This window comes from Rhizobium sp. LjRoot258 (assembly GCF_964254185.1).
GTDB lineage: Bacteria > Pseudomonadota > Alphaproteobacteria > Rhizobiales > Rhizobiaceae > Rhizobium.
In genome coordinates, this window is record NZ_CAXUST020000001.1 from 2802002 (window position 1) to 2914539 (window position 112538).

Annotated in this window: 102 protein-coding genes and 6 pseudogenes (2 of these 108 running past the window's edge); 57 read left to right on the forward strand and 51 right to left on the reverse strand. The window is 60.5% G+C overall.

What is annotated here, in order from left to right; translation table 11 throughout:
* The 7 genes and pseudogenes from ACSQ9D_RS13850 to ACSQ9D_RS13880 form a co-directional block, all read left to right on the forward strand.
* A protein-coding gene (locus tag ACSQ9D_RS13850; protein ID WP_436282697.1) for an acyltransferase family protein crosses the window boundary here: on the forward strand, nt 1–871 show its 3' portion. The gene continues 248 nt to the left of window position 1, outside the view; the window shows 871 of its 1119 coding nt (coding positions 249–1119); its start codon lies beyond the left edge, outside the window; its stop codon occupies nt 869–871.
* A 3-nt stretch (nt 872–874) separates the two neighbouring features.
* Entirely contained in the window at nt 875–1669 is a 795-nt protein-coding gene (locus tag ACSQ9D_RS13855) for a glycoside hydrolase family 16 protein (RefSeq protein WP_436282698.1), read from the forward strand.
* Between the two features lie 56 nt (nt 1670–1725).
* Nucleotides 1726–2868: pseudogene (locus ACSQ9D_RS13860) on the forward strand (glycosyltransferase); the annotation flags it as partial.
* Nucleotides 2869–2934: 66 nt separating this feature from the next.
* Entirely contained in the window at nt 2935–3933 is a 999-nt protein-coding gene (locus tag ACSQ9D_RS13865; RefSeq protein ID WP_047521033.1) for a glycosyltransferase family 2 protein, read from the forward strand.
* Nucleotides 3930–4856 carry a glycosyltransferase gene (locus ACSQ9D_RS13870; protein WP_436282699.1) on the forward strand — a complete coding sequence of 309 codons (927 nt, stop codon included), beginning with the start codon at nt 3930–3932 and terminating at the stop codon, nt 4854–4856. The genes ACSQ9D_RS13865 and ACSQ9D_RS13870 overlap by 4 nt, the downstream gene beginning before the upstream one ends.
* Nucleotides 4853–5860 carry a glycosyltransferase family 2 protein gene (locus tag ACSQ9D_RS13875; protein ID WP_436282700.1) on the forward strand — a complete coding sequence of 336 codons (1008 nt, stop codon included), beginning with the start codon at nt 4853–4855 and terminating at the stop codon, nt 5858–5860. Before ACSQ9D_RS13870 ends, ACSQ9D_RS13875 begins: the two co-directional genes overlap by 4 nt.
* Nucleotides 5861–5864: 4 nt before the next feature.
* Nucleotides 5865–8222 carry a polysaccharide biosynthesis tyrosine autokinase gene (locus ACSQ9D_RS13880; RefSeq protein ID WP_436282701.1) on the forward strand — a complete coding sequence of 786 codons (2358 nt, stop codon included), beginning with the start codon at nt 5865–5867 and terminating at the stop codon, nt 8220–8222.
* Here ACSQ9D_RS13880 and ACSQ9D_RS13885 read toward each other — a convergent pair whose 3' ends face one another.
* A complete protein-coding gene (locus ACSQ9D_RS13885) occupies nt 8223–8960 on the reverse strand; it encodes a metallophosphoesterase family protein (RefSeq protein WP_037120873.1) in 738 nt (245 codons plus the stop codon).
* A 159-nt stretch (nt 8961–9119) separates the two neighbouring features.
* On the opposite strand from ACSQ9D_RS13885, the gene ACSQ9D_RS13890 reads away from it, so the two are divergent.
* Nucleotides 9120–10223 (forward strand): monooxygenase, encoded by a 1104-nt coding sequence (locus ACSQ9D_RS13890; RefSeq protein ID WP_436282702.1) that lies wholly within the window; start codon nt 9120–9122, stop codon nt 10221–10223.
* Nucleotides 10224–10227: 4 nt separating this feature from the next.
* Here ACSQ9D_RS13890 and ACSQ9D_RS13895 read toward each other — a convergent pair whose 3' ends face one another.
* Nucleotides 10228–10692, reverse strand: coding sequence for an RrF2 family transcriptional regulator (locus ACSQ9D_RS13895; RefSeq protein ID WP_436282703.1), 465 nt, complete (start codon nt 10690–10692; stop codon nt 10228–10230).
* A 196-nt stretch (nt 10693–10888) separates the two neighbouring features.
* Here ACSQ9D_RS13895 and ACSQ9D_RS13900 point away from each other — a divergent pair, with 196 nt between their 5' ends.
* Nucleotides 10889–11818 carry a LysR family transcriptional regulator gene (locus tag ACSQ9D_RS13900; protein WP_436282704.1) on the forward strand — a complete coding sequence of 310 codons (930 nt, stop codon included), beginning with the start codon at nt 10889–10891 and terminating at the stop codon, nt 11816–11818.
* 2 nt (nt 11819–11820) lie between these two features.
* Here the strand turns inward: ACSQ9D_RS13900 and ACSQ9D_RS13905 are convergent, their stop codons facing one another.
* From ACSQ9D_RS13905 to ACSQ9D_RS13915, 3 genes are all read right to left on the reverse strand, one after another.
* The gene (locus tag ACSQ9D_RS13905) at nt 11821–13026 is read right to left on the reverse strand and encodes an adenylate/guanylate cyclase domain-containing protein (protein ID WP_436282705.1); all 1206 of its coding nucleotides are present in this window, start codon (nt 13024–13026) and stop codon (nt 11821–11823) included.
* Between the two features lie 30 nt (nt 13027–13056).
* The gene (locus ACSQ9D_RS13910; RefSeq protein WP_436282706.1) at nt 13057–14673 is read right to left on the reverse strand and encodes an MDR family MFS transporter; all 1617 of its coding nucleotides are present in this window, start codon (nt 14671–14673) and stop codon (nt 13057–13059) included.
* Nucleotides 14674–14784: 111 nt separating this feature from the next.
* Complete coding sequence (locus tag ACSQ9D_RS13915) at nt 14785–15951, reverse strand: HlyD family secretion protein (RefSeq protein ID WP_436282707.1); 1167 nt, start codon at nt 15949–15951, stop codon at nt 14785–14787.
* A 135-nt stretch (nt 15952–16086) separates the two neighbouring features.
* Here ACSQ9D_RS13915 and ACSQ9D_RS13920 point away from each other — a divergent pair, with 135 nt between their 5' ends.
* On the forward strand, nt 16087–16989 hold the full coding sequence (locus ACSQ9D_RS13920; RefSeq protein WP_436282708.1) for a LysR family transcriptional regulator: 903 nt from the start codon (nt 16087–16089) through the stop codon (nt 16987–16989).
* On the opposite strand, the gene ACSQ9D_RS13925 is transcribed toward ACSQ9D_RS13920, so the two are convergent.
* The 3 genes from ACSQ9D_RS13925 to ACSQ9D_RS13935 form a co-directional block, all read right to left on the reverse strand.
* Nucleotides 16990–17247 (reverse strand): hypothetical protein, encoded by a 258-nt coding sequence (locus ACSQ9D_RS13925; RefSeq protein WP_436282709.1) that lies wholly within the window; start codon nt 17245–17247, stop codon nt 16990–16992.
* Nucleotides 17248–17298: 51 nt separating this feature from the next.
* Nucleotides 17299–17508, reverse strand: coding sequence for a hypothetical protein (locus ACSQ9D_RS13930; RefSeq protein ID WP_436282710.1), 210 nt, complete (start codon nt 17506–17508; stop codon nt 17299–17301).
* 75 nt (nt 17509–17583) lie between these two features.
* Nucleotides 17584–19635, reverse strand: a complete 2052-nt coding sequence (locus ACSQ9D_RS13935; RefSeq protein ID WP_436282711.1) for an NAD(+) synthase — start codon at nt 19633–19635, stop codon at nt 17584–17586.
* Nucleotides 19636–19908: 273 nt separating this feature from the next.
* On the opposite strand from ACSQ9D_RS13935, the gene ACSQ9D_RS13940 reads away from it, so the two are divergent.
* Together ACSQ9D_RS13940 and ACSQ9D_RS13945 are read left to right on the forward strand one after the other, a co-directional pair.
* Nucleotides 19909–20955, forward strand: a complete 1047-nt coding sequence (locus ACSQ9D_RS13940) for an NAD/NADP transhydrogenase subunit alpha (RefSeq protein WP_436282712.1) — start codon at nt 19909–19911, stop codon at nt 20953–20955.
* Between the two features lie 363 nt (nt 20956–21318).
* Complete coding sequence (locus ACSQ9D_RS13945; protein ID WP_436282713.1) at nt 21319–22329, forward strand: porin; 1011 nt, start codon at nt 21319–21321, stop codon at nt 22327–22329.
* A 161-nt stretch (nt 22330–22490) separates the two neighbouring features.
* Here ACSQ9D_RS13945 and ACSQ9D_RS13950 read toward each other — a convergent pair whose 3' ends face one another.
* Complete coding sequence (locus ACSQ9D_RS13950; RefSeq protein WP_436282714.1) at nt 22491–22985, reverse strand: RrF2 family transcriptional regulator; 495 nt, start codon at nt 22983–22985, stop codon at nt 22491–22493.
* Between the two features lie 284 nt (nt 22986–23269).
* Between ACSQ9D_RS13950 and ACSQ9D_RS13955 the strand changes: the two are divergent.
* A pseudogene (locus ACSQ9D_RS13955) lies at nt 23270–23895 on the forward strand (hypothetical protein).
* A gap of 108 nt (nt 23896–24003) precedes the next feature.
* Here ACSQ9D_RS13955 and ACSQ9D_RS13960 read toward each other — a convergent pair.
* A complete protein-coding gene (locus ACSQ9D_RS13960) occupies nt 24004–25032 on the reverse strand; it encodes a CorA family divalent cation transporter (RefSeq protein ID WP_436282715.1) in 1029 nt (342 codons plus the stop codon).
* A gap of 243 nt (nt 25033–25275) precedes the next feature.
* On the opposite strand from ACSQ9D_RS13960, the gene ACSQ9D_RS13965 reads away from it, so the two are divergent.
* Complete coding sequence (locus ACSQ9D_RS13965) at nt 25276–26181, forward strand: universal stress protein (protein ID WP_436282716.1); 906 nt, start codon at nt 25276–25278, stop codon at nt 26179–26181.
* Nucleotides 26182–26259: 78 nt separating this feature from the next.
* On the opposite strand, the gene ACSQ9D_RS13970 is transcribed toward ACSQ9D_RS13965, so the two are convergent.
* The gene (locus tag ACSQ9D_RS13970) at nt 26260–26919 is read right to left on the reverse strand and encodes a glutathione S-transferase family protein (protein ID WP_436282717.1); all 660 of its coding nucleotides are present in this window, start codon (nt 26917–26919) and stop codon (nt 26260–26262) included.
* A gap of 357 nt (nt 26920–27276) precedes the next feature.
* On the opposite strand from ACSQ9D_RS13970, the gene ACSQ9D_RS13975 reads away from it, so the two are divergent.
* The 3 genes from ACSQ9D_RS13975 to ACSQ9D_RS13985 all read left to right on the forward strand — a co-directional run bounded on the left by ACSQ9D_RS13975 (nt 27277) and on the right by ACSQ9D_RS13985 (nt 30591).
* Entirely contained in the window at nt 27277–28326 is a 1050-nt protein-coding gene (locus ACSQ9D_RS13975; RefSeq protein ID WP_436282718.1) for an NAD(P)H-dependent flavin oxidoreductase, read from the forward strand.
* Between the two features lie 193 nt (nt 28327–28519).
* Nucleotides 28520–29257 carry a response regulator gene (locus ACSQ9D_RS13980; protein WP_037120841.1) on the forward strand — a complete coding sequence of 246 codons (738 nt, stop codon included), beginning with the start codon at nt 28520–28522 and terminating at the stop codon, nt 29255–29257.
* Nucleotides 29257–30591 (forward strand): HAMP domain-containing sensor histidine kinase, encoded by a 1335-nt coding sequence (locus ACSQ9D_RS13985; protein WP_436282719.1) that lies wholly within the window; start codon nt 29257–29259, stop codon nt 30589–30591. The genes ACSQ9D_RS13980 and ACSQ9D_RS13985 overlap by 1 nt, the downstream gene beginning before the upstream one ends.
* Nucleotides 30592–30712: 121 nt before the next feature.
* Here the strand turns inward: ACSQ9D_RS13985 and ACSQ9D_RS13990 are convergent, their stop codons facing one another.
* From ACSQ9D_RS13990 to ACSQ9D_RS14020, 7 genes are all read right to left on the reverse strand, one after another.
* Nucleotides 30713–31129 carry an organic hydroperoxide resistance protein gene (locus ACSQ9D_RS13990; RefSeq protein WP_436282720.1) on the reverse strand — a complete coding sequence of 139 codons (417 nt, stop codon included), beginning with the start codon at nt 31127–31129 and terminating at the stop codon, nt 30713–30715.
* A 379-nt stretch (nt 31130–31508) separates the two neighbouring features.
* The gene (locus tag ACSQ9D_RS13995; RefSeq protein ID WP_436282721.1) at nt 31509–32558 is read right to left on the reverse strand and encodes an alpha/beta fold hydrolase; all 1050 of its coding nucleotides are present in this window, start codon (nt 32556–32558) and stop codon (nt 31509–31511) included.
* Between the two features lie 684 nt (nt 32559–33242).
* Entirely contained in the window at nt 33243–33875 is a 633-nt protein-coding gene (maiA, locus tag ACSQ9D_RS14000; protein ID WP_436282722.1) for a maleylacetoacetate isomerase, read from the reverse strand.
* 11 nt (nt 33876–33886) lie between these two features.
* Nucleotides 33887–34096: a hypothetical protein gene (locus ACSQ9D_RS14005; protein WP_037120833.1), complete on the reverse strand. Its 210-nt coding sequence runs from the start codon at nt 34094–34096 to the stop codon at nt 33887–33889.
* 233 nt (nt 34097–34329) lie between these two features.
* Nucleotides 34330–35070 carry a peptide-methionine (S)-S-oxide reductase MsrA gene (msrA, locus tag ACSQ9D_RS14010; protein ID WP_436282723.1) on the reverse strand — a complete coding sequence of 247 codons (741 nt, stop codon included), beginning with the start codon at nt 35068–35070 and terminating at the stop codon, nt 34330–34332.
* Nucleotides 35071–35082: 12 nt separating this feature from the next.
* Entirely contained in the window at nt 35083–36849 is a 1767-nt protein-coding gene (locus ACSQ9D_RS14015; RefSeq protein ID WP_436282724.1) for a cytochrome c biogenesis protein DipZ, read from the reverse strand.
* Nucleotides 36850–36982: 133 nt separating this feature from the next.
* Nucleotides 36983–37660: a type 1 glutamine amidotransferase domain-containing protein gene (locus ACSQ9D_RS14020; protein WP_436282725.1), complete on the reverse strand. Its 678-nt coding sequence runs from the start codon at nt 37658–37660 to the stop codon at nt 36983–36985.
* Nucleotides 37661–37901: 241 nt separating this feature from the next.
* Between ACSQ9D_RS14020 and ACSQ9D_RS14025 the strand changes: the two genes are divergently transcribed.
* The 3 genes from ACSQ9D_RS14025 (at nt 37902) to ACSQ9D_RS14035 (ending at nt 40005) form a co-directional block, all read left to right on the forward strand.
* Nucleotides 37902–38834, forward strand: coding sequence for a LysR family transcriptional regulator (locus ACSQ9D_RS14025; RefSeq protein ID WP_436282726.1), 933 nt, complete (start codon nt 37902–37904; stop codon nt 38832–38834).
* A gap of 140 nt (nt 38835–38974) precedes the next feature.
* Complete coding sequence (locus tag ACSQ9D_RS14030; protein ID WP_436282727.1) at nt 38975–39688, forward strand: SDR family NAD(P)-dependent oxidoreductase; 714 nt, start codon at nt 38975–38977, stop codon at nt 39686–39688.
* Between the two features lie 80 nt (nt 39689–39768).
* Nucleotides 39769–40005 (forward strand): tautomerase family protein, encoded by a 237-nt coding sequence (locus tag ACSQ9D_RS14035; RefSeq protein WP_436282728.1) that lies wholly within the window; start codon nt 39769–39771, stop codon nt 40003–40005.
* Between the two features lie 99 nt (nt 40006–40104).
* On the opposite strand, the gene fabI is transcribed toward ACSQ9D_RS14035, so the two are convergent.
* The 15 genes from fabI to ACSQ9D_RS14110 form a co-directional block, all read right to left on the reverse strand.
* A complete protein-coding gene (fabI, locus tag ACSQ9D_RS14040) occupies nt 40105–40887 on the reverse strand; it encodes an enoyl-ACP reductase FabI (protein WP_436282729.1) in 783 nt (260 codons plus the stop codon).
* 40 nt (nt 40888–40927) lie between these two features.
* Nucleotides 40928–42100 carry an acetate/propionate family kinase gene (locus ACSQ9D_RS14045; RefSeq protein ID WP_436282730.1) on the reverse strand — a complete coding sequence of 391 codons (1173 nt, stop codon included), beginning with the start codon at nt 42098–42100 and terminating at the stop codon, nt 40928–40930.
* Nucleotides 42101–42104: 4 nt separating this feature from the next.
* Nucleotides 42105–43073 carry a phosphate acetyltransferase gene (locus ACSQ9D_RS14050; RefSeq protein WP_436282731.1) on the reverse strand — a complete coding sequence of 323 codons (969 nt, stop codon included), beginning with the start codon at nt 43071–43073 and terminating at the stop codon, nt 42105–42107.
* A gap of 60 nt (nt 43074–43133) precedes the next feature.
* Entirely contained in the window at nt 43134–45380 is a 2247-nt protein-coding gene (locus ACSQ9D_RS14055) for a DUF3141 domain-containing protein (RefSeq protein ID WP_436282732.1), read from the reverse strand.
* 346 nt (nt 45381–45726) lie between these two features.
* Complete coding sequence (locus ACSQ9D_RS14060) at nt 45727–46443, reverse strand: hypothetical protein (protein WP_436282733.1); 717 nt, start codon at nt 46441–46443, stop codon at nt 45727–45729.
* 551 nt (nt 46444–46994) lie between these two features.
* The gene (locus ACSQ9D_RS14065) at nt 46995–47309 is read right to left on the reverse strand and encodes a hypothetical protein (protein WP_037120809.1); all 315 of its coding nucleotides are present in this window, start codon (nt 47307–47309) and stop codon (nt 46995–46997) included.
* Between the two features lie 169 nt (nt 47310–47478).
* On the reverse strand, nt 47479–48378 hold the full coding sequence (locus tag ACSQ9D_RS14070) for an intradiol ring-cleavage dioxygenase (protein ID WP_436282734.1): 900 nt from the start codon (nt 48376–48378) through the stop codon (nt 47479–47481).
* Between the two features lie 7 nt (nt 48379–48385).
* Nucleotides 48386–50140 (reverse strand): FAD-dependent oxidoreductase, encoded by a 1755-nt coding sequence (locus ACSQ9D_RS14075; protein ID WP_436282735.1) that lies wholly within the window; start codon nt 50138–50140, stop codon nt 48386–48388.
* Nucleotides 50133–51221, reverse strand: a complete 1089-nt coding sequence (locus ACSQ9D_RS14080) for a branched-chain amino acid ABC transporter permease (RefSeq protein WP_436282736.1) — start codon at nt 51219–51221, stop codon at nt 50133–50135. Before ACSQ9D_RS14080 ends, ACSQ9D_RS14075 begins: the two co-directional genes overlap by 8 nt.
* Before the next feature lie 6 nt (nt 51222–51227).
* Nucleotides 51228–52091 carry a branched-chain amino acid ABC transporter permease gene (locus ACSQ9D_RS14085; RefSeq protein WP_436282737.1) on the reverse strand — a complete coding sequence of 288 codons (864 nt, stop codon included), beginning with the start codon at nt 52089–52091 and terminating at the stop codon, nt 51228–51230.
* Nucleotides 52078–52797 (reverse strand): ABC transporter ATP-binding protein, encoded by a 720-nt coding sequence (locus ACSQ9D_RS14090; RefSeq protein ID WP_436282738.1) that lies wholly within the window; start codon nt 52795–52797, stop codon nt 52078–52080. The genes ACSQ9D_RS14085 and ACSQ9D_RS14090 overlap by 14 nt, the downstream gene beginning before the upstream one ends.
* Nucleotides 52797–53516, reverse strand: coding sequence for an ABC transporter ATP-binding protein (locus ACSQ9D_RS14095; protein ID WP_436282739.1), 720 nt, complete (start codon nt 53514–53516; stop codon nt 52797–52799). The genes ACSQ9D_RS14090 and ACSQ9D_RS14095 overlap by 1 nt, the downstream gene beginning before the upstream one ends.
* Before the next feature lie 66 nt (nt 53517–53582).
* Nucleotides 53583–54866 (reverse strand): ABC transporter substrate-binding protein, encoded by a 1284-nt coding sequence (locus ACSQ9D_RS14100; RefSeq protein ID WP_436282740.1) that lies wholly within the window; start codon nt 54864–54866, stop codon nt 53583–53585.
* A 33-nt stretch (nt 54867–54899) separates the two neighbouring features.
* On the reverse strand, nt 54900–55961 hold the full coding sequence (locus ACSQ9D_RS14105; protein WP_436282741.1) for a maleylacetate reductase: 1062 nt from the start codon (nt 55959–55961) through the stop codon (nt 54900–54902).
* The gene (locus tag ACSQ9D_RS14110; RefSeq protein WP_436282742.1) at nt 55958–56833 is read right to left on the reverse strand and encodes a dioxygenase; all 876 of its coding nucleotides are present in this window, start codon (nt 56831–56833) and stop codon (nt 55958–55960) included. Before ACSQ9D_RS14110 ends, ACSQ9D_RS14105 begins: the two co-directional genes overlap by 4 nt.
* A 98-nt stretch (nt 56834–56931) precedes the next feature.
* Here ACSQ9D_RS14110 and ACSQ9D_RS14115 point away from each other — a divergent pair, with 98 nt between their 5' ends.
* Entirely contained in the window at nt 56932–57882 is a 951-nt protein-coding gene (locus tag ACSQ9D_RS14115; RefSeq protein WP_436282743.1) for a LysR family transcriptional regulator, read from the forward strand.
* 56 nt (nt 57883–57938) lie between these two features.
* Here the strand turns inward: ACSQ9D_RS14115 and msrB are convergent.
* The 3 genes and pseudogenes from msrB to ACSQ9D_RS14130 form a co-directional block, all read right to left on the reverse strand.
* Nucleotides 57939–58421: pseudogene (gene msrB / locus ACSQ9D_RS14120) on the reverse strand (peptide-methionine (R)-S-oxide reductase MsrB).
* Between the two features lie 99 nt (nt 58422–58520).
* Nucleotides 58521–59810: an epoxide hydrolase family protein gene (locus ACSQ9D_RS14125; RefSeq protein ID WP_436282744.1), complete on the reverse strand. Its 1290-nt coding sequence runs from the start codon at nt 59808–59810 to the stop codon at nt 58521–58523.
* A 122-nt stretch (nt 59811–59932) separates the two neighbouring features.
* Nucleotides 59933–60328 (reverse strand): Ohr family peroxiredoxin, encoded by a 396-nt coding sequence (locus ACSQ9D_RS14130; RefSeq protein WP_436282745.1) that lies wholly within the window; start codon nt 60326–60328, stop codon nt 59933–59935.
* A 150-nt stretch (nt 60329–60478) separates the two neighbouring features.
* On the opposite strand from ACSQ9D_RS14130, the gene ACSQ9D_RS14135 reads away from it, so the two are divergent.
* On the forward strand, nt 60479–60985 hold the full coding sequence (locus tag ACSQ9D_RS14135) for a MarR family winged helix-turn-helix transcriptional regulator (protein WP_436282746.1): 507 nt from the start codon (nt 60479–60481) through the stop codon (nt 60983–60985).
* Nucleotides 60986–61316: 331 nt separating this feature from the next.
* On the opposite strand, the gene ACSQ9D_RS14140 is transcribed toward ACSQ9D_RS14135, so the two are convergent.
* The gene (locus ACSQ9D_RS14140) at nt 61317–62354 is read right to left on the reverse strand and encodes a DUF3095 family protein (protein WP_436283837.1); all 1038 of its coding nucleotides are present in this window, start codon (nt 62352–62354) and stop codon (nt 61317–61319) included.
* Between the two features lie 698 nt (nt 62355–63052).
* Here ACSQ9D_RS14140 and ACSQ9D_RS14145 point away from each other — a divergent pair.
* The 4 genes from ACSQ9D_RS14145 to ACSQ9D_RS14160 all read left to right on the forward strand — a co-directional run bounded on the left by ACSQ9D_RS14145 (nt 63053) and on the right by ACSQ9D_RS14160 (nt 64241).
* Nucleotides 63053–63313 (forward strand): hypothetical protein, encoded by a 261-nt coding sequence (locus ACSQ9D_RS14145; RefSeq protein ID WP_436283894.1) that lies wholly within the window; start codon nt 63053–63055, stop codon nt 63311–63313.
* A 38-nt stretch (nt 63314–63351) separates the two neighbouring features.
* Nucleotides 63352–63588 (forward strand): 30S ribosomal protein S21, encoded by a 237-nt coding sequence (rpsU, locus tag ACSQ9D_RS14150; RefSeq protein ID WP_436282747.1) that lies wholly within the window; start codon nt 63352–63354, stop codon nt 63586–63588.
* A 63-nt stretch (nt 63589–63651) separates the two neighbouring features.
* Nucleotides 63652–63846 carry a hypothetical protein gene (locus ACSQ9D_RS14155; protein ID WP_072374175.1) on the forward strand — a complete coding sequence of 65 codons (195 nt, stop codon included), beginning with the start codon at nt 63652–63654 and terminating at the stop codon, nt 63844–63846.
* A 137-nt stretch (nt 63847–63983) separates the two neighbouring features.
* Nucleotides 63984–64241: a DUF982 domain-containing protein gene (locus ACSQ9D_RS14160; RefSeq protein WP_037120776.1), complete on the forward strand. Its 258-nt coding sequence runs from the start codon at nt 63984–63986 to the stop codon at nt 64239–64241.
* Nucleotides 64242–64380: 139 nt separating this feature from the next.
* On the opposite strand, the gene ACSQ9D_RS14165 is transcribed toward ACSQ9D_RS14160, so the two are convergent.
* Nucleotides 64381–64695, reverse strand: a complete 315-nt coding sequence (locus tag ACSQ9D_RS14165) for a DUF2934 domain-containing protein (RefSeq protein WP_436282748.1) — start codon at nt 64693–64695, stop codon at nt 64381–64383.
* A gap of 188 nt (nt 64696–64883) precedes the next feature.
* Here ACSQ9D_RS14165 and ACSQ9D_RS14170 point away from each other — a divergent pair, with 188 nt between their 5' ends.
* Complete coding sequence (locus tag ACSQ9D_RS14170; RefSeq protein ID WP_024316101.1) at nt 64884–65144, forward strand: glycine zipper family protein; 261 nt, start codon at nt 64884–64886, stop codon at nt 65142–65144.
* Between the two features lie 64 nt (nt 65145–65208).
* On the opposite strand, the gene ACSQ9D_RS14175 is transcribed toward ACSQ9D_RS14170, so the two are convergent.
* Together ACSQ9D_RS14175 and ACSQ9D_RS14180 are read right to left on the reverse strand one after the other, a co-directional pair.
* Complete coding sequence (locus ACSQ9D_RS14175; RefSeq protein ID WP_436282749.1) at nt 65209–65931, reverse strand: 3-keto-5-aminohexanoate cleavage protein; 723 nt, start codon at nt 65929–65931, stop codon at nt 65209–65211.
* A 104-nt stretch (nt 65932–66035) separates the two neighbouring features.
* A complete protein-coding gene (locus tag ACSQ9D_RS14180; RefSeq protein ID WP_436282750.1) occupies nt 66036–66794 on the reverse strand; it encodes an adenylate/guanylate cyclase domain-containing protein in 759 nt (252 codons plus the stop codon).
* A gap of 168 nt (nt 66795–66962) precedes the next feature.
* Between ACSQ9D_RS14180 and ACSQ9D_RS14185 the strand changes: the two genes are divergently transcribed.
* The 5 genes from ACSQ9D_RS14185 to ACSQ9D_RS14205 all read left to right on the forward strand — a co-directional run bounded on the left by ACSQ9D_RS14185 (nt 66963) and on the right by ACSQ9D_RS14205 (nt 71023).
* Nucleotides 66963–67241: a hypothetical protein gene (locus ACSQ9D_RS14185; protein ID WP_436282751.1), complete on the forward strand. Its 279-nt coding sequence runs from the start codon at nt 66963–66965 to the stop codon at nt 67239–67241.
* A gap of 107 nt (nt 67242–67348) precedes the next feature.
* On the forward strand, nt 67349–67969 hold the full coding sequence (locus tag ACSQ9D_RS14190; RefSeq protein WP_436282752.1) for a TetR/AcrR family transcriptional regulator: 621 nt from the start codon (nt 67349–67351) through the stop codon (nt 67967–67969).
* On the forward strand, nt 67966–68931 hold the full coding sequence (locus ACSQ9D_RS14195; protein WP_436282753.1) for an HlyD family secretion protein: 966 nt from the start codon (nt 67966–67968) through the stop codon (nt 68929–68931). The genes ACSQ9D_RS14190 and ACSQ9D_RS14195 overlap by 4 nt, the downstream gene beginning before the upstream one ends.
* Nucleotides 68928–69878 carry an ABC transporter ATP-binding protein gene (locus ACSQ9D_RS14200; RefSeq protein ID WP_436282754.1) on the forward strand — a complete coding sequence of 317 codons (951 nt, stop codon included), beginning with the start codon at nt 68928–68930 and terminating at the stop codon, nt 69876–69878. Before ACSQ9D_RS14195 ends, ACSQ9D_RS14200 begins: the two co-directional genes overlap by 4 nt.
* Entirely contained in the window at nt 69875–71023 is a 1149-nt protein-coding gene (locus ACSQ9D_RS14205) for an ABC transporter permease (RefSeq protein WP_436282755.1), read from the forward strand. Before ACSQ9D_RS14200 ends, ACSQ9D_RS14205 begins: the two co-directional genes overlap by 4 nt.
* Before the next feature lie 58 nt (nt 71024–71081).
* Here ACSQ9D_RS14205 and ACSQ9D_RS14210 read toward each other — a convergent pair whose 3' ends face one another.
* Nucleotides 71082–71714: a Vgb family protein gene (locus ACSQ9D_RS14210; RefSeq protein WP_436282756.1), complete on the reverse strand. Its 633-nt coding sequence runs from the start codon at nt 71712–71714 to the stop codon at nt 71082–71084.
* Nucleotides 71715–71723: 9 nt separating this feature from the next.
* Nucleotides 71724–72944 carry a helix-turn-helix domain-containing protein gene (locus ACSQ9D_RS14215; RefSeq protein ID WP_436282757.1) on the reverse strand — a complete coding sequence of 407 codons (1221 nt, stop codon included), beginning with the start codon at nt 72942–72944 and terminating at the stop codon, nt 71724–71726.
* Nucleotides 72945–73066: 122 nt separating this feature from the next.
* On the opposite strand from ACSQ9D_RS14215, the gene ACSQ9D_RS14220 reads away from it, so the two are divergent.
* The 3 genes from ACSQ9D_RS14220 to ACSQ9D_RS14230 all read left to right on the forward strand — a co-directional run bounded on the left by ACSQ9D_RS14220 (nt 73067) and on the right by ACSQ9D_RS14230 (nt 75175).
* Nucleotides 73067–73864: a DUF899 domain-containing protein gene (locus ACSQ9D_RS14220; protein ID WP_436282758.1), complete on the forward strand. Its 798-nt coding sequence runs from the start codon at nt 73067–73069 to the stop codon at nt 73862–73864.
* A 5-nt stretch (nt 73865–73869) separates the two neighbouring features.
* Nucleotides 73870–74151 (forward strand): hypothetical protein, encoded by a 282-nt coding sequence (locus ACSQ9D_RS14225; protein ID WP_436282759.1) that lies wholly within the window; start codon nt 73870–73872, stop codon nt 74149–74151.
* Between the two features lie 145 nt (nt 74152–74296).
* On the forward strand, nt 74297–75175 hold the full coding sequence (locus ACSQ9D_RS14230) for an aldo/keto reductase (RefSeq protein ID WP_436282760.1): 879 nt from the start codon (nt 74297–74299) through the stop codon (nt 75173–75175).
* A 49-nt stretch (nt 75176–75224) separates the two neighbouring features.
* Here the strand turns inward: ACSQ9D_RS14230 and ACSQ9D_RS14235 are convergent, their stop codons facing one another.
* Nucleotides 75225–76109, reverse strand: coding sequence for a LysR family transcriptional regulator (locus tag ACSQ9D_RS14235; protein WP_436282761.1), 885 nt, complete (start codon nt 76107–76109; stop codon nt 75225–75227).
* Between the two features lie 99 nt (nt 76110–76208).
* Here ACSQ9D_RS14235 and ACSQ9D_RS14240 point away from each other — a divergent pair, with 99 nt between their 5' ends.
* From ACSQ9D_RS14240 to ACSQ9D_RS14250, 3 genes and pseudogenes are all read left to right on the forward strand, one after another.
* Nucleotides 76209–76955, forward strand: coding sequence for a sulfite exporter TauE/SafE family protein (locus ACSQ9D_RS14240; RefSeq protein ID WP_436282762.1), 747 nt, complete (start codon nt 76209–76211; stop codon nt 76953–76955).
* A gap of 163 nt (nt 76956–77118) precedes the next feature.
* A complete protein-coding gene (locus ACSQ9D_RS14245; protein WP_436282763.1) occupies nt 77119–78576 on the forward strand; it encodes a CHAD domain-containing protein in 1458 nt (485 codons plus the stop codon).
* 129 nt (nt 78577–78705) lie between these two features.
* Nucleotides 78706–79012 (forward strand): annotated as a pseudogene (locus ACSQ9D_RS14250) (hypothetical protein); the annotation flags it as partial.
* A 61-nt stretch (nt 79013–79073) separates the two neighbouring features.
* Here the strand turns inward: ACSQ9D_RS14250 and ACSQ9D_RS14255 are convergent.
* On the reverse strand, nt 79074–79778 hold the full coding sequence (locus ACSQ9D_RS14255) for an SDR family oxidoreductase (protein ID WP_436282764.1): 705 nt from the start codon (nt 79776–79778) through the stop codon (nt 79074–79076).
* 126 nt (nt 79779–79904) lie between these two features.
* Between ACSQ9D_RS14255 and ACSQ9D_RS14260 the strand changes: the two genes are divergently transcribed.
* Complete coding sequence (locus tag ACSQ9D_RS14260; RefSeq protein ID WP_436282765.1) at nt 79905–80795, forward strand: LysR substrate-binding domain-containing protein; 891 nt, start codon at nt 79905–79907, stop codon at nt 80793–80795.
* Between the two features lie 333 nt (nt 80796–81128).
* Nucleotides 81129–81488: an RT0821/Lpp0805 family surface protein gene (locus tag ACSQ9D_RS14265; protein ID WP_037120949.1), complete on the forward strand. Its 360-nt coding sequence runs from the start codon at nt 81129–81131 to the stop codon at nt 81486–81488.
* A 508-nt stretch (nt 81489–81996) separates the two neighbouring features.
* Here ACSQ9D_RS14265 and katG read toward each other — a convergent pair.
* A complete protein-coding gene (gene katG / locus ACSQ9D_RS14270) occupies nt 81997–84177 on the reverse strand; it encodes a catalase/peroxidase HPI (protein ID WP_436282766.1) in 2181 nt (726 codons plus the stop codon).
* A 500-nt stretch (nt 84178–84677) separates the two neighbouring features.
* Here katG and ACSQ9D_RS14275 point away from each other — a divergent pair, with 500 nt between their 5' ends.
* The 14 genes from ACSQ9D_RS14275 to ACSQ9D_RS14340 all read left to right on the forward strand — a co-directional run bounded on the left by ACSQ9D_RS14275 (nt 84678) and on the right by ACSQ9D_RS14340 (nt 103614).
* The gene (locus ACSQ9D_RS14275; RefSeq protein ID WP_436282767.1) at nt 84678–85409 is read left to right on the forward strand and encodes a FadR/GntR family transcriptional regulator; all 732 of its coding nucleotides are present in this window, start codon (nt 84678–84680) and stop codon (nt 85407–85409) included.
* Complete coding sequence (locus ACSQ9D_RS14280; RefSeq protein WP_436282768.1) at nt 85406–86989, forward strand: ABC transporter substrate-binding protein; 1584 nt, start codon at nt 85406–85408, stop codon at nt 86987–86989. Before ACSQ9D_RS14275 ends, ACSQ9D_RS14280 begins: the two co-directional genes overlap by 4 nt.
* A gap of 56 nt (nt 86990–87045) precedes the next feature.
* Nucleotides 87046–88005 carry an ABC transporter permease gene (locus ACSQ9D_RS14285; RefSeq protein ID WP_436282769.1) on the forward strand — a complete coding sequence of 320 codons (960 nt, stop codon included), beginning with the start codon at nt 87046–87048 and terminating at the stop codon, nt 88003–88005.
* Between the two features lie 2 nt (nt 88006–88007).
* Nucleotides 88008–88883 (forward strand): ABC transporter permease, encoded by an 876-nt coding sequence (locus tag ACSQ9D_RS14290; protein WP_436282770.1) that lies wholly within the window; start codon nt 88008–88010, stop codon nt 88881–88883.
* Between the two features lie 20 nt (nt 88884–88903).
* Entirely contained in the window at nt 88904–89824 is a 921-nt protein-coding gene (locus ACSQ9D_RS14295) for a dihydrodipicolinate synthase family protein (RefSeq protein ID WP_436282771.1), read from the forward strand.
* 5 nt (nt 89825–89829) lie between these two features.
* Nucleotides 89830–90843, forward strand: coding sequence for an ABC transporter ATP-binding protein (locus ACSQ9D_RS14300; RefSeq protein ID WP_436282772.1), 1014 nt, complete (start codon nt 89830–89832; stop codon nt 90841–90843).
* The gene (locus ACSQ9D_RS14305; RefSeq protein WP_436282773.1) at nt 90844–91812 is read left to right on the forward strand and encodes an ABC transporter ATP-binding protein; all 969 of its coding nucleotides are present in this window, start codon (nt 90844–90846) and stop codon (nt 91810–91812) included.
* On the forward strand, nt 91809–92741 hold the full coding sequence (locus ACSQ9D_RS14310; protein ID WP_436282774.1) for a dihydrodipicolinate synthase family protein: 933 nt from the start codon (nt 91809–91811) through the stop codon (nt 92739–92741). The genes ACSQ9D_RS14305 and ACSQ9D_RS14310 overlap by 4 nt, the downstream gene beginning before the upstream one ends.
* 396 nt (nt 92742–93137) lie before the next feature.
* Nucleotides 93138–94142, forward strand: a complete 1005-nt coding sequence (gene bcsN / locus ACSQ9D_RS14315) for a cellulose biosynthesis protein BcsN (RefSeq protein WP_436282775.1) — start codon at nt 93138–93140, stop codon at nt 94140–94142.
* A 57-nt stretch (nt 94143–94199) separates the two neighbouring features.
* On the forward strand, nt 94200–96389 hold the full coding sequence (gene bcsA / locus ACSQ9D_RS14320; RefSeq protein ID WP_436282776.1) for a UDP-forming cellulose synthase catalytic subunit: 2190 nt from the start codon (nt 94200–94202) through the stop codon (nt 96387–96389).
* Nucleotides 96389–98908 carry a cellulose biosynthesis cyclic di-GMP-binding regulatory protein BcsB gene (locus ACSQ9D_RS14325; protein ID WP_436282777.1) on the forward strand — a complete coding sequence of 840 codons (2520 nt, stop codon included), beginning with the start codon at nt 96389–96391 and terminating at the stop codon, nt 98906–98908. The genes bcsA and ACSQ9D_RS14325 overlap by 1 nt, the downstream gene beginning before the upstream one ends.
* Complete coding sequence (locus ACSQ9D_RS14330) at nt 98905–99954, forward strand: glycosyl hydrolase family 8 (RefSeq protein ID WP_436282778.1); 1050 nt, start codon at nt 98905–98907, stop codon at nt 99952–99954. Before ACSQ9D_RS14325 ends, ACSQ9D_RS14330 begins: the two co-directional genes overlap by 4 nt.
* Nucleotides 99951–102248, forward strand: coding sequence for a cellulose synthase (locus ACSQ9D_RS14335; protein ID WP_436282779.1), 2298 nt, complete (start codon nt 99951–99953; stop codon nt 102246–102248). The genes ACSQ9D_RS14330 and ACSQ9D_RS14335 overlap by 4 nt, the downstream gene beginning before the upstream one ends.
* Before the next feature lie 430 nt (nt 102249–102678).
* Nucleotides 102679–103614 carry a HEPN domain-containing protein gene (locus ACSQ9D_RS14340; protein ID WP_436282780.1) on the forward strand — a complete coding sequence of 312 codons (936 nt, stop codon included), beginning with the start codon at nt 102679–102681 and terminating at the stop codon, nt 103612–103614.
* A gap of 312 nt (nt 103615–103926) precedes the next feature.
* On the opposite strand, the gene ACSQ9D_RS14345 is transcribed toward ACSQ9D_RS14340, so the two are convergent.
* The 3 genes and pseudogenes from ACSQ9D_RS14345 to ACSQ9D_RS14355 form a co-directional block, all read right to left on the reverse strand.
* Nucleotides 103927–104568 (reverse strand): glutathione S-transferase family protein, encoded by a 642-nt coding sequence (locus tag ACSQ9D_RS14345; RefSeq protein ID WP_436283838.1) that lies wholly within the window; start codon nt 104566–104568, stop codon nt 103927–103929.
* 374 nt (nt 104569–104942) lie between these two features.
* Nucleotides 104943–105184: pseudogene (locus ACSQ9D_RS14350) on the reverse strand (DNA polymerase Y family protein); the annotation flags it as partial.
* Nucleotides 105138–105684 (reverse strand): annotated as a pseudogene (locus ACSQ9D_RS14355) (ImuA family protein). The pseudogenes ACSQ9D_RS14355 and ACSQ9D_RS14350, both read right to left, overlap by 47 nt.
* Before the next feature lie 456 nt (nt 105685–106140).
* Here ACSQ9D_RS14355 and dinB point away from each other — a divergent pair.
* Nucleotides 106141–107241 carry a DNA polymerase IV gene (gene dinB / locus ACSQ9D_RS14360; protein ID WP_436282781.1) on the forward strand — a complete coding sequence of 367 codons (1101 nt, stop codon included), beginning with the start codon at nt 106141–106143 and terminating at the stop codon, nt 107239–107241.
* 373 nt (nt 107242–107614) lie between these two features.
* Here dinB and ACSQ9D_RS14365 read toward each other — a convergent pair whose 3' ends face one another.
* Entirely contained in the window at nt 107615–108394 is a 780-nt protein-coding gene (locus ACSQ9D_RS14365) for a thermonuclease family protein (protein ID WP_436282782.1), read from the reverse strand.
* A 554-nt stretch (nt 108395–108948) separates the two neighbouring features.
* Between ACSQ9D_RS14365 and ACSQ9D_RS14370 the strand changes: the two genes are divergently transcribed.
* Nucleotides 108949–109230 carry a GYD domain-containing protein gene (locus ACSQ9D_RS14370; RefSeq protein WP_436282783.1) on the forward strand — a complete coding sequence of 94 codons (282 nt, stop codon included), beginning with the start codon at nt 108949–108951 and terminating at the stop codon, nt 109228–109230.
* 702 nt (nt 109231–109932) lie between these two features.
* On the opposite strand, the gene ACSQ9D_RS14375 is transcribed toward ACSQ9D_RS14370, so the two are convergent.
* Nucleotides 109933–110679, reverse strand: a complete 747-nt coding sequence (locus ACSQ9D_RS14375; RefSeq protein ID WP_436282784.1) for an SDR family NAD(P)-dependent oxidoreductase — start codon at nt 110677–110679, stop codon at nt 109933–109935.
* 158 nt (nt 110680–110837) lie between these two features.
* On the opposite strand from ACSQ9D_RS14375, the gene ACSQ9D_RS14380 reads away from it, so the two are divergent.
* On the forward strand, nt 110838–111176 hold the full coding sequence (locus tag ACSQ9D_RS14380; protein WP_436282785.1) for a winged helix-turn-helix transcriptional regulator: 339 nt from the start codon (nt 110838–110840) through the stop codon (nt 111174–111176).
* Nucleotides 111177–111601: 425 nt separating this feature from the next.
* Here ACSQ9D_RS14380 and ACSQ9D_RS14385 read toward each other — a convergent pair whose 3' ends face one another.
* Nucleotides 111602–112538, reverse strand: partial view of an IS110 family transposase gene (locus ACSQ9D_RS14385; protein ID WP_436282786.1) — the 3' portion only. It continues 92 nt past the right edge of the window; only the last 937 of its 1029 coding nucleotides appear in the window; its start codon lies beyond the right edge, outside the window; the stop codon is at nt 111602–111604.

The window sequence follows — 112538 nt, forward strand, 5'->3', positions numbered from 1 at the left end:
CGTGCGCACGAAGGTGCAGACGGTGTTTTTGCCGTTCCTGCTTTGGAACTGCGCGTTTATCGCGGCGATCGTCCTGGCCACCAGCCTCGGGGTTGGCGAGGGCTATCTGCCCGACCCTTTGAACGCGTCCGGCCGCGATCTGATGACGCAAGTGCTGGCGGTGGAGGATTTTCCGGCCAACGTGCCCCTCTATTTCCTGCGTGATCTTTTCGTCTGCATCCTGCTTTCGCCGATCCTCGCGTGGCTGATCAGCCGCGCTCCGATTCTGACGCTGACCGCCTTGCTGGCAATCGCGCTGGTTCCGGAGCTGTCGATCTACATCGTTCTGAAGCGCTCGATCCTCTTCAGCTTCAGTCTCGGCATCTTCATTGCCCTGCAGCAGTTCGACCTCAGGGCGCTCGATCGCTTCGCCCCGATTGGCGTCTTCCTGCTGCTCGCCGCCTCGGCACTTCTGGCGACGGCGATCTTCTTCACCGGCCCTTCCCTGCCGGACTGGGTGCAATTCTTCCGCAATGCGCTGGCAATCGTCGGCGCACTCGGCTTCTGGCTGCTGTCGGCTCCTTTGATCAAGACGCAACTCGGCCAACGGCTTGCGAAAACCGGAAGCCTGAGCTTCTGGATCTTTTGCGCCCACTACCCGCTGCTCGTCTTTCTATGGATCCTGTGGGGCAAGGCGGATGTGAGCTTCTATCCACTCTTCTTCGTCCTGTCTTTCGCCCTGGTGTTTCCGTTTCTAGCCTTTTCGAACGGACTGTGTCGGAAGAATTTCCCACGCATCTACGCAATTCTGACGGGCGGCCGAACCAAGCGGTCCGCGACGCCGTCCTCGCCCCACGACGTCTCTCCCAAACTCGTTACACAGCAAAGGTGACACATGACGACCCAAATCGCCCATGCGCGAAAACTTTGTCTGAGCCTTCTGACCATCGCGGCAGCCTGCGTTTCAGCACTGCCGGCTTCGGCACAACAGACACCCGGAAAGTCCTTTGTGGACGACTTCGACAAGATCAACCGCGGCTTCTGGTACGTGTCGGACGGCTGGAACAACGGCGCCCATCAGAACTGCACCTGGTCGAAAGACCAGGTGAAGGTCGACAACGGTGCCCTGCAGCTCTCGTTCGCGGACGGAAAGTCCAAGGACCGCAACTACGTGTGTGGCGAGATCCAGACGACCAAGCGCTACAGCTACGGCACCTATGAAGCCCGCATCAAGGCCGGTACGGGCTCCGGATTGAATTCCGCTTTCTTCACCTACATCGGCCCTGCCGACAAGCAGAAGCACGACGAGATCGACTTCGAAGTCCTGGGCAAGAACACCGGCGAAGTCCAGGTGAACCAGTACGTGCAGGCCAAGGGCGATAACGAGAAGCTCGTTCCGGTCGGCAGCAAGGCCGACGAGGGCTTCAATGACTATGCCTTCATCTGGGAAAAGGATCGCCTGCGTTACTACCTGAACGGCAAGCTTGTTCAGGACGTTACCGATCCGTCGAAGATACCGTCCAACCCGCAGAAGATATTCTTCAGCCTCTGGGGTTCGGACACACTGTCGAACTGGATGGGTCGCTTCGACTACAAGAAGCCAGCCGTTCTCAGCGTCGATCGCGTCGCCTTCACCGCGCTTGGCGACAAGTGCCAGTTCCCTGAATCGATCGCATGCACGCTCAACTGACCAGCATCCCGCAGACAACAAGCGCGGCGGAAGCCGGCACACAAAAAGGAATATCGATGCTCAAGGTGCTCTATCTCGTGCATGATCTGGCAGACCCTGCCGTACGGCGGCGGGTGCTGATGCTGCGCGAGGGGGGCGCCGACGTCGTGCTGGCCGGTTTTCGCCGCGGAGAGAACCGGCTTGCCGAAGTGCATGGGGTCAGGCCGATCGAACTCGGCCGCACGACCGATGCCAGGTTTGCGCAGCGCATGTGCGCCGTGGCAAAGGCCGTGACCGGTCTCAAGGCTCTGTTGAAGAACGTGGAGAAGCCCGACCTCATCATCGGACGCAATCTGGAAGCGCTGGCCGTCGCGCATAGGGCAAGCGCCCTCTTCGGTGGCAGCGTTCCTGTTGTGTACGAATGCTTGGACATCCATCGCCTTCTGCTGCGCGACGATCTGGTGGGGATTGCGATCCGGCGTGCCGAGGCGCATTTCGGCAAGGATGCGAAGCTGATCCTGACGAGCTCTCCGGCCTTCATAGAGAACTATTTCAGTCCCCGATCCGGCATCAAAGCGGAGACGATTCTGATCGAAAACAAGGTGATTGCCCTCGACGAGGCAGCCATCGAGCGGGCACTAAGCCGCCCGCTGAAGCAACCCGGAGAGCCGTGGAAGATTGGCTGGTTCGGCGCACTTCGTTGCCGCAAGTCGCTCGGCCTGCTTGCCGATTTCTCGCGCCGCATGGAAGGCAGGGTCGAGATCGTCCTGCGCGGCCGTCCCGCCTACTCCGAATTCGAGGATTTCGACGCCTTCGTGCGCGACGAGCCTTACCTTCGTTTCGAAGGCGCCTATCGCAACCCGGAAGATTTGCGGGCGATCTACGACGAGGTCCATTTCTCCTGGGCCATTGATTTCTTCGAGGAGGGCCTCAATTCGAGCTGGCTCCTGCCAAACCGGCTCTATGAGGGCTGCCTCTACGGCGCTGTCCCGATCGCGCTGCAAGGCACGCAGACGGCACGCTTCCTTGAGACCCGCGACATCGGCCTTGCGCTTGCGGAAGCGAGCGTTTCGCAGCTCGAGCACCTGTTCGAAAGCATGACCGGCGATCGTTACCGCGCGTTGAGCGAGGCCGTCGCCGCCAAGGATCGCAAGACCTGGCTTGCCGACCGCAGCGATTGCGCTGCGCTCGTCGCAAACCTTTCCCGCCTTGTTCCGACAGCCGCAGAGAGGGGCGGCGCCGGGGCAACTGTTCCCACAAGCGTATCTCCAGAAGGGTGGACACCCATGAAGCCTGATGCCGGTGCCAGCGTCTCCAGTCTCATCATCATTCCCTGCCTGAACGAAGAAAAGCACATCGAGGCTCTGCTCGCCAAATTGAGCCTCGAGCTCGATCACATGAATGCCCGGATCGTTGTCGCCGACGGCGGCAGTACGGACGCGACACGCGAAATCGTCGCTCGCATCAGCGCCGCCGATCCGCGCGTCGTGCTGCTGCACAATCCGCGGCGGATCCAGAGCGCGGCGATCAATCTCGCTGTCCAGACCTTTGGCCGTGACTACGACTACCTGATCCGCATCGACGCGCACGGCGACTACCCAGCCGACTACTGCCGTAGCCTTGTGCAGGAGGCCGTGCTGACCCAGGCGGACTCCGTCGTGGTCGCAATGGAAACCGTCGGCTTCGGCGTCTTCCAGAAGGCAACGGCCTTTGCTCAGAACTCCAAGCTCGGGAACGGCGGCTCCAAGCATCGCGAAGGCGCAAAGGGTCATTGGACCAATCACGGCCACCACGCACTGATGCGCATCGCGGCCTTCGATGCCGTGGGCGGCTATGACGAGACCTTCAGCCACAACGAGGATGCCGAACTCGACTACCGCCTGAAGCAGGGCGGCTTCGGTATCTGGATGACCGACAAGACCCGGATGACCTACTATCCGCGCTCGACCATCTCGACGTTGTTTCGCCAATACCTCGGTTATGGTCGGGGTCGGGCAAAGAACATTCTCAAGCACGGCAGCATGCCCAATCTTCGGCAGATGCTTCCGCTGCTCGTCGTGCCTGTCTTCATCGGCGCGTTTCTCGCCGTTCTGAACTGGGCGGCCGTCATCCCGTTCAGCCTCTGGGCTGTCGCGTGCGTCGGTTACGGCTTCTGGATGGCCATCGGCCACAGGAACCCGTACGGCCCGCTCGCTGCTGTTTCGGCAATGGTGATGCACTTCGCCTGGTCAGCCGGTTTCTGGATGGAGCTTCTGAGCTTCCGCGGCAGAAAGGTCTCCTCATGAACGATGCGAAACCCATGTTGATCGATATTGGCGTTTGCACCTACCGCCGCGCTTCGCTTGACGAAGCGCTGCTTTCGCTTGCGGTCCTCGCCGTGCCGGAAGGGGCAAAGCTGCGGATCATCGTGGCCGACAACGACAAGGTTCCGAGTGCGAGGGAACGGATCGATGCGCTTCGCCCGACCATTCCGCATGAGATTGCCTATGTGCACTGCCCGGCATCGAACATCTCTATTGCCCGCAACGCATGCCTGGACAATGCGACCGGCGACTTCCTGGCCTTCATCGACGACGATGAGGACGCCAGCGAGGAGTGGCTGGTGGAATTGCTTGCCGCGGCCAGGAAGACCAAGGCGGATGCCGTGCTTGGCCCTGTCCGCAGCGTCTATTCCTCCACGGCGCCGAGTTGGATGCGCGAGGGTGACTTCCACTCGACCCTGCCCGTCTGGGTCGGCGGCGAAATCCGCACCGGTTACACCTGCAACGTCCTCCTTCGCCTTGATTCGCCTCATGTGGCCGGGCGTCGCTTCAACCTGGCGCTTGGACGCACCGGTGGCGAGGACACCGAATTTTTCAGCCACATGCATGCCGATGGCGGCGGGATCGCCTTTGCGCCCGAGGCTTATGTCTATGAACCGGTAACCGAAAGCCGCGCTGGCTTGTCCTGGCTTGCCAAGCGCCGCTTCCGCTTCGGTCAGACACATGGGCGGCTGCTCCAGGAGAAGAACATCGGCTTGCAGCGGCTAAAGCAGATCGGCCTTGCCGTCGTCAAGGCAGTCTTCTGCTATGGCGCGGCGCTTGCTTGCATCTTTTCCCCGATTCCTCGGTATCGCTACGCCCTTCGCGGCCTCATGCATACCGGGGTCGTCAGCGGTCTGTTGGGCGTTCGTGAAATCCGTCAGTATGGAACGGCGGAGGCCGCATGACGCAAACCCAGCCCGATGTCAGCTTCATCGTCGCCGCGTACAATGCGGCGGGGACGCTCGCCAAGGCGATCGATAGCGCGCTTGCACAAAGGGGTGTTTCGGTCGAGGTGATCGTCGCCGATGACTGCTCGACGGACGAGACGAGAACCATTGCGGAAAGCTACGCCGACAGAAACGTGAAGCTGCTGGCGCTTGCCCGCAACGGCGGGCCTGCGGCAGCGCGCAATGCGGCCCTGTCGGCCGCGACCGGCCGCTGGCTTGCCGTGCTCGATTCCGACGACACCGTCGAACCGGACCGACTAGGGCGCATGATCGGTCGCGCCGAGAAGGCTGATGCTCAGATCGCCGTCGACAATCTCCGCGTCATTCGCGCCGACGGCACGCCGCCGGAGATCATGTTTACCGAGCAATCGCTGGCGCAGACGCCCGAGTTGACGCTTCCCGTATTCATACAATCGAATGCCCTGTTTCAGACAACGCATAACTTTGGTTATCTCAAGCCAATCTTTCAGCATGCTTTCATCGAACGACATGGGCTTCGTTTCAACGAAGCCCTGAAAGTCGGCGAGGATTATCTGTTCCTCGCCTCGGCCATGGCGCTTGGTGGGCGCTGCGTGATCGAGCCCATCGCCGGCTACGATTATCAGATCCGTGAGGGATCGATTTCACGCGTTCTTGCCCTTCATCACATCGACGCCATGATCGAGGGCGATAAGACCTTCCTTCGAGATCACACGCTGGATGCGGAGGCGGCAGCCGCACAGGAGTTTCGCGAACGAAGCCTCCGCCGAGGTCGCGCCTTCCTCATCCTCGTACAGAACATCAAAGACCGGTCGATCTGCGGAGCGATCAAGACGGCCTGGAGCAATCCGTCGGCGGTGGCGCATCTCAGGATGCCGATCGCCATTCGGATCCATCGCGCGCTCGCGCCGCTTCGCCAACTGATAAGCCCGCGGACCGACCTCACAGCCATCGATGGCGTGACCCGCTCCCGCAAAGGATAGAGCCATGAACCAACGGAACCTGACCTTGCACAGTTCTCTGCCCAAAGCGGCCGACGATTCCGATTCATTCATCGACATCGATCGCCTGATCGCCATTGTCATTCGCCGCGCCGGGTCGGTGGCGCTTTGCGTTGCTGCGACAGTGACGCTCGCCGTTGTCTATCTGCTCTTTGCCACAGCGCAGTACACGTCGATGACGCAGATCCTGCTCGACGACGATATTGCGAAATACGCGCAGGATCCGACGCCGGCGGCCAGCGCACAGCAGGTCGACATGCAGATCGCCAGCGCCGTCGAAATCCTGAAGTCGAACGAGCTCGCGCTTCGCGTGGTCGATGCCGAGAAGCTTCAGGATAACGACACAATCCTCGATCCTCCGCAGTCGCCCGCCGCGCTGATCAAGTCCGGGATGAAGCTGATTGTGAGCGTATTGGCACCTGGAGGGCCGCCGGCTACGGAAGACGATGCTCGCAACGCCCGCCGTCAGAAGGCGGCCGCTTTGCTGCAGGACGCGGTGGCCGTATCGCGCGTCAACCGCAGCTCTGTTCTGGCGGTTTCCTTCCGTTCGACCGACAAGCTCCTCGCCGCGCGGATCACGAAGGCTTACGCGAACGCTTATCTGAACGATCAGTTGAATGCCAACTTCGACGCGACGGAAAGCGCCTCGGTCTGGCTGCAGCAGCGTCTCGCCGATCTTCGCGAGCGGTCGCAGCAGGCAGCTCTCGATGTGGCGAAGTTCAAGACCGAGAACGGGCTGACATCGGCCAATGGTGAGCTGATGTCCGAACAGCAGCTTGCCGACCTCAACAAGCAGCTGATCGTCGCCCAGGCAGACAGTGCCAGCGCTTCGGCCCGCTACAACCAATTCAAGTCGATCGTTGATCTTGGCCCCGACAGCGCCGTCAACAACGCGGCAATCTCGTCCGGCCAGACGGACAATACGGTGATCCAGGATCTGCGCACCCGTTACATCTCGGTGAACAAGCGCGAACAGGAGGTCACGACAAACTTCGGCGAAGACCACCCGCAAGCCGTCGCTCTGCGTGCCGAAAAGCAGGACCTGACCCGCCAGATCTATCAGGAACTCCAGCAGTTGACGTCCAGTTACCGCAACGAGTTCGAAGTCGCCCGCTCCCGGGAAGCCTCGCTCCGCCAGAACATCGAACACCTGACAGGCAAGAATTCGGAAGCCGACAGGTCGATCGTCCAGCTCGGCGATCTCGAGCAACGGGCAACTGCCTTGAAGACACTCTACGAATCCTACCTCGGCAAGTACGAGGAGGCCTCGCAGCAGCAGTCCTTCCCCATTGCCAAGGCTCGCGTGATCTCTGAGGCAGGTGTGCCGGTCTCGCCGTCCAGCCCGAAAAAGACCATGACGCTTGGCCTTGCCATCGTTCTCGGCCTGATGGCCGGCGGCGCGCTCGCTGCATTCCAGGAATTCCGTGAACGTTTCTTCCGCGTCGAGGGCGACGTCAGGACGATCCTTGGCCTTAAATTCCTCGGCTATTTGCCGCTGATCGGCAAGGCGCCGCGGGAGGGCAAGCTCTTCCGGCCCCGCGCCAATCCGGCGCTGGACCCTGCCGAAGCGGCAGCCGATTCCGGCGCGACCTTCGAACGCATCATGCGTGTTGTCCTCGAAGCACCGCGCTCGATCTTCGCCGAAACCCTGCGCAATGCGAAGCTTGCGAGCGACGTCATGTTCCAGGGCAAATCCGACCGCGTTATCGGCGTCGTCTCGGCGATGCCGGGAGAAGGCAAGTCGACCACGGCGGCCAACTTCGCGGCGCTTCTTGCCTCCAGCGGCAAGCGCACGCTGCTCATCGATGCCGACCTTCGCAATCCAGGCCTGACGCGCATGCTGCGGACACCGCCACAGCAGGGGCTCGTCGAGGCGGTTCTTGGTGAGGTTCCGTGGGCAAGTGCCGTCAAGGTCGATCCGGTGACGAAGCTGGCAATCCTCCCGGTTCTGCCGAACGATCACCTCATGCACACCAGCGAGTTGCTCGCTTCGCAGGGCATGTTCAACCTCATGGAAAATGCACGCAAGATGTTCGACTACATCGTCGTCGACCTTGCCCCGCTCGGCCCCGTCATCGACGCCAAGGCATTTGCCCCGCAGGTCGACGGCTTCCTGTTTGTGACCGAATGGGGCTCGACGCCGACATCCGTCGTGCGTGACCTTCTGAATGCCGAGCCGCAGATCAAGTCCAAGATTCTCGGCGTGATCCTCAACAAGACCGACATGACCGAGCTCGGCAAGTTCACCAACTTCGGCGGCACGGAACGCTACCGCCATAAATATGTGAGCTACTACACGGAAGAGACGCCGAAGAAGCGGGAGCCAGCAAAAGCCGGTGCCTGATCATGTCTGGAAGAGATGCACACGCCCCTTCCACAGCCTGGCAACCGTGAGTTTGCCACTGTGGAAGGCGCCAGTGTCGAGGTTCAGCCTCTTCGGCAGGACCTCAGGCTCCTCGTTCGGCGTATGGCCGTGGACGATTACCTTCGGCAGCGGTCGGCGGCTCTCGAAAAAGCGATGACGGATGAAGACAAGATCCTCGTCACTTTGCGCGTCGATCGGCAGCATCGGATCAATACCGGCGTGCACGAAGAGCACGCTCGGCGTATCGACGAAAATCGGCAGGGAGCGCAGGAAATCCACATGCGGCTTCGGTATTGATTGCCTGATGAAGCTATCAAGCTTTGCTGCGGTCGAGAAAACCAGCGGCAACTGCTCTGCGTCGAGGCCATAGGAGCGCAGCAGCGCATCCGACCCCATTCGCATCCAATCCGAAAAGGAAACCAGACCGTCGAGATAGTCGAGCATCGTAATCTCATGGTTCCCGGTCAGGCAGATGCGGTCGAAATTCTCGGGAGGAGGCGCCATCAGGTGGGAGATGACCTGTGCTGATGACGGCCCGCGATCGATGTAGTCGCCGAGCGTGATGATGAGCTTGCGCCCTGGAATGGCTGCGGCATCGTCGATGATTGCCTGCTCTGCCTTCTGCAGCAAGTCATGCCTGCCATGAATGTCACCGATGGCGTAGATCGGAATGTCGCCGGGATCCAGTTTCAGCCGCTCACGGACCGTCGAAGGCATGTTGAACCTCTCATTGCGGGCATCGAAGCGTCGCTACGCTTCGCATTGGTGCAATCAAGCGACAATAAAATCCAATCGCTCGTGCATTCGTAGAAAAACGCGCCTTATCATTGCACCCGCGATCCATCAATCCTAGAGGCCCAACTGATTGGAGGAGCAATGGGAACCGTATCGCGGTTTGCCGACCGGGCAAGACCAGCCGCGCACCGCATCGAAAGCGAGGAAGAGGCGATCGCCACTGCGCGCCGGCTTGCTGCGGACTTCGCGCTGCAGGCAAGCGAGCGTGACATCAACCGGGTCTTTCCTCGCGCGGAGCTCGACGCCCTTTTCCAGTCAGGACTGACAGCGGTGACGGTTCCACCAGAGAATGAGGGGCTGGATGTCGCCAATGCGCTCCTCGGCGAGATTGTCGCCATCATCGCGGAAGGCGATTCTTCGATCGGGGAATGCCTCGAGCATCACTTCACCGTGCTGGAAGAGCTCAGGAATGAACCGAACGAAGAGCGAAGGGCCCTCCTCTTCGTTCGCGCCCTTGCCGGCGATCATTTCGTGGCAGCAACCTTTGCTGAAGGGGCCGCGGCGGTCCCCTCTGGCCTCGGCTATCAATTGAGCGGCCGAAGCTTGCGCGTACCCGGCATCCTGTTTGCCGATTGGATCGTCGCTGACGCGATCGACACGCAGGGGCAAGCGGTTCGCTTCCACCTGCCTTGCGAAACCGCGGGGCTGCAGATCATCGATGACTGGGATGGTTTCGGGCAAAGGACGAACGGCGCCGGATCCGCGGTTGCCAATGGCGTCATCGGAAACGGCGAAGCAGCGGTGGATGATCGCCAGCAGCGTCACACGACCAGTTCGGCCCTGGCCGCCCTCCTCCATGCGGGGACGGACCTCGGCATCGCGCGAGCCGCCCTCGCCAGTCTTCGGGAAGCGCCGCGTTCGGCCGGGGTTGGAAAACTTGCACTTTCCGTGCAGGCCACGGCTGCGCTCCTGGAAAGCGCCGGCGGCAAATTGGACTTTGCGCAGGTCAGCCCCTCGACAGCCCGGACCGAAGCTGCCTTCTTCTCCGCGTCAGCCGCCAGCATCACCGCAAGCAGGACGGCGCTCGGTGTCGCCAACGCACTGTTCGAGCTGTCCGGCAACGGTGCGACAAGCATCGGCCGGAATCTCGATCGGCATTGGAGAAACGCACGAATCCGCGCAAATGATGCGGCCGATGACGATCTCTACCGGACGGCGGCTGCGCATTATTTCGGCGACGGCTGACGCCTCAATTGGCAACCGAAATGGCGACTTCCTCGTCGGCATCGTCCAGCTTGGTGCCGGATGCGACGAATTGCTCGAGCGTCATGTTGTCGAGAATATCGGCGATCGCGTCCCGGACCTCGGTCATGGAGCGCCGCACCTGACAGTTTTCGGGATCGGAACAGTCGTCGCAGGCTTCGAAAGCCGTGCGGCTGGCACATCGAATAGGTGCCAAGGGGCCGTCGAGTGTGCGGATAACATGACCGATGCGGATTTCGGAGGCCGGGCGCGACAGCGAGTAGCCGCCGCCCGGGCCTTTCTTCGATCGAAGAATGCCGACATTTCGCAATTCCAGAAGAATCGTATCGAGGAATTTCTTCGGAATGTTGTTGCGCGAGGCAACGTCGTTGATGAAGGCGGTTTCACCGGGCGCGAGCCGCGCCAAGTCAACCAGCGCCTTCAACCCATACTTTCCCTTTTTCGTCAGCATTTTCTGTTGCCTTACGCCCCCGGTACTCCGTCCCCATTATTCAGCAAATAACGCCAAAACCGTGAACACACAAGAAATAGCTATTATTTATATAGTTTATATTCGACTTCGGCTTGCTCATCGGACACCTCGGCGCTTGCGCCCGACTTCACCGCACAATAGTCTTTCTTGGTTTCAAGCAACCGTTGAAAATCCGATGGAAACGCTGACAAATCTGGAGTCCTTTGTCCGCAGCGCCGAACTCGGTGGATTTTCGGCTGCAGCGCGCCGGCTTTCCGTCACGCCCGCAGCCGTCAGTCGCAATGTCGCGACCCTCGAGGCCAATCTCGGTGTACGCCTGTTTCAGCGCAGTACGCGCAGGCTCACGCTGACCGAGGCGGGCGAACGCTTCTTCGCCGCCATCCGCGATGATCTGCAAAACCTGCAGAGTGCCATTGCCGCCGTGGCGACCGATCAAGGCGAACCGTCCGGTGTCCTCAAGGTCAGCATGAGCCCGGCCTTTGGCACCGGCTACGTCCTGCCGTTGCTGCCGGATTTCCTGAAACGCTATCCGCTTGTGAAGCCGGAATGGATGTTCGACAACCGCCAGGTCGATCTCATTTCCGAAGGCTATGATGCCGCAATCGGCGGCGGCTTCGAACGAACGCCCGGTGTCATCGCCCGAACGCTTGCCCCCGCTCATCTCGTTGCTGTCGCCTCCCCTGCATACATGAAGGGTCGCGTTGCGCCATTCGATCCGGCCGGGCTTTCCATGCTCGACGGCATCGTTATGCGGTCCAGCCGAACCGGCCGTGTCCGTCAATGGGCGATGAGCAACGTCGCCGGCGATGAGATGCCTGCAGCGTTGTCGGAAAAGATCGTTGTCAACGATCCCGTGGCCATGTGTCAGCTCGCCCGCCTCGGCCTCGGCGTCGCGATGATTGCAACCGCAGATGCCCTGCCCTACCTCGAACGTGGCGAACTCGTCCGTCTCGTTGCGAACTGGTATGCCGATGCCGGGCCGATTTCGCTCTACTACGCAAATCGAACATTGCTGCCGGCAAAGACCCGCGCCTTCATCGACTTCATCACCGCTCGCTTCCAGAAGGAGCGTTTGGCCGAGCGCTTTTCCGGGAGGCTTGGCTAGGTTCATGCCTCCGGCAGGCGAAAAAGCTCCACCGTCTCCGAGAACCCCTTGAGTGCGTGCCAGCCGGCCGAGACGGCTTCGGCCTGCGCCTCTTTCCGGAACGCGTCGGACATCAGGAGCGCAACGCGAAGATCTCCGCACGCTGTCTGGATGCGGCTGACGAGATTCACGTCGGGGCCGATCAACGTGAAATCGAGGCGACGGCCGGAACCGATATTGCCGTAGCTGACCTCGCCATGGTGCAGGGCAATGCCGACGTTGACGGCAATCTCGCCGAACTGGAACCGATCGATCTCTCGCAGAATGTCCCTGGCGGCGATCAATGCCGACGCGCTGCTGCGGCCCGCATCATATCCGGGAAAGAACGCAAGAACGGCATCGCCCATGAATTTCAGAACTTCGCCACCCTCGCGCGTGATGGCAGGAATGACCTTGTCGAAATAGGCATTCAGCAACTCGAGCACGCTGCTGCTGGGGAGCCGGTTCGATATCTCGGTGAAGCCACGCAGATCGCACAGCAGCAGCGCTGCCTCAATAGATTCGATTTCGCCCTGCCGAATCTGCCCGGCAAGGATGCGCTGTGCCGTCAGCGGCCCGACATAGGTATCGAGCAGACTGAGTTCGACCTGCCGCATCACCCGCAACTCGCAGGTGTTGCGCAAGGCCGGCAGAATGCGTTTGAGAACCTGGATTTCGGCGGGCGTGAAGCCGCCCGCCCGCCGGGTGCCGAAGGCTGCCGCACTGACCGGCCCATCGGCATTGCAAAGGGGCGAAATCATCAATTGCACGAGCCCACGACCTGCAAATATATCGATGTCCTGCCAGCGTCCATGCGGGCTGTCGCCTGGTCCGACAACAAGCGGTTCGCGGCTATCCATGACCTTGCGCAGCGGGCTATTGGCAAAGATCTGGCGCGCGCCGTGCTCGCGATCGTGAATCTCGACAGGGTCGCCTGGGGCCCAAGCAAGCGTTCGGCCGATAAGCTCCGGATGAAGCGTCATAAGGTGAAGCGTCAAGCGATCGATCGGCAGACCAAGCGCCCGTAGGCGGCGCCCAAGAGTGGAGATCAGGCCGGGCTCATCGAGGGCGTGGCATTCATCGCCAGAGAGCCACTCGATCAACGAAAGCATAGAGTTGGTGGAGCTCGCTGCGCGGTCGACCTTTATCAACCGAGTGTCGGGCTCTTCTATTTGGACGATGCGGTTCATGGCATTTCTCCCTGGAAACGGTCGGAGGCGCTAGTGAGCGCCGCCCCCGGACAAATGGCCCGGCTTCTTCAAGAGAAGCGTTGCAAGCAATGCGACGAGCAGAGCAACGCCAAGCAGGAAGAACGTGTCGCTGAAGGCCATGATGTTGGCCTGCTTGCGCAGCTTGAGTGCGATAGCGACGACGGCCTTGTGCGTGGCAACGGCCTGATCGCTGACACCGTGGCTCATGAAGTAGGCGGAAAGCTTTGCGACACGATCGCGCGTTGCTTCCTCAAAAACGCTGACAGAGTTGGTCAGGATGTTCGAATGAAACTGCTCCCGCTTCGTCAGGAAGGTCTGCAAGCCGGCGATTCCGACGGCGCCCCCAAGGTTGCGCATCATGTTGAAGAGCGCGGACGCGGAACCTGCATTCTCCTGTTCGATGCCTGCAGTGGCGATGGCAGACAGTGGCGTGAAAACAAGGGCCTGACCGACAGCGCGCACGATGTTCGGCCAGAACAGCTGATCGCTCGCATAGTCGCCGGTCATGTGAACGTTCATGAAGTTGGAAGCGGCAAACAGCGCGAAACCGACGACGATCAGCAGACGGACGTCAAAGCGTTTCATCAGACGCGGCACCAGCGGGATCAACACTAGCTGCGGAATGCCGGTCCAGGCGAGCACCATGCCGATCTGTTCCGAATTGTATCCCTGGATGCGCGTCAGGTAGATCGGCAGGACGAAGACCGAGCCGTAGAGCGCGATGCCCAGCAGAAAGTTGGCGACAAATCCGAAACCGAAATTGCGGCGCAGCAGCAGGCGCAGGTTGAGCAGCGGATACGCGGTCCGCAGCTCGATGATCAGGAAGAGCGTCAAGGAGACAGCGGCGATGATCGACAGCCGGACGATGAAATCCGATCCGAACCAATCCTCCTTGTTGCCTTCCTCCAGCACCGTCTGCAGGGCGGCAAGACCGATTGCCATGGTGATGATGCCGGGCCAGTCACCTTTGGCCAAGAGACCGAGGTTCATCGGCGAACGATCGAGTGAAGCCCACAGCATGCCAACCATCAGGGCTCCCGGAACCAGGTTGACGTAGAAGATGTATTCCCAACCCCAATTCTCGGTGAGATAGCCGCCAATCGTCGGGCCGATGGCCGGCGCGAAGGTGGCCGAAAGTGCGAAGAGGGCAAGCCCGACCGGCTGCTTTGCCTTCGGCAACAGCGTGATGATGATCGTAAATGCCATCGGGATCAGCACGCCACCGGAAAAGCCCTGGATGGCACGCAGGATGATCATCTGCTGAAGGTTCGCGGCAAAGGCGCAGGCGACGGAGAAGATGAGAAACAGGATGGCATTGGCAAGCAGATAGCTGCGAAGCGAGAAAACACGGGCCAGCCAGGCGCTGAGCGGGATGACGACGATCTCGGCAATCAGATATGAGGTCGAAATCCAGCCACCATCATCCGTTCCGGCACCAATCGCCCCTTGAATGTCGGCCAAGGAAGCGTTGACGATCTGGATGTTGAGAACTGCCATGAAGGCGCCAAGCGTCGATCCGATAACGGCGCTCCACATTTTCAGCGGGCTCATCGCTGCAGGCTTAGAGGCCGCGGCGAGCGCAGGGCGCAGGCTCGAATTGTTGGTGGCGATCTGAAGGGTAGCCATGACGTTTCTCCTTCCGGGTTCTGCGGAAAACAATCTCATGACGGGGCGTGGCTGATAATTCGGGAAAGGAGGGAAGGATCATCCAGTCAGGCTGGATAATCCTGCGATGACCTACCTGGCAGTGGCTTTGGTATCGATTTCTGGTTCGACGGACATTCCGGCGCGAAGCAAACCACTCATTCCCTCATCGTCGATGACGATCTTCACCGGGATGCGCTGAACGATCTTGGTGAAATTGCCGGTCGCATTGTCAGGAGGCAGCAGCGAGAATTCCAGTCCGCTCGCCGGCGAGATGCTGTCGACATGGCCTTTGATTTCCGCATCGGGGAAACTGTCAACCTTGACTTCGACCGGCTGGCCGGCACGAACGTCGGTAAGCTGTGTTTCCTTGAAGTTGGCGACGACATAGACGGAATGCAGTGGCACGACCGCCATCAGTTGCGTACCCGAGGTTACAAACTGTCCGACGCGAATGGTGCGGGCGCCTATGGTGCCGTCAACCGGAGCGATGATCTGGGTGTAGGAGAGATTGAGCTCCGCCTGATGCTGGGCGGCGGCGGCACGGTCGCGTTGGGCGGCTGCCTGGTCGCGCTCAGTCTGAAGCACCGGAATCTTCTTGTCCGCGGCAACCAGCGCAGCCTGGTCTCGCTCAAGCGCCGCCTGCGCCTGGTCGCGAAGCGACTGGCTCTGTTCGGCCCGCGATTGGCTGCCGGCGCCGTTGGTGATCAGTCGCTGCGAGCGGGCCGCATCGGAACGGGCAAAATCCAGGTTCGCCTGCGATGCATCGATCGTCGCCTTCGCCTGGCCGATGATCGATTGCTGCAGGTCGATCTGCGCATCGAGGTTCGTGATCGCTGCTGCGGCAGCCTTGACGTCGGCCTTGGCTTGGGACAGCGCGGCCTGATGGTCGCGATCGTCGATCTTGGCGAGCACCTGGCCAGCCTTCACCGCATCATTGTCGTTGACAAGAACGTCGGCGACGTAACCGGAAACCTTCGGCGCAACCGTCGTGTAGTCAGCCTTCACATAGGCATCGTCTGTGGATTCGATGAAGCGGCCTACCGTCCAATAGTGATGACCATAGTCGACCGCAAAGGCGACACCGGCAAGAAGCGCTGCCGCAATGATCGTCCGTTTGATGATCCTGCGGCCGGTCTTGCCTTTGGCTTCGACAGCGGACGAGACGTGTGCGGGCGGTGCAGCCGGGACTTCGGCGACCTTTGCGACCGCGGCTTCCCCGGCCACCTCGAAAGCTTCCTTGCGGGGTAGTTCGACCATTGTCCTTCTCCTGTGACTTGCCTCGCCACGCGAGGTCAAATTCGATGAGATGGACAATGCGCCGTCACGTGCGTTCTGATAATCTGCTCCGATCGGGAAGGATCATCAACTCAGAGCGGATAATCGGAGAACCCAATGGACCGGCTGACAAGCCTCACAGTCTTTGGTCGCGTGGTGGAGTGCGGCGGCTTCTCTGCAGCCGCACGCCGTCTCAACATGTCGGTGACGATGGTCGGCAACCACGTACAGTCCCTCGAGGACAGGCTGGGGGTCAGGCTACTCAACCGCACAACACGCAAGGTCAGCCTCACGGAAACCGGCAAATATTACTACGAACGGTCGGCCCAGATCCTGGCCGATCTCGAGGAAGCCGACAGTACCGCCGGAGCGATGAGCTCGACGCCGCGTGGCACCCTCAAGGTCTATACCAGCACCGCCATCGTCCGCTTCCTTCTGCCGGTGGTCAGCGAGTATCTCGAGCTCTACCCGTCGATCACCCTCGATATGAATATTGGTGAACGGATGATCGATATGGTCGAGGAGGGTTATGATCTCGTGATCCGCACCATACCGCCGCCGGACTCGAGCCTTGTCGCCCGGAAGCTGACGCCTTGGCGGCACATCCTTGTGTGTTCGCCAAGCTATCTTGAGAGCCATCCGATACCGCAGGTGCCGGCGGATTTGGCCAACCACAACTGCCTTCAGTACACCTACTACCCCTATGGAGACGAATGGCGCTTTGAAGGCACCGATGGCGCCCAGGCGAGCGTGAAGATCGGTGGCAACGTCGTGTCGAACAGCGCCGAGACGCTACGGCACCTGACGACGACGGGCCAGGGCATCTTTCTGGCGCCGAGTTTCGTTGTGTTCGACGACATCGCGTCGGGAAGGCTCGTCCGGATGATGCCCGACTATCGCGCCGTCGAGTTCAGCATCAACGCCGTCTATCCGAACCGCAGTCACTTGCCGACGAAAGTGCGCCTGTTCATCGACCTGCTCGCAGAGCGCTTTGCGGAGCACCGGAAATGGATGACGTAGTCAGTTGGTGTTTTGCGTTGGCGGCGGCACGGTATTGGGGCTGCTGGCTCGTGCCGGCGCCTTTGGCGCGGGATCGGTGCCGCCGCCTGTCCAGACACTGAATGCCAAGGCGACCATCGCCGCCACGAAGACCACGGCACCAAACAATGCCCAGGCTGAAAGGCTTCGCCCTTCCCTTGACAGCGCCTTTTCCTGCGCTTCGTAGGCCGTGTGCCGATCGGTAGAGTGATCGTCCGGCCTGTTGTCATTGGCAGTCATCGTTGCACCTTTGGCAACGAAACGCGACCGCTGTCGGCAAGTTCCGGGAGATCACAGCAGCGGATCGCGACCCTGGGCGGCACTGAGGTTCAGTTCGCGGGCAATGTCCTCCGCATCTCTCTTCGTGAGACCGACGAAGTCCCTGCCGTCCGTTGCCGCAGGCAGGGACGTCAAGGTGTCGACGATTGTCCACCCTCCACGCGGCTCCTGACGGATCTCGTAGCGGGGGAGATCTTCGAATGGACAAGGTTCATCGTCCATGTGCTACCGCCAACTGTCATTCACATAATGGTATCTGCGGCGGCCGACAGCTTTTGCAAGGCACTATCGACAGCCCTAGGCTTTTGCATCAGGGACATTTGACTTCAACTCCTTCAGCCATATCCGCGCGTTGCCGTCGGATGGCGCGCGCCAATCGCCACGCGGAGACAGCGAACCGCCCGACGTCACTTTCGGGCCGTTCGGCGATGCCGACCGCTTGAACTGGCTGATCGTAAAGAACCGGAACAGGAAAACCTCCATCCAGTGCTTGATGACGGGCAGATCGAAACTGCGGCGCTTGTCGGCGGGGAAATGCGGCGGCCAGACGCCCGCCCCGGCATCCCGCCAGGCATTGTAGGCAAGGAAGGCGATTTTCGAAGGGCGAAGGCCAAAACGCGTCGTGTAATAGAGGGCGAAGTCGTGCAGATCATATGGCCCGATCTTGTCCTCCGTGCTCTGCATGACGCCGTTCTCATCGGCGGGAACCAGTTCGGGCGAAATCAGCGTGCCAAGAATGCTCTCCAATGTCGCATTCGCTTCCGCATCGAAATCACCGGAGCGGATCACCCACCGGATCAGATGCTGGATCAGGGTCTTCGGCACCGATGCATTGACGTTGTAGTGGCTCATCTGGTCGCCGACGCCGTAGGTCGACCAACCGAGACCAATTTCCGACAGGTCTCCGGTACCAAGCACCAGTGCGTTGCGCTGGTTTGCGGCTCGGAACAGGAAGTCCGTGCGCAGACCAGCCTGGACGTTTTCGAAGGTCGTATCGTAGACCGGCTTGCCGCTGCCGAAGGGATGCTTCAGATCCTTGAGCAACTGCAGGGCCAGTGGCCTGATGTCCACTTCCTCCGCCGTCACGCCCATGCTCCGCATCAGCGCCCAGGCGTTCGACTTGGTGGCGTCGCCCGTCGCGAATCCCGGCATGGTGAAGCAGAGAATGTCCGAACGCGGCCAGCCGAGCTGGTCGAAGGCGCGTGCCGCGACGAGCAGTGCATGGGTGGAATCGAGACCACCCGAAATGCCGATGCAAAGCCGCTTGATGCCGGTCGAGCGCAGCCGCTTCATCAGCCCCTGCACCTGGATGTTGAACGTTTCGTAGCAATCCTGATCGAGGCGACTTTCATCAGCCGGCACGAAGGGGAAGCGCGCAACATCGCGCTTCAGGCCTATGTCGCCCTTCGGCTTCTTGAACTGGAACGTTACGCGCCGGAATTCGTGCCCCGCCGTAAGGTTGAGCGTGGCCGCATCATTGAACGTGCCGGTTCGTAACCGCTCGAGCCGCAGCCTCTCGACGTCGATATCTGCCACGCACATCTGCGATGTCGTCGGGAAACGATCGGTTTCGGCAAGCAGACTGCCGAGCTCGTAGATGCAAGCCTGACCGTCCCATGCGAGATCCGTCGTCGATTCGCCCGGGCCGGCGGCCGAGTAGACATAGGCCGACAGGCTACGCGCCGACTGTGCCGAGCACAGAAGCTTACGGGTGTCGGCCTTTCCGACCGTTATGTTGCTTGCCGAAAGGTTGGCGAGGATCAGTGCACCCGCCAGAGCACCGAAATCGCTCGGCGCCGCCGGCGCCCAGAGATCTTCGCAGATCTCGATGTGACAAACGAAATCTTCCATATCTTCGGCTGCGAAGATGAGGTCTGTGCCGAACGGCACTGTCTCGCCGGCGACACGAATGCTTTCGCCGCGCACGCCTCGCCCGGACGCGAACCAGCGTTTCTCGTAGAACTCGCGATAGTTCGGGAGATGCATCTTCGGAACGACGCCGAGGATGCGACCCGCGTGAATGGCGACAGCGCAATTGTAGAGCCGCCCGCCGTTCTGCAGCGGCGCGCCGACAAGAAGAACCGGTGTGAGATCGCGGCTTGCCCGGACGATCTCGGCGATCGCAGCATCGACGCCCTTGAGAAGCGCGTCCTGCCCCAGCAGGTCGTCGATCGAGTAGCTGGAGATTCCGAGTTCGGGGAATACCATCAGGCCAACGCCCTCGGCATGTCCCTGGCGCGCCAGTTCCAATGTTGCCTGCGCGTTGAAATCGGGATCGCCGATCTCGCAATTCGGCGTGCAGGCCGCCACGCGGACAAAACCTTGATCGTAAACCGAATAGAAATTCACCGATGCCTCCAGCAAAGCGCCTGATGACTGACCATTACATCCAAATGCCTCCGGGCAAAACCTGATCTCGCACTGCCAACAGCCTTATTCGATATCGCTCATGCAAGCTGCAAACAGTATCCTTTAAAATGAAGGACTTATCAGCAGTTGCGGAAAAGGAAAGTCCTCGAAACTGCCCAAAATAAAATTACGAAACTGTCATAAAACTATGGAAGAGTGAGCCTATATCGCTCGCGCGCCACAGTTCGATTTACCCCTCTTCCAGAGCAATGAATGTCTAATGTTATCCGCGTCCGCGCCGGGCTGCTTCGGGAAACACATCCCGGTGAGCGTCGCGTTGCGTTGACGCCGGACGACGTGCGGCGCCTTTGCGAGCGTATGTCTGTTCGTTTCGAGCGCAGCTGCGGCATCGGCGCGGGACACGTGGACGACGCCTATATCGCTGCAGGGGCAGAGCCCGCCGAGTTCGCTGAGATGGCACCCTCGTCGGATGTGTTCGTCAGTGTGCGGCAGCCCGCAGCCACGCGGATTTTCCCAGCGACATCGGTTGTCATTTTCCTTGGTTCGAACGCAGCACCGGTGGCCGGTCTAGCAGCCGGACAACGGCCGCTTTATCTCGACATCGCCAGGCTTTCCGGGATGCAGGGCGTCAAGGGTGCGGACATTTCATCGAGACAGGCAGCTATTACCGGCCACGCCGCCGTCCTGGAAGCGGCCAGGCAGTTCGGCATTTCGCATCCGATGCTGACGGTGGACGGAAGCTTTGTCCGGCCGGTCAAAATGGCCGCATTGGGCAGCGACGCAGCAAGCCTGCAGGCACTGGCGACGGCGCGCCGTCTCGGCGCGCTGACCCATGGCTTTGGCCCCGGGAAAGATTCACAAGCAAAGATCGAACGGTTCGGTGCCAGATTTCTCGGTACGTCCTTGGACCAAGAGCTTTCCGATCCTCTGTCCAAGATGCAACTGATCACGACCAACGTTGTGATTCCCGGTCAAACTCCCCCCGTGCTGCTTGACGAGGACATGCTTTCGCGGCTGAGCCCGGGAGCGGTCGTTGTCGATCTCGCCGCCGAAAGTGGCGGGAATTGTGCCCTGACGCGAGCCGACGAAACCATCAGCGTCTCAGGCATCCGCATCATCGGCTCCACGACTCTTGCAAGCCACGAGGCTGGAGAGGCGAGCCGGCACTTCAGTGACGGGCTGAGAAATCTGCTGGAACACTTGATCGACGAACATGGCATTCTCAGGCTCGGTCCCGGCGATTCCACGACAGCCGCGCTTATGGCTGAAACGAATAGAATGAGGCGTGTTTCATCATGATCCCGGCACGCGACTGAAGAAAAGATGAACGCAATCGCGTGACGAAATGCTGCAACGCAACATTATTATCCGGATAACATCCGTTACGAAAACGTGTTGAGTAACAATCGGTTATAGCCTGCGGTAGCAAATGCATCCTTGCGCGAAAATCGATAGTTGCCTTTGCGCAACACCCGAATTCCGCCTTGCAGCAAAACTCAATTTTGACTGTATCTATTATTGATACATTTAATCGGAAATGTAATTTGGCGCCGCGGACGTACCGCGTTTCCCGCAAGGGCTTGTACGAAACAATTTGGGGTAGGTAGAGCCGGTTTTCGGCAGTGACGACCTGTGCCCAATCGACAGAAGATTGGACTGATTATGAACATTAAGATGATCCTCATGAGCTCGGCGGCGGCCTTGGCTGCCATCTCGAGCGCGCAGGCCGCTGACGCCATCGTTGCTGCTGAGCCGGAACCGGTTGAATATGTACGCGTCTGCGACGCTTACGGCAGCGGCTACTTCTACATCCCGGGCACGGAAACCTGCCTGAAGATCAGCGGTTACATCCGTTTCCAGGTCAACGTTTCCCCGAACGCAGGCGGCGCGTCCGATTGGGATGCTGTCACCCGCGGCCAGCTCCAGTTCACCGCCAAGAGCGACACCGAATACGGTCCGCTGACGGGCGTCATCGTTCTCCAGACGAACGCCGACAATGCATCCTCGCAGGTTGCTAAGCTCGACTCAGCTTACATCGACATCGCCGGCATCCGCGCCGGTCTGTTCTACAGCTGGTGGGACGATGGCCTGTCGGGCGAAACGGACGACATCGGCAGCAAGGTCACGCTGCATAACTCGATCCGCTATCAGTACGAAGCCGACAACTTCTACGCTGGTATCAGCGTTGACGAGCTGGAAGACGGCTACTACAGCGCCGGCGAACAGCCGAACAACGTCGGCGTAGCGATCGGCATCGGCGGCAAGGCTGGCGTATTCTCCTACCAGGTCACAGCTGGCTACGACACCGACAACGAAGAAGGCGCCGTTCGCGCCATGGGTACGGTCGCCATTGGCCCAGGCACACTCGGCCTCGCAGGCGTCTACTCGAGCGGCCCGAACTCCTATTATCAGGCAGCTGAATGGGCTGTTGCAGCTGAGTACGCCATCAAGGCGACCGACAAGCTGAAAATCACCCCGGCCGCTCAGTACTACGGCAATTACGGCATCGTCGCTGGCGACTTCAACGACAACAACGACGCCTGGAAGGTTGGTCTGACGGTTGACTATCAGATCGTCGACAACTTCTACGCCAAGGCGACCGTCAACTACCTCGATCCGGACCAGGGCAACGACGTAACGTCGGGCTTCTTCCGCCTCCAGCGCGCATTCTAATCAAAAACGGCGCCGCGTTTTCACCTTGCTTCGCGACTAAAGTCACGGAGAAGGCGATGCGGCGCCTCTTTAAAGTTTCTGATCAGATTGACCTCCGATCAGTTAGGAGGGGTGGCCTGGGTTCCCTGCCCGGCCACCCCTTTTTCGTCTTGAGGACGAACTTATTCGGCGGCGTGGCGATCGCGCACGAGACTTCCATCCGTCGGCTGCGGCTGGCCGGCTGATTTCTGCGCCTCGAGGCGGCGTAGCTCCGCTACACTGTCGTGAATGGTCACCGAACCAAGCATGTCGACGACGGCCTGCTCGGCTCGATCGCAAAGAAACTCCGAGAGGTCTCCGATATTCTCGCCCACAAGTCCCTCATGCGGAATGTCATGCCTGGTCGCCCAGATCTTCTTGTCACCGGTGACAGCAGCATAGATCTGGCTGAGCAATATCTGGTCCCGCGGACGCGCCAAACGGATGCCGCCCTTGCCGCCCTGGGCAGTAGCGAGAATACCGTTCTCATTGAGCGGCAGCAGCAGCTTGCGGACAAAGCTGGCGCTGGTATCCAGCCCTTGTGCAAGTGATTGGCTCGTGGTGCGGAGATTTGCCTCTTCGTTGACGGCGACACTGATGACAATCTGTAGAGCGGTCGAAAAGCGCGTGTCGATCATGCTGTGCTGAGGCCTTCCGTCTGAAGCCGGTTCGTGACAGATATTTCCCACGCGAATCCATTGTCAAGAACGCATAGTTGAAATCACGGCGACTTGACTGAAACCTCGGATAGGGCGGGTACGGCAGCGACGCGGAGTGAGCCGCGACATAAACCTGAAGGTCGTGGCCTATCGGCATGAGGCCACACCAAGCTGCAAGGCTCCATCACGCGATTTCGATTTTACCCCAAGGCTTACCTGCAATACGCTTCGCCCGTTGGAAATTTCAACCAGGGAGAGACGCCATGAGACGCAGGTTTGCCTATATCGCAGCCGCTTTCGCCTTTTCAGCGGTTGGGGTCCATGCTCAGGACACCGCGATGAGTTTCTTCGTGACCAGTGCAAATCCCGGCAAGGGCGGCGACCTCGGCGGCCTCACCGGTGCCGACGCCTATTGCAACACACTTGCGACAGCCGCGGGCTCCACTGGCAAGACCTGGAAGGCCTATCTTTCCACCGACGCCGAGAACGCAAAGGATCGCATCGGCTCCGGGCCATGGCATAATGCCAAGGGTGAAAAAATCGCCGACGACGTGGCCACCCTACACAGCGACAAGAACAACCTGACCAAGCAGACCGCGCTCAGTGAGAAGGGCGAAGTCATCAACGGCCGCGGCGACACTCCGAACCGCCACGACGTCCTGACCGGCTCGAAGGCCGATGGCACTTCGGCGCCGGAAACATGCGGCAACTGGACGATGGGCGGTGCAGAAGGTGTCGCGATCGTCGGCCACAGCGACCGGACGGGACAAAATGCGTCGGCGGCAGCCAAGTCGTGGAACTCCTGCATCCGACACGTGGCGGCTGCACCGTGGAAGCCTTCAAGACGACGGGAGGCGACGGCCTGTTCTACTGCTTCGCCGCGAATTGATCAGCAAGGCATTGCCGAACGGTGCATTCACCGCCCGCAACGCCACCGCATGACATCACGAGCCGAGGCGCAGGCGCGGATGCGCTGCGTACAGAACATGGTCGCTGCCTAAAGCCAGCCGATCCGCCGAAGCAACCAAAGCGTCGCAATGGATGTGATCGTCACGAACATCACGATGATGACGAATGCCCAGGTGTCGTTGACCCCCGGAATGCCTCCGACATTCATTCCGAACAGGCCGGCCACCACGCTCGGCGGCAGCAGCAGGGCCGCCAGCGCCGCCAACCGATTGGAATTGCGTGCGATGCGTTCGCTGATCACCGTCGAGAGGTCATCGTGCAGGATACCCGTGCGGTCGCGGATGGCATCGAGGTACTCGATGAAGCGCATCAGCTTGTCGATGACCTCGCGCATCCGCAGCTTGTCGCGTTCCAGGAGCCATGGCGCGTCATCATGTTCGATGCGGTTCAATGCATCACGCTGCGGCGCCAGATAGCGGCGAAGCTGTACAGAACGCCGGCGCAACAGCTTGAGGCGCTGGCGCACCTCGCTTGCTTCGCCGTGAAAGATCATCTCGTCAAGCTCGTCCACCTCCTCGTCCATGGCGTCGAGCACGGGCTCCAAGTCGCGCACAAGCTTGTCGCCGATCAGCGCCAGCAGGTCTCCGGTGCGCTGCGGGCCCTTGCCTTTCTCGAGCGCCTGGCGAATGTCGCGCAATGCGGTGATGTAGTGGCCGCTGTCACGCAGGGAAATGACCTTGTTGGCGTCGACCCACATGTGGAGCGGCACGAGATCGATGTCGGTCTGCTTCTCCGGCTCCTCTTCCGGGGCCGTCGCACAGACACCCCGAAGGATGATCAGCAGGCCGTCGGCGACTGGCTCGACGCGCGGCCGTGTTTCCTCTTCGAGAAGGGCTTCCGTCACGAAGCTATCGAGGCCGCTTTCCCTGTTGATCCAATCGGCAGCCGCCGCATGGTCGCGCTCGAAATGCAGCCAGATGATCCCATCGTCCGGCTTCCATCGTCGCGCCCGAGCAATGTCCAGCTGCGTACAGCCACCACACCCGTCCAAGAGGAGGGCAAAGCGCAAGCCGGGCTCCGCGCCGTAGCTCACTTTAGAGGTAACTGGCGTCTCCATCGCGCCCCGCATATAGCCAGAGGAAACCTAAAAATGCAGCCAACACAAAAGCTTGGCACGGCAGATTCTAGCAGGTCGCGCTCACGGCGCAAGACCGCCAGAATCAGCATTGGGATCCGGCAGCCACAGGCTTTGGCGCTCAAAATAGGTGCCCTTCGTCTGCCAAGACGATTTAAACCCCGATCAGATTGGCGTATTATTCCAAAGTCATTATGCGAGGCCGATCCAGGAAGGAGGGCCAGCTTGATCACGACAACGACCGATGACCGCAACTGGTTACAAGGCTTCGACGGGCCTGACGCAGGCGCAGCTCCGCATAACGTTCGTGACCTCACCGAGCATGCCGATATCGTCGTCCTGCTGCCCGATCCGGCCTCGGCACAGTCCTGTCTCGATCTGGCTGACGACGCGGCCGACGCCGTGCAGGACAGCATCGCCCCCGTACATATCGGGGCCGATCCGCTGGCGATGCTCGTATCGGCCGAGGAAATCGAATTGCAGATGCTGCGAGACCTCGAGGAGGGTTCGACGCACGAACGGTTCGAACGGGTCAAGCGGCTATTCGACGAGTGGAGACTGAGCGCGCCTCACCGGAAAAGCCTGGTGCTCGGCAGTTGCCAGGGTGACCTGCGCCGCTGCGTCGGCAAGGTCTGCCGGAACGCGTCGCTTGTCGTCACGCCCTACCGAGGCAATCTCGACGCTCGTGATGCCTTCCATGATGTCCTCTTTCACGAAGGCAAGCTCGTGCTCGTCCCGCCGGCCAATGGCTATCGCGGACATCTGCTGGACCACGTCCTGATCGGCTGGAAGCCGCATGACCACGCGCGGCGCACAATGGTTGCCGCAAGGCGCTGGCTCCTTGCTGCCAACCGCATCACCGTGCTCTGCGTCGACGACAAGCCGAACAGGCACTACGAGACCACCGCGACGGAAATCTGCCGTCAGCTGGGACTCGATGCCGAGATCGTCGTGACCTCGTCAACGGGCCGCTCGGTCGGCAACACCATCCTCGACTTTGGTACATCGGTGAACGCCACCTGCATTCTGATCGGCGCGTTCAAGCACGGTTATCTGCTCGAACTGCTTCTCGGCCGCGTCACCTATCGCCTGCTGTCGCATGCCACTGTTCCCCTGATAATGAGCCATTGACAGAGCCGCCAAGGGCACCATCCGGCAGAATTCCGACATTCCTAGAAACGCCGCCAAGAACAGTTTTCGGCCTAGAGCTCACCTTTTTGAGCCGGAAGATGCGGCAGTGAAAACCGCCAACTGAGCGTCGAAAGCACGCTTGTATGCGGGCCGCGCTTCGCCGCGGGCGACATAGGCGGAAAGGTTTTGATATCCGTCCAGTATACCCGATCCTCTCAACCTGAGCAGCACCGACACCATCTGAAGGTCACCGGCGCTGAACTCGCCGTCGAGCCAGTCGGCATCACCAAGGCGACCGGAAAGTTCGTCTAGCCGCTTGCGGATGCGTCCGTCGACCATAGACAGGCGTTGCTCGTACCAGGTCTCGTCGCCCTCCAGGTACCGGGCGACTTCACGCTCGACGATCGCCGGCTCCATCGTGGTGAGCGCGGCAAACATCCATGTGATCGCGCGCGCCCGGCCATTCGCATCGTCTGGCAGCAGGCCTGCATGGCGCTCGGCGATATGGAATACGATCGCGCCCGACTCGAACAGGGCCAGATCGCCTTCTTCATAGGTCGGAATCTGCCCGAAAGGCTGAAGCGCGCGATGTGCGGGTTCCTTCATCGCCTTGAACGAAAGAAGACGAACGTTGTAAGGCTGGCCCACTTCTTCGAACGCCCAGCGAACGCGCATGTCACGCGCCAGACCCTTGCCGCCATCGGGCGACCGTTCAAAGGCGGTAATTGTAGCAGTCATCGTTGTTCTCCATAGCTCGTCTGTCTTGAAGACGACCGACCAAACGAGATTCCGACACCCCATGCTCGTCATAATCCTCGCGGTCAGTTCAAATCCAGCTCAAACGATGCGTTTCTTGGCACGGCTGGCGGCTGGGTGGCATCTGCTACGCAATTCCGCAGAATTATCGGCTCTGGCACGACCGCCACATATCGGTGCACGGGACCGGCTGCGACCAGCTTGTCGAAGCAAGCGATTGGGCGCAATAGTCGCGACACCGCTGTGTGCGAGGTAGGATCCGTCGAGCGTTGTCGGGGGCAGTACAGCCTGTTGCGCGGAATGAAGGACCGATTCCCCTGCAGGAAAAGGAGATTGGGCGTGCCAACAGAGATCGACGGCGAACCTCTTCGCAAGCTTGGATTGAAGTATCCCCTTATCGTCGCGCCGATGGCTGGTGGCCCGTCAACACCCGCGTTAGTGATCGCCGCTTCGGCTACCGGTGCGCTGGGTTCGATCGGAGCAGCCTATTCCAATCCCGCAGCCATCGTTGAATTCGCTGACAAGGTAGGCCAGCGGACGGACAAGCCCTTCGCGATCAACCTTTTCATTCCTCACGCCACCCCAACCGTTGATCCGGCTGCGGTGGGCCGGGCGATTGCAGCCACCGCCGGATATCGCGCCGAGCTTGATCTGCCGACCCCGCAATTCTCAGCACCATTCGAAGAGGACTTCGACGCACAGTTCGAGGCCGTTTTGAGGATCAGGCCAGCCGTGTTCAGTTTTGTCTTCGGCCTGTTGTCGGCGGATCATACGAAAGCCGCACGGAAAGCCGGCATTCTGCTCATCGGGACGGCGACCGCACCGGAGGAAGCGCAGGCACTCGAAGACAGTGGTGTTGACGCGATCACGCTCCAAGGCTTCGAGGCCGGCGGCCATCGCGGTATCTTCGAGCCCGACGCTGCTGATCCGCAGATCGTGCTTCGCGACCTTCTCGCTCAATGCACGGGGAAAGTGCGCGTGCCGTTGATCGCAGCGGGCGGTATCATGACCGCGGCGGACATTCGCGCCGCCCTCGCCGCGGGCGCGCAGGCGGTGCAGATGGGCACGGCCTTTCTGGCCACCAGCGAGGCCGGCACGTCGGCTCCTTACAGGTCCGAACTCGATGCTCCGAAGCGAAAGACCCGAACGACACGTGTTTTTTCAGGCCGGTTTGCTCGAGGCATCGAGAACCGCTTCATGAAAGAGATGACGCCGAAGATGGATGCCGTCATGCCGTTTCCCGCGCAGAACAAGTTTACCCGCGACCTGCGAGGCGCGTCGGCCGCAAAAGGCTCCGCGGCCTTTCTGTCGTTATGGGCAGGAGCGGGAGAAGGCGAGCTTTGGCAGGGCTCGACCTGCGACCTGATCGGCAGTCTGTTTGCCGGATAGCGGCCGGCCAAGCGACTTCGGCAGGAACGAACCAAGCGATTTCCATGACTTACCAGAGAATTGAAAGTGCTGGCATTGTATCACAATGTATCCAAAGAGCCGCGGGATACAGCAACATGCGAGCCCCGAGGCCGCAAACATACGGCGGATACATCAAGGGCGTCATTAGCAGTAGAATAATGGAGATCGCGCGATGGAGCACATCGACCACATCCTGATCGTCGATGACGATCGCGAAATCCGGGAGCTCGTGTCGAGTTACCTGAAGAAGAATGGCCTGCGCGTGAGCGCGGTTGCCGACGGGCGGCATATGCGCTCCTTCCTCGAAGCGAACTCCGTCGATCTGATCATCCTCGACGTCATGATGCCGGGCGACGACGGCCTCGTTCTCAGCCGCGAGTTGCGTGCCGGACGGCACAAGGCCGTTCCCATCGTCATGCTGACGGCGCGCACGGATGAGATGGATCGCATCATCGGTCTCGAAATGGGTGCGGATGATTACCTCGCCAAACCGTTCTCGGCGCGCGAATTGCTGGCCCGCATCAAGGCTGTCCTGCGGCGTACGCGCATGCTGCCGCCGAATCTGCAGGTATCGGAAGCCGGCCAACTGCTGAGCTTCGGCAAGTGGAAGCTCGATACGACGGCACGCCATCTCATCGATTCGGACGGGACGGTGATCGCGCTCAGCGGTGCGGAATATCGGTTGCTGCGCGTCTTTATCGATCACCCCCAGCGCGTGCTCAACCGCGACCAGCTTCTCAACCTGACACAGGGCCGCGACGCTGAGCTTTTCGACCGTTCGATCGACCTTCTTGTCAGCCGCGTGCGCCAGCGCCTCGGCGACGACGCCCGAGAGCCGACTTACATCAAGACCGTCCGCAGCGAGGGCTACGTCTTCTCGATGCCGATCGAGATCACCGAGGCACGCTAATGGCGAGGCACGCCTTCCTGAATGGATTTCGTCTGTGGCCGCGCACCCTCGGGGCGCGGCTATTTCTTATTCTGCTTGCCGGTCTGGCGATCGCGCATGCCATGTCGTTCACCGTGCTGTTTTTCGAGCGCTACACGGCCGCCAAGTCGGTAATGTTCAACACCCTCGAAAACGACGTCGCGACCTCGATCGCCATCCTCGATCGTCTCCCGGCCGACGAACGTGCCGACTGGCTCGATCGTCTTGATCGGGGGAGCTACCGATTTGTTCTGGGACCCGGCTTGCCCGGTAGCCCTGCGCTCGACGCTCGTAGTGCGGAAATCACCTCGAAAGTGCGGGCGGCGATCGGCGCAAAGTATCCGATCGAAGTCGAGACCATTCCCGGCGCGAACTTCCGCCTTCAGGCGCATCTCACTCTCAGCGATGGCACACCCCTGACGATAGACGTCAACCCGGCCGGCGTCATGCCGCTGGCCGATTGGCTGCCTTATGTGCTTGCCGCGCAGCTGGCCTTGCTGGTGCTTTGCAGCTGGGTTGCCGTCCGTCAGGCAATTCGCCCTCTCGTCAATCTCGCACGAGCCGCCGACACGCTCGACCCGAACGTGAAGACCCCTCGCCTGAGCGAGACGGGACCGAGCGAAGTCGCTTATGCCGCAACCGCGTTCAACGCAATGCGCGAACGCATCGCGCAATATCTTGAGGAGCGCGTACAAATACTCGCGGCCATATCGCACGACCTGCAAACGCCGATCACCCGCATGAAGCTCAGGGCGGAGATGGCGGAGGATTTCGGCGATCGGGATAAGCTGATGCAGGATCTCGGCGAGATCGAGCGTCTCGTCAAGGAAGGTGTCGCCTATGCTCGCAGCGCCCATGGCAATGTCGAGAAAGCCTCGCGCATCGACCTTTCCTCGTTCATCGAGAGCCTCGTCTACGATTACCAGGACACTGGCAAGGACGTTGCGATCATAGAGATGAGCGGCGGTGCGATCATGACGCGACCGCACGCCTTGAGGCGCGTTCTCACCAATCTCATCGATAACGCGCTGAAGTTCGCCGGCAGCGCCGAGATCGAAGTGCAACGTCCCGCCGGCGAGAGCATCGTCGTCAGAGTGCTCGATCGCGGCCCCGGGATTCCCGATGACCAGCTGGAAGCTGTCCTCAAACCCTTCTTTCGCCTGGAGCAATCGCGCAATCGCGATACCGGCGGAACCGGGCTCGGCCTGGCGATTGCCGCACAGCTTGCCACGGCGATCGGCGGGTCGTTGACGCTGCGCAATCGCGATGGCGGCGGCCTTGCGGCGGAGATCGTCATCAATCGAACCGCAGCGTGAACCGCGTCGCGGTTACCACTGGAAATACTCGCCCGACTATCGGCAAAAAGAGCGGCAGCCTTTGACGGCTGCCGCTCCCCAACATCGCACCCCATGACGGTGGGCCGTCTTCTTTATCTCGTCAGAGGAGGTTTATGGTGACGTTGATATTTCCGCGCGTTGCCTTGGAATACGGGCAGGTTTGATGCGCCGCATCGACAATAGCCCGGGCAGTTTCGTGATCGATGCCCGGCAGGCTGACGTTGAGGCGTGCCTGAAGCGAGTAGCCGCCCGTGCTGCTGCAGAGGTCCACTTCGGTATCGACCGCGAGGTCGGCCGGAAGTGCGACCTTCAAGCTATTGGCGGCAAAGCCCATCGCGCCGATGAAGCAGGCCGACCAGCCAGCGGCGAAAAGCTGCTCAGGGTTCGTTCCCTGCCCCGCGCTGCCTGGCGAGGAAAGCTTGATATCGAGGCGGCCGTCGGAACTGCGGGATGCGCCGTCGCGACCGCCGGTCGTGTGCGTCTTGCCGGTGTAGAGTACTTTCTGGTTCTCGCTCATAATGATCTTCCTTTCGACAAAAATGGACGCCGCCAAAGCCTGATTGCCTGGCTCGCTGTCGAACCGCAGATGGCACTCCGCACGTGTCTGGAATGTTTCGTCGCGGCGCTGAAATGTAGCCAACTCCGGCGCAAACGCGGTGCCGATACAATACGATACGAACCGCGCTTAAGCGGCTGACCTCTCAACCAAGGCGCCGGACCCAGATCGCGCCTGGCTGAGGTACGAAGGGCTTCGCGGGCAGGACCTGACCTTCGTGACGCGGGCTCGATCAAAAAAACCGTCGTGAGCGCCTAAACGCTCTACGCCCGGTCCAGTATTCAAAACTAAGGCGGAGAGGCGCGGCTGGCCGCCGCGACCACCTTCGCACGATGAACGATCAGAACTGATCGACGTCGACCACGGCTTGCGCAAAGGCTTGCGGAGCCTCCTGCGGCAGATTGTGACCGATACCGCCGGTGATCAGCCGATGCTCATACTTCCCCGAGAACTTCTTGGCATAAGCCTCCGGCTGCGGATGGGGCGCACCGTTGGCATCGCCTTCCAGCGTGATGGTCGGCACGCCGATGACCGGAAACTTGGCAAGCCGCGCTTCGAGCTCGTCATACGTCTTCTCGCCCTTTGCCACGCTGATGCGCCAACGGTAGTTGTGAATGGTGATGTCAACGTGATCCGGATTTTCAAAGGCGGCCGCGCTACGATTGAAGATCGCGTCGTCGAAATTCCACTTCGGTGATGCCAACTGCCAGATGAGCTTGGCAAACTCGCTGCGGTATTGCGCATAGCCTGCGCGGCCGCGGTCGGTGGCGAAGTAAAACTGATACCACCAGGCGAGCTCGGCCTTCGGCGGGAGCGGCGTCTTGTTGGCTTCTTGGCTGCCGATAAGATAGCCGCTGACGGAAACCAGCGCCTTGCAGCGCTCTGGCCAGAGAGCGGCGATAATGTCGGCCGTGCGGGCTCCCCAATCACAACCGCCAATCAGCGCCTTCTCGATCTTCAGTGCATCCATGAGCGCGATAATATCTGCGGCGATTGCAGCCTGCTGACCGTTGCGCATCGTCTTGTCGGAAAGGAACTGCGTCGTGCCGTAACCACGCAGATAGGGCACGATGACGCGGTAGCCGGCCGCGGCAACCAGCGGTGCGACGTCGACATAGGTGTGGATGTCGTAGGGCCAGCCGTGCAGGAGAATGACCGGCGGCGCGTCGCTCGCGCCGAGTTCGGCATAGCCGACGTTGAGCACGCCGGCATCGATCTGCTTGATTGAGCCGAACGAGGTATTGGTACCTGGTGCGATGGTGGGAATGCGAGCGGCCGGTGCTGCCGCTTGCGCAACGCGCGTCCCGAGGATGCCGAATTGCGCGGCGGCGACGGTCAGCGCCGCCACGCCCATGAATCGCCGCCGTGGTTGATTGATTTCCTCTGCCATCGATGTTCTCCAGACTTCGTTAAAGACACCCGTAGGTGCCAATATCCATGTGTATCCATTATGTGCCCGGTGGGCGGAATTGAAAGCTGGTGTACCATCAGCTTGGTCGATACATTGGTATACATTCGGTCGTTTCGCAGCACCTGCAGGCCAGTTCGCCACAACTCAAACGCCCCGAATTGAGCAGTGCCGGACCAGCGGCGCGACCCGACCTCGAATATCACGGCCGGCACTGGCCGGCGCGCTTTATCAACCGGCAGAATTCAGACGCCGGCGCACCGAATATTGTAGATACCCCGCGCGAACGCTCTGATGCCCTCGGCATCCAGCAGGACAGGCGACGCCCGTCACCCGCACCACTGCGCGATGCCGGCCGATCTCGATCAGTCTGGCCAGTATGGCGCGGTTCATCGCTTCGGGCACAGTGAGCCCCAGGAGATCGGCCGCCCGTTCAAGGCGCCGTTCAAGGCCGCCCGTTCAAGACCGCTCGTGCTAGCGTCGTTAAGGCTGGCTCCGCGAGCTAGCATCGGCGCTGATCGATCAAGAAGACCGTTGGTCAATTCGTGACGAAGCTCGTCTGCTACACGGTCTTCCGGTGCTGCTGAGCTTTATCAGGCATTTAGATTCCTCCGGTTGATTCCATGATGGAGCGACTTGAGACGGACGTTTAAATTCGCTCGATGCTCACTTTCGCGGTACCGGGCCGTTGTCGGCAAAAGCCGGGATCTCGCGAAGTCTGGCGACGACCGCCGCAACGCGCGGCCATTCGCCGAGAGAGAGGCTGTTCCTCTCGGCGTTTATGGCTTGCGGGAACAGGCAGATGTCGGCCACCGTCGGAGTGTCGCCGACCGAATATCTGCCAGCCTGTCGCCGCACGAGCAGCTCTTCCACCGCCGTCAGTCCGACGCGGATCCAGTGGCGGCTCCAGTCGGCAACCTCCTCCGGTCCAACGCCCATAGCGCCTAGCTGCGTCGTCACCCGCGGCGGAAGAAGCGGGTGGATGTCCGCAGCGATCGCCAAGGCGACTGCCCGGGCAAAGGCGCGATCCTCACGTTTTTCAGGCAGCAGCGGAGGATCAGGATAGCGCTCGTCGAGATATTCGATGATTGCCAGCGACTGGGTCAGAAGCGCGCCCTCATCGGTCAGCAATGCGGGAACGAGCCCCTGTGGATTGACCTGCAGATATTCGGGCTTCCGATTGATGGCATCAGCACCAAGGATACCGATTGTCTCACGCTCGACGTCCAGCCCTTTCAGCGCCAGCGCGATCCGGACACGGGATGCCGCCGACGAGATCTTGTCTTCGAAGAGTTTCATCGTGGGTCTCCTCAGTCGTTCGAGCGTTCAGGCATCGCGACCGACGTCGCCAGGAAGGCACCATCGGCGGTCTGCGCGGTCTGCTTCGAGCCCGCATCGACTGGAGGCGATAGCAGCGAGAAGAGTGCTGCGATCGGGGGCGGCTCCCCCGGAGCGGTATCCCAGGCGCATGGCACGGCTGCCAGCGCGAGCACGGCAAAGGTGGTGACTAGAATGCGCATTGCTTTCTCCTCAATTGCTTGACCCGTTTGGGTCAATCCCCGGAGAATTCTGATCTTTCCGGGAGCGGGTAGAATTCGAGCGTGACGACGGCGCGTATCGCGAATGTGTTCGAGTGCCCCGAGAACTGTATCGCTATGTAGGCGGGGATCTTGCTGGTTCGACTGACCCAACTCGGAATTATGTTCACCGCTATGCCGCGGAGCGAGACACCGCGGCATAGCCTTGACCAAGGTCAGCCGGCCCGCTCTGCAACGAGCACTGGACGCTCCAGATACTGCGCCGGGAAAAGCCGCTTCAGAGCTTCGATCTTCGGTTGCTCGTAGACGGACACATAGGGCTGGCTGGGATTGTTGTAGACGTAGTCCTGGTGATAGGCCTCAGCGTGATAGAACGTCTTCCCGACTTCGATCGAAGTCGCAATCGGGCGACTGAAAGCGCCTTGCTTGCCGAGTTGCGCGATGTAGTCGGAAGCGACCTTCGCCTGCTCGTCGTTCAGCGGAAAGATCGCCGACCGGTATTGCTTCCCGACATCAGGCCCTTGCCGGTCCACCTGTGTCGGGTCGTGGACGACGGAGAAGAAGATCTGCAGCAACTGACCGTAAGTGACTTGCTTCGGATTGAAGACGATCTCCACCGCTTCGGCATGAGCGGTTTGCCCGGTCTCCGTCATCTCGTAGGTCGCAGTCGCGGCGCTCCCGCCGGCATACCCTGCCGTGGCGCTCACAACGCCGGCAACATGCTGGAACGCCCCTTGCACGCCCCAGAAGCAGCCGCCGGCAAGCACCAGCGATTGCGTTCCCGATGTCGCGGCCACGTCATGGAGGACCGGTAGAACGCGCTTGGCCTCTTCAGGCGCCGATCCGCCATTCACCTTCAGTGCAAGCCCGCCGCCTCCGATCACCGCAAGGGCCACAAGGCCCAGCCGGGCGATGGTAGCGAGTGACGACGAACGGGTTTTCTCTCGATTTTTCACGGTCTTGTCCTTTCAACCGAAGGTGAAGACGAAAGCTTCGACACCGGGATCGAGGAAGCGGATCTCGAACGTCCGCTCCCGCACGTCTCCCGACTGACGCACGAGCTGGTAAAGGCGCGTTTCCGAAACGCTGCCATTACCTTCAACATCAATATCCGAGCCGTGGTCTGCCCCCGGCGCCGCACCATCGACCTTCACCTGGAAGCGGACCTTCTTGCCATCCGCTCCGGGCCCAAGGACGAGATGGAGATCCCGCGCACTAAACCGGTAGGTGATGCCTCCACCGGCCTGCTCAAGCGAGGCCTGCTCGCCCCCTACCGTCCACTTGCCCGTCAGACCCCATTCGTTGAGGCTCGGCTGTCCCACGGTGTAGTCACGGGCGGCGTCTGCCGCAATTCCTTCCGGCGAGATGAAGTTGGCAGCTCGGAGGTAGCCGATGTAGGATTCACCGGACTGCAGGCGCGCGAGGTCGGGCGCCGCTTCGGCGCCCTTGGCATTCGGCGTGACGCTGGCCGTGTCAGCCTTCCTGCTGCCTGCTGCTTCCGCCAGCAGATCCTGGAGGACCCGTTCGGACTGTTCGTAGTCTCCTTCACCGAACTGGGCGTGTCTGATTTGACCCTTCGCATCGATGAAGTAGTGAGCCGGCCAGTAATTGTTGGCAAACGCCCGCCAGATTTTGAAGTTGTTGTCGATCGCCACGGGATAGCGGATCTGGAATTTGTCGATCGCCTGACGGACGTTGTCGATCCGCTTTTCGAAGGCAAATTCGGGCGAATGGACGCCGATCACGACCAGGCCCCGATCACGATACTTCTCTGCCCAGGCGCGAACATAAGGAATCGTGCGAATGCAGTTGATGCAGGAGTAGGTCCAGAAATCGACCAGAACGACCTTGCCGCGCAATTCTTCGGCCGTGAGCGGCTTCGAATTCAGCCATTCCACAGCACCGTCAAGCGACACGAATCGGCCCAGCACCGGCAAGTCACTCTGGTATCCCTTGCTCGCATCGTTCGCACCAAGTTGCATCGCGTTGCCTGCCGGCTTCCCAGCCGTACCGCCTGCGCGATGCAGCCTATCCAGCAGCGACTGCTCGATGCCGGTGCTGCTTGCATAAGAGAGACGCGAAAGCAGTCCGGTATCGAGCCCGAGAGCAATAGCAGTAACACCGGCCAGGACGGCTACGCCAAGACCCTGCCGAAGGCGTTCGCCGACGCCGAGCGATCGCTTCATCGCGCTAAACACCTTCTCGCCGGCAAGAACAGCCATTGCCAAGGAGGTGGCAGCGCCCGCGGCGTAGGCCGTCAGAAGGAGGGTGGTCTGCACGTTTGCCCCTTGCAGGGCGGCACCGGTCAGTACCAATCCGAGGATCGGGCCGGCGCAGGGTGCCCACAGGAGGCCGGTCGCGACGCCGAGAAGGAAGGAGGTGCCAAGGCTGGCCTTCTTGCCGCTCGCTTGCTGCGACAGACGGCTGCCGAGCGCCACAGCCGGCCGCGTTACCATCGCCGCGAGACGCGGCGAAAGCAGCGTCACGCCGAAGGCTGCAATCAAAGCAATGGCAGCATATCGCCCGATTTCGTTCGCATGCACGGCCCAGCTTCCGCCGACCGCGGCAAGCGTTGCCACCGCCGCGAAGGTCACGATCATGCCGATCAGCATCGGCAGGATGCTTCTCGTAAACGGCTGACCTGCCCGCGACAGCACGAAAGGCAGGACCGGCAGGATGCAGGGACTGACGATGGTCAGCGCCCCTGCAAGATAGGCAATCAGGAATAGGATCATTGTCATCCCCTGCAGTTGACCGATACTCGCTGACCGGTCGTTGATGGTGGCTGCATGGGATCAGCCCGAAGTATCCCGGATGTGTCGCGTTTCCGGAGAACTGTATCAGACTGCAAGCGGCGGCGCCGCCGGCTCAAGCGCTCAAAAGCTTCAGTAATTCCTTCGCGGCCGAGGTTGACGAGGCCGGGTTCTGGCCGGTGATCAGACGCCCGTCGACGATGGTAAAATCGGCCCAGTCGCCGGCTTTCTCATAGTGCCCGCCCAGGCGCTTCAGCTCATCCTCGACGAGGAAAGGCACGACCTCGGTGAGATGGACAGCCTCCTCCTCGCTGTTGGCAAAGCCCGTGACGCGCTTGCCTTTGACAAGGGGCTGTCCCTGATAGGTCACCTTTCTCAGGACCCCGGGGGCGTGACAAACGGCAGCGACCGGCTTGCCGGCATTGTAGAAGCTTTCGATCAGGGCGATCGAGTCCCTGTCGTTGACGAGGTCCCACATCGGACCGTGGCCACCGGGATAGAAGACCGTGTCGAAACCGTCCGCCTTGACGTCGCTGAGCACGACCGTGTTTGCCAGCTCCCTTTGCGCTGCGGGATCGCCCTTGAAGCGGGCCATCGCCTCCGTCTGGTTGGCTGGCTCGTCGCTCTTCGGATCGATCGGCGGCTGCCCGCCCTTGGGCGAGGCCAAGGTGATCTCAGCGCCCGCATCCTTGAACACATAGTAGGGCGCAGCAAACTCCTCGAGCCAGAAGCCGGTTGGCTTTCCGGTGTTTCCGAGCTGATCATGCGAAGTCAAAACCATCAGGATCTTCATCGTCAGTCTCCTTTTGTTGAGCGAACGCAAGACGCGGTTTGGCCGGCTACACTCGCCGTCGCGAGCATTGCTCGCCGCACGGCCTCGTCATCAAACTCGATAGACTCTGAACCGCCGCCGGCCTATCCGACAGATAGCGCGGCGGCGTGACCTGTCTTGCTTTCACCTCCCGATATTTACTTCCTTCCGATTTCGGGTGAATACTCGCCGCCAGGCAATCACTATTCCGCGGGGCGACACAATGGATCGCATCGACGCCATGAAGGTGTTTGTGACGGCAATTGACGAGGGCAGCCTCGCCGGAGCAGCCCGCAACCTGAAACGATCGCCGACGGCGGTCAGCCGGGCGCTGAGCTTCCTGGAGGCGCATGTCGGTGTCGAACTGCTGCACCGGACAACCCGGACGCTGAAGCTGAGCGAGGCAGGTCAGCGCTATGCGGCAGCCTGCCGGCGTGTGCTCGTCGATCTTGAAGAAGCCGACATGCTAGCCGGGGGCGAGCGCTCCGCACCGCGCGGAACGCTGACCATTTCGGCACCGCCGATTCTTGGAGAAGAGGTGCTGCGTCCTATACTGGACGACTTCCTTGATCTTCACCCGACGGTCTCCGTGCGGCTTCTCATGCTGGATCGGTTCGTCAACCTGGTCGACGAAGGCGTCGACCTTGCCGTGCGCATCGGCCACCTGTCGGACTCCTCCCATGTCTCCACCCGTCTCGGTGGCGACGTGCGACGTGTCGTGGTCGCCTCCCCCCGCTATCTGGCCAGCCATCCGCGCATCGACGAGCCCGCAGACTTGACGAAGCACCAGATCGTCGCCTTCAGCAACTTCGGCCTGGATTCCTGGAGCTTCACGCCGGCGAAGGGCTCCTCGATCCCGCGCACGGTCCATTTCACGCCGCGGTGCATCGTCAACAGCGTTCGCGCGGCCGCCGCGTCGGCCGCTGCTGGCGGCGGCCTGACAAGGCTCTATTCCTACCATGTCGCATCTTATGTGAGCGACGGACAGTTGAAGATCGTGCTCGCGGACGCCGAACACCCGCCACTGCCGGTGCATCTGCTCGCGCCCCATGGCCGCATGTCGGTGCCGAAAGTTCGCGCCTTCGTGGATTTCGCAACTCCTCGCCTGCGCTCCGAATTCGCGCGCATGGCGGCGGCGGCAGGCATGCTTGCCTGATTATGCCGGAATTCGGTTGATTGTCGCTCAAGCATCGGCAATTCTCTCACATGTCGAATGGATCTAAATCAATTGCACCAACGCCGAGGGCGTAGGGCGGCCTCAACTGTAACGGCCGCTGCACTTGAAAGGATCACATCATGAGCACGCAACAGAAGGTCGCCATCATCACCGGCGCATCGCAAGGCATCGGCGCAGAATTGGTGCGGGCCTACCGCGACCGGAATTATCGCGTCGTCGCCACCTCCCGGTCGATCAAGCCCAGCGTCGACCCGGACATTATTGACGTCGCAGGCGATATCAGCAAGCCGGAGACCGCGGAGCGGATCGTGCGCGAAACGCTCGAGCGCTTCGGCCGCATCGACACACTAGTCAACAATGCAGGCGTTTTCCTGGCCAAGCCGTTCGTCGAAATGACCCAGGAAGACTACGACCATAACCTCGGTGTCAATGTGGCTGGCTTCTTCCACATCACCCAGCGCGCCGCCACGGAGATGCTGAAACAGGGTTCGGGGCACATCGTCAACATCACCACCAGCCTCGTCGACCAGCCAATCGCTGGCGTGCCCTCGGTGCTTGCTTCCCTGACCAAGGGCGGTCTGAACGCGGCCACCCGGTCGCTGGCGATGGAGTTCTCGAAGAGCGGCGTTCGTGTGAACGCGGTCTCTCCAGGGATTATCAAGACGCCGATGCATGCCGTTGAAAAGCATTCGGCACTCGCCGGGCTGAATCCGGTCGGCCGCATGGGCGACATTCGCGATGTCGTCGACGCCGTCCTCTATCTCGAGACCGCGGGCTTCATCACCGGCGAAATCCTCCATGTCGACGGCGGCGCGAACGCCGGCCGCTGGTAGCCAGCGCTATGGAGCAGCTGCGCTGCAACAGCGCGGCTGCCGTCAATGACGCAACCAACCCTCTTTCATTGGAGACGGAAATGCCTATCGTCACTGTACAAGTTACCCGCGAAGGAACCACGCCTGACCGCAATTCGGTCACGGCCGAAGAGAAGGCCGCAATCATCAAGGGCGTCAGCCAGGTTCTGCTCGACGTCCTCAACAAGCCGTTCGAATCGACCTATGTGGTGATCGAAGAAGTCGATCTCGACAATTGGGGCTGGGGCGGCCTGCCGACCGTGCAATACCGCAAACAGCGCGCCGAGGCTAAATCCTGACGCTGTCCAAGACCTCTGCCGAACCCGTCGCTCGCACTGTGAGCGACGGGTTCGGCTTGTATATCGACGACACTTCCGATGGCGCCATCTCGTGTCGGATCAATCTATGATGTGGTAGCCGCCGTCGATGTAGATGGTATCGCCCGTCATCAATCGCGCCGCGTCATGCGCCAAGAAGGCAGTCGCCATGCCGACATCGTCAATCGACACGAGGCTGCGCGCCGGGGCGGTTTCCTGGGCCTTGTTCAGGAGTTCGTCGAACTCGGGAATACCCGAGGCTGCCCGCGTTGCCAGCGGGCCCGGCGAGATCGCATGAACGCGGATGCCCTTGGGTCCGAGTTCGGCTGCGATGTAGCGAACGGCGCTTTCCAGCGCCGCCTTGGCCACCCCCATGACATTGTAGTTCTTCACCACCATCTGGCTGCCATAGTAGGTCATGGTGAACAGTGTACCGCCGCGTTTCATGAGCGGTTCGGCGAGATGTGCCATACGAATGAACGACCAGCAGGAAATGTCCATTGTCTTCAGGAACCCGTCGCTGGGCACATCGACGACACGCCCCTGCAGCGTATCCTTCGGCGAGAAGGCGATCGAATGCACGACGAAATCGAGCTCGCCCCATTGCTCGGTGATGCGGTCGAACACGGCCTCCAACTGTCCGGGCACCGCGACGTCGAGCGGCATGACTATGGGTGCTTCCAGCGCTTCAGCCAATGGCGCGACGTAGGGCCTCGCCTTGTCATTGAGATAGGTCACCGCCAGCTCCGCGCCCAAGGCGCGGAATGCCCTGGCACAGCCCCATGCGATCGACTGGTCGTTGGCAATGCCGACCACCAGTCCGCGTTTTCCTTCGAGAAGCTTGGCCTTTACCTCGGGAATCATAGCAACCCTCTTAAAACCTGCGGTGTGGCGCGTGATCTCGCTACGCCGTGATAAGCGCCAGCGTATGACGCGCGATCATCAGTTCCTCGTCGGTCGGCACGACATAGATGGCGACCTTGCTGTCGTCGCTCGAGACGAGCAGGTCGCCGGCCTCGTTTCGCTCCGGGTCGAGGGACGCTCCAAGCCAGCCAAGCTTCTTGGCAATCCGGGCCCGCATGACTGCCGAATTTTCGCCAACGCCAGCCGTGAACACGAAGGCGTCCAGTCCACCGAGGGCGGCAGCAAGCGCGCCTGCATTCAGGCTGATGCGATGCACGAAATGGTCGAGCGCGAGCCTTGCGCCGGCGTCGTTACTGGCAAGCAGATCGCGCACGTCGTTGCTGATGCCGGAAAGCCCCTTGAGGCCCGATTCCTTGTAGAGAAGGTCCTGCAGTTGCGGTGCCGTCATGCCATGCTGCTGGAGGAGATAGAGAAGCACACCTGGATCGATCTGTCCGCATCGCGTGCCCATCGTAAGACCGTCGAGAGCGGTAAATCCGAGCGTGCTCTCGACGCTCAGGCCTTGATACAGCGCGCACATCGATGCGCCGCTTCCAAGATGCGCAACGATAACCCGTCCGCTGCCGAGACCGGGTGCGATCTCGGTCAGCTTTCCGGCCACATATTCGTAGGACAGCCCGTGAAAGCCATAACGCCGGACGCCCTCATCGAAATAACATGCTGGAATGGCATAGTGGTCCGTCATGGGGTCATGGCCGCGATGAAAGGCGGTGTCGAAGCAGGCGACCTGCGCAAGCTGCGGCTGGCGCTCCATCAGCACGCGGATCGGCGCGAGATTGTTGGGCTGATGCAAAGGCGCCAGCGGCGCGTACTGCTCCAGTTCGCGAAGCAACTCCGCATTGACGCGCGCCGGGCGGGAATGGTTGGGACCACCATGGACGACCCGGTGGCCGACGGCAATCAGCCGGCCCTGCTGCCGCTGCCGCAGCCATTCCCCGACCAGGCGCATCGCCTCCGGCAGGTCGGGAACGGCTTCGGGTGGGTAGTTTTCGTTTGCCAGTCGCTCTCCGTCACTGCTCTTGATGGTTAGGTGCGGCGCAGTGCCGATCCCCTCCATCCGTCCCTTGACCAGCCGGGCCAGTGAATTCGCCACCGAAAACACTTCGAACTTCAGGCTGGACGAACCGGCATTCACAATGAGGATGGTGTCCATGGCGTCAACCGCCCTGTATCGGCGCCGTGCGACGGCGCGCATCGGCGAGCAGGACTGCGACAGCGCAGGAAGCAAGGCGCGCCCGCACTGAATCAGCCCGCGATGTCAGGATGATCGGCACACGCGCCCCAAGGACGATACCAGCCGCATCCGCCCGTGCCAGAAACGTCAAGTTCTTCGCCAGCATGTTGCCAGCCTCGAGATTGGGAACGACGAGGATCTGGGCTCGGCCGGCAACCGGCGACTGGATCCCCTTTATCCGGGCCGCCTCCGGATCGATGGCGTTGTCGAAGGCAAGCGGGCCTTCGAGAACGCCGCCCGTGATCTGACCACGCTCGGCCATCTTGCAAAGGGCCGCGGCGTCGATAGTCGACGGTATTTTCGACGTGACCGTCTCGACAGCCGAAAGGATTGCCACCCGCGGCACACCTAGGCCGACCTGTGTGAAAAGATCGATTGCGTTCTGAACGATGTCCCGCTTGGCATCGAGATCCGGCGCAATGTTGATTGCGGCATCGGTGATGAAAAGCGTTTCCGAATAGTTCGGCACATCCATCACAAAGACATGGCTGATCCTGCGTGCCGTGCGAAGCCCCGTGGTCGACGAGGTCACGGCCCGCATGAGCTCATCCGTGTGCAAGCTTCCCTTCATCAGCAGGTCCGCACCGCCTTGGCGGATGATCTCCACGGCTTTGGCTGCCGCTGCATCGCTGTGGGGCGTGTCGACCAATTCAAACGGCGAGATATCGAGGTCGTGCGATTTGGCGACCGCACCCACCTTTTCTTTCGGCCCGACAAGGATCGGTCGCATCAGCCCAACCTCGGCCGCCTCGACAGCTCCGCGCAGGGATGTCTCATCGCAAGGGTGGACGACGACCGTTCGCATCTGCGGGACTTGTTTTGCCTCTGCGATCAGCCGCTCATATTTCCGATGGCGACCGGGCTCTTCCTCAATCCTGTCCAAATCCGACATCTGCACGTGCTCCGTGTTGAAAGACGAGTGCAAGTCCTCGACGTTTTAGGCAACCTTCGGCTAGTTTGCGCGCCTGACAGCCTTGAACGGCATGGGCTTCGGCGGCGATACGGGGCCGGCAAGCGGCTCTCCGGAAAGATCGAAGAGCCCGATGATCCTCTCCCAACGCTGTTCGGCGTCTTCAGAGAGTGGGCCACGCGCGCTCAAAACCTGTTGGAGAGAGGACAATGCTTGGCGACGGACGCCCTCATCCGCCGGCAACAGGGAAGGGATTGCATCGACGGCACCCTCTTCATCGATCACCAGCATGAGGAACTGATCGCGGATCAACGCCTTGAACTCCGCCAGCGTCATTGCCGGCATTCCATCCTCAGTGCGCCGCATCCGGCGGATGGCAGCAAATCCACGCTCATCGGCTGCACCGTTCGCCATGGCAACGTAGAGCAGGCTGCGTGCCAGGCCTTCCCGAAGTCCCCCGCTACCCATTCGCGCCTTGAGTTCCTCGATCCTCGCCTTGAGGGACTGCGCATGCAATGCGGTCTTGCTTGCCCGCCTGTGCGGCTTTGTGTTCGACGGATCAATGCCGACTGCCGCCTGCAGGAACGGAGACCCGTAGACGGAGAGGAAGGTCGCCTCGCTCAGGGCCTCCATTCCTTCACGCCATGCATCCAGTCCCGCAACAATCTGCCGAGAAAATGCCTGTTCCAACGCCAGGAAGGGATTGTCAGCAGCAACGGGGCGCCGTTCGTCCGCCACATCGACGGCAAGATCCGCGATCGGCGCCATCAAGGGATTGCGGTCGGAAAGCAGCTCATACTGCATCCGGAGCGGATGGCTCTCACGTAACTGGTTGGCCGCCCATTCCGGCACCATCGCCCGCACGAATGGCTGGATGAAAGTTTGGTAAAGGGACAGGTTGATATCCGAGACCCTAGCGACAGTTGCAAAGCGGCGGTCGTCCTCGGCGCCATTGCAGCCCAGCGCACGGATGTCTTCGAGCGTTCTTGCCTCGCAGCGCATGATCCAATCACCCTCTACGAGATCCCCGCCAATGGTCTCATCGGTCCTTGCCTCAAAGGTCGCCTCATAGAGACCAGGCGGCAACGCGTCGATCAGGTCGATATTGCTGGAGAATTCCCCGTGCTCCTTGCGCGCGACGCTCGCGGACACGAAGATGCCGAGATGGCCGATCGTTTCGTGCACGGTGTAGACGATGGTCTGCCCGTGCGAGCGGATCTCGTTCACGTCATCATACAGATCCAGTATCCAACCGAGCGCCTGCGCGGGAGGCGTGATGTTGTCTCCCTTCGAGCAGAAGACGACGATCGGCGCGCGAATGTTGCGCAAATCGATCGCCTCGCCCTTCGATGTCTCGATCCGGCCGGCCGCAAGATTGTTGCCGACGAAGAGCTCGTCGACGATGAACTGGATTTCTTCGCCGTTCAGGCTGACGTGCCCGCCCCACCATTCCTCGAAGCCCAGATAACGTGGCACCTCGTTATCGATCTTCGAGTAGAGGTTATATTGCTTGGTCCAGAGCGTATTGGCCGGGTTCTGGTTCTCGAAATTCTGCACCAGCCAGGCGCCGTCGAAGGTTCCGTGGCCAAGGTCGCTCGTGAGAGCGGTGAGCCAGCTGCCACCCAGGAGTCCACCTGTGTAGCGCATCGGATACTTGCCGCGCTCACCCGCCCAGTAGGAAAGCGGCGCACCGGCAATGATGATCGATCCAAACAATTCCGGGCGCATGGCAGCGAGCATCATGACGGCCCAGCCCGCCTGACAATTTCCGATTACGCAGGGCTTGGCGTCCGCCTGCGGATGCAGCGAAATGACCTTCTCCAGAAACATCGCTTCGGCACGCGCAATGTCTTCGATCGTCTGGCCCGGAACGGGCTGCGGAAGGAAGCCAATGAAATAGCATGGATGCCCGGTTCTCAGAGCGACGCCTATTTCGCTATCCGCCTTGAACCCGCCGATACCCGGCCCGTGCCCGGCCCTCGGATCGACGACAACGAAGGGTCGGCGTGTCTGGTCAATCTCTATTCCGGCAGGCGGGACGATCCGGACTAGCGCGTAGTTGACGGGTCTCTCGAGCATGCGTCCGTCGAGCACGACCTCGGGTGTGAAGCTCAGCACATGCGGCGCGGTTGCTTCGGCATGCGCCCGATACTGGTTGCCGCGCTTGCGCATGACATCCCAGAACAGCACGCTACGCTGGGCGGCATCCAAGGCATAGTCGAAGAAGAAGCCGAAAGGACCAAATTGGGCAGCGAAATCAGCCGTCGGAAGATAGGAAGGATACCGCATGCCAAATCTCCTCGTTCACCCTCTCAGCGAGAGATCAAAGACTTATGCTCGGATGATATTCTCGATCTGCGTCCGCTCTGTGAATGAATAGCCACACAGTCAGCCACGCGCTTCTTAGCGCATGCAGCATAACAGCTACCGGCCACCTGCCCAACGTATCTTACGGTAGCATACGCCGTTCGACTCAGCCTGGGGACCCCTATGGCAGGTCACGCAAGAGCGGTCCCGGGATCCCTAGACTGGCCATCCATGCCGGCCTCCTTCACCAGCATGGATGTTGAACCTGCTCGCCACTGATTTGAAAACCCGTCGCGATTCAATCAGGCAGGACATTGCTCTAGATGCATCACTTGGCCATATCGTGAAGGTACGCTTCAAACTTTGACCAGAACTGGTAGTCAAATACCGTTTCTTTATCGAGTTTTAGCTGCCGTGCCATGCCCATGCATTCACTGGCGTTTAGTTTGATCGTTTTTCCAGACTTGATAAGCTCTAAAAACAGACCCTCGAAAGCCATTTCATATTCTCGATTATCCAGATAAAGGCCAATGACCTCAACGGACTCGGCATCGAGATCTGCTCGTGACATCGTGCTTCGCACAAACTGATCGATCGGCTTGAAATTATCACTTTTTGTTTGCCACCACGGTATGTATCCGTCCTCACTGGCGAGAATGGTGGCGTTCCCACTTTCGAAGTCACCGGATTCAACTGAAATGAGACGATAGCCTAGTTGGTCTCCCAGTTGGCGCATGTACACAATTGCTTCGCGGACAGCCGGTTGATCAGTTGAGACTGATTTGTATGCGACAATCTCGCATTGTCCGCTATCGGATACGACTAACCCCTCTTTTATGAGCAACGCAACCATTCGGTCTTCGTCCTCGTCGCGTGAACAAATGAAACGCCCACCAATAGGAACCATTGAAGGTTTTAGGCCAGAGCTCAGTTGAGCTATCTCTTCTTTGTACTCAATCCAGACAGACGGCTTGGTTAAATTCATATCAGCAAACGCTAAGGCTGGCGCAACGAACCAGACGGCAATAAGAAATATACAGCGCATAGGCATTATTCCGTCTGATCCAAGGCATGGGGGTGCAGGTCGATCTCCCGTCGCTATAGGGCGACGATCAGGATGAGTCCCACCTTGATTGTCGCCGCGCACGTCGTATTTCCGCCAAACGGAGCGAAGCTTAGTATAACTATTGCTGTCAAGATTACGATCGTGAACCTGAGCTTTCGTCGAGCGTCATTTCGCGTATTGCGAGAGCCAGCCTACCCTCAAGACAGAGCTTCGCCTTGCTCTGGCCTCGTCTTGTGGCTGCGGCCTTCTGCGCCCCGTCATCGCCCATCCTCGGACGGCGGGATGGCGAGGTTAGCCCAGACCGAACTGGAGATTTCCTCCATGCTCGGATTTTCGGTTTCATGATCCTCCAGCGCCGGCGGCTCCGCCTGTAGCCCTCTTCGACAGCTGCCTAAACGCTCCTTGATGCGGCTTTCGCCAAAGGGGCGGTGCCAAAGCAAAGGCCCCGGCGAACGCTAGAGTAGGTCATCGGAAGCGAAATATTTGTTACAGATCGCCGACCCAGATCACACCACTGTGCGAGCGTGTCCCTATTGCAGATTCTGAAGGCCGACCTCGGGACATCCTCGGACGTTGGCAAAGGTGATTTCGCGGCGATCGCCCCACCCGGTCAATCCTCTCAACGTGAGAACATTCTCGTCGCGATAGACCAGATCGGTCCGGTAGATGCCGGCACGCCGGGCCCTGTTCCTCGCTAGGCTGACGTTGCAGGTGCCTTCCGATGGCGACACCTGCCAAGTGCTCGTACCCCTGCCGTCGGGATTCCAGCCGTCCGATGCGCAGGCCGCCGCGGCCGGCAGCAAGGCTGCGAGGATCATCAAGGTCGTGTGGAAGGCGGCTTTCATGATCCCTGCCCCGGTTGCCTGCGCTTGAACGCTCTGCGCCAAAATAGACGGGCCTGCGCGTAGCGCAATCATCTCTGGGCGGACCCGCGCGCCATTTGCGAACAAATGTCGCCGGAGTCGTGCGGCAGCGTTGATAATCGGTTAACGCTGCCACCGATCGGCTGAGTGATCACCCCTCGCGGGACGCATCGTTCGCGCGGGCAAGGACAAAGTCGTGCTTTACGTCCCAGAAATCGCCGGCGAATTGATACTGTTTCGACCGTTCGGGATCGCGCGACCGGCGGAATTCGGCAAGCAGGCTCTCCTTTACCCCGAACACTGCATCGGAACTGATGTAGGGATCATCGGGGTCGAAGATATGGGTGGTCAGTGTTTCGAAGCCGTCGGCCTTGATGATGTAATGGAGATGCGCGGGCCGGTAGGGATGGCGGCCCAGTTCCTTCAGCAGTTGCCCGACCGGGCCGTCATCCGGGATCGGATAATATTTGGGTTTCACCGCCCGGAACCAGTAGCGCCCATCCGGGCCGGTGCGGAAGACGCCCCGCAGGTTGAAATCCGGCTGAATGCCCTTCTGCTGGACATCATAGAAACCCTCGTCATTCGCCTGCCAGACGTCGATCAGCGCATCGGTGATCGGCTGTCCGTCGGTATCGAGGATCCTGCCTTCGATGGCCATGTCCTCGCCCTTCTGGTCAAGGCAGATGTTCGCGCCCATCGGCAGTTCCGGTGCGTCGGCAACGTGAAACGGACCAAGCACCGTGCTCTCCGAGGCACCCGAGGGTTTGCGATTGTTGATCGCATCGACCAGCATGGAAACGCCGAGGACATCGGAAAGGAGAATGAATTCCTGCCGCCACTCGTTGCAGATCTGCCCCGTCTGCGTCAGGAACAAGATGGCCTTCATCCACTCATCCTGCGTCGGCTCAATTTCCTTTACCGCTTCGTGAAGCTTTCGGGTGACGACTTCCATCACCTGCTTCAGGCGTTCATCCTTGGCGTTCTCGTTGCGGCCGGTCACCACGGCGACCGAATCTTCTTCCGTGAAGAAGCCCTTCTTGTGCGCTTCCATGTCGCTCTCACTTATGAAGGATGGATTTCAGGACGCGGCGCAGTTCGGCTTCCGGATTGGAAACCATTGCATCTGCACGCCAGGCGACGTGGTGATCGGGCCGCACGAGAATGGCGCCGGAATCCCGGACCTCGCGCGCATTCGCCCAATCGCCAACCAGGTCCTGCCATTGCTGGCGAGGTCCGATCATGTGCGTGGCGATCGGGATATTGAACTCCTTTGCGAGCGCCCTGGCGGCCGCTAGCCAGCCATCACCACCGATACCAGTCAGAACCGTGAAGGCGCCGTGGCCGGTCAGGTCGAGGGTGGAGACTTTCTCACCACCGTGATTGAACAGCCAAGAATGCGGCAGCCGTGCGCCGGGCCATGTCGTCGGCTGGTAGTGAAGTTCCGGGTCCTTCGCGAAAGCCGGCTCTGGCCGGCCGTCGGTGACGACGGCACTTGACCTGTAGCGCTGGTTCATCTCGACGCCATGCGCGTCGAACTCGTAAACCTTGTAGGCGATCGCTTCCCGGATCGCCTTGCGCTGCCTCTCCGCCTCTGGAGTATCCTTGCAGCGCGCGTCCATGTTTTCCTGCATCTTGACCGGGTCAACGGAATCCAGAAGGCCGAGGGCCTTGAAGATTGGACCGAATTCTTCGATCGACTTGTTGGCTCGCGTCACGATCTGCTTGGCGATCGGCGCACGCTCGGCATTATAGCTATCAAGCAGACCCATTCCGGCCTGTCCCTTCAGCACCATGGACAGCTTCCATGCGAAATTGAAGGCGTCCTGGATCGACGTGTTGGAGCCAAGTCCGTTCGACGGAGGATGCCGGTGGGTGGCATCTCCCATGCAGAAGACACGGCCTTTGGACATCGCCACTGCGTACATATTGTTGACGGTCCAGGTCGAGACCGACTTGATCTTCGGCTGGAGCTCCTGGTCACCGACGAGGTCTTGAACCACCTTGATGGCGAAATCCTCGGTCACGTCAGGCGCCGGCTGGTTGATGTCGTAGCCCCAGACGATCAGCCATTCGTGCCAGGGCCGGACCATGCGCACCAGGCCCATTCCGATGCCGCCGACATCCGCGCCCGGCTGCAGCACCCAGTAAAGCACGGAGGGGCGGTGCGCGACATGCCGCGACAGATCGGCCTCGAACAGGATGTTCATCGAGCCGCCAACACCCATCTTGCCTTCGAAGGAAAGACCCGCGTGTTCGGCCACCCTCGAATTGCCGCCATCGGCGCCAACCAGGAACTTGGACCGGACGGTAAATTCCTTGCCCGTCAGCCGGTCGAGACAGGTGGTGGTGACGCCGTCGGCATCCTGCTCATGGCTGACGTACTCCGTCGACATGCGCGCCTGCGTGCCACGCGAGCAGGCGGCCTTGAAGAGCAGCGGCTCCATGAAGGTCTGCGGCAGGTCGTTCATCAGGCTGGGTGAGGAGAGTTGGTGCTCGGCGCGAGACAGCGGATGCTTGCCCCAGCTCTTCATGCGGCCGATTTCTTCGCCCGTCAGCGAAGTGCAGAAGACGTTCTCACCCATCAGATCCTGCTCGGCGGCGAACATATAGGCTTCGTCTTCGACATCGCGACCGAGATCGCGCAACACCTCCATCGTGCGCTGATTGGTGATATGGGCGCGCGGTGTATTGGCCAGCCACCGGAAGCGATTGATCACCATGTTTTCGACGCCGTAAGTCGACAGCAGCGCAGCGGTTGCAGATCCGGCAGGGCCGGTTCCGATGATGAGTACGTCCGTTGTGATATCAGCCATTTGGCTCTCCTATCTTCTTGTGACCGACAGGTCCGCCCGTGAGGATTCGACGAACCGGAAAAAGCTGGATGCCGGTGCGGTCGGAAAACAGGCCCCAAAGCCCGCGCGGCGCAAACAGCATCGTGACGATGGCGACCAGGCCGAGGATCAAGAGATACCAGGAGCCATAGCCAGCAAGCAGGTTCTGCAACAGAAAGAAAACGATGACGCCGACAATCGGCCCCTCGACCGTACCGATGCCGCCGATGACGACGATGAAGATCACGTAGGCCGTCCAGTCGATCACCGAGAACGCGGCATCCGGCGAGATGCGTTGCTTCTGGACATAGATGAGCGCGCCACAGCAGCCGGTCAGAAATGCCGCGGTGAGGTAGACCATGGTCTTCATCCGCCGCGCATCGACGCCGACGGCGCGTGCCGCCTGCTCATTGTCCCGGACAGCCGCAAGACCGAGCCCCTGCCGCGATCGCAGCAACCGGTAGATGGCTCCGATCGTGGCCAAGGCGAGTACCAGCGCGAGCCAATAGGTCAGCGCATCGCCTGCCTCCGCCGATTTCATGCGGAACAGGGATTTCAACAGATCGACGCCGATCATGTCGCGCGTGGCGTCACGCGGCAACGATGTGCCGGTTCCGCCACCAAGCGCCTTCCACTGGGCAAAGAGGAGACGACCGACCTCGGCGATGACCCATGTGCCAATGGCAAAATAGGGACCGTAAAGGCGGAAGGTGAAAAAGGCCGTCGGCACGGCGACGATCGCCGCAAAGACGCCGGCGACGAACACCGCCGCCACAGGATCGAGCCTCGACAGGCTGACGAGAGCAAACATGGCGTAAGCCCCGCAGCCCACGAAGAGTTGCTGGCCGACCGAAATCAGACCGGCATATCCGGCAAGCAGGTTCCAGCATTGCGCCAGCACCAGCATGGTGAGGATGAAGAACAGGTCCTGGACCGCACCGCGCGACACCAGAAGCGGCGCCAGGAACGCGAGGACCACCGCGATGGCAGCCATGACGGCGAATGCCGCGGAAGCGCCCGTACGGGTCTCGACTTTGAAGGTTGGTGCGAGCAACTGTTCCATGACGGCTCAATCCACTGCGCGCGGAAAAAGGCCGCGCGGCTTGAACAGGAGGACGAGAAGGAACGCGAGATGCCCGGCGAGGATCTGCCATTCTGGATTGACGGCCGCCCCGATCGTCTGCGCGACACCAAGTATGATGCCGCCGGCCAGCGTTCCCCAAAGTGAGCCCAGCCCGCCGATGATGACGGCTTCGAAGGCATAGATCAGCCGCGCCGGGCCCGACGTCGGATCAAAATTGGCGCGCGTTCCGAGGAACAGTGCCGCGATGGTCACCACGACCATGGCAAGGCCTGTCGCCATGGCAAAAATGCGTTGCGGCCGGATGCCCATCAGGCCTGCCGTGGTGACATCGTCGGATGTGGCACGAAACGCGCGGCCGATCGAGGTGCGATAGATCAACTGGTTCAGCCCAACGATGGCGAGGATCGCTGAGCCAAAGGTCAGCATCGGCATGACACCGACATTGATCGGCCCCAGCGAAACGGAGGCCGTCTCGAGCGCGCCGGTTGATATCCGACGGCTGTCGGCCGTAAAGCCTTCCAGCAAGCCATTCTGGATGACGATCGAAAGACCGAACGTGACGAGCAGAGGCGGCAGGATATCCTTTCCGAGCGTGCGGTTGAGCAAGTGGTACTGAAGGACCCAACCGGCTGCGAACATGAGAGGAGCTGCAATGAGCGCGGCACCGAAGGGATGAAGCCCCAGCAGGGAAACAAGCAACAGGATCAGAAAGGCGGCGAAGACGATCAGGTCGCCATGCGCAAGGTTGACCAGCCGCATGATGCCGAAGACCAGGCTGAGTCCCGCGGCAAAAAGCGCATAAAGCCCGCCGAGCAAGATGCCCTGCGCTATCGTATCAAGCCAGTTCATGACCATCTGCTCCGAAATAAGCCTTGTGAATGGCATCGCGGTCGAGGTCGCATGGCATTCCGGAGAGCGTGATGCGGCCCTCCATCATGCAATAGACCCTATTGGAGACCTTGAGTGCCTGAGCGATGTCCTGCTCAACGATGATGATCGCCGCTCCGGTTTCCCGGATTCGCGGAAAGGCAGCGTAAATGTCGCGCACCACGACCGGCGCCAGTCCAAGGCTGATCTCATCGCAAAGGAGCACGTCCGGGTTCGACATCAACGCCCGGCCGATCGCCACCATCTGCTGCTGGCCGCCGGACAGTGCCGTGGCAGGGTTTCGCCGACGCTCCTTGAGGATCGGAAACAGCGCATAGATGCTCTCGAGCGTCCAGGGGCCCGTGGCCTTGCGGCCATAGGAACCAATCAACAGGTTCTCCTCGACCGTCAACGATGGAAACAGCCGCCGGCCCTCCGGCACCATGGCAATCCCGCGCGACATCACATCGGGGGCGGCCAGCGCGCCGATCGCCTCTCCCCGATAACTGATGGAACCGGGCTCGTTTTTGAGGACGCCCGACAGCGACCGCATCAGCGTCGTCTTGCCGGCCCCATTCGCGCCGATGATCGAAAGCGTCTCGCCCTCTTCAAGGCTGATATCGATGCCGAACAGCGCCTGGAAGTCACCGTAGGAAGCCGTCAGTGCGTGGGTTTCGAGAAGTGGCATCACACGTCGATCCCCAAGTAGATTTCGCGAACTTGCTTCGAGTTCATGATCTCGTCGGGCTTTCCGATGCCGATCACGCGACCGAAATGCAGGACAAGCAGACGACCGACCACGGCGTTCAGCGCATGCAGGACATGCTCGATCCAGATCACAGTAATGCCTTTGCTGTGCAGGCCGCGGATGGTCGCCACCAGCGCCCGGCACTCGCCTTCCGTCAGCCCGCCGGCGATCTCGTCGAGCAGCAGGAGTTTCGGATCGGTTGCCATCGCGCGCGCCAGTTCCAACCGCTTGCGCTGCAGCAGCGTGAGGCTGCCGGCCATTGCATTGGCTTTGTCGATCAGACCGGTGTCGACGAGGATTTCTGCACAGCGATCGGCAACCTCCCCTTCCCGCTTTCGCGCACCGAACGATCCGGCCACGAGCAGGTTCTCGAACACGGTGAGCTGCTCAAAGGGCTGCGGAATCTGGAACGTACGGCCCATTCCGGCAAAGCACCGCGCCATCGGCGGGGTATTGGTCACGTCGGAGCCTCTGAAACGGATCGCGCCGCTGTCTAAAGAGATGTTGCCATTGATCAGATTGAACACCGTCGACTTGCCGGCACCGTTCGGGCCGATGATGCCGAGTGCCTCGCCGTCTTCGACGGCAAAGGAAATCTGTTCGGCGACGGTCAACGCGCCGAACTTTTTCGAAACACCTTCCAGTTCCAATATTGGCATCCATCTCTCTCCCATGAAGGGAGCCGCCTCCACGGCTCCCCGCTCGCCGCGTGAGCGCTGACGCGCTCAGGCGATCGGCTCCATTTTCCCCCCGGTCGGTATGTTGGGTGCCGTGGCGTTCTCGACGATGACGAGATCATAACCCTTGCCACCCTGCCTCAGCCGCCACTGGCCTCCGACAAGGGGCGTCTTGGCGACATTCTTTTGCGCAAAGGGCGGCAGTTTCTCGTCGCCCCAGGCGATCGGCCCAACAAGCGTATCAAGCTTCGTTTCACCAATGACCTTGGCCACCGTCTCGCCGTCACTCGGATCCTCGGCTCTTTTCATGACATCGACCGCGAGTTCGAACAGCGCGTGCGCAAATCCGATCGGCTGCGTCCAGGGCCGGCCCGTCGCCTTGGTGAAGGCGTCAGCGACCTGCGCCGCAGTCTCGCCCGTCAGCGATGATTTGAAGGGGTGGCTTGGCGTCCACCAGACTTCGGTCGAGAGATTGTGGCCAGCATCGCCGAGCGATTCCACCGTTTGCGGGAAAAGCAGAGCCTTACCCACCGAGGCAACCTTTGGCTTGAAGCCCTGCTGCTTCGCCTGGCTCCAGAAGGTCGTGAGATCCGGTGGGATGACGACACCGGTGACGATCTCGGCGTTCGCCTGCTTGAAGGCGTTGATCTGCGCGGAGAAATCATCCGAAAGATTCTGGAAGCGGCCTGGATCGGTCAGCGTATAGCCGAGCTTCTCGAGCACCGGCGGGAAGCCCACGACCTTGTCTCCCCACGCGTTGCCATCCCCGTCGTTGGGGAACAGTCCACCGACCTTCTTGTTGGTCTCGACCTGGCCCCACATGCCGGTAAAGACGGCAATGATGTCCTCGAGCCCCCAGAAAAAGTGATAGGCGAAGTTGAATGGTTTCCAGGAAGTCGGGTCGCCGGGATTTGCCTGCTGGCCGATGAACCATGGCTGCCATGGCGCCACCGTGGAAATGCAAGGCATTTCTTCGGCTTCGCAGGTCGTCGACACCGGGTTGGTGGTTTCGGGCGTCGAGGAAACGAGGACCAGGTTTACCTCATCGGTGACGATCAGTTCCTTGGTCACCTCGGCGGCACGATTGGGATTGGACTGGCTGTCTTTGACGACAACCTCATAATCGAGGCCCATCTTCTTGGTCGTCGCCAAAAAGGTCTCTATCACGAACTTGTCGGCCTCGCCGAAGGCGGCAAGCGGTCCGGTTTGCGGACTGACATAGCCGAGCTTGATCGAGCTTTTCTGTGCCAGCGCCGGCAAAGCCAGCCCGGATGTGGCAGCAAGCACGCCGGTGGCTGCCGTCTGCTTCAGGAATTCGCGTCTGGTTGTCATCTCATTCTCCTCCCATTCCCCCTTGTGTGACGACTAATTCTCCGGCCGGCGGCCCTCCCAGGCCTGCTGCAGCAATGCGCGGATCGATTGCCGATCGATCGATCGAGGATTCCAATAGGGGTTCTCGACGGCGATCTGGCTTGCCTTGTCGAGGTCGGCTTCCGCCAGGCCGAGATCACGCAGCGCCCGCGGCGCGCCGATCGACGTTGCAAAGTCCCAAAGCCCCCCGCCGACCGAGTCGCCGAAAATCTCTGCCACAGGCTGAAGGAGCTCCGGCACCGCCACGGCGTTAAAGGCAGCCGTATGCGGCAGCATGATCGCATGCGTCTCGGCATGCGGTGTGTCGAAGGTGCCGCCAAGCGTGTGGCAAATCTTGTGATGCAGGGCCATGCCAACCGCTCCGAGCACTGTGCCGCAAAGCCAGGCGCCGTAGAGACCGCCCGCCCGCGCCGTGAGGTCACTCGGCGTCGCGATGATTTCCGGAAGTGCAGCCCGCAAGGCGCGCAAGCCTTCGACAGCCATGAGGGTCGAGATCGGGTTGCGGTCCTGCGCATAAAGCGCTTCGACAGCATGGGCCATGGCGTTCAGACCCGAGGTAACAGACAGGCCGACCGGAAGGCCCGTTGTCAGCGTGGCATCGTAGATCACCACCTCGGGCAGGATCTTGGCATCTTTCACCGTCGTCTTGCGACCACCCTCGGTTTGACCAAGGATCGGCGTGACCTCCGAGCCTGCGTAAGTCGTTGGAATGACGATCTGCGGCAAGTTCGTCCGATAAGCGATGGCCTTGCCGAGACCCGTCGTCGAGCCGCCGCCGAGCGACACGACGCAATCGGCTCCGCTGTCCCCGACCAGCTTCATTGCCGTCTCGGTGACATCGACAGGCGTGTGCATGACGGCGCCACTGAACACGCCGACGGCCAGCGGCCCGATCTTCGCAGCCAGTGCCTCCGCGTCACTCTTCTGCTGTGGCGTGGAAAGAACCAAGGCTCTCCGGCAACCGATCTTGGCGATCCAGTTTGCCACCTCTTGGCTAGCCCCTTCACCGAAGACGATATGGGCCGGGCTGCCGGCATAGTGAAAGGACAGGCTCATCTTGCTTTCTCCGGTCTTGCCCGCACCATCACGAAGGCGAAATCGACCTGCTTGATCTGCGGCACGTCTCCGCTGACCGGGCGAAAGTCCCGGACCAGCTCAGGTTTGACGCCGAACAACGCGTCCTCATGGAGATGCGGATCGTTTTGGTCATAGACATGCGTGGTGATCGTCTCGTAACCTCCAGCCCGGACGACAAAATGCAGATGCGCCGGCCGATGAAGGGGATAGCCCGCGGCTGCCAGCAAATGTCCGACCGGGCCGTCGTCGGGCACGCTGTATCCTTTCGGCATGACCGTGCGGTAGTTGACGCTTCCATCGGCATCGGCGCGGAAAAGGCCACGCAGGTTGTGCTCGGGCTGCAGATCCGGCTGCTGGTTCTCATAGAGGCCCTGGGCATTGGCCTGCCAGGTGATGAGCTCGGCCGACGGGATCGGCTGCCCGTCGAGATCGATGATCCGGGCCGAGACGCAAAGCGGCTCTCCCACACCATCAAGCGAAATCGAGCTGCCCAGCGGGCGCTCCGGCACATCACTGCGAAAGAATGGGCCGCGGATGGTGTTGGGGGTTGCGCCTTTCGGCCGCCGCGAATTGATCTCTTCCACGAGGGCCGACGCACCAATCAGGTCGGAGAGCAACACCCACTCCTGACGGCGTTCATCGGAGGCATGGCCGACTTCCGTCAAAAACGCGATCACCCTGCGCCAATCATCCTGGGTGGGCCGGAATTCCTTGATCAGTTCATGCGTGTGCTTGGCGACTGCCGCCATGAGGCGGGGCAACTGGCCGTCCTTGCCGGAGGGCATGCGCTCAGCAAACACGTCCGACGAAGTGGCTTCACTGAAAATAAGCGCATCGGCTGCCGGCGGCATGCGTCCCTCCCAAGCACTCGCATCGTTGGTCAGAGTAAAGTAGCAGGCCAGCAGCGGCTGATTGATGATTTGATTTAAGTTTAATATAACAGATCGTTATGAAGATTGATGAACGACACCTGATACAACTCGCCGCTGTGGTCAAGACCGGCGGCGTGACCGAGGGAGCGGCCCTCCTCGGGCTCGCCCAGCCGGCCGTCTCGCGCACGCTGTCGATGCTTGAAATGCGTCTCGGCGAGCCATTGTTCATCAAAGGACGCAGACCGTTGCAGCCGACGTCGCTTGGCCTGTCACTGGCTGAGCAAGGGCTGGTGATGCTGGCGGCGTCCCGGAAAGCCTCGGATCTCGTGGAAAGCTTCCGCGTCGGCAAAAGCGGCGTCGTGCGCGTCGGAGGCACGCCCTTCTTCATGGATGCGCTGATCGCAGGGTTGTGCGCCGAGTTTCAGGTCACACGTCCCGACGTTCGGATCGATCAAAGCTACGGCTACTTTCCTGATCTTCGGGCCGCGCTGAAGGCCGACCAGATCGACCTCGCGATCTGCCCGATCGACATTCTCGACGAAGGCTCCGGTTTGGAATTCCAGCAGATCTTGCCGGGGCGCAACGTGATTGCTTGCCGCGTCACGCATCCGCTGCTGCTGAAGCGCCGGCCGCAGCCAAGCCAGCTTCTCGATTATCCCTGGGTCGCCCCGCCGCCTGGCAGCCCGCTGCTCGCCGATCTTCGCGCCCTGCTGCTCTCCTTCGGCGCAACCGAGATCAAAATCCGCTATTCCGGCGGCTCGCTGATGAGCGTGATCAACTATCTCAAGGCAGCCGACGCCCTGACCGTCATGCCGCACAGCGTGGTCTTTGCATTGCGCAAGGAAAAATCCATCACCGCCCTCCCCCTGACGATCCCGCATCCGGAGCGAGCGCTGGCAATTCTCACGCGCGCGGACTCGGCGCGATCGCCCGCGGTCGATCAGTTCGCGCAACATATACGCTCCGGATTCGAAAGCCTGCGTCACCTGATCAAGAGGCACGAGGAAGCTGTGGTCTGGGGGCGGTAGCAGCTTACCGCTACCGCCATGGTAGGCCAGTGGCGACCAATGTGCCGCCGCGACAGTCAACTCGCAGGCTCGCCTTCTGGGTGACCGCGGCCGAGCTTGTCAGGAAGTGGTTGCCCCTTTGGCGTGAACTCGAGCGATCCTGAATTGATGCAGAAGCGCTCACCGGTCGGAGGCGGGCCGTCGGGAAAGACGTGGCCCTGGTGCGCACCGCAACGCGCGCAAGTGATCTCTGTCCTGACCATGCCGTAGCGGGTATCGCGAATATGCCGTAGATGACCCTTGGCGACCGGAGCCGTGAAGCTCGGTCAGCCTGTGCCGCTTTCAAATTTCGCAACAGCCCTGAACAGGGGAAGACCGCACAGGCGACAGGTGTAGAGGCCCTCGCGTCGCTCGTTCAGGAACACGCCGCAGAACGGCGCCTCCTCACCATGCTCCAGCAGCAAATGGCGGTCCTCTTCGCCGAGGTCAGCCACAAACTGCTGCATCTGTTCTGGCGTGGGAGGAGTGAGATCGAACCGCAATTTCAGGACATCACGCATTCCTGGTTCTCCTTGGGTCCCGGTGGAACCCCTTACCTTTTTCAGATAGGTTACTGTCACCAACGGGATGGCGCCGCGATGGCGCCGTCCCGATTGTGTCTACGCCGAGCGCAGCGAATGGAACGCAGCTCTGAGTTCGGAGGTGAAGGCTTTCGGCTGCTCCCAGGCAGCAAAGTGCCCGCCCTTGTCGAGCTTGTTGTAGTGGATCAGCTTGGGATAGGCGCGCTGCGTCCAGCTACGCGGAGCCGCATAGATCTCATCCGGAAAGACGCTCACCGCGACCGGGATGGTGACATTCTTGACGGCAAAGAATGCCAGCTTGTTTTCCCAATAGAGGCGCGCCGACGAGACGGCGGTATTCGTCAACCAGTAGAGTGTGATGTTGTCGAGGATATCGTCCCGCGTCAGACCTTCGGTCTTTCCATCGAAGACGCGTGCGATCATCTCGTAGCTGCGGATATCGTGGTCGATCATCCATGCAGCCAGGCCGACTGGCGAGTCCGCGATCCCATAGAGCGTCTGCGGACGGTTCGCCATTTCGAGCGCATAGCCCAGCCCGTGCTTGTAAAAATCGTCCAGCTGATCGTAGGCATGCTGTTCGTCGGGAGCAAGGCCCTTCGGCGGCGCACCGCCGGGCTGCAGCGCTGCGGCGATATCAGCCGGAACGGTCGCCGGCATGTTGACATGGATGCCGAGCAGTTCCGGCGGGGCAATCAGAGCCATCTGCTCGGTGACCGCATCCCCCCAATCGCCACCCTGCGCCACGTACTTCGTATAGCCGAGCCGCTTCATCAACTCGATCCAGGCATGGGCGATGCGGATCGGGTCCCAGCCGGTCGTGGTTGGCTTGCCTGAAAAGCCATAGCCGGGCATCGACGGGATGACCAGGTGGAAGGCATCCGACGCCTTCGCGCCATGCGCCGTCGGGTTCGTCAACGGCTCGATGATCTTCAACTGCTCGATGATGGAGCCCGGCCATCCGTGCGTGACGATGAGCGGCAGTGCATCCTTATGCTTGGAACGAACGTGAATGAAGTGAATGTCCACCCCATCGATCGTGGTGATGAACTGCGGCAGGGCATTCAGCTGCGCTTCGACCTTGCGCCAATCATATTCGTTTGCCCAGTAGCGAGCGAGTTTCTGGGTCGTCGCATACTGTACGCCTTGCGAACTGTCGTTCACCGTTTCCTGCTCCGGCCATCGGGTCGTGTTGATGCGCTGGCGCAGATCGGCAAGTTGCGCATCGGAGGCCTTAAACTGGAAGGGGCGGATTGCATTGCTGTCGTCACCCGCTGCGGCGAATGACGCGGGCAGGAGACGAACGGCGCCGGCAACTGCTGCAGATGCAAGCAAACTACGCCGTGTGACCGATGATGATAGAGCTGACATATCGTCCTCCTATGTAGTCGGTTCATTCGGATGCCTGGCACACCGAAGGCCGGGCTTATCCATTCTACGATGGTGTCGGCGATACCTTTGCATTGGTTCTCGCCGAGAGCGTTTCCACCCCTTCAGATGAGGTTGGTCGACACGTCGATATTGCCGCGCGTTGCCTTGGAGTACGGGCAGATCTCATGGGCTGCTTGGATGAGTTCCTCTGCGACGTCACGCTCGATACCCGGCAGGCTGACGTTGAGGCGCGCGCGCAGGAAGTAGGAACCTCCGTCGGCATTCAGATCGATTTCGGTATCGATCTCAGGATCGACGGGCAGCTTGATCTTTCGTTGCGCTGCAGCGACCTCGATGGCGCCAATGAAGCAGGCCGACCATGCGGCGCCAAAAAGGCGCTCAGCGGCCGGGTGCGCCTGAGACAGCCGGAGGTCCAACTCGCCGTCGCTGCTGCGTGTGAAACCGTCGCGACCGCCCTTATTGTGAGTCTTGCCGGTAAAGAGGAGCTTCTCAGTCATGGTAAAATCCTTTCGTGTCGCGTTTACTCGCATCCGCTTCAATCGGATGCGATTTAAATAGATCGGCGAAACGGAACTGTCAATACCATTGCGATTTAATCGGATACGATTTATAGAAAGGGAACGAAGAGAAACCCAATAGGATCTCCCATGTCCGCATCTAAAACCGCAAAGAGCCTCGAGGTTGAGACGCCCTCCTCCGGCGAGACCGACAGCAAGGGCAACAAGCTTTCAAACTTTTTGTGCTTTGCAGTCTACTCGGCAAACCTCGCCTTCGGACGCGCATATAAGCCGATCCTGGACAAGCTGAACCTGACCTACACCCAGTACATCGCGATGGTTGCCCTGTCAGAGAAGGACGACCAGACTGTAGGAGCTCTCGGCGAAAAGCTCTTCCTGGAATCAAACACGCTGACACCGATACTCAAGAAGCTTGAATCCTTGGGTTATATCCAGCGCAAACGCGATCCTGCTGATGAACGGCAAGTCCGCGTGACTCTAACCCGCGCCGGACGCGATCTTGTGGAGGCCGATCCCGGAGCACCGCTGGTCGAAGCCACCGGCCTCGGTGAGGACTTTCCGGTCGTGCAGAAATCCGTGGTGCGGCTGCGCAACAACCTCCTGAAGGCGACAAAGGTCGGACCGGCGAAGGATTGATTATTGTCGCCGCAAGTGAGCGTCGATGCATTCGGCGCTCGCCTTTGCCCTCGGATGCAGCCGTCCAAGTTTCGTTGTTCGGAAAGCGGAAAGAAAGTGCCGTGCTTTTGAGGTCGCGCTTCCAGCAATCCGCGACGGACCGTCGAAAACAAGATTTCGGCGTGGCGGCAACGCGTAGTGCCGCCCTTGTGAGCCCGTGGTATAGCCCTGAACAAGGCATTCACTGATCGAAAGCCGAGCACCGGATTTTTTCGAGGCGTCCCGAAACTAACAGGACCGATCGAACATCACCGGAAATTGGCCGACGCCGGCGATCTCGACGGCATCCCTTCTACCGCAATGACACCATGGGAAGCTCATTTGCCTCCATCATCTCGGCCGCCTTGGCGTATCCGCCACCCATGCCGTCGAGAAAGTGCAGATGCGAGCCCGGCTTTCGCGAAGGCACAAAACAGGTCATGAGCGCGTGGGACTGGCGGTGCAGTCCGAAGTTCACCTCGCCCCGCGCCTTTGCCGCAACCAGGATGGCTTCGACTGTTTCGATCTGTTCGCGCGTGCAATCCAGCGTGAGACGCAGGCCATCGTCATATTTGCGGAAGTCCGAGTTGGAGGCGACCGCCAGCCAGCCTTCGAGATCGACTGTCCTGGCGCCGTCCTTGGCAATGGCGCTATTCCGCGACAAGGGTTCGGCCTGTCGCGTGCCGGCGTCGAGAACGGAAAGCACGCACTTTGCCAGCGACGCGAAGGCTTCCGGCCCCCCCTCGTCGTATGGCTCCACCAGCAGCGAGAGGATCTCACCCCGCTGGCTGGGAAACGGCTCCCAATCGCAGGTCAGACCGGTCAGATCGGGCTTGGTCGTGTAGCTGCCTGGCTTCACCAGGTATCGCCCGTTCTTGATTTGCCGCTCGGCCCATTTCAGGCCACCACCGGCAAACATCGCATAGGTCGCGTTTTCAGAGGCGGCGTAGCGCGCAATGCGCACGTCGCGTCCATTGGCACGTATTTCGCCCACGGTCAGCAAGCCGGCCCGAAGAGCGAGATTGAGATTGGCTTTCGCAAAGGCGCTCACCTGCCGCAGCGCGGAAGTCGCGGTCATGATCGCATAAGGCGGCAGCGCGAATGCGGCTCCATCTCCGCGGAATACGAAGGGAAAATCGAAGTCGCCCCACGCGTTTCCGACCGCAGCGATCACCGACGCACCAGCGTAGTTGACGTCTTCGTAGCGCCCCGACTTGATCGCCGACGTCGAGCCGACGACATCCGTTATCCCGACCAGCCAATCATCGGGTAACGCCTCATAGATAGAGGGGTCGAGCACTCGCGCAAACTCGCTATAGGCCGGGGGCGTATTTGGATGATCGCTACGCATCGAGCGTCCACCGGCCTGCATGGCGGTCATCGCCGATTGCATCGACTGCCTGAACCTGTTCTCGCGGGACATAGCGACGTCCTTTCTGCCAATTTAATTCGCGCCCGAATAACTCGGATGCGCTTAAATACGCAAACCGCATCGCAACGTCAATATATTTGCGATTTAATCGGATACGATTTATGTACAAAGATGTAAGATGGGAGCGGCCGGATCACGCCTCGCATGACCAAACCGTAAGAACCGAGGTCTGCGAATGGCGACCTCGTGGTTTCTATCCAGCGGTAGAAGGAGCATCATACGAAAGAGGGTCGCAGGCAAACAGCACTATCCGGTTCAAGCCCGACATTCCCCAAAAGGCTCATAGCCCGATTCCGCGCGATAGGCGGCCGCTCCCAAAGTACATGTGGATTACCGTATGTGATAAATTCCATGTTTCAGTACTTCAGGTAGCATGTGCTTGGATGATTACATTTCCTAGTCATCAAGAGGTCACTGCAAAACTCACGTCGTCTGTTTTGCGGTGACCTCGCCAAAATCTCCAAGGGACCGACGCCTAGAGGGCCTTCAAAGGCTGGTCGCAATGACGCCATCCAGATAGAGCATCATCTGACTGGAGGCGACGGTGTGTGAGGCCGAAGCCTTGCAACGCATCGCCCGAGTACCCATCTTGTGGCGGTCACCCGAAAAAATCGAACATGACATGGTCGACGCATCGTGCGTCGCATCTTGGTGCGTTTCCTACGATCCGCGTGATGGAAACCGAGGCCGCCATGTCGAGAATGCCACCGTACGGCAAAGGACTTCAATTGAACAAACCCAATACTCCCGCCGCACCCGCGGCGGGTCCGCGCGAGCGCGATGACGCCACTCGCTGCCCGGACAAGAACTGGAAACCTTACCCCTGCCTTCTCACGCGTCGTGAACTGCAGGACCTGATCGCCCGGCAGCTTGGCTGAGAGGCAAACCACTGAACCTCAAGAACAAGGAGAAAAAGATGCAGGTCATTGTCAGAGACAACAACGTCGAACAGGCCATGCGTGCATTGAAGAAGAAGATGCAGCGTGAGGGTCTGTTCCGCGAAATGAAGGAACGCCGGGCCTACGAGAAGCCATCCGAGAGACGAGTGCGTGAACGGGCACAGGCAATCGCCAGGCAGCACAAGGCGGCCCGGAAGAGGTTGCAGCGCGAAGGCCTCTTGGCCTCCCCCAAGCGGCGCTCATCCGGCCGATAATTTGCCACGACTATTGTCGCCGGAAGTCCCTCGGCGGCAGCTCCATCCCAGGAAAGGTCCATTATGGAAGAACTGCATAGCCTGACTGTTTCCGATGAACGTCTCGAGGACTGCCGGGACGTGATCGAGCCGGATCTTCAGGATCTGATCCGTACGACAATCGCCTCCGGCTTTACCGCCGAAGAGGTTCTGATCGCAATCAGCGAACTCGTGGCGGAGGACTACGCCGTAACGGCCAAACTGCCAAGCGTGCACTGAGCCGCCCGCCCCGGCCGCTCGACAATCGCCCCGGGATCAACAATTCGACGCACGGTCTCACGCCGGCGTAGGTGTTGATCGGCTCCGCCGAACACCTACATCCCGCTTATCGTTTGTTGGCAAAGAGGAGGTTCATCATGAACACTATCAGCCATGCAACCGAACCAAGGTGGACTGCGCCCGTGGCGATCCGGATTGGAGCACGCCCCTGTGAGCATATCCACGGTCCCGCCGAAGCAGTTGACTATCTGGAGCACCGGTGGCCGATCCAAAACAGCATGCACCTTGAAGCCGCCAAGCGCAGATGCGTGGAAGCCATGAACTATCTCGCGCACCTGGAAGCCTCTCGAGACGCTTTCGTCGCAGCTGCAGTGGAGGCCGAGGTCCTGGCATGACTTGCGTGCGGCGAAGGCTGCTAGATTTGGCCGCCTTCGCCGCACGGCGCGCAAATCCCACCCGCACGCCGAAGCAAACACACGCGTCTGACAGTGACGGGCTCAGCCACTTCAGTCGGCCCAAAGCTGCGCTGACGATCTAGTGCGTTGTGACGGACTTCGGAGAACGCGTGCGACGGGGCTTGTCTGCGGGAGCTGCGGTTATCGCGATCGCAGCCACTTTTGTCTTCTTCCCGGCTTGTTTTTCAGCTGCGGATTTCGTCGCAGCCGGCGGCTTTGCCGATTTCGCCTTGGCCGTCGACTTTGTCGAAGCACGGCTGGTTGCACCATCGACCCGCTCGCCGAATTCCTTGAAGGCTTCCAGCCAATGCTTCATATCCTGACCGTGGGGGCGTCCCTCCTGCTCCCAGATCTCATAGGCGCGGCGGCGGATTTTCTCTTCATGCTCGTTCATGTCAAGGATCCTACTCTTCGTTGCAACCCGATCTTAACTGGCGCAAGCGGTCCAATAGGCAATGGAGACACCGGCATCGATTGATCGAAAGAAGCCGGCCGCGGCGGCGAATTAAAGCTGCGATTGTCTTTTCCGAAATGCCTCTATCTACCCCCGCGCGAACGACTTAAAGCAGGAAGGAAAGCGAGATGAAACGCCTATCGATTTTGCTTCTTCTGGCAGGAGTGACGATTGCCGGATGCACCCCGACCGAGCAGGGCGCGGGAATTGGTGCGGCCTCGGGCGCGGTCATTGGCGGTGTGGCGACCGGCAATGTGCGCGGTGCCGCCGTGGGTGCCGCCATAGGTGGCGTCGCTGGCGCCGTCATCGGCAACGTCGCCGGGCAGCCTGGTCAGTGCTACTACCGGGATCGTTACGGCCGGCGATATGTCGCCGCCTGCCCGCGCTGAGCATACTCTAGGGCGCGCCAAACGCGAGGCTGATATTTGGCATGCTCGCTTCCCGGCATTGCGCTCAGCCTTGACCGCGAAAGATCGCGACTGCGGCGGCAACAAGCTCGGCATTGTTCGCCGCGATCGCCCCGTCCGGAAGAAACGTTCCATCTTCGAGGCCGACGCGCGTGGAATAACCCTGCTCTTTGGCCAATTGCACGAATGGCCAAACGGTGGCGTCGAAACCATGCATCAGGATGGGCCGCTGCACATTGGTACGCTGAAGCGTATCGACGATCCCCTTCGCGACATCGAAAGCGACTTGCAGCTCCTGCTCGTTGTCGAGCTCAATGAGGATGCGGAAAACACGCTCATGTGCTTCAAGGCGAATGTATCGTTCCGCATCCGCGACTGATGCCAGCCCAACTTCGATTCCAATTCCCTTTTCGCGGAGTAATGTCATGACGGCCGGGGCGTTGCTTTCCGAAAGGTTCACTGACGCATGATCGGGCAAGACACTCCACTGACGAATGGCCTCCAGGGTTCGGAGCTCGTCACCTTCAATCCAGGCACCGGTTGAGACTCCCACGAGAGTGCCCGGGCACGTGCGTCGAACCGCATCGATCGTCTCATCGACGGCTACAAGCCTTTCTTTTCCGTCAGCAGCACGAGGGTGAATATGGAGTTCCGCAGCGCCGGCAGCGACGACAGCAGCAGCGTCCCTTGCGATTGCCTCAGGCGTCCGAGGCAATCGCGGATGGTAATCGGTTGGCCGCGCGCCATTGATGCAGGCTTGAACGATCACAGCGGGTGTTTCCTTATTACCCCGTCGCAGTTGACATCATGCTGCCGGTTTTGGTGGCTGATACCGACAGTGTCTTCACACCGGCCAAAAGACCATGCTCAAAATCACGTCTTCAGCAGCACCCGCGCCTGCACCGGTTGCTGTATACCCTTGAGCAAGAGCAGGCGGGCCTCGGCCCCCGAGGTAAGATGCGCAGCCTGAGCGGCGGTCTCCGGCGATATGATGATCTCGTCAGCGCGAGCCTGGGATTCCAGCCGTGCGGCCAAATTAACGGTCCCACCGATCGCGGTAAAATCGCTGCGGAAGCTCGAAAACTCGCCGATCTCGACCTCGCCGCTGTGAATGCCGACACCGACACCGAGCCTGTGATCCGCGTCAAGGCTGTCGAGCGCGGCCGCGCAACGTCGCTGTATGTCCATTGCCGCCATAACCGCTGCGACAGCGTGATCCTTCCTCACGATCGGAAAATTGAAGATCGCCATCAGACCGTCGCCCATTTGCTTGTTGACGATGCCGTCGTGAGCCCAGATCGCCTGCGCACACCGGTCCTGGAACAGGCTGACAATCTCGCTCAATCTGACTGGTTCAATCTGTTCTGAAAGGGCTGTGAACCCTCTGATGTCGGCAAACAGGATGGTGGCGCTGGCAGTGATCTGGCGCTTCTTCTTGACGTAGCGAAACGACCGCTCGCAAATCGTGCAAATGTTCGGGTTCATCTTGCTGCGGGTGACGCCAAATACGCGGAACGGAAGTGCAAGCGCGCCCCGGATCGGAATGGGCACGTGCATTTGATCCCAACACCCGCGGCAAATCTTGGCGTCGCCGTGACTGATCGGGTCTATCGGATGGGAGGCCGTTGTCATGATCCGCGATCCCTCCAGCAGAATGGCCGGCTGTTGCCCGGCTCGAAAGACAAACGTCTAATATTCGCCTGCAATTGGCAACTCTTGGCGGCCATCCTTTAGGTTGATGCTCACCCTGACGTCATCACGCCCGAGCACCCCGCGCACGCGATGGTGCTTGGAAACCTGATGGGCGAAGGCGATCCGGAATTCACGGCGAGGGTCGCCAAGCCGATCAAGCCTCAGAATGTGAGGTACGCAGGTCTTTATGACATGTCGCCTGTGGAATGGCAGATCGTCGAAAGGCTCGGCCTTAAAATGGCGACGCCTTCTCAATTGGCCGAGGACAGTGAGCCTGCTTCGGTGCAGAACAACCGTCGGCTGATGAACGCTTGTGGGGCGAAGCCGCCACCCATTGCAGTCAGCGCCTGCTGGCATTTGCCACGGCGCTATCCACCCCCCTCATAGGATCTACATAACGCCGCTTCAACGCGTACCTCTCGTCTCTTTCCCTTGCAAAAAATTGCACTTTATGTTAATGACTGTCCAGTCAGTCATCTTCTGGTATAGAGAGAATGGCAGAAAAAAAGCGAGAAAGACGAGATCCTTTGCAACGTCGGGCCGAGATCCTGGCCGCCGCCTTTGCCTGTTTTGCAGAGCGCGGTTTCGCCGCGACACGGATGGAGGATGTCGCAGCCCGTGCGGGCATCGCCAAAGGCACGGTCTACCTGCATTTCCCCGACAAGGAGCGATTGTTCATCGAACTCGTGTCCGGCGTTGCCTCGCCGATCCTCGGGGAAGTGGGCGGCATGGTGCAGAAGGAGATGATCCCGGCGCGTACCGCCGTGTCGATGTTCTATGCGCTCTTCAAGCGCGAGGTTTTGGAGACGGAGCGCCGGCACCTGCTGCGGCTGATCCTCGCCGAGGGTCCGATGTTCCCCGTTGTGACCGAATTCTATTACCGCGAGATCATCACCAAAGGCCTCGCGATCGTGCGTGCCCTGCTTGCCCGTGCCGCTGCGCGCGGCGAGCTACGCAATCCCGCCGTGGCCGACGTCCCGCAACTGGTCATGGCGCCGGCCTTGATGTCGATCGTCTGGACGACGCTTTTCGAAGGCTACGAGCATCTCGACACGCAGAAACTCTTCGACACGTTTCTCGACACGCTCTTCGTGCCGGAAGGAGGCGCGATATGAAACGAATCCTCGTCGTCTTTATCGTGGCCGGCGTGGCGCTTGCCGCCCTGCCCTTCCTGTTTTCCGACAAATCCCAGCGCGCCTACCAAGGCTGGATCGAGGCCGACACGCTGTTCATCGGCGCTGAAAACAGCGGCCGCCTGGTCAAGCTCGATGTCGCCGAAGGCCAGGCGATTGCGCCCGGTGCACCGCTCTTCAGCCTGGACTCACAGAGCGAGGAGGCCGCAGTCGGCGCCGCACGCGCTTCGCTGGCCCGCCTGCAGGCTGAACTGGAGCTCGCCGAAGCCAAGCAAAAGCGGCCCGAAGAAATAGACATGCTGCGCGCCAGCGAACGTGAGGCGATCGCCCGGCTTGCCCTTGCCGCACAGGATCTCGATCGCACCCGCGTACTGGTCGAGCGCGGCACCGCAACGAGGGCAAACCTCGACACGGCGACGGCCACCGAAGCCGCCAACCGTGCCGTCCTCGACAATGTCCGCAGCCAGATTACGCTCGCCAACCTGCCGGCCCGCATTGAGACGCTGCGCCAATCGCGAGAGGCTGTTGCAGCCGCAAAGGCCGATCTCGCCTCTGCAGAAGCAGCGTTCACCCGCCGCTTCGTCTCGGCTCCGGCAACAGGCAGCATCGAGACCGTCTATTACCGCACCGGTGAGGTCGTGCCCGCCGGCCGGCCGATCGTGGCCCTGCTGCCGCCAGAGAACATCCGCATCCGCTTCTTCGTGCCTGAAACCGAGATCGCGCTGTTTTCGCTTGGTCAGTCGATCCGCGTCGCCTGTAACGCGTGCCAGCCCACCGATGCGAAGATCAGCTTCATCGCAAAGAACACCGAGTATACGCCACCGGTAATCTACAGCCTCGAAGAGCGTGCCAAACTCGTCTATCGCGTCGAGGCGATCCCCGCCGATCCAAAGGCGTTGCGCCCCGGCCAGCCGGTGGATGTCACTGCGGGAGCCCGTCCATGAGCGACACGGCAATGGCCATCGACGCGCCCGCGGCCGTGATCGACGTCCATCACCTCACCAAGAGTTTCGGCAGCAGAAAGGTAGTCGATGACGTGTCGATGTCGGTCAAGAAGGGCCGCATCCACGGCTTTCTCGGCCCCAACGGTTCCGGCAAGACCACGACGATCCGCATGCTCTGCGGCCTGCTGACGCCAGACAGCGGCGATGGCACCTGCCTTGGCTTCGACATCCTGACCGAGAGCGATCGCATCCGCCGCCGCGTCGGCTACATGACGCAGAAATTCTCGCTCTATCAGGACCTGTCGATCCGGGAGAATCTGGAATTCGTCGCCCGCGTCTACGGCCTGCCTGACGCCCGCGGCAAAGCAAGCGCCGCCATTGAGCGCCTCGGCTTGAAAGGCCGGGAACTGCAGTTGGCAGGAGAGCTCTCGGGCGGCTGGAAGCAGCGCCTTGCGCTCGGTGCCTGCATCCTGCCTGAACCGGCATTGCTCCTCCTCGACGAGCCGACGGCAGGCGTCGATCCCAAGGCCCGCCGGGATTTTTGGAACGAGATTCACGCGCTTGCCGCCGACGGTCTCTCGGTGCTGGTTTCCACCCACTACATGGACGAGGCGGAGCGTTGCCATGAGATCGCCTATATCGCCTATGGCAAACTGTTGGCGCAGGGAACGGTGGACGAAGTCATCGCAAGCACCGGCCTTGTGACGTGGACCGTCTCCGGCGCGCAGGTGCATCGCCTCCAATCCGAACTCGAGAACGAGCCGGGCGTGGACATGATCGCGCCGTTCGGGACGAGCCTGCATGTTGCCGGGCGCGATCCCCAGGCGCTCGAGAAGGCAATCGCGCCTTATCGGGAACGGTCCGATCTCAAGTGGCAAAAGGGCGAGGCAACGCTGGAGGACGCTTTCATCGATCTGATGCGCCGCTCGGAGGACAATTTTCAATGACGACCACAGTGGCAAATGGCAATGGCGGCTCTTTCGGGCGTTTCTGGGCGATGACCGTCAAGGAATTCATCCAGATGACCCGCGACCGCATAACCCTGGCGACAATGGTCGCCTTGCCGATCATGCAGCTGTTCCTGTTCGGCTTTGCGATCAACACGACGCCGCACAACCTGCCGACCGCAGTGCTGATGCGCGAGAATACCGATGTCGGCCGATCCATCTTGGCGGCCCTGGAAAACACGGATTTTTTCGAGATCCGTTCGGTCGTGACCCGCGCCGAGGACATGGATTCGATCCTGCAATCCGGCAGGGCACTGTTCGTGGTGGAAATTCCCGAGGGATTCGAACGCTCGCTTCGCCGCGGCGATACGCCCTCGCTGCTGGTCGCGGCCGACGCCACCGATCCGGTCGCGTCGAGTTCGGCGCTCGGTGCGCTTTCCGGCATCGTGACGGCGGCTCTCGCCAACGACCGCCAGGTCGAATTTTCCGAACCGACCAAGCCTGCCTTTTCCATCGTCCAGCACCGTCGCTATAATCCGGCCGGTTCATCGACCCTGAATATCGTGCCCGGCCTGCTCGGCACGATCCTGACGATGACGCTGCTGATCTTCACGGCGCTCTCGGTCACGCGCGAGGTGGAACGCGGTACGATGGAGAACCTGCTCTCCATGCCGATCAAACCGCTGGAAATCATGCTGGGCAAGATCGCGCCCTATGTGCTGATCGGCCTCGTCCAATCGTTGTTGATCATCGGCGCTGGCCTGCTTGTCTTCCACGTCCCGATCCTCGGTGGTCCGGCCTCGCTCGCGGCAGCGACCACGCTCTTCGTCGTCACCAACCTCTCGATCGGCTACACTTTCTCGACGATCGCGGCCAATCAGTTGCAGGCCATGCAGATGGCGATGATGTTCTTCCTGCCGAATATCCTGCTGTCGGGCTTCATGTTCCCGTTCGCCGGCATGCCGAAATGGGCGCAATGGATCGGTGAGGCCCTGCCGCTGACCCACTATATCAGGATCGTCCGGGCGATCATGCTGAAGGGCGCCACCATCCAGACGCTTGCCTATGACACGATCGCCCTCGCCTGCCTGATGGCCGTTGCCATGCTCATCGCCGTCCGCCGCTTCCGCAGGACATTGGATTAGTCGTAGGGTGACGTCCGCGGTGCGGATGCCTACGCCGTATACACAACGGGCTGCCTGGCTATCTGGGCCGGCGAACGGCCCGGACCTTGCCGCTTGTTCCCCCGCCACAAAAGAGGCGATCTGCGCCATCGGACTCGAGCCCCGATATGCTCAGGCCAGGCGGCATGTCGATGCGTTCCAACACTCGCCCGCTCTCAGGTTCAACGCGCCTGATATCGCTTTCATCGCCTTCCCAAGTGGCGTGCCAGAGTTCGCCATCGACCCAGGTCACGCCAGTAACGAAGCGGCTGGACTCGATGCTGCGAAGAAGCGCGCCGGTTTCCGGATCGATCTGATGGATCTTTCGGCCGCGGTAGTCTCCGACCCAGAGCGTTCCTTCAGCCCAGGCAAGCCCGGAATCACCGCCATTGCCGGGGGCCGGGATCGTCGATAGCACCTCGCCGGTCTTCGGATCGATCTTCTGGATCCGATCTTCCGCAAGCTGGAAAAGATGGCGTCCATCGAAAGCCGTTCCGGCGTGTGCGGCAACGTCTATCGAGTGCACAACCTCGCCGACCTCGGGATCGAAGGCATTGAGCTTGTCGCCGGACGCAAACCAGACATGCCGGCCGTCATAGGTGACGCCGGCTACACGGTCCGCGTTCGGAAAGGGGCCATATTCACGAAGGATTTCAGCTTTGCTGTGTTTCATGGGCTTATCCTAGTCGTTCGGCAGTGGACCTGGGAGTAACAAAGTTGACGGGAAACCCGGCAGCGACGGTATCGTCCACCGGCGCGCCGGCCCGCGTCCGAAGGATTGCACCTTGCCCGTTGCCGCCAGTGCGTCAAGCGCCCGTTGCACTGTGCGTGGGCTTGCACCGATCGCGATCGCCAGCGCCGAACTAGACCAGGCCTCCCCATCGGCCAAAAATGCGAGAACCTCACCGTGCTGCTCTTCGACGGGCGGGGCCAGGATGATCACCTCAGCGGCGCGACGCGGTGCAAGCACAAACCCGTCCCTCGTCGCTCTGATGTCCGCTATCCGGTGAAGCTCACCGCGCAGCCGCCCGACTTCGACACGCAGCCTGACGCGATGCGATTCATCGGCGTCCTTTGCCCTGAATGCGCGGGCAACGAGGGCGTTCCGCGATACGTCTGTCGGCCAGCTTTCGGCGAGCGCACGCGCCAGCGCGAACAACACCGGGCGCGTCGTCAGCGAAACAACCGCGTCCCCATCGCGCACGACATAACGACATGCATCGACCACGAGCGCCCCTGAGGCCAGCACCGCCTCGACCTCCTCCAGCAGCAAGAACCGCTCCTCGCCACGCCTGATCAGTCGTGCCGCCGGCGTTTTCATGACCTCGCAGGCCCCTTCGACCTCCGCACGAAGAGCGGCAATGCCCGCCTCGCGCGCAGCATTTTCTGCCCGGCGCAGCGCCGCGCGCGCAACGCCTGTCTGGAGACGGCGGATAGCAATCCCCGCGACGACGAGTTCGTACGCCGTCAGCAAGGGGGGCGGGAGCGGCGCCGGATCCACCCCGGCGAGCAGGCGTTCGGCCTCGTCGAGATGGCCGATGAGAAGCAGCCGCCGGGCTTCGAGATGCCGTGCATGTGCGGCGTTCAGACGGTCATCGTGCGCTTCGAGCACCTCCCGCGCGGCGGTAAGTGTCTTGGCCGGCCAGGTTAGATCACGCGAGACCAGTGCGATTTCCGCTTCGGCGACGAGGCAGCGCGCCCGCGCCACGGGTTCTTTTGGCCCGAACGCACGGGCAGCCGTCTTCAGCAAGGCCTTCGCCCGGACGAGATCGCCAAGCTGCGCCATCGCGATGCCACGAAGCGCGAGCGCAGGCGCATCGTTGCGCAGCGCGACCCTCTTTAAGGCACCAAGAAGATCCCCGGTCGCGAGCAGCCTCGCCGCAGCGATGATCATCGAGTCCATAAAAATCCCGTCAAACTTGTAACTCCCACCATCTCCCACTCCGGCTCTAGTCTGCTCACGACCACCAAGCAGCCGCAAGTGGCGGCAATGCTAAGCCAACAGACAGCAAAAGGAGAAGTATGATGACGATGCACATCACGGGTACACGCGAAGAATGGCTTGCGGCGCGGCTCGACCTGCTCGCAGAGGAGAAGGAACTGACACGACGCAGCGACATGCTGGCGCAACGTCGCCAGGAGCTGCCGTGGGTGCGGATCGACAAGGAATACCGGTTCGACACCGCCAATGGCAGCGCTTCGCTGATCGATCTCTTCAAGGGCCGTTCGCAGCTGCTCATCTACCACTTCATGTTCGGACCTGACTATACGGCCGGATGCCCCTCTTGCTCGTCGATCGCAGACGGTTTCAACGGCGTTGCCGTCCATCTCGAAAACCATGACGTCGCCTTCACCGCCGTTTCCCGCGCACCGTTTGCCAAGCTGCAGGCTTTCAAGCGACGGATGGGATGGAGCTTCGACTGGGCATCCTCTTTCGGCAGCGATTTCAACCTCGACTTCAGCGTCTTGTTCAGCGAGCAGCAGCAGCGCGATGGCGGGATAGAGTATAACTATCGCCGTGAGCCACCGGCACGCGTGCCGTCACAAGGCCAGACCGTGCAGGAATGGAAACTGCGCGGCAGCGAGAGCCCAGTCGCCCAGATCGCCGCAATGACCGGGACGGATGTCGCGACGTATACACGCGACCGCCCGGGTGTCAGCGCCTTCGTGCTCGAGGACGGCGTGGTCTACCACACCTACTCAAGCTATGCCCGCGGCCTGGACGGCATTTGGGGCGTGTATCAATGGCTCGACCGCGCGCCCCGAGGCCGCAACGAGCAGGGTATCTGGTGGCGGCTGCATGACGAATACGGCCAGGGATGACGCTCATGCTTTCCCTCGACCAGACAAGGCACAGCGCATCCGTCGAGACGCCGACCGGCATAATAGCAGGCGTCGCCGATTGGCTGCGCCTGGCAGCGGCGCCAACCTTCGCCATCATGGCGATTGTCACTTTGGCAAGCGGCGGAGCAGATATGATCTGCTCCGCAATGCAGGACGTTTTTCCAGTGGATGGCATGACGACGATGTACCTGCTGATGTGCCTCTTCCACCTGCCGGCGTGGCTGCGCCTGATTTCCGGACGTGCAGCCGGTTCCGGGCGGCCCTGATGCGCGCAGAACCGGAACTGCCGCTACCGGCTAGCTGCGCATGGCAATGGCGCATTGCGCCGAGTGACTTGCATTGCTCCGTGCCCGCTCCACCTTAAGCCCCGAGTAAAGCCACCCAACCAGACAGGCAATCGGGAGAAGGTCAGTGCCAGACAGTTCCACGATCTCAGCGGCCGCATCGGGACAATTTTCGATCGGCACCATCACCATCAATCGTCTCGGCTTCGGCGCGATGCGTATTACGGGACCCGGTATCTGGGGGCCGCCTGCAGACAAGGCCGGAGCGTTGGCAACCCTGCGTCGCCTGCCCGAGGTCGCCGTCAATTTCATTGACACGGCCGATTCCTACGGCCCCGATGTGTCCGAAGAGCTGATCAGCGAAGCGTTGCATCCTTATAAGGGGCTGTTGATTGCGACCAAGGCCGGGCTGACCCGCGAGGGGCCGGACCGGTGGACGCCGAAGGGGCGGCCGGAATATCTTCTCGACCGAGCGAAAGGCAGCCTCAAGAAGCTTCGCATCGAGCGGATCGACTTGTGGCAACTGCACCGCATAGATGCGGCGGTCCCTCGCGAAGAGCAGTTTGGGGCGGTAAAGATGCTGCTGGATCAGGGCCTCATTGCCCATGCCGGCCTCAGCGAAGTGTCGGTTGAAGACATAAAAGCCGCCCGAAAGGTATTTCCCGTGGCGACGGTTCAGAATCGCTACAACCTCGTGGACCGCGGCAGCGAGGATGTGCTGGACTACTGCGAGCGCGAGGGCATCGGCTTCATTCCATGGTACCCGCTGGCGGCAGGCGAGCTTGCCCGTCCTGGCTCCATTCTTGACATGCTGGCCAAGAAGTATGGCGCGACGCCAGGCCAGATTGCTTTGGCGTGGGTGCTCAAGCGCAGCCCCGTGATGTTGCCCATTCCGGGAACCTCCAAGGTGAAGCATCTCGAGGAAAATGTGGCGGCCGCTAGCATCGTTCTCGATGAAGGGGACTTTGTAGCCCTGGATAAAGCGGCTCGCGAATCGGGCTCCTAACGCAGACGCGAACCCGAACGACTTGTCCAACTGGGGCAAGTGCTCTCAGTCAGGCGTTGAGGGCCAGATGATCGAAGAGATGCCGCGCCTGGTTCGTCAGCCAATCCGGCGACTGGCAGCATAGCACCAGTCGCCGGGTGGCCCACGCGTCGGCAATGCGCACTTTAGATAGTGCATGCGACCTCCGAAAGCGCCTTGCGGCCGTGGCGGGAATAATGGCAATGCCTGCCCCGTTGGAAACAAGACGGCAGATGCCCTCAAAGCTTCGCACCCGGACGCGCATCTTCAGCTTTCTGCCCAGTCGCATGGCCTGATCTTCGATATGACTTTGCAGCGCTCCGTCCATAAGGCCTATGAAGTCCTCGTCCAGGACTTCCCGGAAGGCGATGTTGGCTTGTCGCGCAAAGCTCCACTGCTTGCCAGCAACGATCACCAGTCTGTCCGTGGCGAAATGGCGAAGGTGCAGGTCGCCGGTTTCCACGGCATCGGATAGGATGCCAACCTCTGCGTGGCCGGCCGGTATCGCCCGCGCGATCTCAGCACTCTGTCGCTCCTTCAAATCGAGATCGATCGTCGGATGCATGGCCATCCAGGATGCAAGCCGTGCCGGAAGAAACTCCATTATCGCGGCGGTATTGGCGAGTACCTGGATCGTTGCCCGCAATCCTTTGGCATGTTCGCTCAACTCGCCGCGCATGCGTGCCATCTGGCGCTCGATCAGCCGCGCGTGGTGAGCCAAGGCCTCGCCCGCTTGTGTCAGCGACACGCCTCTGCGGCCGCGTTCCAGGAGTGTCACATCGCCGACGGCCTCCATCGCCCGCAAGCGCTCACTGGCGGCCGCAAGCGACAGGCCGACCTCGGCCGCACCACGCGTGATATTGCCCGCCTCGGCAACGGCAAGAAAGAGGCGGAGATCAGCAAGGTCAAAGCGCATACCGGAAGATTACACCGGAATCAGCCTTCGGACCAGCCGAAGCCTGGGTTCCGACAATCCGCATTGTGCGCGACGGCAGATCCGCTATTCCCCGAGCACATGGAAACAACGCTTGCCCTCCTCGCGCTCATCGCCGTGATCTTCTTCGTTGCCGGGATCGTCAAGGGCATCACCGGCATGGGTTTACCCACCGTGGCGATGGGCTTGCTGGGCTCGCTCGTTTCTCCTCTTGCTGCGGCCGCTTTGCTGGTGATGCCCTCGCTGATAACCAATCTCTGGCAGTTGGTGGCAGGACCGAGCTTCGTTCCGGTAACGCTGCGACTTTGGCCAATGATGCTCGCAATCACCGTGGCGACGATCGCTGGCACCGCCTTCATCGCCAACGGACGCAGCAGTGGGCCGACCGCCGCACTCGGCGCAGTGCTCATGTTGTATGCGATCTATACGCTCCTCGCCCGGCCACTCAGCGTCTCAGCGCGGCTGGAACGGTGGCTTTCTCCGGCAATCGGCCTTGTGACGGGCATGATCACCGGCGCGACCGGCATTTTCGTCGTCCCAGCGGTCCCTTATCTGCAATCGCTCGGCCTATCCCGGGACGATCTCATACAGGCCTTAGGTCTGTCTTTCACCGTCTCGACGATTGCACTTGCCGGCGGACTTGCGTGGCACGGAGAATATCACGCGAGCGCTCTGATGACGTCCGCGATCGCGATCATTCCCGCACTTGCCGGCATGGCCGCCGGACAAGCCATACGCGCAAGGATTGATCCTGGCACGTTCCGAAAATGGTTCCTCATCTGCCTGTTTGCGCTGGGGCTGGAAATGCTGCTCCGGGCGTTCCTGTAAGATCGTAAGGGTCGGAGACGCGCTTTTCGGGTGGCATATCGGTTCGATTGCGCCGCCGCTCAAGTTTTTGTCATCAGGACGTTTTGTCCGGCTGGCATCGCTCTATCTCTCTTCGAAAGAATTGCATCCACCGATCACCCTGCGACCGAGCGGAGACCGCCATTTGGCAACGGAAACGGAACTGAAGCTTGAACTGAGCGCCGACGCAGTTGACACGCTGCTGGGATCCGGCTTGCTGGGCGAGCCGATCTCTGTGGATCCCTTGACCTCGATCTATTTTGACACCGCCGACCACCAGGTATGGGAGGGCGGCTACTCTCTGCGAATCCGTACGGTTGGCGAAGCGCATGTCCAAACGGTAAAGACGAAGGGCTCGAACAATGCCATCTTTGCGCGCTCTGAGTGGGAAGCGCCGGTAACAGGCAACACACCTGTGATCGACTACACGACCCCGTTGAAGGCGGAACTTGATATCGACGGCACCGCCTCCGTTGCGCAGTTCTCTACATCAGTAAAACGGCATCGGTGGAACGTCGATCAGGACGGGAGCAGGATTGAAGCTGCCTTGGACATGGGCTTGATCGTCGCCGGCGACCGCCAGATGCAGATACGGGAATTGGAACTGGAGCTGAAGGACGGCAGTCCAAATGCCCTGTTCATCCTTGCCCGAAGAATCGAGGCGCTCGTTCCGATCCGTTTTGGCGTCGTTTCAAAAGCGGAGAGAGGATACCGTCTGCTCGGCGAGCAGGAAACGGCCTGCAAGGCGGAGCCCGTGCACCTCGATCGCGATCTGCGGGTTTCTGGTTCGTTCCAAGTCATCGCTGAGGCATGTTTCCGGCAATTCCGGCTGAACGAATCGATCCTCATGGATCGCGCAAACCCGTCGGCACTCCATCAGGCCCGCGTTGCACTCAGACGGCTGCGGTCCGCCTTCTCGCTCTACAAGATGATCCTGGTTGATGCCGAATCCCATCGGCTCAAGGGCGAGCTGAGGTGGCTGACCGGTATTCTCGGAACGGCGCGCAACATTGATGTCATGATTGCCAGGGTCGGAAGCAGCGACATCAGAAGCCGCCTGCTTGAAGCGCGCGACAGCGCCTATGAGGAGGTGCTGAATGCGCTTTACGGCTCGCGCGCCAAAGCCCTTATGCTTGACCTTAACGAATGGCTCCACTGCGGCGAGTATCTTACGCTGCCCGAAACGGCTGAGATCCGCAGCGGACCGGTGGTCGATTTCGCAATCGAGGTTCTCGACCGTCAACGCAAGACGCTGAAAAAGCGGGGCAAGTCTCTGGTGGAGGCTGACGACGAGCACCGGCACGAAGCGCGAAAGGCCGCGAAGAAGCTCAGATACGCAAGCGAATTCCTAAGCTCGTTGTTCGCCAGCAAGCAGGCAGAGCGACGGTACGGCAAGTTCATCACGTCGATGGAACAACTGCAGGACGAACTCGGCCTCCTGAACGACATGGCAATGGCGCCGACAGTCGTTCACGACTTGGGGCTGGATTCACATCCCGACGCTCAATCCCTGATCGTCGTCGGCAACCGCGAAAAATTGGTCAACGCCGCACAGTCGTCCTTGGATGAGCTGATGGAGCGGAAAAGATTCTGGCGGGGATGAAGCCGACAAGCACGCTGTCATGCAAGCCTCTTCGCTCCAGGCTGAAGCGGCTTGGCGAACTCCGTTTTGGACTCGCGCGATCTGCGAAGCCGAACAACGTCCGACGAGGCCGATGACGAAAACGGGATAGTCGCGCTGAACGGCGGCCTCATCGGAAACCTGTCGCATACCGACACCGCCCAGCTGGGTGGACGGGCTCGTTGGCATCAAGGGTAACTACTTGCTGACTGACAAAGCCTTCCTAACTGGTTCGGCGATGATCGGTGCCGGCGGTGCCGACCTGGACTGGGATGTGCTGGCAGCCGTTGGCTACAAGTTCAACACGGTCAGCGCGGTTGCCGGCTATCGCGCCCTCGGCGTCAACTACAGCAATGACGGCTTCACCTATGACATGATCCAGCACGGCCCGATCATTGGAGCGGTCATCCGTTTCTGATCGACGTTCCGGAGTGCGCCAGTCCACAAAGCGACGCACTCCGCAACCGTCTGCCTCCATGTCACACTGAACGGGTCAGGCCGCCGTCGACGCGAATGTTCTGCCCCGTCATGTAGGCTGCTCCCGATGACGCGAGGAACGCAACGGTCGCGGCAATTTCCTCGCTCGTGCCGTAGCGCTTCATCGGAACGCTGTCGCGGCGCTCCTCGGTTGCCGGAAGACTGTCGATCCAGCCGGGAAGAACGTTGTTCATGCGGATATTCTCGGCCGCATAGGTCTCCGCGAATATCTTGGTGAACGACGCCAGCCCGGCGCGGAAGACGGCCGACGTCGGGAACATCGGACTTGGCTCGAAAGCCCATGCCGTCGAAATGTTGATGATGGATCCGGCCTTCTGCTTCTGCATGTGGGGCGTGACCAGGCGCGTCGGACGGATGACGTTCAGGAGGTAGACCTCCATGCCGCGGTGCCAGTCTTCGTCTGATATGTCGAGGATGGGTGCGCGAGGACCGTGGCCCGCGCTATTTACGAGCACATCAATGCGTCCCCAAGTGGAGATTGCGAGATCAACGAGCTTACGCAGATCGTCGTTTGATTGGTTCGAGCCGGTCACACCGACACCCCCCAATGTCTTGGCAAGTTCTTCGCCCTTCCCCGACGATGACAGGATTGCCACCTTGAACCCATCGGCTGCGAGACGCTTTGCTGCGGCGGCTCCCATTCCGCTGCCGCCGGCCGTAATCACCGCTATCTTTTCTACTGACATTACACTCTCCTATTTTCAGAGGGTCCGCACTGATTGCCGTCTGCAGTCGCATTGAAGCGTGATATCACTACGACATCAGCAATGCGAACCAGTTCCGCTCCCATCAACCAGTAGAAAATCTATCGAATGGCAGAAGGTATCAGGCGTCTTCCCTCCCTCAACGGCCTTCGGGTGTTCGAGGTCGTCACGCGGCACTTGAACTTCCGTCTCGCAGCCGAAGAGATCGGGGTAACGCAGGGCGCAGTGGCGCAGCAGATACGAGGCTTGGAGGCGCAATTGGGCCTGAAGCTGTTCGACAGGCTGCCGCGAACATTGGCGCTGACCGAGGCAGGTCAGAGCTACGTGACCAACGTCCGCCGTGCTTTCGAGCTGATCTCTGACGCGACGGAGACGCTGAAGCCGGAGCCGCTTCACCTGACGATCAGCGTGACGCCAACCTTTGCCTCGAAGTGGCTAATCCCCCGCCTGCCCGACTTCACGGCGGCCCATCCCAACATCGATCTGCGCATCCTGGCGACTGATCGCATTGCCAACTTCCAAACCGACGCAGTGGATCTCGCGGTCCGTTATGGCCGGCTACCCTTCGCATCGGGCCTGAACGCAGAACTTCTCTTCGAGAACCTCCTTGTTGCCGTCGGCAGCCCATTGCTGGTGGAGAAGCTTGGCCCGCCCGGCCAGGATGGCAATTTTGCGCGCTACCCGCTTCTTCACGACGCCCACGATTCCTGGCCGCAGTTTCTGGAATTGGCGTTTCCGGACAATCTGCCGACGACCGCCAAGAACATCCGGTTCAATCAGACGTCGCTGGCGCTCGAGGCCGCGATTGCTGGCCAGGGTCTGGCGCTGACGAGCACGTTCTTCGTCGAGGACGACATAACGTCGGGCCGCCTCCTCCTCGTGTTGCCGATCGAACTCACTGTTGGTTCCGATTTCTACGTCGTCTCGCCACGCAAGCCCCGTCATCCGGCCTCTGTGGCAGCGGTAAGAAGCTGGCTGGCGGACGCCGCAGGCCGGTAACAAGCAGCGACAAACACGCAAAAAGCGTGCAACTGCCCCACCTAAACCGCCTGGTCACCAGACGTCCGACACCGTTCGGGTTGCGTCACAGATCGGCAATCGACGCGTCGTCGAAACGCTTTCATTGGAAGCCCTCTCACAAAGGCGGTGTGCACCGGCACCAGCGTTGAATGCCGACTTGCGGGGAAAAGCATCCAGATTGTGACGGAATGCACAAGCAAAGCATTGGCCTGAACGGAACCGACTGGTGCCGCTGTGATTTCTATAGTAGCCCTCAGTATGCAGTCAGAATTGCATGCTACTGTGCAGAAGAACAATCATCGGGACGTCCAGATGACGCGAACAAACATAGGCGTATTGCAGCTGTCTCTTCTAGCCTTGGTGCTGGCGGGATGCACGAAGGTCGAACCCCTGGAAACCGCCGCCGTCACACAGTCGATCCCGTCCGCCACGAAGACGGATCAGGCGGTTATTGCAGACACAGTCAGCCGCGGCCCCGTCGGAGTAAAGCCCCTTGCCTGGGCCAACCCATCGACCGGAAGTGTTGGCGTGATTGAAGAAATCGGCGTTGATCCTGAAAGTTCATGCCGCGCCTTTGTGACGACCCAGCGCACCCTCGAGGGAGAAACCCGCTTCAAGGGTCTCGCCTGCCCGTCGGGCGACTCTGACTGGAAGCTCGGTCCGGCACGATAACCGCGATACCCGTCCTCGGGCCAAACAGGCGAACCGAGCTGCTGTCGCGATCAAGAGATGCGAGCAGCAAGTTCGCTTTCACGACGTCAAACGAAGTCCATTGCATCGTGCCCTTGGAAAACCCGCACCGGACGATGGTGGTGAACGGATGCTCCAACACGTGCGGCATCTGCCGGAATCTCTCGGATGACCTTGAGCCCACGCTTGCGCATTGTAAAAGCTCCTGGCCGTTTCCCAAACGCGATACTGGGGAGGTCTCTTTGTTCCCTCACAATGGAGCGATCGACAATCGTGAAGGAGACCGTGCTACATCACAGTCGAGTGAAGCCCGCCGCCTTTAAGGGGGCGCGGCCAATCCTGACCACCAGACGCTGCGAAGAAGGCGTATGCCGCCGCTCCATTTTGGAGGTGGCACCGATTCCATCCGCCGTCCCCTCTGGCGAAGTTCCGGCTGAAGAAGGATGCGTGGACGCAGCTGACAAGCCGCGTCCACGCAAGATCTTGCCGATCAGACGAGATCGAAACGATCGGCGTTCATGACCTTGGTCCAGGCTACGACGAAGTCCTTGACGAACTTCTCCTTTGCATCGGACTGGCCATAGACTTCCGCAAGGGCGCGAAGCTGCGAGTGCGAACCGAAGATCAGGTCGACGCGGGTGCCGGTCCACTTGAGTTCGTTCGTCTTGCGGTCGCGTCCCTCGTAGACGCCCTCCTTGCCGGCAACGGGAGACCACTGAGTGCCCATGTCGAGCAAGTTGACGAAGAAGTCGTTCGTCAGCGCCTCGGGACGCGACGTGAAGACGCCGTGCTCGGGCTCGCCCGCCTTCAGCACGCGCAGCCCGCCGACGAGAACCGTCATTTCCGGTGCGGTCAGCGTCAACAGGTGAGCACGGTCGACGAGAGCCTCTTCCGACTTCATGAATTGCCGGCCGCCGACATAGTTGCGGAAACCGTCGGCGCGCGGCTTGAGCGCAGCGAAGGAGGCAACATCGGTCTGCTCCTGCGAGGCATCCGTGCGGCCAGGTGTGAACGGAACGGTGACGTCACGACCGCCGGCCCTTGCCGCCTTCTCGACACCGGCAGCACCGGCAAGAACGATCAGGTCGGCGAGCGAGATCTTCTTAGCCCCAGTCTGGGCAGCGTTGAAGTCGTTCTGGATGCCTTCGAGGACGCCAAGCACCTTGGCGAGCTGCGCCGGCTGGTTGACTTCCCAGTCCTTCTGAGGCGCAAGGCGGATGCGCGCGCCATTGGCGCCGCCGCGCTTGTCGGAACCGCGGAAGCTCGACGCAGAAGCCCAGGCGGTCGAGATGAGCTCCTGCACGGTGAGGCCGGTTGAGAGAACCTTCTCCTTCAGGGCAGCAATGTCCTTGTCGTCGACGAGCTTGTGATCGACGGCCGGGATCACGTCCTGCCAGATCAGGTCTTCTGCCGGGACTTCCGGACCGAGGTAGCGCACCTTCGGCCCCATATCGCGGTGGGTCAATTTGAACCAGGCACGGGCGAAGGCATCGGCAAACTGATCAGGATTTTCGAGGAAGCGGCGCGAGATCTTCTCGTAGGCAGGATCAAACCGCAGCGACAGGTCGGTGGTCAGCATCGTCGGCAGATGCTTCTTCGACGCGTCATAGGCATCCGGAATGGAAGCTTCGGCATCCTTGGCCTTCCACTGCTTGGCGCCGGCCGGGCTCTGTGTCAGTTCCCATTCATGGGCGAACAGGTTCTCGAAGAAGAAATTGCTCCACTTCGTCGGGGTCTGCGTCCAGGTCACTTCCAGGCCGGCAGTGATGGCGTCCTTGCCGACACCGGTACCGAACGTGCTCTTCCAGCCGAGGCCCTGGTCCTCGATCGCGCCGCCTTCCGGCTCGGCACCGATCAGCGATGGATCGCCGGCACCATGCGTCTTGCCGAAGGTATGACCGCCGGCGATCAGCGCCACCGTCTCTTCGTCGTTCATTGCCATGCGCGCAAAGGTTTCGCGGATGTCGTGGGCAGCTGCGACCGGATCGGGATTGCCGTTCGGGCCTTCGGGATTGACGTAGATCAGGCCCATCTGCACGGCGCCAAGCGGCTCCGACAGCTCCCGTTCACCGCTGTAGCGTTCGTCGCCCAGCCAGGTGCCTTCCGGACCCCAGAACAGTTCCTCGGGCTCCCAAACATCCGCACGGCCACCGGCAAAACCGAAGGTCTTGAAGCCCATCGATTCCAAAGCGACGTTGCCGGTGAGGATCAGCAGGTCGGCCCAGGAGATCTTGTTGCCGTATTTCTGCTTGATCGGCCACAGCAGGCGGCGGGCCTTGTCGAGGTTGGCATTGTCAGGCCAGCTGTTGAGAGGAGCGAAACGCTGCTGGCCGGCGCCAGCACCGCCGCGGCCGTCAGTGATGCGGTATGTGCCGGCGCTATGCCAGGCCATGCGAATGAACAGGCCGCCGTAGTGGCCGAAGTCGGCCGGCCACCAGTCCTGCGAATCGGTCATCAGTGCATGAAGGTCCTGCTTCAGCGCATCGAGGTCGAGCGTCTTGAATTCCTCGGCATAGTCGAATGCCTTGCCCAATGGATCGGAAAGACCGGAATGCTGGTGAAGAATCTGAACGTCCAGCCGGTCCGGCCACCAGTCGCGGTTGGATCGACCACGGGGCGTATTACCATGCGCAACGGGACATTTGCCTGCGCTGTCGGGTTTCTGGTCCATAACGTTCTCCTTGATTGCTTCGAATTTTCTGCCGTCCAAAGGGAGCTCTGCCAAACCACCTTGCCGAGCTGCGCCGTTCCCGAATGAGGCTCTGGCTCGAGCCGAAGACACCCGTCGACGCGCATCCTCCCTTTGCTTCTTCATATCGGAAGCGGATCATAATTCTAAGTTGGATTTACTGATCGTTACGATAACCTAAAATTATGACATAAGGGCCTACAGCGCGCGCCCTTTCTGACTTGGATTGCCGGCACCGAGCCATGCCGTCGGTTCTTGGCGTTGGCAAAAACACTGCCAGCCGAGGGCTGTGGCCAAGAGGATTTTGATCCCTCGCTGCCCAGCCGACCGGCGAATTGTCGGCACATGGCCGGCTTCCGGAAGGTGCCCACCACCTATTATCACAAAACTCCCCCGGGCGGTGCGCCTTCACATGTCCATTTGACAGATATCCTACAAGTGGATATGTAGCCTGTATCTGAAACTTTCGCAGCGAGGTTGGCATGCCACTCAAGACCATGAAGCCCTTGACGAGAGCCCCGCTGCTGCATGTTTCCGTGCAGGAGAGCCTGCGCGCTTACATCAACGACAATGGCTTGAAACCGGGTACCCTTCTGCCGGCCGAGAGTGAACTTGCGACGCAACTCGGCGTCAGCCGCAACTCCCTGCGCGAGGGCATCAAGGCGCTCGAATCGCTGGGTGTGCTGGATGCGCGTCGCGGCGTCGGGATCTTCGTCAAAGCGTTCTCGTTTGAGCCGCTGCTCGACAATCTTGCGTACGGTCTCGGCGGCGCGCTTCGCCAGATCGAGGAAGTTATCGAGATTCGCCGGACGCTCGAGGTTGGCCTGATCGGTAAGACCCTTGAGACGATCGGCAAGGACGACATTGCCGAGCTGCGTGCCACCGTCAACCGCATGAAAGCGCATGCCGAACGCGGCGAAGCCTTTGCCGAGGACGACCAGCTGTTTCATCGCCTGCTGTTCCGCTGCCAGCAGAACGAAACACTGAGCCGGCTGATCGACGTGTTCTGGCTCGCTTTCTACAAGGCCTCGGATTTCGTCAATCTCGACAATGTCGATCCGATGGTCACCTGGCGGGATCACGCTGCCATCGTCGACGCCGTCGAGGCCCGGGACCTTAAGGAGGCCCGCCGGCGTCTCGACCACCACTACGAGGGCATCGCCCGCGTTATCGCAAACAACAAGACAAGTTCAAATGTGGGAGGAACGCAATGAAAACTTTGTCTCGACTTTCGGCGATCGCGATCGCTGCGATGATGGCAACAACCGTCGCGTCAGGCTTCACCCGCCCGGCACAAGCCGCAACCCTGTCGGGCGGCTTTGACGTCGGCCCCGGCGGCTTCCAGGGCAATTTCAATCCGCTTGCGGCGACCGCCGGCTTCACCTGGCTCAGCATCTACTTCGAGCCGCTCGTCAGCTATGACGCGAAGCTGCAGAAGACGGTTGGAGTCCTTGCCTCCTCCTATGAGATCAGCCCGGACCAGCTGACCTACACGTTCAAGCTCGCCGACGCGACGTGGCATGACGGCAAGCCATTTACGGCCAAGGACGCCAAGTTCACGATCGGGCTCGCCAAGAACGCCAAGACCGGCTCCGTCCTGGCAGCCCGTCTGACACCGGTATCGGCGGTCGAAGCTCCCGATGAACATACGCTGGTGATCAAGCTCAGCGCACCATCCGCGAGCCTCATCGATACGCTTACCAAGGTGATGATGCTGCCCGAGCATGCGTTGTCGTCAATACCGGCCGACCAGCTCGCCAAGAGCCCGTGGTGGTCGACGTCGCCGATCGGCACTGGTGCCTTCAAGTTCACCAAGTATGTCAACGACCAATATGTCGAGCTCGCCGCCAACACCGGCTACCGGGGCGGTAAACCGGCTCTGGAGAAGATCATCAATCGCTACTTCGCAGATCCGGCGGCCGCGATCGCCGCACTTCGCGCCGGCGAAATTCAATTCACCTATGTCGATTCCAACGATGTCCCGACGTTCAAGGATGACAAGTCCTTCCAGGTGATCGAAGGCAACTCCTTCGTCGTCAATTACCTGGGATTCAACCATCAATCACCGATCTGGAAGGATTTACGTGTCCGTCAGGCCGTGATGCACGCGATCAACCGCGATGCAATCATCCAGAGCCTCTACGCAGGCGCCGCCAGGCCGGCCAACTGCGCCTATGTCGCCGACCAGCTCGTGCCGAGGGATATCGACCCCTATGCCTACGATCCCGAAAAGGCAAAAGCGCTTTTGAAAGAAGCGGGCTGGGATGAGATCAACGGCAGCAAGCCGATCACGCTTTTGACCTACTACACGACGCCATTGGCGACCAACGTGCTCGCTGCCGTTCAGGCAATGCTGGGGCAGGTTGGCATCAATGTCGTGCCGCGCGCAGTCGATGCTCCGACCTATAACAGCATCGTCTTGAAGCCGGATGCCGATATTTCGCAGTTTCAGCTGGTCTATGCCGGTCTGCAAAACGGACCGGATGCCGGCAGCATCAATGTCGGGCTGAATGAAAAGCAGATTCCGCCCGCCGGCCCGAACGTCGTTCGCGCCCGCATGCCCGATCTGAATGCCGCACTCGACGCTGCCCTTGCCGAGCCTGACGCGGCAAAGCGTGACGAACGCTACCAGCAGGTCTGCAAGGTCATGAACAGTCAGCTTCCCTGGGGCACGCTCTGGGTGGCGAACCGCTATGGCGTGGTCTCCACCAAGGTCAAGGATTTCGTCTGGACCCCCGCTCCTGGAGGCGGTCCCTACCAGGCCGATCCGCAACATTGGTCGATCGCTGAATAAGGCCGACCATTGGTACGAGAGGGTGGCGTTCGCCACCCTTTCAGGACGGAGTTGCAATGCTGACATTTGGCCTCCGGCGCCTGGCGATCGGAATAGGCATGCTGCTCGCGTTGAGCGTGCTGATTTTCCTTCTGCTACGCCTCACCCCTGGTGATCCGATCGATGCCTATATCGATCCGAACATTCCGATGTCGCCGGCTGATCTGGCTGAACTGCGCAGCAGGCTCGGCCTCGATCAACCGCTGCCTGTGCAATACCTGGCCTGGCTGCAGCAGGCGTTGACCGGCAATCTCGGCTACTCGATCAAGCGCATGGATCAGCCGGTGCTCGGCCTCGTGCTGTCACGGATCGGTCCCACCATCCTGCTCATGGGAACGGCTCTCGTCATCTCGATTAGTGTTGGCATCGCCACCGGCATCATAAGCGCCGTGCGACGCAATTCGGTCACCGACCTTTCGTTCTCGGTGCTTGCGCTTGCCGGCATTTCAAGCCCGGCTTTTCTCAGTGCGTTGATCGGACTTTACGTCTTTGCCGTACGGCTCAACTGGATGCCATCTGGCGGCATGCTGACCCCCGGCGAGCCATTCTCAATCCTCGATCTGCTGCATCACCTGATCCTGCCTGCCTGCCTGCTTGCAGTCGCCCAGGCAGCGTTGATCATGCGCTACATGCGCGCCTCCCTGCTGGAAGTGCTCAATCAGGACTATGTGCGCACGGCGCGGGCGAAGGGCGTCACCGAATTCTGGGTGATCGTCAAGCACGCCGTGCGCAATGCGCTGCTGCCTGTTGTCACGCTCATCGGTTCGACCATCGGTCTTGCCATAGGCGGCGCCATCTTCATCGAGAGCGTCTTCAATTGGCCGGGCATGGGTCTGCTGCTCGTCGATTCGGTCGAAACCCGTGACTATCCGGTCATCATGGGCGCCACACTCATCATCGGAGCCTGCGTCATCGTGGTGAATCTGCTGACGGACATGACCTATGCGGTGATCGATCCGCGCATCAAGGTGGGCTGAGCATGCTGGCCAGAACCCTCACCCGCAGTCCCGGTCCTCTCGCCCGCGCGCTCGACCGCTTCCTGATCAACCGCGCTGCCGTTTTCGGCGTCTGTCTGGCTCTTCCTGTGTTGGCGATGATCCTCTCCTACCCGCTCTGGTGGACCTTCAAGCCAAACGACATTGACCTATTGGCCATGAACAGCGGTCCAAGTTCCAAACACTGGTTCGGCACGGACGGCGTCGGACGCGACGTGTTTGCGCGCGTGATGGAAGGCGGTCGCATCTCGCTCCTCGTGGCCGTCGCCTCGACACTGCTGTCAGCTATCATAGGCTTTCTTTTCGGTGCGGTCTCTGCCCTTGCCGGCCGCTGGACAGACGCCGTCGGCATGCGGTTTGTCGACCTCGTCATGACGCTGCCGCCCGTGATTTTTCTCCTTGTGCTCGCCTCGATCGCCGGCACCGGTATCTGGCCGACCGTCCTCGTCATATCGCTGCTGTCCTGGCCGCTCCTGGCACGAATGGTGCGCGCGCGGCTCCTGGAATTGCGCGAGCGCGACTTCGTCATCGCCGCGCGGGGAATGGGCGCTGGCCTGCCGCACCTCCTCTTCCGGCACGGTCTGCCGAACTCGATCGATATCCTGGTTGTCTACGCGACGCTGCAGATCGCCAACGCCATCCTGCTCGAAGCCGGCCTTTCCTTCCTTGGTCTCGGCATTGCCCCGCCGGCCGCCAGCTGGGGCAACATGCTGAACGCGGCCCGCTCGACGGCGGTGCTCGAACAATATCCCTGGCAATGGCTGTTCCCAGGCGGGGCTCTCATCCTCGCGGTTCTTGCCATCAACTTCATCGGCGACGGGCTTCGGGACGCTTTCGACCCTCGCGCTGAACTAAACTGATCATTCGAAAGAAAGAGACAATGACAAAATTCAAGGGTGTAATTCCTCCGGTCGTGACGCCTCTCAATGCGGATTTCACGGTCGATTATCCGTCCTATACGCGGGTTCTGGAGCATCTTATCGACGGCGGATGCCACGGCGTTTTCGTGCTTGGTTCGACAAGCGAGGTAATCTTCCACGACGACAAGACGCGCCGCGAGATCATCGAGCATTCGGCAAAGGTGGTGAACGGGCGCGTACCGCTGATCGTCGGCGTCATAGATCCGACCACGGATCGCGTCATTCATCATGCAGACGTCGCCAAGCGGGCGGGCGCCGATGCCGTGGTTGCCACCGCGCCGTTCTATACCGTCACCAGCCAATCGGAAATCCTCGACCACTTCCGCTTTATCCGTGACGCCGTCGACGTACCGCTCGTCGCCTACGACATTCCGGTCTGTGTGCACGTCAAGCTGCAACGCCAGACGACGGTGACCTTGGCCAGGGAAGGCACGATCATCGGCCTTAAGGATTCCAGTGGCGACGATGGCAATTTCCGTTATGCCCTGCTCGATCTTGCCGACAGGCCGGACGTGTTCCTGATGACCGGTTCGGAAATCGTCGTCGACAATGCGTTGCTGATGGGGGCCCATGGCGTTGTTCCCGGCATCGCCAATGTCGATCCGCATGGCTATGTGCGCCTCTGGAACGCCGCCCAGCGTGGGGACTGGGTCGCTGCGCGCAAGGAGCAGGAACGGCTCTGCCGTCTCTTCGAAATCGTCTGGGTTGCCCAGGGCCGCGTCAGCGGCGGCGCCTCCGGCATTGGTGGCTTCAAGACCGCAATGAAGAGCCTCGGCATTATCGATACCGCCGTCATGCCGCGTCCGCGCGCCGCCCTCGATGAAGCAGAGACAGCAAGGATCAATGAGATCCTGCGTGCAACCGGTCTGCTTGGCACGTGACCACCATGCAGTCAGCCGAACCGATACTTGCCATTCAGGGCCTCAAGACAATCTTCCGCATTCGCGGCGGCGATGTCACAGCTGTCAACGACGTCGACCTGACCGTGGGCGCAGGAGAGACGGTGGCTCTGGTGGGAGAATCCGGTTCGGGCAAATCCGTGACCAGTCTTTCCGTCATGCGTCTCCTCACCCGCAACATCGGATCGATCGCAGCGGGCAGCATCCGGCTACGCTGCAAGGACGGTTCCTCTCGCGACCTCGTTACACTGACCGACGAGGAGATGCGCGACATTCGCGGCGACGACATCGGCATGGTCTTCCAGGAGCCGATGTCCAGCCTCAATCCCGTCTTAACGATTGGCGACCAGATCGCCGAGCCAATTCGCATTCATCGCGGCGCAACCCGAAAAGCCGCAATGGCGACTGCCATTTCGCTGCTGGAAAGCGTCGGGATCCCGGATGCCAAACGTCGCGCCGGCCAGTATCCGCACGAGCTGTCCGGCGGCATGCGCCAGCGTGCGACGATCGCCATGGCACTTGCCTGCGATCCGACATTGCTGATTGCGGATGAACCGACGACCGCACTCGATGTGACGATCCAGGCGCAGATCCTCGATCTGCTGCTGACGCTCCAGCACGAGCGCGGCATGGCCATGCTTTTCGTCACGCACAATCTCGGCGTCGTGGCAAACATCGCTCATCGCGTCGCCGTCATGTACACCGGACGCATCGTCGAGGAAGGGCCGGTCGACGAGGTCTTCAGCAATCCGAAGCATCCTTACACGAAGGGCCTCCTTGCCTCTATGCCGCGGCTTGGCGACGCGACAAGGATGAAACAAGCCGGCGAAAAGCTCGCCGCCATTCCGGGCGTCGTTCCAAGCCTCGTCAACATGCCCTCGGGCTGCACCTTTGCGCCGCGCTGTCAATTTGCGATCGAAGCCTGTCGCAAGGCGGTGCCGGCGCTTGAACCCGTTGGACCGCTTCATAAGAGCCGATGCATTCGCTGGCGGGAGATCTAGATGACCGAACCTTTGCTTTCCGTCCGCGATCTGTCGAAACACTATGCTTCCCATGGTGCGCGGCTGACCATTCTGAAGGATATCTCCTTCGACATCGGCAAGGGCGAAGTCGTGGGGCTCGTCGGCGAATCGGGAAGCGGCAAAACGACGATCGGCCGCTCTGTGCTGCGTCTGGTCGAGCCGTCCGCCGGTAACATCCGTTTCGACGGCGTCGAACTGACCGGCCTTTCACCGCAGGCGATGCGCCGCATGCGTCCGCGCATGCAGTATATCTTTCAGGACCCGTTCGCCAGTCTCTCGCCGCGCATGACCATCGGCGAAATCCTGACGGAGGGATTGAAAATCCAGCGCATCGGAACCCGCAAGGAGCGGATGGAGCGCGCCCGCGTCGCACTTGAGCAGGTCGACCTGCCCGCCGAGGCCATCAACCGCTATGCCCACGAGTTTTCAGGCGGGCAGCGCCAGCGCATTGGCATTGCGCGCGCACTGACACTGACCCCGGAGCTGATCGTCGCCGACGAGCCGGTGTCGGCGCTCGATGTCTCCATCCAGGCGCAGGTCATAAACCTGCTGCGCGATCTGCAGCAGCGGCTGGGGCTGACCATGCTGTTCATCTCGCATGACCTTGCTGTCGTAGAGTATATTTGCGATCGGGTGATCGTCCTCTATCTCGGCCGGATCATGGAAATCGCTGCGAGCGGCGATCTCTACGCCCGGCCGCAGCATCCCTATACGCGCGCGCTTCTGTCGGCCATTCCCTCGACCGACGTCGGCGCCAAGCGCGAGCGGCAGGTGCTGAAGGGCGAAATCCCGAGCCCCGCCAATCCACCGAGCGGCTGCGTTTTCCGCACCCGCTGTCCGCACGCGATCAAGGCCTGCAGCCAGGCCACACCGGAACTGCGGGAAGTCGCGCCGGGACACTTCAAGGCCTGCATTCGCGATGACATAGCATTGGGAGCCATGCCTTGACGACGCAAAGACGACATTCGATCGCCGGCAATTGGGCGAGCCTTCTGCTGCCCATCATGGAGAACGACGAGATCGACTTTTCTGCACTCGGCGAAGAGATCGACACGCTTGTAGAAGCCGGCGTCGACGGCATCTATTCCAATGGCACGGCTGGTGAGTTCCATAATCAGACCGAAGCCGAGTTCGATAGGATCCAGGCAACGCTTGCCGAGCGTTGCGCAGGGACCGGCATACCCTTCGTGATCGGCGCGTGTCAGCCGGACCCGCGGATCGCACTCTCCCGGATCATGCGCGCGGTGGCCCTGCAGCCTCTGGCGATCCAGGTCATTTTGCCGGATTGGTGGCCGGTTACCGATCTGGAAGCGATCGATTTCCTGCAGCGCGCGGCGGACTGCGCTAAGGGCATCCCACTGATCCTCTATAATCCGCCACATGCAAAGCGGGTCCTCACGCCCCGAGAACTGGCCGCCATCTGCGGCCCCTGCCCTTGCGTTGTCGCCATTAAGCTCGCCGACGGCGATGCGGATTGGTATGCGGCGGCGCGCGAACACCTCTTAGAGCTCGCGCTTTTCGTCCCCGGCCATCGCCTTGCGACCGGCATGAAACATGGCGGTGCCGTCGGCGCCTTTTCCAATGTGGCCTGCCTCAGTCCGCGCGGCGCCCAATGGTGGACCGACCTCATGGCAAGAGATATGGAGGCGGCTCTGGCTATCGAGAAACGGATTTGCGCGTTCATGGACACCCACATCGTTCCATTTCGCCAGACCCAGGGCTATTCGAATGCGGCGCTCGACAAGTTGCTTTGTGCGATCGGTGAGTGGGGCCCGGTTGGAACGAAACTCCGTTGGCCATACCGTTCCATTGAAAAAGCCGAAGCCGAGCGGCTGCGTAAGATCGCACGCGCGGAACTGCCTGAACTCTTCAATTGAGCGCACTGGTCAGGTCTTGGCTTTTGAACGCCTGGCGAAAGGCATCCATTTGTCTGACTGAGGAGCGCAAGCGATCTACCGTCTCTTCATCGATACTGCGCTACTGCGCTCTTCGAAAATCGCGATCGTCTTCTTCACGCGACAGTTCTCTATCGTTCCTGGGCACGATGGTCACCATCGGTTGCGCTGTCTTGGAGAAACTCATCGGTCCCTCAATGGTTCAGGAGCTGGTGTCGTACTCAATGCCACCGTGGAGATAGGGCGGATCGCTACTGGTGCCGCTCTCACATTAACTTTGGGTTAACCATAATCGTCGTTTACCATGGGTAGCGGCCTCAAGGGTCGTTGATTCGGAAGTCCACCGCGAAATCCGCGCATGGATGTGAGGAAAGACGATTGCGGCGACCCGAAACGTTCAGTTTACTGAAGGCGTCATGCTTGGCATTGCTTGCCGGGCTCGTCATCGGATGTCAGTCGTCGGGAAACGTCAGGTCCCCAAACATTTCCGAGACGGTGCCCGCCGAGACGGCGCTGGCCTTGCCCCCGCCTGGCGGCCCCTCGATCGTCAGCGTCGTCGAGCACAAGCGTGGCAACGGCACCGAGCAGATGATTTCGCTTTACACGTCGTCATCCGTGTCGGGGCAGAATTTTCTCAAGGTGCAGTTCCTCGGCGCGTCGGGAGCCAATCCCGGTACTGGAAACGCCTCGTATAAAATGATCAGCGAGAACGGGATAATCCGCGAGGCTTTTGCGGCCGTTCCCGGCGTGCAAATGACGCGGTCCACGACCTATCTACAAAACAGCTATGGGCCGTTCGGCTACGCCTCGGGCGAGAGCGGTTCGGGCGATACCTGTATTTATGGCTGGCAGCAGATCCGCTCGAGCAGATCCGCTCATACGCAAGCACGTAACTTCGGAATGATCCAGGTGCGGTTGCGCCTCTGTGATGCGCGGGCAACCGAAAGACAGTTGCTCGGAATCATGTACAGCTACACGATCGTCGGGATGCTGGACGGAGAAATCTGGAATCCATTTGGATCTCCGCAGGGTATTGATCCGACGCTCGGGCGCCCTGGCAATCCGATCTATCCGGACCAAGGCGGTTACAGGAACATGCCGATGGCCTTTGGCTATGAACCTGCCCGCCCGGAAATCCAATCTCGTGTCGTTCGCGTACGCAGCGTTCAGCCGGAAGCTGAGGAGGCGCCTGCCCAGTTACCGCTGCCGACAGGTCCTCGCGTGCCGTTGCCCGACGCCTCGAGCGATTTGCCACAGCCAGGCATGTCAGCAGTGCCTTCGAACGAACAGACGCAACCGAGATCCGCGACGGCGAGCGGCCTAACGGTGCCGTCGCCAGAGTGTATAGGGGATTCGGCCATGACGGCCGCGTGCCGAAGATAGACGTGGGAAGGCTGCGGTGTTCCCAAGCACCCGGCCTGCATTGTCAAAGGGATATTGATGCATAAAGCCCGAAGCATCATTACGTGGGCCTTCGTTTCTCTGTGTGTGATCGCGCTGATCACATTGCCGGTGAACCTGCAGACCCAGCTGATTGCGAGCATTGTCGTCGTCGCCGTAATGGCGATCATCAAGGGGCTGAAGGCTGAAGGCACCTGGAGGCTGATCGCCCTTGCCTTCGGCACCTCAATTGTTCTTCGCTATGTCTACTGGCGCACGACCAGCACGCTGCCGCCGATCAATCAGCCAGAAAACTTCATCCCCGGTCTGCTGCTCTATCTCGCGGAAATGTACAGCGTGGCGATGCTGGCGCTCAGCCTGTTCATCGTCGCCACGCCTCTGCCGCCGCGCCCTTCGCGGGCGAGCAAGGAAGAACGCTTTCCCCACGTCGACGTGTTCGTCCCCTCCTACAACGAGGACGCGCACCTCCTCGCCAATACGCTGGCCGCCGCGAAGGCCATGGATTATCCCACGGAGAGGCTGCATGTCTGGCTGCTGGACGATGGCGGCACATTGCAGAAGCGCAGTTCCAGCAAGCTTCTCGAAGCCCAGGCGGCAGTGGCGCGTCACAACGAGCTCAAAAAGCTCTGCGAGGATCTCGGCGTACGCTACCTCACGCGCGACCGAAACGAGCATGCCAAGGCTGGCAACCTCAACAACGGAATGAAGCATTCGAGCGGCGAGCTGATCGCCGTATTCGATGCGGACCACGCGCCGGCACGCGACTTCCTGCTCGAAACCGTCGGCTACTTCGACGACGATCCGAAGCTATTCCTTGTCCAGACACCGCATTTCTTCATCAACCCAGATCCCCTGGAACGAAATCTTCGAACCTTCGAGAGAATGCCGAGCGAGAACGAGATGTTCTACGGCATCATCCAGCGCGGTCTCGATAAATGGAACGCAGCATTCTTCTGCGGCTCAGCTGCCGTCCTCAGCCGAAGGGCACTGGAATCCCAGGGCGGATTCAGCGGTATCAGCATCACCGAGGACTGCGAAACCGCCCTGGCGCTGCATGGCAGCGGATGGAACAGCATCTATGTGGACAAGCCCCTGATCGCCGGGCTGCAGCCGGCGACCTTTGCAAGCTTCATCGGCCAGCGCAGCCGATGGGCACAGGGAATGATGCAAATTCTGCGCTTCCGCTTCCCCTTGTTGAAGCGGGGCCTGACACTGCCGCAACGCCTTTGCTACATGTCGTCGACGCTCTTCTGGCTCTTCCCGTTTCCGCGCACGATCTTTCTGTTCGCGCCGCTTTTCTACCTCTTCTTCGATCTGGAGATCTTCACCGCATCGGGCGGCGAGTTCCTTGCCTATACGCTGGCATACATGCTTGTGAACCTGATGATGCAGAACTACCTCTACGGTTCCTTCCGCTGGCCGTGGATCTCGGAACTTTACGAGTATGTTCAGACGGTTCACCTGCTCCCGGCAGTGGTTTCGGTCATGCTCAATCCGAGAAAGCCGACGTTCAAGGTTACGGCGAAGGACGAGTCGATCGCGGTCAGCCGTCTTTCGGAAATCAGCCGACCGTTTTTCGTCATCTTTGCCGTGCTGCTGATTGCTTTGGTGGTCACCATCTATCGTATCTATGCCGAGCCCTATAAGGCCGACGTGACCTTGGTTGTCGGCGGCTGGAACATCATCAACCTGATCATGGCCGGCTGCGCCTTAGGCGTCGTTTCCGAACGTGGCGAGCGGGCTGCGTCTCGTCGCGTGCGTGTGAACCGCCGCTGCGAATTCGGGGTCAACGGCAAGTGGCACACGGCATCCATCGAGGATGTCTCGGTGCACGGCGCCCGGCTGCATGTGTTCAACAAGCAGCTGGATCCAATGGTGATTGGCGCCGAGGGCGAGATACGCTTCCAGCCTCACAGCGGCGCAAGCATCGAAACGCTTCCGCTTATCGTGCGCAATATCCAGCCTTCCGGCGAGATTCTGGCTGTTGGCTGCCAATATAGTCCGAAGAGCGCCCTCGACCACCGCCTGATCGCCGACCTGATGTTTGCGAATTCCGATCAATGGACGCAGTTCCAGCAGGCGCGCCGCCACAACCCAGGTCTCATTCGCGGAACGATCTGGTTTCTCGGCCTGTCGCTCTACCAGACAAGCCGCGGTCTCGTGTACCTTTTCCGCAGCATGCGGCCCGAACGCGAGCGGCTCAATCAGGTCGCGAAGGCAGGCAACTGATGAAAAAGATCACATCGATCTTGCTGTTTCTCCTCGCCGCTTGCGCGGTTGCCTATGCGCAAACGGCGCCTTTCGACATGTCGGGGGAGCGTGAGCAGGGCAGTACGCCGATGGTGCCGAGACTGACCTTCCCGGCCACGCCTGCACCGGCAGCGGCGCCGCCGTCTGCATCGCCAGCGCCGACACCGGCGGCCCCCATGCCTGCCGCGCCCGCACCGCCATTCTCCATGGCACCCGCTTCACCATCAGCCTCGGCAACACCACCATCGCAGCCCCAGGCGCCGGCGGAAGTTGGTCGACCGCAGCCTGCGCCACCAGTCGCCCCCGCGCAGGCGCAGCGCCCTGCGCAACCGGCCATCCAGCGAACTGCTCAAAGCTCCGTTCAAAGGTACATCATCCCTTTCGCCAAGTTCGGCCTGGATGGCGAGTATGATCGCAAGTCGTGGTCGATCTACATCACGCCAGAGCAGGCTGCCGCGCCAGCGAAGTTCAACTTCTCCTATCAAAATGCCGTGGTCGTTGCCCCGGAGGCATCGCAACTAACGGTTCTTTTGAACAACAGGATCGTCGGTCAACAACCGATCGCCTCATCGGACGCACCATCGAACGTCTCCTTCGACGTGCCCGCGGGACTGCTACAGCCGGGCGCGAATCTTCTGACATTCGAAGCCACCCAACGCCACCGCACCGACTGCACTGTTCAATCGACCTATGAGCTTTGGACGAACATCGACCCGGCAAAGACCTATCTGAGCTTTAGTGGACAGGAGGCCGCGGCGTTTTCCAGTACAGACGCCATCCGCGCGGTCGGCGTAGACGAAACCGGCAAGACGCAGTTCAATTTCGTCGTGCCGGCGCTCGAGCAGCCGGGCACGACAAAGCCTCTCTTACGCCTTGCCCAGGGCCTCGCGGTTCTAAGCGGCATGCCGAACCAAACCTTTTCATTCACGCCTGACACATTGCCGCAAGCGGGTGCGGGTCGCATGACCGTCGTAGTTGGAACACCGGCCGAGCTGCAGTCAGTCATCACACCGCCGCCGGCCGCGCAAGCGGCGGCGCTGGCCTCGTTCGTGACGGACCCGAAGTCTGGGGCAGCCGTTCTTTTGATCAGCGGCCCGTCCTGGCCAGCAATCTCGTCCGCTATCGACACGATCGTTTCGACCACGGATCGCCCCGCGACGGCCGTTCGCGACACGCTGGTAACCCAGCGTTGGAGCGCGCCGGATGCGCCACTCGTTCTCTCCGCCGCGAACCTGACATTTGCGCAGCTGGGCGTGGCGACGACGGAGTTTTCGGGACGACGCTTCCGTACCAGTTTCAATATCGCCGTGCCGTCTGATTTTTACGCGAACGCCTATGGCGAAGCCACAGTACTGCTCGACGCAGCCTTTACGCAGAATGTCCTGCCCGGCAGCCACATCGACATCTATGTCAACGGCAACATCGCATCGACGGTGCCCATTTCGTCAACAGGAGGGGGCATCTTCCGGCACTTGCCCATTCGCGTGACGATGCGGCATTTCAAGCCGGGTTTGAACACGCTGTCGCTTGAAGCCATCCTGATGACGAAGGAGGACGAGGTCTGCGTGCCTGGCACGACGGCCGGTGCAGCACCGCGCTTTGCGCTCTTCGACACCAGCGAGCTTCACATTCCCGACTTTGCCCGGATCGGACAACGGCCGAACCTCGCCGGCCTATCTGGAACCGGCTATCCCTACAATCGCGCGACGCAGCCAACGCCCCTCTTCATCGACCGGATTGATAGCGATACACTGTCGGCGACCGCTACCCTGCTCGGACAAATGGCGATCGTTGCCGGCCGCCCGATCGACGTTGAGCCGGCTGCGACACCGGGCGCCATCGGCGAGCGAGACGCCATTTTCATTGGATCGATCTCGCAGATGCCGCCGGCAGTGCTGACGCAGCTGAACATAGCGACGAGCAGTCAGGCCTCTTGGCGGCCCCCCGCCGCGGCCCAATCAAACCAGACCGAACCTTCCGTGACCTTTGACGATTGGCGCTCGAGAGTTAGCGGCGGTGTATGGCGCGGGCAGATCACCTCATTTCAGGAGTGGCTTCGCCGCAACTTCGACATTTCGCTGAGTTCGCTGCAGTTCGTGCCCGGGTCGGAAGAAGCCTTCACGCCCTCGAACGACGACAGCTTCTTGATCGCTCAGGGCAAAAGCGCCGCGGGGGGATCGTCCTGGACCATCGTCACGGCTCCTTCCGCCAAGGACCTGCGCGAGGGCGCCGAAGCAATTGCCGCACAGGTCAACTGGCCGCAGATCGCGGGTCATATCACCACCTATTCCAGCAGGACCGGCAAGGTCGAAAGCGTCCCGGTCGGTCGCTTCGATTTCGTGGCCTCCCAGCCGTGGTCAATCTCAAATTATCGTCTGATCGCTGCGAACTGGTTGTCTACGAACATATTGTCCTACGCCTTCCTTCTGGTCGTCCTTTCGCTTCTGATCGGCGTTGCCACGGCAAGCATGCTTTCCAGGCTGGGCAGGCGCGAATGAAGAGACTGTTGAAACTGATCTGCGCCGCAAGCTTTGCTGTTGCCGTCGCCTGCCAGTCCGCGCAGGCACAAGGTCCGGGGATCAACCAGCAGGCATGGGGCGCCTATAAGGCGAAGTTCCTGGATGCCAGCGGCCGCATCGTCGATGATGCAAACGGCAATATCAGCCACAGCGAGGGCCAAGGGTATGGTCTACTGCTTGCCTACCTTGCCGACAGCCCCGCAGACTTCGAGCAGATATGGTATTTCACGCGCACCGAACTGCTGCTGCGCGACGATGGCCTAGCGGCGTGGAAATGGGATCCGGCCGTTACGCCGCATGTCACCGATATCAACAACGCGTCGGACGGCGATCTCTTGATTGCCTATGCGCTGGCCCTTGCAGGGTCTGCCTGGAACAGAAGCGACTATATCGAGGCGGCCGCGAAGATGGCCCAGGCGCTTCTTTCGCATGTCGTGGTCAGTTCAGGCGGACGCACGCTGTTGCTGCCGGGCGTCAGCGGTTTTGATTCCTCTGATCGCAAGGATGGCCCCATCATCAATCCCTCCTACTGGGTCTACGAGGCGATCCCGATCATGGCGCTCCTGGCGCCGTCTAACGCTTGGCAGAAACTGTCGGATGATGGCCTGTCGCTGTTGCGGTCGATGAAATTCGGCCCACGAAAGCTGCCCGGCGATTGGGTGAGCCTCAATCGCATGCCGGAACCCGCCAAGGGCTTCGATGCGGAATTCGGGTACAACAGCCTGCGCATACCGCTCTACCTTGTTCGCGCGGGAGTTTCGGACAAGGCTCTGCTGTCAAGATTGCGCCAGGGAATGACCACCGAGGACGGCACTCCGGCGACGATCAACCTCGCGTCCGGCAAGCCAAAGACGCTGCTGTCGGACCCGGGTTATCGAATTGTTAACGATGTCGTGGCCTGTGTGACAGACGGAACGAAGCTGCCTGAGTCGTCGCAGCAGTTTGAGCCATCGCTCTACTATCCATCGACCCTTCATCTTCTTGGGTTGGCATTTGTCGGGGAGAAGCATCCGGAGTGTCTGTGAGATCCTCATCCGTTGCAATTGTTGTCGCGGTGGCGGTGGCCGGTCTGGTGACCGCCCTGAAGGATCGTGCGGCACTTCAGGAGATGCTGGGCTTTGGTGGATCGGGTCATGCACCCGCGCCACAATTCATGCTCATGGGTCGTGTCACGGGGCCGGAGATCAGCCCCAAGCCTCAGATCGACGTGCAGGCGATTGCCGATCGGCTGCACGCCTCAACGACGGTGCCGCCGCTGCCTCAGGAGAGCGAGACCGCCGGTGACGAGGTCACCGCCGGTGACGAGGTCGAAGATTCCGTAACGCTTGCGCAGGCACCGCAAGCGCAGCCTCCTGCTTCTCAGCCAGCCAAGCCTGCTCAGCCGAAAGTCGATGAGAGCGCGCTGCGCTATTTCGCCAGCCGCGGCGACAAGGCGCGACTGCAGGCCGAGATCGCGCGCCTCCAAGCGCTTTACCCGAACTGGGTGCCTCCGGCTGATCCTCTGGCCGTTCCGCAGGGCGGCGACAAGCAACTGGAACAAATGTGGCAGTTGTATTCGGAGGGACGCTATGCGGAGCTCCGCAAGGCTATTGCCGATCGGCAGACGTCCGAATCGGGATGGCAGCCGCCGCCCGACCTGCTTGACCGACTGGATGTCGCGGAAGCCCGTGCACGCCTCGTCAATGCGTCCGACCTGAAGCAATACGCAACCGTCGTCCAGATCGGCGCCAACACGCCGAGCCTTCTGACATGCAGCGACATCGATGTACTCTGGCGTGTTGCCGAAGCCTTCGCGAGGACGGATCGGGCGCCCCGCGCCCGGGATGCCTATGTCTATATTCTGAAGAATTGCACGAACCCGCAGGAGCGTCTCGCGACCATTCAGAAAGCGTCTGCTTTGCTGTCCTACGCAACGATGCAGGATCTCCTGGCGCTCGAACGCCCTGATGGCAATGGCGGTCGCGAGTTCGACAGCATCCGCAATGACCTCGCCCGCCGGTTTGTCGCCGCTGGCAACGATCACCCCGATCTTGCTGTGGCGCCGGCTTACCTTTCGATTGTCCAACGACTTGCGGAAACGGACGGCCTGGCATCCGACAACCTTCTTCTCGGCTGGTACCAGCTTCGCCGGGAGAACTATGCGGATGCCGAAAAATGGTTCCGCGCTGCGCGTGAGAAGGAAGAAGACACGGCAATTGCTTCCCAGGGTCTGGCGCTGGCGTTGATCGCCGAGAAGAAGCCTCAGGAGGCGGAGGACGTCATGTACAAATGGCGTGGCGCCTCCAAGGAGGCGACCGCGACCTATCTTGCGGCGACGGCAAACCTGATGGCTCTGCAGCCACCCGCCAACCTCAGCGAAGAGGTGCTTTCACGCATCGCGGCAGAAATCATTGCGCAGAAATATGTGCCGACGGCACAGCAATTCGGCTGGTTTGCCCGCACACTAAACCAGCCGCAGACGGCCGCGCGCTGGTTCGAAACGGCGTTGCGCTGGAAGCCTGATGACGAGCCGTCCGCCTATGGACTCGCGATCACGCGTCAGCAGTTGCGCGACCGCGCGGGCGTGGTCGAGATCCAACGGCTGTGGGCGGGCAAGTCCGAGCGCATCGCACAGTTGGGCGAGGCAAACAACCGCCAGACCACACAACCTCCCCTACCCGCTCCCGCGCAGATGTCGCCGCAGGGCGCAGCCGCCTCGCCCCCTGAGATCGTTAGGGCACCCGCGAACCCGCCAGCCAGCGTCGAGGCCTCGCGCCAGATGCGGACGGTGACCGTCCGCCGAGGCGCACGGCAACTGCGCGGATGCACGACCACGGTCAATCAGCGATTGCTCGACCCTGAAGCGTCACTGTCGCGTGGCTGGTGCCTAATGGACATCGATCGTCCGATGGAGGCGGTAAAGGCTTTCGAGGCAGCGCTGGCCAGTCCGAACCGCATGACGCGCGAAGATGCCGCCTATGGCCAGAGCCTCGCCTACCTGCGCGCCGGCCTATCCAACCATGCCGCCGTCGCAGCCACGAGGGCGCCGCAGACACAACAGCGTGCGGCCGAACTGCAGGTCGCGATCTTGGCCGACAGGGCCTTGGCCGCCTTCGATGCCAAGCGTTATCGAGAGGCCTTGATCTACCTTGATCAGCGCGCACAACTCCGGCAGGAACCGATCGACTTGATGGTACTTCGCGGATACGCCTACCTGAATATGAAGATGTACGGCGACGCGGAACGGCTCTTCACGGCCGCCGCGGCGACCGGCAGCAAAGACGCGAACCGTGGTCTGGCCGACTTAAAGGCATCGACACATCCCGATACCGTCGATTGACGATACCGAAATTTGGTCTGCCGACGTGGCGCTTGGCATGAACGGTGCCACTCAGAACTCGGCCGGAGCCGACGCACCGGTTCATTCGCTCAGTCCTGTTGCGCGGCCTGCCTCGAAGCGATTGATACACAGAACATTCGGCGAATGAAGCCGACAGATCAGCGACCGCACCGCTCGGCCGACCGGAAGCAACGCAGGCTGATCTTTCGTTCCCTCAGTTCGCGATTTCGAGCCGCTTCCTCCTGCTGCGACTGCCTCATCTGGAGAATGGCCACGTCAAAGTGGCGAAACCGACTCATCAGGAAGCGCGACGCCGGCGAAGACGTAGTCACGCATAGGTACCCGCTCGAAACGTATCCATCTTGTAATTGTGATGGCTATGAAATTCGCGTAAAAGGTTTAGGTGTGCAATCACGATGGACCCGCTACGATGGATGCGATTCACACCGAAGGCTTCGACGCTGCTTTGACCCTCACCGATCACATTGAGCACCTGCCGGACAGGAAGCGGCGAGAGCTGGCGCGCATCATCGAGATCCTGTTTGCTGAGGTCGAGGCGTTTCAAGCAAGCAAGCTTTCGGAGAAGAAACGCGCCGGCAAGATCCTCAAGGTCATGCTCTACGGATCCTATGCCCGGGGTGACTGGGTGGAGGATCGCCTCAGCGGCTATCGCTCTGACTACGACCTGTTGATCGTCGTCAACACCAAGTCCTTTGCCGATGAGCATGAACTCTGGGAGGGCCTCGAGGAGCAGCTGCTGAAAGAGCAGATCGGCCATCACATCGAAACGCCGGTGGTCCCGATCGTCCACACGCTACACGACGTCAATGATCAGCTCGCCCGTGGTCGTCCCTTCTTCGTCGACATCGCCAAAGATGGCATCGTCCTCTACGAGCAGCCTGGCTATCCCCTGGCACAACCGAAGCCGCTGACGGCGGAAGAGGAGCGGCATGAGGCAAAGATTTACTTCGAGCAGTGGTATCAGCTGTCTCAAGAGGCACTCACCGGCGCCGAATTGATGCTCGAAAGAAACATCTGGCGCGACGGAGCATTCATGCTGCATCAAGCCACGGAACGCGCCTATCATTGCGCCCTGCTGACGCTCACCCTCTACAGCCCCAAATCACATCGAATAAAGACGTTGCGCTCACAGGCCGAGGGAGTAGACAGCCGACTGATCGCCGCTTGGCCGCGCGACAGCCGTTTTTCTCGTCGGTGTTTCGAGCTACTGTCGCGGGCCTATGTCGAGGCGCGATACTCATCGAAATACACAATCAGTAAAGAAGAACTGAGCTGGTTGGTTGAGCGCGTTAAGGCCCTGCAAGAACTCGTAGAAACTATTTGTCGCGAACGGCTTTCCGTCTAGCCGTATTACGCAAGCGTCACGAAGGGACAAATACGCTTGAACGCAGATAGGATACCCAGGTGAGGCCCCCGCGTCGGTAGACCTGCACCATTCCTCCGAGGATTTCGTGGCTCGCCATACCGGCCCGCTGCTTTTTTTCCGTTTTCGATGTGGGAACAGCGAATCACGACATCGAGGAGCGGTCAAACCGGCCCCGGTTTGTGCTAGCGTTGTGTTAGGGCATTTTAAGCATAAGAAGGGCTCCGAGTTTCCTCGCTGGCTTGGCCTTTGCCTGCGAGGAGTTACCATCACGCGACGCCATTGCTATCGCACCTATTCAGTTGGAAGCAGTGGCAATTGTGGCGCGTCCAATCCGCGAAACGGATCGCGCCAAGCTTCTATGCCGTTTAGCCGATCAGCCCAGCGCGTTATGGCGGGATAGTCCTCGATCGGTAGACGCGCTGCATCGTTAAACGGCAAGAACGTCGCCATGCGAAAATCGGCGAAGGAGATCGTTTCACCGAGGAGCCACAGTCGGTCGGAAAGCTCGCATTCCAGAATGGCTGCTGCTTTGTGGAACCTTCTCAGACCCTCTTCGACCATCCTTTCGTCACGTTTGCCGATGCCGTAGCGTAACTTCGTCCCGCGCTCCCAGTGCACTTCGTCACATGACTTCACAAAGTTCTCCTTTGCCCAACTGATCCATCGTATCATCTCTGGCTCCTCGTCGTCGGTTCTCCAGAAGTTCGATCCAGCGTGCCGGGAAAGCCAGCAGGCAATTGCATCGCTCTCCCAAAGCGTTCGACCGGGGCGCTCCAAGATCGGCAGAAGAAGATTTGGGTTGAGCGGAAGATATCGCTCTGACTGGCCTAGAGCCATTGGCTCGGCGAACTCGAACTCGATATCTGTTTTCAAAAATCGCGCGACGGCGACTGCGAGGCGTGGATTGGGGTTTCTGCTGAAATACAACTTCATTCGTTTTGTCTCCGGTGTCTGCGACATAGAAGACGAATGAAGGTCTATCCTTTCGACAATCCGCAAGAAAGAGTTCGGGAGCTGCGTCTCGAACATCCGAGAGAAAATAGTCGCGCATGTCAGCAATGCCACGTCGCTAAGACAACGGCGCTTGCCCAATGGACTTCGACAATTAGCGAGCGCGGGCAGTGTGTGCCACTGCCTGACCTTAAAAGGCGCATCAGCCAACCGTCGAGATGGCATGAACCTTCATATCATCCCGAACTTCGTAGAACTTGTTCCCATCGGTGTGGATGGTATAGCACGTCGGTTTCTCACCTTTGGCGGTTGAGCAAGCCTTATCGCCTTTGAAGGTAAGCTTCGTCTTCACGTCTAAGCGCCCAAAGCGTAATGCGTTCGAGGGCAGCGGCGTCGGCCATGGTATCGGCATCCACCAGCATAAGACCTCGGAACAGCGCCTGCGCCTTGGCTGCTGGCATACCGACATGGACGCCGGCCTTCCTCGCAGCAGCGTCGGGGCGGAGACCCAGCGCTTGGAGCCGCTTCGCGCAATCACCGCGATCGCCTGCTCAACGGGAATGGACGGATCGGCCCGCCTGATCCTGTCCGTCGGCAAATCCGGTAGAAAGATCGATACGTCCCGCGGGCATCACACGCTCCAACTGTAAACTCTGCGCACTCGCCCGCTTTCACTCTCATCAGCTCGAGAAACCACCGCGCTCGACCGACGCCGGGAACCGGAAGCACTTCCGACGGCATCGCACTCACTCTCCAGCGTGTCGTCGACGCCGTCGGCTGGCCGAAATCACTCGCCTCGGTTTGCGCAAGGGCCGGGAAAAACAGGTCCGGCCTCGTGAGGCACCAGATCACCTTACCCCTCGTTCGCGCGGCGATCCCGCCTGCGAGCAGCGCGGCTGCCGCACCGTCGACAGTCCCCGCCCCGCCACCGGCGAACTCGTGGATCGCCCCAAAGGACAGTCCGCCACCAGGCAGGTGGTCATCAATCTCGCGGACGCCGAACGGTAAGGTCTGCCTTCACCGCGCCTGATTGCTTTCGAGATGTGATATGCGTTCTCGAAGTTCGGTGATGACAGGGTTTGCGCCCACTTGCGCCATCTGTAGCCTTCGCCAAAATCAGGGTTCCATCTCGTCCAAAAGCGAGTATGTTCTACATTTGTTCCTTTCTGAAATTCGAGTCAACGGTCGTGTTTCGGGTGGATTATGAAGGCATAGTCCATCCACAGCGACACAGGCTAGCGATCCATGAGGGAATTCAAAGCGGTAGCCGCGGACGATCAGGGCGCATGATACCTTACAGATGAGAAAAAATTCCTGCGATGACGCAACATTGCGAGACGATCGGGACGCCGTAATTACCATCGAATGCGATGCCTGTGATCGGAGAAGCGATCTTGATCGGAAGGCCCTGATCAAGCAGTACGGGGCCACTCTGTCCTTCCGGCAGCTTCGACGTCGGCTCACCGTCGGTTGCTCTCGTATGAATAGCATCGATGGCATCGATCGCTGCCAGGCTTGCTTTCCCTGCCTCGACGCGGATGCGGAAAATGCGCGATGACTGATCACGTCGAGAGCCCCCCTACCGAGCGTCCGCGCAAGATCATCCATATCGACATGGATGCCTTCTACGCCTCCGTCGAGCAGCGTGACAATCCGGAGCTGCGCGGGAAGCCCGTGGCGGTCGGTGGATCGGAAGCACGCGGTGTGGTGGCGGCTGCAAGCTATGAGGCCCGCAAGTTCGGCGTCCACTCGGCCATGCCGTCGGTGACGGCCAAGCGCAAGTGCCCTGACCTGATCTTCGTGAAGCCCCGCTTCGACGTCTACAAGACGGTATCTGCCCAGATCAGGGAAATCTTCGCCGAATACACGCCTTTGATCGAGCCGCTATCGCTCGATGAAGCCTACCTCGACGTGACCGAGAACTTGAAGGGGATGGAGATCGCGACCGAGATCGCTCTCGAAATCCGGGCGAAGATCAAGGCGGCAACCGGGCTGAATGCCTCTGCCGGAATCTCCTACAACAAGTTTCTGGCCAAGATGGCGAGCGACCTGAACAAGCCGAACGGTCAGGCGGTCATCACGCCGAAGAACGGGCCGGCATTCGTGGGTGGATTGCCTGTCAACAAATTCCACGGCGTCGGCCCGGCGACCGCCGACAAGATGCATCGCCTCGGGATTGAGACCGGAGCCGATCTCCGGGAGAAGGAAATCGAGTTCTTGGTCCGGCATTTCGGCAAATCCGGGCCGTACTTCTATGGCATCGCTCGCGGTATTGACGAACGACAGGTCAAGCCAGACCGGGTGCGCAAATCCATCGGAGCGGAAGATACCTTCGCGCAGGATATCCACACCTACGACCCAGCAGTAGACGGTTTGAAGCCATTAATCGCCAAGGTCTGGCGTCACTGTGAGACCAACAGCATCACGGGTAAGACCGTCACACTCAAGATCAAGTACGCCGACTTCACGCAGATCACCCGCGCCAGGACGATTGGTCAAACGTTCCGATCTGCAGACGAAATCAAGGAGACAGTTTGCGTCTTGCTGGAATCCGTCTTTCCGACCGGGAAAGGGATACGCCTCCTCGGTGTGACGCTCTCCTCGCTGGAGCGCCAGGCCGACATGGGCATTGAGCAATTGGCACTGAAGCTGTGACAAATCTCAGCATAGTGCCGTTGCCCCATCTGCTTCGACGTTACCACGCGGTACGGGCAGTACCCAACGCGAACGTATGGCAAGACGATACATGGGCGACATGGGTTTTCGCCGACACGACACAGTTCCCTGGACAGCTAAGTTTGTGCTGCGCCAAGTGTTTCAGCAGTTCCTCGACATTGCGCTTTTCAGTAAGCGGAAATGTAAAAGTCATCCAAGTTCCTCCAAACAGCAGACTTCCTCAGCCATTAAAGGTTTGAATTCTTCCGCACCGCAACAAGAATTTTTTAATGAAATAATTAAAATCGATTAGCATTTTAGTTCAAGATTTTAAAATCGATTTAGAACATTACGAGCCTGAGGAGCGACCACCTCAGCCGCACCACGGTCGCGGCGTCGGTGGGCATCTGGTTCCACCGCACACGAACGGCACAGCCAGACCCTCGCCAATCATGATGCTGCTGACATCCTGCCCGCCTGCATAGAGAACTGCACAGGAGCGACCATAATTGCATCTGTCAGTTCCTTCGCTCCCCGGCGTGCACGCGCAAGATACCCTTGTGAGTCTGACCGGCCCGGCGGCCACCAATTCCTTGAGACGAGCCGTTGCACGGTCTCCGAGTTCCTTTTCAGATGTACAGCGCGGACTGAAAACCTCGGGCGCGTTGTAGCCGACGAGCCGGGTGCCGTTCATCTCGCCTTGGACATGGATCGTATCGCCATCGGTGACCGTGAACCTGGATGACGCAAATTCGTTCTTGGCCGATGACGGCAGCGCACTTACTGCATCGAACTTGCCGCCGGCGACAAACTGAACGCACGCAATTACAGCCAGGACCACCACTGCCGCCAGGAACCTCTTTTCGCTCCAACTCAGGCGATACGACCGCCGCCTGGTAAACCTCGCTTGAAGGTAGCTGGGCGAACGGCGATGGTTGGACGATGGCTTCCGAGGTTGAAATTGGACGACGTTGGAGCGATCTCCGAGAACCTCGAAGACTTTTTTCCACTGTTTGTCTGTGAGGGCAAACCTGTCGCCGCTGCGATCAATGCGAGCCAGGATGTCGGTGAGGAACTTTCGCTGCCAGCCATTCAGATCGTGACGACGCAGCGCGACCTCGATATCCCTTCTGAGATTACTGGCGGTTTCCATTGAGTACCCATACCGTTTGACGGACTTTAGACCGCAAACAGCTAAGGAGCGGTTTTCGACGGTTCTTGCCGGTTCAGTTTGACACGCGCAAATTCGAACCTTCCCACCCGATCGCGGTCATCCTGAATTAGCTCGATGTGCGTCGGCTTCGGAAAACGCTGGTCGACGGAGCAATTCTCGACAGCGTCGAGCGACGTTTCGGCTGCTTGACCCAAGAGCCGACGCTGTCGGACTTCGTGCTCTGGCGCGTTGGTTGGATTCTTTGGTCGGCTTTATCAAATTTGACGCGTTGACTCCTGCACCTACATACTAATTGGTCAGGGTGGGACGGAGGTGCCGTCATTTCAAGGCTCGCGGTGGCGATCACGCTCACTGTGCGTCGCCGAGTTGTGCGCGACTAATCTAGCGCTCTGCGGGCCGATGCTCGTCTAACACCAAGTTTTTTGAGATAGTGAGTGTTGGGCCGATCACCCGATCTGCCCGTTATCGAGGGAGGATGTCCTATGCCACTTTTCGTAACAACAGGGTGCTATACAACCACGTCAGCGAAGGGAATGATTGACAATCCATCGAACCGAGAACAGGCGGCCCGTGGCATCATGGAAGCAGCGGGAGGGAAACTGCATTCTTTCTACGTCACGACCGGCGAAACCGACTGGATGGCCATCACGGAATTCGACGATGGTGCTGACCTGATCCCCGCACTTCTCGTCATCGGCGCATCGGGAGCCGTCTCGAATGTCAAAACCGTGCGAGCCTACACGGGCGCGGAATTCAAGGCTGCGCAAGAGAAGGCGGGCACAATCGCATCTACCTACAAGCCCCCGACAAAATAGGCAGGTCCCTGGTTGAAACATCTCTGGCAGCGGATCGAACCTCCGCTGCCAGAAACGATGTATTGGCGCATTTTTCTCCGACGCAGGTTCCTCCCGCCACAGTACATTGCCGCGCTTTGGTGTTGTACTTGGCGACAACGTTCACGTGTTCGCTCGCGATAGTGACCGGCACGCCCTAGCCATAGTTGCATGTTCCGCCCGGATAGTGAGCGGATAATCGAAACAATGCACCCTTATCGCCATCAGTCGCCCCCTGGATGTCATCTTCGGATGCCGAGAGACACGCGCGATCCATCTGAACTACGCGTTAGCGACCGCCCAGTGACCAGCAGTGAGATAGCGCAGGTGGCGCGATGAGAGGCGACGACGCGCGCGACAGGAAGTATGTTTCCGGGCTCGTGAAACGTGTGTCCAAAGCCCTCCGACAGTAATGGGACGAGAGCAACGATTGATCGCTCAAGGACTACCAGGGGAACCACGCATGGGCGAGAAAGGGGTCTAAGATCGCATGATCCCTAGACCACCGGGAATAGGGCTGGATGACGGCTACACGGCCCTTTGCGGTCATACGACGGCTTCCGCCCCTCAATTCGAGGGGCGGCTTGCAAGCTCGAACTCAATCAATTTTTCAAGTGCCTTTTGAGTGCGTTCCCGTGTCTGCTTGTCATCAACATCATGCCCAACGCGACTGCCGGCATCGGTTCACCAGGGCCATGGGCCTTCCGGCCCAGTGAAGCTTCCCGTCGGGCTCTCCATGTCCAGGGCGGCCAGAACAAGCGGGCGCGCCCCCACCTCGACGCTGTCGGTTCCTTGGAAATCGTTGATGGCGGTTGCGGTGTAGCTTGGACTGACCGCACGGACCTTGATGCCGGTGTTCTCAAGTTCGATCGCAAGTGCCAAGGTCATGGCGTTGAGCGCTGTCTTGGATGCGGGATAGGTCACCCCGAAGTGGGACCGGAATGGAAAGTTCGGGTCGGAATTCAGCGTCAGTGAACCCACACCGCTGGAAACGTTCACGATCCGCCCCGACGATGACGATCGGATCAGTGGTAGCATCGCTTGCGTGACGGCGAGAGCGCCGAAGACGTTGGTCTCGAAGACCGCCCGGATCTCGTCCAGCGGCGCGACACTCGCTGCGCTCGCGCGTATGACTTCCTGACCCGATGCATAGCGGCCTGATTGGATGATCGCAGCGTTGTTGACGAGGAGATCGAGGCGGCCAAATTCGGAACTGACTCGTTCCGCCGCCTTCGCGATACTGATCGCGTCGGTGACGTCAAGTTCTATGGCGGATGCACCTTCCCCTATCTCCTCGGCTGCCCTCTGCCCGTTGGCCAAATTGCGTGACCCGACCAGAACGATGTATCCGTGATCGACCAATTCCTTGGCGACCTGCTTTCCAAGTCCTTTGTTTGCCCCGGTCACGAGGGCTACCGTCTTGTCTTCCATTACTTCTCTCCACTGTGCTGTCGATCAATCAGATGGCAGCGGGGCCAATCTCTGGCGGGTGGCGGAAGCCGCGTTGTGGCGTTCCATCACACGCGATATGGACACGAGCTAACGTCGGCGGTAGTACATACAAAAAAGTAAGTGTGAGAAAAAATTCCATGAACGATGTTCAAAGCACATGTGGCCTCGACGTCTCGTTGGCGGTCATCGGCGGCAAATGGAAACCGTTGATCTTGTATCATCTCCAAGGCGGACCAAAGCGGTTCGCGGAGGTCAGACGTCTGGTAAAGGGCATCAGCGAGAAGGTTCTGATCCAGCAGTTGCGCGAACTCATGGCGGTTGGCGTGCTGATCCGCCATGATCATCAGCAGGTGCCGCCGATGGTAGACTACTCGCTCACGCCTTTCGGCGAGACGCTCGTGCGCGCTTTGATTCCGCTTTGCGAGTGGGGCACGCTGAACCGACAGCACGTAGCAAACGTTTTGCTTACAGCCTAGAACCCTGGCCGAAATCCCCGAACGACCCGAGCGGTGAACAAAACAGCGTTAGCTGATTAGGCCCTTACTGGGTGACGCATTCCAGAACCGTCGCCGAAAACACAGCGCGTTGGAGGCGGCGTCTCTACTGGTTTTGCAAGCTGACGCTCGTAGGGCGAAAGCTAGCCATGGCCGCTTCTCTAATCGGGCATTGGGGTCAAGCTCATTTCTGATCTTCGGTGGCCTGATCGTTCACGCGGGTCACGCTTCTCTTCGCAGTCTGTTGGCCCCTTGCGTTTGGAGCCGCTGCACGCATGCATGGGATCAGGGTCTGGAGAGCCTCGCTTTTGGACGCGCTCGAAGCGCAGCAGTCATTGACGGCTTCTTCCATCCCGTCGTCCGCATGGGACGATCCGGCCAGGATCATAGTCGAAGGCTATATCAGTTCATACTGAGGCCTCCGATCCGAATCGGAACTCTGTGCCGTCGATCCACATGCGGTGAAGCACGACGGCAATCTTGCGAGCAACAGCGACGATAGCTCTCCGCCGCCCCTTGGTCTTCATCAGCCGCACGCCCCAGGCCTTCAGGCCGTTCCAGGCGATTGACCGCATCAGCATCGCGTTAGCGGCAGCATAGAGGGTCGCCCGTACGTCAGCGTCGCCGGCATGTGAGATGCGGCCGGGATTGTCTTTCTCGCCGGACTGGAAACGCCGCGGCGTCAGCCCAAAGTGGGCTCCAACGGTGCGCGAGCTTTTGAAGCGGGTCGGATCGTCGACTGCGGCCTTGAAACTTAAAGCCGTTATCTCGCCGACGCCTGGGATGCCCATGAACCGCATGCAGATAGCGTCTTCGCGGGCCGCCCTTCGGACACGCCGATCGAGTTCGAGAAAGGTTTCCAAGAGCATCTGCCTAGCCTGCAACATCGGCAGGAGGGCATGGCTTAGTGCCGGATCGCTTCCGATGGTGTCGCGGACCGCCGCGTCGAATGCACCGCGCGATAGACGCATCGGCAGCTTGACACCGAAGACCTTCAGCAGACCGCGGATTTCGTTCTCAAGATCGATGCACTTTCGCTGCATGACCTTGCGGCTGGTAAGCAGCGCTCGGATGTAATGGCTTTCGACGCTCTTCACGTGCACTCGACTATACCAACCCGAGCGCAGGATTTGGGCGATGCCGCGAGCGTCATGTTTGTCGGTTTTGTTGCGCATGGCTGAAAGAGCCGCATTGACCTGGCGAGCCTCCATACACACCACGTCGAACCCTGCTTCTTTTAGTCCGTAGGTCAGATGTTGGGTCAGCGTGCCAGCTTCCAGCCCTACCTGGTGGATCGGTTCGCCAAACTCGTGCAGGCAGTGAACTAAGTCCGGCACGTCAGAC

What these genes read in the sequence shown, in the direction of transcription:
- ACSQ9D_RS13920 (WP_436282708.1), top strand. Translation starts at nt 16,087, where the DNA reads ATGGACCGGCTGACAAGCCTCACAGTCTTTGGTCGCGTGGTGGAGTGC.
- ACSQ9D_RS14365 (WP_436282782.1), bottom strand. Translation starts at nt 108,394, where the DNA reads ATGGAAACCGCCAGTAATCTCAGAAGGGATATCGAGGTCGCGCTGCGT.
- ACSQ9D_RS13865 (WP_047521033.1), top strand. Translation starts at nt 2,935, where the DNA reads ATGAAGCCTGATGCCGGTGCCAGCGTCTCCAGTCTCATCATCATTCCC.
- ACSQ9D_RS14265 (WP_037120949.1), top strand. Translation starts at nt 81,129, where the DNA reads ATGACGCGAACAAACATAGGCGTATTGCAGCTGTCTCTTCTAGCCTTG.
- ACSQ9D_RS14300 (WP_436282772.1), top strand. Translation starts at nt 89,830, where the DNA reads ATGCAGTCAGCCGAACCGATACTTGCCATTCAGGGCCTCAAGACAATC.
- ACSQ9D_RS14060 (WP_436282733.1), bottom strand. Translation starts at nt 46,443, where the DNA reads ATGCGCTGTATATTTCTTATTGCCGTCTGGTTCGTTGCGCCAGCCTTA.
- ACSQ9D_RS14280 (WP_436282768.1), top strand. Translation starts at nt 85,406, where the DNA reads ATGAAAACTTTGTCTCGACTTTCGGCGATCGCGATCGCTGCGATGATG.
- ACSQ9D_RS14210 (WP_436282756.1), bottom strand. Translation starts at nt 71,714, where the DNA reads ATGAAACACAGCAAAGCTGAAATCCTTCGTGAATATGGCCCCTTTCCG.
- ACSQ9D_RS14155 (WP_072374175.1), top strand. Translation starts at nt 63,652, where the DNA reads ATGGAAGAACTGCATAGCCTGACTGTTTCCGATGAACGTCTCGAGGAC.
- ACSQ9D_RS14005 (WP_037120833.1), bottom strand. Translation starts at nt 34,096, where the DNA reads ATGCGCATTCTAGTCACCACCTTTGCCGTGCTCGCGCTGGCAGCCGTG.
- ACSQ9D_RS13925 (WP_436282709.1), bottom strand. Translation starts at nt 17,247, where the DNA reads ATGACTGCCAATGACAACAGGCCGGACGATCACTCTACCGATCGGCAC.
- ACSQ9D_RS14140 (WP_436283837.1), bottom strand. Translation starts at nt 62,354, where the DNA reads ATGCGTAGCGATCATCCAAATACGCCCCCGGCCTATAGCGAGTTTGCG.
- ACSQ9D_RS14330 (WP_436282778.1), top strand. Translation starts at nt 98,905, where the DNA reads ATGAAGAGACTGTTGAAACTGATCTGCGCCGCAAGCTTTGCTGTTGCC.
- ACSQ9D_RS13970 (WP_436282717.1), bottom strand. Translation starts at nt 26,919, where the DNA reads ATGACTGCTACAATTACCGCCTTTGAACGGTCGCCCGATGGCGGCAAG.
- ACSQ9D_RS13990 (WP_436282720.1), bottom strand. Translation starts at nt 31,129, where the DNA reads ATGAGCGAGAACCAGAAAGTACTCTACACCGGCAAGACGCACACGACC.
- ACSQ9D_RS14225 (WP_436282759.1), top strand. Translation starts at nt 73,870, where the DNA reads ATGCTTTCCCTCGACCAGACAAGGCACAGCGCATCCGTCGAGACGCCG.
- ACSQ9D_RS14260 (WP_436282765.1), top strand. Translation starts at nt 79,905, where the DNA reads ATGGCAGAAGGTATCAGGCGTCTTCCCTCCCTCAACGGCCTTCGGGTG.
- ACSQ9D_RS13960 (WP_436282715.1), bottom strand. Translation starts at nt 25,032, where the DNA reads ATGGAGACGCCAGTTACCTCTAAAGTGAGCTACGGCGCGGAGCCCGGC.
- fabI (WP_436282729.1), bottom strand. Translation starts at nt 40,887, where the DNA reads ATGATTCCCGAGGTAAAGGCCAAGCTTCTCGAAGGAAAACGCGGACTG.
- ACSQ9D_RS14020 (WP_436282725.1), bottom strand. Translation starts at nt 37,660, where the DNA reads ATGAAGATCCTGATGGTTTTGACTTCGCATGATCAGCTCGGAAACACC.
- ACSQ9D_RS14190 (WP_436282752.1), top strand. Translation starts at nt 67,349, where the DNA reads ATGGCAGAAAAAAAGCGAGAAAGACGAGATCCTTTGCAACGTCGGGCC.
- ACSQ9D_RS14195 (WP_436282753.1), top strand. Translation starts at nt 67,966, where the DNA reads ATGAAACGAATCCTCGTCGTCTTTATCGTGGCCGGCGTGGCGCTTGCC.
- ACSQ9D_RS14305 (WP_436282773.1), top strand. Translation starts at nt 90,844, where the DNA reads ATGACCGAACCTTTGCTTTCCGTCCGCGATCTGTCGAAACACTATGCT.
- ACSQ9D_RS14290 (WP_436282770.1), top strand. Translation starts at nt 88,008, where the DNA reads ATGCTGGCCAGAACCCTCACCCGCAGTCCCGGTCCTCTCGCCCGCGCG.
- ACSQ9D_RS14075 (WP_436282735.1), bottom strand. Translation starts at nt 50,140, where the DNA reads ATGGCTGATATCACAACGGACGTACTCATCATCGGAACCGGCCCTGCC.
- ACSQ9D_RS13915 (WP_436282707.1), bottom strand. Translation starts at nt 15,951, where the DNA reads ATGGTCGAACTACCCCGCAAGGAAGCTTTCGAGGTGGCCGGGGAAGCC.
- ACSQ9D_RS14220 (WP_436282758.1), top strand. Translation starts at nt 73,067, where the DNA reads ATGACGATGCACATCACGGGTACACGCGAAGAATGGCTTGCGGCGCGG.
- ACSQ9D_RS14240 (WP_436282762.1), top strand. Translation starts at nt 76,209, where the DNA reads ATGGAAACAACGCTTGCCCTCCTCGCGCTCATCGCCGTGATCTTCTTC.
- ACSQ9D_RS14035 (WP_436282728.1), top strand. Translation starts at nt 39,769, where the DNA reads ATGCCTATCGTCACTGTACAAGTTACCCGCGAAGGAACCACGCCTGAC.
- ACSQ9D_RS13945 (WP_436282713.1), top strand. Translation starts at nt 21,319, where the DNA reads ATGAACATTAAGATGATCCTCATGAGCTCGGCGGCGGCCTTGGCTGCC.
- maiA (WP_436282722.1), bottom strand. Translation starts at nt 33,875, where the DNA reads ATGAAACTCTTCGAAGACAAGATCTCGTCGGCGGCATCCCGTGTCCGG.
- ACSQ9D_RS14235 (WP_436282761.1), bottom strand. Translation starts at nt 76,109, where the DNA reads ATGCGCTTTGACCTTGCTGATCTCCGCCTCTTTCTTGCCGTTGCCGAG.
- ACSQ9D_RS14015 (WP_436282724.1), bottom strand. Translation starts at nt 36,849, where the DNA reads ATGATCCTATTCCTGATTGCCTATCTTGCAGGGGCGCTGACCATCGTC.
- ACSQ9D_RS13940 (WP_436282712.1), top strand. Translation starts at nt 19,909, where the DNA reads ATGTCTAATGTTATCCGCGTCCGCGCCGGGCTGCTTCGGGAAACACAT.
- ACSQ9D_RS14170 (WP_024316101.1), top strand. Translation starts at nt 64,884, where the DNA reads ATGAAACGCCTATCGATTTTGCTTCTTCTGGCAGGAGTGACGATTGCC.
- bcsA (WP_436282776.1), top strand. Translation starts at nt 94,200, where the DNA reads ATGCATAAAGCCCGAAGCATCATTACGTGGGCCTTCGTTTCTCTGTGT.
- ACSQ9D_RS13995 (WP_436282721.1), bottom strand. Translation starts at nt 32,558, where the DNA reads ATGGCAGAGGAAATCAATCAACCACGGCGGCGATTCATGGGCGTGGCG.
- ACSQ9D_RS14370 (WP_436282783.1), top strand. Translation starts at nt 108,949, where the DNA reads ATGATTGACAATCCATCGAACCGAGAACAGGCGGCCCGTGGCATCATG.
- ACSQ9D_RS14055 (WP_436282732.1), bottom strand. Translation starts at nt 45,380, where the DNA reads ATGCGGTATCCTTCCTATCTTCCGACGGCTGATTTCGCTGCCCAATTT.
- ACSQ9D_RS14050 (WP_436282731.1), bottom strand. Translation starts at nt 43,073, where the DNA reads ATGTCGGATTTGGACAGGATTGAGGAAGAGCCCGGTCGCCATCGGAAA.
- ACSQ9D_RS14295 (WP_436282771.1), top strand. Translation starts at nt 88,904, where the DNA reads ATGACAAAATTCAAGGGTGTAATTCCTCCGGTCGTGACGCCTCTCAAT.
- ACSQ9D_RS14105 (WP_436282741.1), bottom strand. Translation starts at nt 55,961, where the DNA reads ATGAGCCTGTCCTTTCACTATGCCGGCAGCCCGGCCCATATCGTCTTC.
- ACSQ9D_RS13985 (WP_436282719.1), top strand. Translation starts at nt 29,257, where the DNA reads ATGGCGAGGCACGCCTTCCTGAATGGATTTCGTCTGTGGCCGCGCACC.
- ACSQ9D_RS13930 (WP_436282710.1), bottom strand. Translation starts at nt 17,508, where the DNA reads ATGGACGATGAACCTTGTCCATTCGAAGATCTCCCCCGCTACGAGATC.
- ACSQ9D_RS14215 (WP_436282757.1), bottom strand. Translation starts at nt 72,944, where the DNA reads ATGGACTCGATGATCATCGCTGCGGCGAGGCTGCTCGCGACCGGGGAT.
- ACSQ9D_RS14180 (WP_436282750.1), bottom strand. Translation starts at nt 66,794, where the DNA reads ATGACAACGGCCTCCCATCCGATAGACCCGATCAGTCACGGCGACGCC.
- ACSQ9D_RS14160 (WP_037120776.1), top strand. Translation starts at nt 63,984, where the DNA reads ATGAACACTATCAGCCATGCAACCGAACCAAGGTGGACTGCGCCCGTG.
- ACSQ9D_RS14185 (WP_436282751.1), top strand. Translation starts at nt 66,963, where the DNA reads ATGGGCGAAGGCGATCCGGAATTCACGGCGAGGGTCGCCAAGCCGATC.
- katG (WP_436282766.1), bottom strand. Translation starts at nt 84,177, where the DNA reads ATGGACCAGAAACCCGACAGCGCAGGCAAATGTCCCGTTGCGCATGGT.
- ACSQ9D_RS13950 (WP_436282714.1), bottom strand. Translation starts at nt 22,985, where the DNA reads ATGATCGACACGCGCTTTTCGACCGCTCTACAGATTGTCATCAGTGTC.
- ACSQ9D_RS14285 (WP_436282769.1), top strand. Translation starts at nt 87,046, where the DNA reads ATGCTGACATTTGGCCTCCGGCGCCTGGCGATCGGAATAGGCATGCTG.
- ACSQ9D_RS14145 (WP_436283894.1), top strand. Translation starts at nt 63,053, where the DNA reads ATGACATGGTCGACGCATCGTGCGTCGCATCTTGGTGCGTTTCCTACG.
- ACSQ9D_RS13910 (WP_436282706.1), bottom strand. Translation starts at nt 14,673, where the DNA reads ATGGCTACCCTTCAGATCGCCACCAACAATTCGAGCCTGCGCCCTGCG.
- ACSQ9D_RS14255 (WP_436282764.1), bottom strand. Translation starts at nt 79,778, where the DNA reads ATGTCAGTAGAAAAGATAGCGGTGATTACGGCCGGCGGCAGCGGAATG.
- ACSQ9D_RS13895 (WP_436282703.1), bottom strand. Translation starts at nt 10,692, where the DNA reads ATGCTGACGAAAAAGGGAAAGTATGGGTTGAAGGCGCTGGTTGACTTG.
- ACSQ9D_RS13890 (WP_436282702.1), top strand. Translation starts at nt 9,120, where the DNA reads ATGGGAACCGTATCGCGGTTTGCCGACCGGGCAAGACCAGCCGCGCAC.
- ACSQ9D_RS14110 (WP_436282742.1), bottom strand. Translation starts at nt 56,833, where the DNA reads ATGCCGCCGGCAGCCGATGCGCTTATTTTCAGTGAAGCCACTTCGTCG.
- ACSQ9D_RS13900 (WP_436282704.1), top strand. Translation starts at nt 10,889, where the DNA reads ATGGAAACGCTGACAAATCTGGAGTCCTTTGTCCGCAGCGCCGAACTC.
- ACSQ9D_RS14380 (WP_436282785.1), top strand. Translation starts at nt 110,838, where the DNA reads ATGAACGATGTTCAAAGCACATGTGGCCTCGACGTCTCGTTGGCGGTC.
- ACSQ9D_RS14345 (WP_436283838.1), bottom strand. Translation starts at nt 104,568, where the DNA reads ATGAAGTTGTATTTCAGCAGAAACCCCAATCCACGCCTCGCAGTCGCC.
- ACSQ9D_RS14325 (WP_436282777.1), top strand. Translation starts at nt 96,389, where the DNA reads ATGAAAAAGATCACATCGATCTTGCTGTTTCTCCTCGCCGCTTGCGCG.
- ACSQ9D_RS14340 (WP_436282780.1), top strand. Translation starts at nt 102,679, where the DNA reads ATGGATGCGATTCACACCGAAGGCTTCGACGCTGCTTTGACCCTCACC.
- ACSQ9D_RS13870 (WP_436282699.1), top strand. Translation starts at nt 3,930, where the DNA reads ATGAACGATGCGAAACCCATGTTGATCGATATTGGCGTTTGCACCTAC.
- ACSQ9D_RS14045 (WP_436282730.1), bottom strand. Translation starts at nt 42,100, where the DNA reads ATGGACACCATCCTCATTGTGAATGCCGGTTCGTCCAGCCTGAAGTTC.
- ACSQ9D_RS14200 (WP_436282754.1), top strand. Translation starts at nt 68,928, where the DNA reads ATGAGCGACACGGCAATGGCCATCGACGCGCCCGCGGCCGTGATCGAC.
- ACSQ9D_RS13875 (WP_436282700.1), top strand. Translation starts at nt 4,853, where the DNA reads ATGACGCAAACCCAGCCCGATGTCAGCTTCATCGTCGCCGCGTACAAT.
- dinB (WP_436282781.1), top strand. Translation starts at nt 106,141, where the DNA reads ATGACTGATCACGTCGAGAGCCCCCCTACCGAGCGTCCGCGCAAGATC.
- ACSQ9D_RS13855 (WP_436282698.1), top strand. Translation starts at nt 875, where the DNA reads ATGACGACCCAAATCGCCCATGCGCGAAAACTTTGTCTGAGCCTTCTG.
- ACSQ9D_RS14165 (WP_436282748.1), bottom strand. Translation starts at nt 64,695, where the DNA reads ATGAACGAGCATGAAGAGAAAATCCGCCGCCGCGCCTATGAGATCTGG.
- ACSQ9D_RS14100 (WP_436282740.1), bottom strand. Translation starts at nt 54,866, where the DNA reads ATGACAACCAGACGCGAATTCCTGAAGCAGACGGCAGCCACCGGCGTG.
- ACSQ9D_RS13885 (WP_037120873.1), bottom strand. Translation starts at nt 8,960, where the DNA reads ATGCCTTCGACGGTCCGTGAGCGGCTGAAACTGGATCCCGGCGACATT.
- ACSQ9D_RS14095 (WP_436282739.1), bottom strand. Translation starts at nt 53,516, where the DNA reads ATGCCAATATTGGAACTGGAAGGTGTTTCGAAAAAGTTCGGCGCGTTG.
- ACSQ9D_RS14090 (WP_436282738.1), bottom strand. Translation starts at nt 52,797, where the DNA reads ATGCCACTTCTCGAAACCCACGCACTGACGGCTTCCTACGGTGACTTC.
- ACSQ9D_RS14135 (WP_436282746.1), top strand. Translation starts at nt 60,479, where the DNA reads ATGTCCGCATCTAAAACCGCAAAGAGCCTCGAGGTTGAGACGCCCTCC.
- ACSQ9D_RS14030 (WP_436282727.1), top strand. Translation starts at nt 38,975, where the DNA reads ATGAGCACGCAACAGAAGGTCGCCATCATCACCGGCGCATCGCAAGGC.
- ACSQ9D_RS14130 (WP_436282745.1), bottom strand. Translation starts at nt 60,328, where the DNA reads ATGACTGAGAAGCTCCTCTTTACCGGCAAGACTCACAATAAGGGCGGT.
- ACSQ9D_RS14125 (WP_436282744.1), bottom strand. Translation starts at nt 59,810, where the DNA reads ATGTCAGCTCTATCATCATCGGTCACACGGCGTAGTTTGCTTGCATCT.
- ACSQ9D_RS14375 (WP_436282784.1), bottom strand. Translation starts at nt 110,679, where the DNA reads ATGGAAGACAAGACGGTAGCCCTCGTGACCGGGGCAAACAAAGGACTT.
- ACSQ9D_RS14085 (WP_436282737.1), bottom strand. Translation starts at nt 52,091, where the DNA reads ATGAACTGGCTTGATACGATAGCGCAGGGCATCTTGCTCGGCGGGCTT.
- ACSQ9D_RS13880 (WP_436282701.1), top strand. Translation starts at nt 5,865, where the DNA reads ATGAACCAACGGAACCTGACCTTGCACAGTTCTCTGCCCAAAGCGGCC.
- ACSQ9D_RS14275 (WP_436282767.1), top strand. Translation starts at nt 84,678, where the DNA reads ATGCCACTCAAGACCATGAAGCCCTTGACGAGAGCCCCGCTGCTGCAT.
- ACSQ9D_RS14115 (WP_436282743.1), top strand. Translation starts at nt 56,932, where the DNA reads ATGAAGATTGATGAACGACACCTGATACAACTCGCCGCTGTGGTCAAG.
- rpsU (WP_436282747.1), top strand. Translation starts at nt 63,352, where the DNA reads ATGCAGGTCATTGTCAGAGACAACAACGTCGAACAGGCCATGCGTGCA.
- ACSQ9D_RS13980 (WP_037120841.1), top strand. Translation starts at nt 28,520, where the DNA reads ATGGAGCACATCGACCACATCCTGATCGTCGATGACGATCGCGAAATC.
- ACSQ9D_RS14025 (WP_436282726.1), top strand. Translation starts at nt 37,902, where the DNA reads ATGGATCGCATCGACGCCATGAAGGTGTTTGTGACGGCAATTGACGAG.
- ACSQ9D_RS14205 (WP_436282755.1), top strand. Translation starts at nt 69,875, where the DNA reads ATGACGACCACAGTGGCAAATGGCAATGGCGGCTCTTTCGGGCGTTTC.
- ACSQ9D_RS14065 (WP_037120809.1), bottom strand. Translation starts at nt 47,309, where the DNA reads ATGAAAGCCGCCTTCCACACGACCTTGATGATCCTCGCAGCCTTGCTG.
- ACSQ9D_RS14080 (WP_436282736.1), bottom strand. Translation starts at nt 51,221, where the DNA reads ATGGAACAGTTGCTCGCACCAACCTTCAAAGTCGAGACCCGTACGGGC.
- ACSQ9D_RS14070 (WP_436282734.1), bottom strand. Translation starts at nt 48,378, where the DNA reads ATGGAAGCGCACAAGAAGGGCTTCTTCACGGAAGAAGATTCGGTCGCC.
- ACSQ9D_RS13905 (WP_436282705.1), bottom strand. Translation starts at nt 13,026, where the DNA reads ATGAACCGCATCGTCCAAATAGAAGAGCCCGACACTCGGTTGATAAAG.